This window comes from Pseudomonas sp. Sample_23, from assembly GCF_004307595.1.
GTDB classification, from domain to species: Bacteria; Pseudomonadota; Gammaproteobacteria; order Pseudomonadales; family Pseudomonadaceae; genus Aquipseudomonas; species Aquipseudomonas atacamensis.
In genome coordinates this window covers 56333-162030 of the sequence record NZ_RCNX01000043.1, presented here as the reverse complement: position 1 = coordinate 162030, position 105698 = coordinate 56333, and the positions used below count along the sequence as shown (strand labels likewise).

Here is a 105698-nt window from a genome sequence, read left to right as displayed (position 1 = left end):
TGATCCGGTTACCAGGCCTCGGTACGCAACGTTGCTACATCGTGAAGACGATTCCAGGAATGGATGAGAGCGAGGCTCGAGCTGCCTGAGGGCTTCTTTGCTTATCGAGGTAGCGCCGGCTTATTCCCGGCCTCGCCAGCCATTCAACCAACCCGCAATCGAATTGAACAGAGACCAAACACATGAACGAGATTCAAGAACTGAAAGACCGCCGTGACGAACTGCTGAGCGAGGCAGAGCGACTGCAAGCCGAAATGTTGCCACTTGAGTCGGCGCTGGAAAGTGAAGAACTCATTGAACCAGATCGCAAACGCGAATTACGGGAGAAGTACAGCGAGGTGAAAAGTAAATTTCACTCGCGCAAGCACAATGCCGACTTAATAAATCGGAAGATCATTCGCCGTGAAGACATCGCGAACTGCGATTCGCTGATGGCGGGTTACGTCGAGGCGATGAACAACTGGAAAGCGGATGAGCAGGAGCTGAACGAAAAGCGTCGTAGCCTCAGCACCCGCCTTGAGCAGATTCAACAACAAGCGGCTGAAGACATGGCCAAGGCACGTCAGGCCGAAACAGACGCTGCCACGGCATACGCGCAGGCAGTCGCCTGGGGTGACACCGAAGGCGAGAAGACCGCGAACGCCGACGCACAAAAGGCCGCGAAGAATCTGACAGCCGCCACCGAACATAACCGTCGGCAAACCCTGATCATGGCAGCGTTAGAGCAGGAGCTGGTGACAGTAGATAAATACCTCACCGAAGCACAGGAAAAGTATAAAGAAATCGAACGAACCGCACTGTGGCTCTCTTACACGGTGCTGGAAGAGAAGTGGAATGAGGCCGCAAAAGCGTTATTTGAGGTAGGCGGAAAGCTGTGGGCGAACTACAACTTACTCGGCCTGGATCAAGTGAACCTGATGAAGCTGACGGTTCCCGAAGAAGGTGAACGCTTCGGCAATTGGACGTGGCATGAACTGTCCGACCGTGCCCGCAAATACAGCGCACTCGACTTGGTGCAGCTCGACGGTCTGCTAAGTCCTCAACGATCCGAAGATGTGAGCACTCAAGAACAATGCAAGGATGAAGATAATGAACAAGCAAATACAGAACAGCGCCAGTTGGTCTGACACGCTCAAAACTCGGAAGGCCCATCTTAATGCCCTGCTGAAAACCATCAACGCAGGGCCGGGAAAAGCTAGCCCGATACAAATGCTGACCATCAGCGCGATTAAATCGGAAATGGCGCACATTGACAGCCAACTGAATCGCCGGAAATAGCGCTGAACTTATAACCTGCCCGTTTTATCTTAATAAGTACGCACAACCACTCCGAACAAGGAAAAGACAATGTCCAAACTCGCAGAATATCGTCAGCTGGAAAAACACCTCGCTGAGCAGCTCCAGGCACTGGAAGCACTGAAAGGAGATGATGGACTGAAGAAAGAAATCGAGTTCGAAACCCAGCTGCGCAAGCTGCTCGAACACTATGGGTTCAGCCTGAAGCACATCGTCAACATTCTAGAGCCGCAAACCGCAGCTAGGCGTCCAGCCACAGCTCCAGCCGTCAGCACACGCAAACCACGCGAACTCAAGGTCTACAAAAACCCAACCACCGGTGAAGTGGTCAAAACAAAGGGTGGGAACCATAAAGTTCTGAAAGCATGGAAAGCAGAACACGGTGCGGAAGTCGTCGAGGGCTGGATGAAAAAATAAAGCCCCACCTGAAAAAGGGCCCAGAGGGGCCCTTTTTTATTACAGCCTTTATCTCAACAAACAATTGCTCCGACACCAGCAATGCCCTTACCCAACCTATTTTTTCTCAGATTTTTCACAAGAAAAGAGACTCTTGATCACGAGCAACACGGCAGACTTTCTACGATATCAACTGAACGCCTACGAGAACCGCAACCCTTCACCTTGCTGTATTATTTCAATTGTCCATGCAAGAACAAGACAAAGCCCTAATCTTTCGACGCCCCATTTACGTCGCTCGTCTCCCGCATATGCATTATAGATTTGATTCATTTTCTCTTCGTAGTATTCTTCGAAATCACCGTACACGAAACTTTCAAAGTAAATGCTAAAATCAATATCCCTACCACACTTTTCCTTTATAAAACGCAGCAATCTCTGCGAATCAATTGCGTCATGCACATCAGAGATGCTTATATTCTCATACTCTCCAGAATCAACCAGTTTATTGACTTGCAAAAGCAACCCTGTAAGTGCTGTAACATCCATACAAACCTCCCCTTCAAGAAAACTAAAATTTAAATTAAAATTTAAAGCCAGAGCCACTTTAACCTGAAATCCTCATCCAACTCTAAAGCACCAGACTTCCACTGTAAAAAATTCGAGAAGGTAGAGCTCAAAATAGCAATCGAGTCTCTGCCTTCCTTGCACATATGGAATGCCGCTGCATTGGAGAATATCAGTTACATGTAGCCATTTCAGCGACAGCGACTATTCCTGATAAGGTTTCGCCTCCATACGAAATTCATGCGAAACCAAATGCATTTTAAATACTGGAACTTCAGCAAGCTTAGCGCTTTGAATTACTCTCCCTTCATCTTCCTCACTTATTTTAGACCCAAGAAAAACTGATTTTAGCGGTGCGTAAAAATTTCTTGGGGGATCGTTGGCACCATCAATTAAAACAAGTCTCCACTCCCTTTCATACTCCCAATCCGGAGATTTATTTAGCGCAGCGACCAACCCAAAAAGATTATTGAAGTTATCTCCCGGCCTGATACCTCTTAACAACTCAGAAGCATTAAACACTCCACCATATCTCACAGGCCACAAACACAACCCGGCTAAGTTATCTGCGGGCAATGAGCTAAAATCATACTCCATAGCGAAGCCTGCATGATTGTCACCATAGTGAGCCCAAAGTGGCAATGAGTCCAATCGCTCAGTAAGAGAACAAATCTTATACGAATTTTGTAGCCGTCTATTCATATCGTTTACGAGCTTAGCGACAAATCCGGCATGCAGTTCTTTCATAACAGCAGCCACTTTTATTAACGCATCCTCGTCAACGTGTTCCTCTGTACTTACAAGATGATAATACCTCACCATCTCAAGCATTGGATCTTCTGCACTTAATATTGAGGAGCGATGATCGCCAGACATTCCTTCCGTGCCATTCAACAACAGCTCTACATGCGTTGTCCCGAAATGAGGATCAAAATCGACAGCCGAATCGTAGGGATCGTTGAACTTGCTAGCGAATGTTAGATGCAGGGTGGAATCCCTAAGGTTACTTAAAGAGTAATCGTTGACCTCGCGAAACTTGAAGAGCGAACCTGGAAAATGTTCGCGCTTCATATTTTGAGCAGCGGAGATACTCTCCAACGACAGCTCACGCGAAGAAATGAGCTTGAAAAGTTCTTCGACCCAGGTTTCCACCATTCCACCCTTCTTCTATGGTTTAAACATATTGATGACTGTAGTGCATTGCACCCCTGCACTAAGCCAGTGCGAACTTACCCTCCCCATTGCCTAATGAATATTTAAAAACTTTCGATATGATGGATGCAACGACCACTTTACATTATTCCTGCGATTTTCCGTCGACCGGTATAAATCAGGATCATCTGTAAAGTGAGTAAAGTCTTTTCCATCTAAATGAATATGAGAAACCAAACCAAGTTTATATAGAAAATCAGCAAGATCCTCTACACACGAATATGGTTTGCCGTCAACCGTGGGGATATCTTCTTTGGCTCTACCACGCAAAAAGTTAAGTTCTAAAGTCTCCTCCAACTCCGAGCATGAAAATTCCTTTTTTGTTGCTCTCAACGCATCGATGAGATGATTTAATTCTTCAAATTGATGTATATGCTCTTTTATCAAATCATCTCTACGATTGGCACCAAAATCAGGCAATATGTAATCAATATGCTCAAGCGTAATTTTCTTTGTGTGAGGTTTTTCTTTCGCCTTCTTCCCAGCCATCCGGCATAACTGCCCCATCCAGCGAGGCCGCCTATTTGAGAAGGCTGATATCGCGTCGAATAGTTTCGCATCTTTGTTTTGCCCCCATTCGATCGGCGAAGTAAACACCATATCTAATATCTTATTATAGTCAGTAGACAGAGCCAACTTGGCTTCCGGCGACGTAGGATGATTATTGATAATATAGACAAGAACCTTCTGCGCAAGCATGTCTCGCATCTGCCGCTTAGTCCAGAATATATTTATTATGTACTGCTGCAACTTGTCAAGATCTTCAAGATGCCTTAAACATGACCACACATCACTCCGAACCGTTGTGCGTATTTTAAGTCCCTTGTAGTCAAATGCTAGAGATCGAATGGCGCTAAAGAACGATCCAACTCTTGCCTGGCTTTCGATATTATTCTGAAACTTCGCATCGATGTCGTCGATAAGCAGCCATACTTCCTTCCTTCCATCAGACTCCTGATAGCGCCTAAGCAAGCTTTCACTATTGGCAGGAAGAGACTTTTTAAATTCAATGCCCAACAGGGGAATTTTTCCTAAGGTCCTAGATAGCAACGCGCCTACAATACTTTTACTTTTTAGCCCGTCCAGCTCAGCGAGCTCTACCATTGACATAGTATCATCGGATAAAGCCAGACCTATCTGCGCGCCAATCTCCATGAGAATTTTCTTGCAGATTATTTGCTTCCAGTAATTTTCTAGGAATGAATGATCGCTGCCAGTAAAATGACCAAGTCCTAGGAGCTCATTTCCTTTGACTCGTATTATAATGGGATCGCCGTACACGTCTTCGTTATTAAGCTTATAATAAAGCCGTGACAAAAGTGCAGATTTACCCATACCTTTCCTGGCACTTACGATAGACAACCTCTCTTCTATATCATAAAAATCATCGAACTCTTTATTTTCTATATAGTAAGCATTCAGATGATCAAGATCCTCATCTTCACCTGCTTCATTCCCAAACAGTTTTTTATCACGAAGATTTATAGAAATCATTCTTTATCGCCCAGCCAATTTATCATATTATTCCGCAGCCAAAGTATCTGCCAAAGTAAACCCTAGGTTTGTCACCTCGTAAACCTCGCCTTTAGCGCCTCGACCCGTAATAAGACCGAGATCTTTTAACTCTGTTAAAGCAGACTCCCACTTCGCAATTTCTCTACGCTCATTTGAGCCAATCAAATTTTTACCGTTCGTTTGTATATCGGTACCGCCGAGATAGCGAATATGCATTATCGTGCCGTGCGAATCTTTTGCTGCCTCCCTCAGCAACGAACTTGCCTCATAAGACAAACTTGGTACATTCGTTTGGGAATAGGACGAATCATCAACACCGCGAGAATCATCAACTTTAAAAATTGGGTTCTCGTTAATTGTAATTTGCAATTGTCGCGCAAACTTATTGCGGAACTCAGTTATGTCTTCGTACCCTTCGTATAAGCTGCGCTGTTGACACGTCTTTTTGAATTCAGCCAGTAGTTTGTACTGGTCGTGATCTACTGTATTTAAAGCTGCGGGTTGATTGGAGAAATACAGCATGGCCGGCCTGCCGCCATTTACGTGTTTTTCAATCTCCTCTACAGTCCCACTTGCATACTCGGTGGTAGCTGTACCAACTCGCGTCCAAAAAACACCGACCAACAAATCACATTTATCTAAGATTTGTCTGTTTATAATCGTTTGCGGCCCCTCGCCCATTTCAGGAGCGGAGTGTGTTTCCCATCCGGTGGGTAAGAGAACAATCCTGCGAGATCTAGAATGGACGGCATTCCATTCATGAATAACCTCCCGTACCTGGGCTCGCTCAGCTTTAACATCTCCAGGAGAAGCGATCATCACATTAAATACTTCTGCTTCGTAGCTCATGCTCATTCCTTAAGGCATTGCGTATAGGTGGCAACATGATGTCAAGGTGTCACGAAGTCTTGCCGCCGTCTAGCTTTGTGGAGCAACTCGCTTCAGATCGGAATGACTCGCCTTTTAGGCCAGTGAGTGTATAGAGGTCAGAGCAGAACTCAGGCAGGCATCGCTGCTCTCGAATTTGCAGGGTGACTCTTATGACTTGCTCAAAGTCGTGCAGGCCTTCGATCACTTTGCTGGACTTGCTGCGGGAGGGTTGCCCATGTGCGAAGGTGATGCTCGCCCGAAGAATGAGTGTTGTCACGGGCCATGATGAGATAATTAGCTGACGAGGGCTTTTAATCGAGTTTAAAGACCAATCCAGTTAGATTAGCGAAAACAACTGAACGATGGATGGATATCAATGAGCAAAGTCGATGGTACGCCAGGCTATAGAAAGGACAGCTTCAATTGCCCGCGCTGTGGTGCGTTCGCGGGTATGAGATGGAGTGACTTGCTTTTGAATAGCAATGAGTACGCCTCCGTGTCCTTTTCGTTCTGTTCCGCTTGTAAAGATCCCAGTGTTTGGATCACTGATGAGGGTGGCGGTAGACGTGGCCTCCCGTCTGGAATGCCGATGGCAGGGCACCTAGGAAGCAGGATAAAAATGATTTTCCCATCAGACTGCAGCGCACCCAAGCCGGAAGAGGATATGCCTGACGGGATCAAGGCGGATTATGAAGAAGCCAGATTAGTTTTTAGCCACTCTCCACGTGCTGCGGCTGCTCTGCTAAGACTATGTGTGCAAAAGCTTTGTGAGGAGCTTTTAGGCAAGTCGGGCAAAATCCACAATCAAATTGGCGAGCTTGTAGAGTTGGGATTGCCCAACCGACTGTTGAAGGCGTTCGATACCATTCGTATCTTCGGAAACGAGTCGGTCCATCCAGGAACTGTAAATCTCAACGACAGCCCAGAGGTCGCGCTAGCGCTTTTTACCCTGCTGAACATGTCAGTTCGTCACTGTATTACAGAAGAGAAGGAGCTAGAAGCGATACGTGCTTTAACGCCCGAGCATAAGCGGCGCGATCTGTAACTCGTCCGTGGAGAATATGTCCGTACTCAGCGGCTGGTTGGCCTACATGTTACCAACACCCTCAGGGAAGTTTCGCGATCGGCCGAAAAGAGGCACTTGAGGGTGGCAAATATTGACATTAACGGCTCAGGCTCACCGTTCTATCCGTTGTGGAGCGCCCCTATTTGCGTCCGTAGAAAATCGAAAGCGTTACACCTCTCGTAAATGCTACACCTCCTACGCTTGGAACAAGCACGCAGTGTAACGCGGCATTTATTCAATAAAATCAATAACTTGATCATTAACGCTACACCTGTAACACCAGCTACACGCTGATTTTTGGATGTCTAACCCAGCGCCCATTAGCACTGAGCTCCACCAGCGGAAGCGGGGGCCCCTGAGCAAAAGAGGCATACACGGGGTCGGAAACCCGCCGGACTTTGTTAGCGGACAGGTACCCAGCTTAGTGAACAGGTGAACCGGGTGAACACGCAGTTCACCAGTGCAATTGCACAAATAGTGTGAGGTCGCCGGGGACCCTGAGCACTTCTGAATGACACGGGGCACAAAACCCGCGTGATCTTGGCAGTGGCTGATTTTTGTACATTGGTTGACAGGTTGACTTGGTTGACGGCCCAAGGTGTCCATAATCATCAACACTAAAGGCCATCGTTACCGCTGCGGTAACGATGGCCTTTTTTCAGCAGAATTCTTTCGATTTCAATGCCTGAAATTTCAGTAACTTTGAAATCCTCCCACTAACACAGTCCTGCGGGTTTCCGACCCCGTGTCTACTCAATATCGCCAGGGGCCCCCGGCTATTTTTCAATCGCCAGGCGATCCGGACCCGTTTCGCTCGTTGTTAAAGGTTCGGAAAACAAGCGAGGCAGTTTGGCGCTAGACTTCACCTTCACGTTCGTCCGCCTAAGGCGATGATAAGGCCATCTATGATCGCAAACTGGGAAGGAATGAGACGAATCGATGGTGAGATATTGATCATCGAGGACGATCCGACTCTGCGTAGGATTACCCAACACATCGTGGAGGAGTTAGGCGCGGAGGCCGTCACGTTTGAGTCAGCCGATGACGCCCTGGTGTATCTCTTGCAATCAAGCAAGCACTGCTGCCTTGTGATCGCTGACTACGGCGTGCCGGGCCAGCTCAACGGGATGGAGCTTATTCGACTGGTCAGAGAAAAGTGGCCGTCCGTCAAAACATTATTGATGTCCGGTTACGAACTCTTGCCTGCAACAGTGTCTGCTCCTACGGTCTACCTTCAGAAACCGTGGACGATCGATGAGCTCTTGGTTTCGATAGCTGATTTGCTACAACCCGACTTCCCTATACAGAAACTGTAGGTCGCAATCAGTCGTCGATACAGCCCGGCGAAAGGATGAGAAGGCTAACAGAGCACACCGTGTATCCCAGCTTGTATCCCAAACTTTCGGAATCCTCTACAGACCACAGGATATCTGGAACAAGCGAGTCTCCCTCGGGCACCAACACAGAGAAAAAGGTCTTGCGAAAGCAAGACCTTTTTTTTCGTCTGGAGGAAAGTGGAGGGTTGTTTTTGTCTTTTTTCCAAAACAATCAGGGCAACCAGCTTTTCACTCTTGCGGCGCCGGGGCCAACGCACCACCGGCTAGCCTAATGCCCAACCGTCTAGGGCAACAAGCCCATCAAAAAACCTCAATCGAACCTGCAGTAATTGCTCTGACTCCATGTCCTGACGCTGGGGAACTGGCCGGATCGGTTACGTGTCGCAGGTTTTGCCAAACGCCCTGTCATAATCGCCTGATCCCGGCTAGTTCGAGCTCAAAGCCTACTTTCGATTTCCTCCCAGATGTACGCGTAGTTGTACTTCAACCAACGAACCAGCACTTTATCGAACTGGCGACGAAACCAGTTTCGCTCTCTAGCTGCCAGCCTTTCCTCAATCGATTCTCCGAGTATGTCGGGGTCGAAACCCGTCCATATCGGAGGCACAGGTGCAACGAGATTGGTAAAGCACACCGGCGCGACCTCTGAATAAAGAATTGAGTAAAGGATTTCAGGGTCGACACCTCTCACCTTATTCGCCAAATAATCATATTCCACGGGAAAATCATTGAATGGCTCGGAAAGAGCGGCTCTAACTTTTGTCAGTTGTGGCTCGGTCAGAAGATGTCCCAATGTGTGAGCTCCTCTAACTCTTCATCCAATGAACTCGCTACCGCTTCGCCTGCAATACCACCGGCAGGCGAGCTGCGGGCAAACCATCGAAGAAAACGTCAGGCGAACCTGTCGCGATGGGGTTCGTTCCGTGCCCTGGAACAGGACAGCTGGAGGGATCGCTTTTACGAGCGGCTGGGTTAGCCATGGATGACTCCTGTCAAAAAAATCCTTTTCGAGAGGTAAACCTATCACGAAATTCAGCCTGGACGGCCGCATCCGATCATTCAAAAAAGTGCTTGTTCACCAGACCGCGCTACCTGTTTCTCCGGTTAACGCGGTTGGTACTTCGCTGGCGTTTTCTACCTTACCATCAACTCACGTTTCAGAATGGGACGCGGCTCCTCCCTACTCCTTGACTGCAAACATCCGCTCAGCAATCTCCCGCCCCCGCTCCAACCCTTCCTCCGTCAACCATATCGATTTGTTCCGGTTCACCGGATTACTGATCAAACCCTGCTCGTGCAAGCGGTTCATGATTTCGAAGTCATAGCCCTTCCACGCATTGCCGTCGTCGGAGCTATAGGCAGCCAGGAGAGCAAGGACGGCGTCGTCGATCAGTTTCATGTCGTATTCCATGATGGTCGCTCCGCTGATGTTCAGTGTTTGTAATCAAAGCGTCGTATCAAAGTGGATGTCAATGCTGCGCGAGCTTGTAGGTTTTAGATGCCCGATTGCTGGTTGCCTCGACTGCGATCCCCGCCCGTATAATCACGCCCGCACGGCAAACCTCCTCTGGCGTTTTGCGCATTGGTTTCAAGCCTTCCACTTCACTGACAGACATCCCCATGGAAACCTCACTGGAAACCGTCGCCCTCTTCTCCCTCAAACTTGCCTACGAAGAAGAGGGCCTGAGCCCGATCCTGCGCGATGACATGGTCATGGGCGATTATCAGAAAGATGTTTTCGAGTTACTGGTGAAGCGCGGCGATGTCGAGGCCATTCAGTTCAAGATGAACGAATGCCTTAACCTGGCGCTGGATGCTTTGGGCGGGGTCGAGAAGCCGTTGGGGCGGGAGTTGCGCAAGTTGTCGGCGGAGTTGGCTCAGGCGCGGTCGGTGGAGCAGCTGGGTCAGCCGCTGCTCGCGCTGAAGGGGTATCTGCGCGACATTCTTTGAATGCCGCGCTACAGCCATGCCGGTATCTCTCCTGATCAGCGACGTGCTTTAAGCACCCGAATATCTGTTGGGAAGCCGTCAGCGCCCACCAGCTTTTTCCAGCCCATGTACTGAAATTCGCCGTTGGGATCAATGTAGTCCCCCTTCTCTGGTTGCCCTCCGCCAACTATCGCAACACGCTTCACTTCGCCACAGCCGCCATCCGACGGTCGCACGGTGTAGATCACATAGGGCTTCACGTATTGCGTGGCGCGGAAGTATTGGCCGCAGATTTCGTCGACGGTGATGAGCATGGTTTTCAGGCGGGCTTCGCCGTCGGTGTCTTCGTGCAGTTTCAGGAAGGAGATATCGCCGACGTCGCTGTAGCCGAGGGAACGGGCGCGTTGGTAGGCGGGGGAGTTCTGGTGTGCAATACGGCCCTCCTCCACACCGCGTTGCATTTGCGCGGCGAACTCGGCTTTGCCTTGGGCCAGGGTTGCCTCGGCGTGGGCGGCGACGTTTTCGCAGTGGGCGTACTCGCTGGAGTCGAGGTGTTGCGGGAGCAGGTTAAGGCGGCGCTCGTTCATGGAGGCGAGGCTGTCTTGCAGGCCGGACGTTAGTGCATAGGCAGCGGAGACGCGACCGCTCTGGACGTCGGCGATTGTCTCCTGCATCCGCTGGCAATTGGCGAGGTAGTAATCCCAGCTGGCTTGCGGGTGTTCTTTTGCGAAGCAGAAGGCTGGGGTAATAGAGACGGCAAGGGTGAGAGCGCCGAGTAGTTGCAGCAAACGGGTTGTGGAAAACATGGGTAGTCCATTACAGAGAAGGCATGGCGCGACGCTACTATTTTGCTATCGTGCCGTCCACTCTCAACAGGCGAACAAGTTGTCGCCTCTGTCTCGTGGCAAGGAAAGAAATCCGATGGATGCTGTGTTGTGTTTAGTGGTCATGGCGGCAATGTGGTTCTGGGTGGTGCGACAGCGCGGGCACTGGAATCTGTTGTTGGCAAACCTTGCCGGAGCGGGCAGCGCTGTGGTCGCGGGCATTGTCTTTACGCTGCTTTATGACGGGCTGTTCGGCACCACCATGGCAGCGCCGGGACTGCATAACAGCCTGGTGGTGTTCATGACCAGCGCGGGCGTTCTGGCGGGTGTGTGGTTGTGGATCGCCAAGCGTCGACAGCCGGCGCATCCGGTTGCACGTCAACTGCTCGCGGGCGCCTGTGGCGTTGCCGCAGGCATGGTCACGTTGATTTTTCTGGCGGCGAATTATTTTCCGCAACCGTAGCCGGACGGCGCGTCTATTTTGCTATCTTGCCGCGCATCGTCGGGGCTTGCTGATCGTCTCGCGCCGCGCTTGGATTGTTGAAAGGTAAGGAAAGGATCAAATGGAGTTTTTGCGTTTTCTGGCGTTCGTCGCTGTTTGGGGTTTCATGTGGCGCTGGGTGGTGAAGAACCGCGGCAGCTGGAATATTTTCTACGGCAACATCGTTGGCGCGGCGGGTGGGTTCATTGTCGGGCTGGTGATGTTGTCGATCACCTTTTCGCTGTTTCCTTCGTCGTTCGATCACGAGGCGCAGGCGCAAAACACGCCAGTCGTCGAGTCGACCTCTGTGTTGCCTGAAGCCGAGGCAGTCACGCCCGTCACCGAGCTGAAAGATGCGCCGGTTTTTGCTGCCATTGAGGCGGACGACAAGCCTTCCCCCCCGGACTCCGCACTGTTGCCGAATAACGTCAGCCGAGCGCCGAAATCAATGGCGGTACAAACGGTGCTGAATCAGAGCGACTACGAGGGTCGCATGGCCCTGGCCGCGCTGAACAAGAAGTTGCGCGGCGACGCACAGGCCGACAAGTCGATGATCGCGTATGTCATGTGCAGCCCGTTTGTCACCAGCGCCCTGCGTTATCCCGCTTCGGCGCGTTTTGCTGACAGCAAAGCGCTGGTCAGTCATCGCTACAAGGATCAGGTCTACAGCTTCAGCAACAGCGTCACTGCGCGCAACATGAATGGCGACGATGTCACCTACCGTTTCGATTGCTCCGTGCAGGAATTGCCACGGGTTGATGCGACGGCTGGGGAGTGGCGTTTGCTGGCGCTGAAACTGCAAAAAGCCGACTCTTAAGACTCATTTAAGGGATCAAGGCGCCGGCTGCGCTATCATCGCCGGCCCGTGCGCCTTGAACCTTGCCCTCAATGTTTTCAACACCTGATGACCTGATCTCGCTGCCTCCTGTCCTGGCCGGCCCGCTGCTGCGGCGGCTGGAGCCGACGCGCGTGGTGCTGTGGCTGGTGGGCTCGCGTGAACTGACGCTGACCTTGCGCCTGCAGGGTGTAGGAGATATTCCGCTCGACTCAGAGAAATGCACGGTCATTGCCGTAGGCCGTCATGCGTTCGTGCATCTGATCGACGTTCAACTTGAAAGCGCCCTGCCCTGCGACACGTTTATCGATTACGACCTGCTGATCGATGACGCCATCGGTATGGCTGAGTGGGCGCCTCACCTGCTTTACCCCGGCGCTACCTGCGCGAACCTCGTCGTGCGCTCGCGAATCGATCAATTACTCCACGGTTCCTGCCGCAAGCCGCATCATCCGGCAACCGATGGTTTGCTCTGCGTCGATCAATTGCTGGCCGACGAAGCCGATGCGCAACGGCGCCCGGCGTTGCTGATGATGAGCGGTGATCAGGTCTATGCCGACGACGTCGCCGGTCCTATGCTGCGGGCGATTCACGCCTTGATCGAGCGTCTGGGTCTGTTCGATGAGCACCTTGACGGTGCCGTGGTCAGCGACAGCGCCAAGCTCTATGAGCACCCGGCCAGCTACTACCACCGTGCGGATTTGTTACCGGCGCTGGAGAGCAACGAGACCTTGCGCGAGCGATTTTTCGGTGGCGCGCGTAAGCCGATTTTCACCAGCAGCAGTGCCGACAATCACTTGGTGACGTTCGCCGAAGTCATGGCCATGTACATGCTGGTGTGGTCGCCGACGCCGTGGTCGTTGATCAATCCGAGCGCGCCGACGCTGACGCCTGAACGCCGCAAGCGCTACAACCTTGAGCAGACGCGCATCGATGCTTTCAAGGCGGGCCTGGGCAACGTCGCGCGGGCGCTGGCCCATCTGCCGAGCCTGATGATTTTCGATGATCACGACATCACCGATGACTGGAATCTTTCTGCGCAATGGGAGGAAACCGCCTACGGCCATCCGTTCTCCAAACGCATCATTGGCAATGCGCTGATTGCCTATTTGTTGTGTCAGGGCTGGGGCAACAATCCGGATGCCTTCAAGGGCGTGTTGGAGCAGACCGCGCAACTGAGCGCCAGCGGTGATGACGGCTATCTGGACATGCCGGTGCAGGACAATCTGATTGATCAGTTGCTGCGTTTTCAGCAGTGGCATTTCGTATTGCCGAGCACTCCGGCACTGGTGGTGATCGACACGCGCACCCGGCGCTGGCGCAGCGAGATGGCGCTCAAGCAACCATCGGGCCTGCTCGACTGGGAAGCCTTGAGCGAACTGCAACAGGAACTGCTCGATCACCCTTCGGCGATCATCGTGTCGCCGGCGCCGATCTTTGGCGTGAAGCTGATTGAAACCGTGCAGAAAGTGTTCAGCTGGTGCGGTTATCCGCTGCTGGTCGACGCGGAAAACTGGATGGCCCATCGCGGCGCGGCGCAGGTGATCCTGAACATTTTCCGACACTCGCGCACACCGGGGAACTACGTGGTGCTGTCCGGCGATGTGCATTATTCCTTCGTCTACGAAGTCTTGATCCGCCACCGCAAGGCCGGCCCACGGATCTGGCAGATCACCAGCAGCGGCATCAAGAACGAATTCCCACCGACCCTGCTGGAATGGTTCGACCGCCTCAACCGCTGGCTCTACTCACCGCGCTCGCCATTGAACTGGTTCACCAAACGCCGCTTGATGCGCATCGTCCCGTATACGCCGGAACATGCCGAGGCCGGGGAACGGCTGTGGAATTCGGCGGGGATCGGACAGGTGTTTTTCAATGAACAGGGGCAGCCGAGCGAGATTGTTCAGCACAACTCGAATGGGGCGGAGAAGACGAGGATGCTGGCGCCGGAGTTGGGGGACGGGCTGGATTGAGGCCAGACTCTGAGCATTGGTGGAGTACCTGCAATGGGCACTCCACCTGCTGACAATTACCGCTGATAAGGATTACAAGCCTCTCGGAAACGTCTCCGAAGTGCTTGAGTGATACTGGGCGCAATAACAGTCGACCTCACTGTGTACCGACCACTCGCAGGGCTACATCATGCAAACCACCACCTGCAGCAAAGCCACAGCCCACTTGGCCTTATCGATGGACCAAGTAACTAATGACCGCGAACCGTTGCTGATTACCAAGCGCAGTGCCGAACCGGTTGTAATGATAGGTCTGGCTGATTATGAGTCACTTTTGCGGACGGCCAACTCACTACCCTTACCAGACACACCGCAGCAGTGATTAGAACGATGGGGCTGACGACAACGCGCGCCCAACCCCTCTGACAATCATCCCCACCTCGCGCTCATCAATCGTCAGCGGCGGCAGCAACCTGATGGTCTTGCCACGAGTCACGTTGATCAACAAGCCGTGATCCCGTGCGGCGATCAGCGTCAGGTCGCGCACCGGTTGTTTCAGCTCGATGCCGATCATCAGGCCCTGCCCCCGGATTGCCAGCACGTTCGGGTTGTCTGCCAATTCGGCGCGCAAGCGCTCCAGCAGCCGTGCGCCCTGCACCCGCGCATTCTCCAGCAAACCTTGTTCTTCGATGATGTCCAGCACCGTGCAGCCGACCCGGCAGGCCAGCGGATTGCCGCCGAAAGTGCTGCCGTGACTGCCCGGGGTGAACAAATCCGCCGCGCGGCCACGGGCCAGGCAGGCGCCGATCGGCACGCCATTGCCGAGGCCTTTGGCCAGGGTCATGACATCCGGCACGATGCCTTCGTGCTGAAAGGCGAACCACTGCCCGGTGCGGCCGATGCCGGTCTGGATTTCATCGAGCATCAGCAGCCACGCGTGGCGATTGCACAGGTCGCGCAGGGCTTTGAGATAACCTGGCGGTGCGATTTGTACGCCGCTTTCGCCTTGGATCGGTTCGACCAGAATCGCCACGATGCGCGCGCCGTGTTTGCGCTGTATTTGCTCCAGCGCCGGGAGATCGCCGAACGGCACTTTGACGAAGTCCCCTGGCAGTTCGTTGAATCCCAGGCGCACTGCCGGGCCATCGCTGGCAGACAGCGTGCCGAGGGTGCGGCCATGGAAAGCGTTCGCCATGACCACCACTAGCGGCTGCTCGATGCCTTTGCGCCAGCCGTACAGGCGCGCCAGTTTCAGTGCCGTCTCGTTCGCTTCGGCACCGGAGTTGTTGAAGAACGCGCGCTCCATCCCCGACAACGCCGTCAGCCGTTTGGCCAGTTGTAGTTGCCAGTCGATGCTGTACAGGTTGGAGGTGTGCAGCAGCAATCCCGCCTGCTCGCTGATCGCCGAGACAATGCGCGGATGCGAGTGGCCGACATTGGTCACTGCCACACCGGCAACGGCATCCAGATATTCGCGCCCCGCCTGATCCCACAGACGCGTGCCCAGGCCCTTGGTGAAACTCAGGGCCAGTGGTTGGTAGGTGTTCATCAGGGCGGCGGTCATGACGTGAAACTCCATTGCAGGTCGGTGTTTTTGCAGTATGGTTAGCCACCTGAGCTGGATAAACTCGGAAAAACTTCAATCATTTAAAAGCCGGGCTTGATAATGGATTTGTTTCAGTCGATGGGCGTCTACGTCAAAGTGGTCGAAACCGGGAGCATGACGGCCGCCGCTGCGAAGTGTGAAATGTCGACGACGATGGTGGGCAATCATCTGCGCGCGCTGGAGCAACGGCTCGGCGTGCAACTGCTGCAACGCACTACGCGCCGCCAGCGCCTGACCGAATTCGGCAGCGTCTATTATCAGCGCTGCCTGGAAGTGCTCGGCCTGGTGGCCGACTCCGAACGCCTTGCTGAACAAGCGTCGGACGAGCCGCGCGGCTTGCTGCGTATCACCGCGCCGCTGACCTTCGGCGTCGAACGACTGACCCCGGCTCTCAGCGAATACTCCTTGCTCTATCCGCAAGTGAAGCTCGACGTGGTGCTGACCAACAGCCGTCCGGATCTGCTGGAGAACGGCCTCGATGTCGCATTCCGCCTGGGCAATTTCGACCAATCCAACCTGATCGCCCGGCCCTTGATCGACTACACCCTGACGGTCTGCGCTTCCCCTGATTACATCGCGCGGCGCGGCATGCCGCACACGCCACAGGATTTGCAGCAACACGATTGCCTGTCCTTCGCCTACCCGGCTGGGGATGACTGGCAATCGGTGGAAAAACGCTGGCGTCTGAGCGGCCCGGAAGGTGAAGTCCTCGTCGACGTCAGCGGGCCGATGCTGATCAACAGCTCCGCCGGTTTGCACCAGGCGGCGCGCAACGGCATGGGCATCATGATGCTGCCCGACGCGCTGGTGGAGCAGGATCTGCGCGACGGCAAACTGGTCAGGGTAATGACGGACTACCAACCGCCAAGCAGGCCGATGCATCTGCTGTATGCGCAGGATCGCTATCGACTGCCGAAGCTGAGACGCTTTGTCGAGTTTGCGATGCGTACTTGGGGGAAACCCGCTGACGCCATGCTCGGAAAATAACGCACGCCGGGAAAAATCCCGACCACCAGACCGTTGCTCCGTGACAACGCCGCCCCGCTCCCCTAAATTAGTCGGCCTGAAAAAGACCTCGTGCTTTCTCGCCTCAACTCAAGTTAAAAAGTAGTGAAATTTCAATGTCCGATTTCAACACCGCTGAATCCGTAGTCACCCAGTCGTCCAAAGCGGAATACGAAAACTCCATCAATCTTTCACAACACCTGCCTCAAGCCAAAATCATCAGCGAGATGGTCCTGGACGCGTTCCAGTCGACCCGCGAGAGCGACCAGATCCGCGAATTGCGTGCGGCGATCCGTCAGGCGCATGACAGTTTTGATGACGACAAGGCGTACGAGCTGATGGGCGAACTCAAGCGCCTGAAAGACGCCGAGGCAGCCGACATCGCCGCGCTGGAAGACCTGAGCAGCAAGTTCTCGATCGGGCGCATTCTGTCCAGCTTCAAGGACGATCCGGCGTTTCAGGAAATCGTTTATGGTCTGGCGCTGAAAGTGCTGAATCAGACCCATCAGGCGATCAGCAATCCGAGCGGCGGCAAGAGCAAAGCTGCGAAGAAGAAAGAAGTGGAAATCTTCACCATCAGCAAGGACGGCGCCAGCGTGACCCTGCCAATGCGCACGCCGCGTTCGCGCCTGAATGTTGATCGTGAGGCACTGGAATTCCTCGGTTTCACCTTCGTCGGTGAAGGCGATGAAGCCGAACTGGAGAGCGAAACCTTCGTCGATAACGCCGGTACGGAACAGGCGGTGAACCGCAAGAACATCATCACCGCGCTGCAGCAGCAGACTGCGTTTGATGGGTACAGCATCGCGGCGCAGTAATCTGCCAAGCGCTTGCCAAAAAGCCCCGCGCTGAGTGATCAGGCGGAGCTTTTTGTTTGAGGCGGGGATAACCTCAAGCCGAAGGATGCAACGCCGCAATCATGTCCACTTCAATCGCCGCATTCTTCGGCAACTGATAGACGCCGATGGTCGTGCGCGTATGCCGTCCGGCATCGCCCAGCACATGGCTGAACACATCCGAAGCGCCGTTGGCCACTTCGCTCAGGTCGACAAAATCAGCGGTCGACTTCACATACACCGTGACCCGCAACAACGCGCGAATCTTGTCCAGCGAACCGACCGCATCGACGATCAGCGCCAGGCAACGCATGGCGCTGATGCTCGCCGCGGCTTGCGCATCCTTGAGGTTCAATTCCAGCCCCACGCGACCGGGATACAGGATCTTGCCATTGACCCGCGGCACCATGCCGCTGATGTAGAGCTCGTCGTGATGACGGATCAGCGGCGCGTAATTGCCACCAGCGGTGTTCTCGCCATAGATGTCGTAGTTGAGTTCTTCAGCCAGGGCGATAAAGCGCTCATCGCAGGTCATCCGTTCGGTCATTGCGCCCAGCCTTTTTGAGTTAAGCCAATTATCTAGCGAGTTGAAGGCCGCAACAGGATCGCGGACAAACCGCTGACATATTTGGATCCAAATCTAGGTCTTTTACCTGCTCTGCGCAACCACCCTTTACAGCGGCCGATTTCACAGTACTTCAGCTTTCAACCACACCAAAAATCAGTAGGACGGGCACTTCGCTACGATTGTCTCGTTCCGGCAGCGAACCTAAAGTTTGAGGGAACCGAATCAAGCAATTCAGCCCTCTGCCGGGCAACTTTAGCTACTTATTCGCAGTTATATAAAAATCTCACTATAACTATGAATAATTTCGTATGAGAGCGAGCTGTGGATAAGAATACTAACCCCTCAATCCCGGAGCAGGAGTTTCCCCACCGGAACTAGCAGGGCGATCAGAAGTACTGGAAACGGCAGACACCGCATTGGCGCGCACGAAGCGCGGCAAGCACGCCAAATCCCTGATGATATTGGGCCTGCGCGGTGTCGGAAAAACAGTGCTTCTGAATCAGATCAAAGATCGAGCTTTGGCATTGGGTTATCTCGCCGAAATGCAGGAGGCCCATGACGGTGCGGAGTTGAAACAGCTCCTGATTCCGGTGTTACGCCGAGTGCTGTTGCGTTTGGACCGAGTGCAGAACACGGTCGAGACGGTCAAAAGAGGGATACGCATACTTCGTAGCTTTATCGGCAATATCACTATCGCGGCGGGTGGGGCCGAAGTTACGCTGGGCGGAGACTCCGAAGCTGGCTATGCCGACAGTGGCAATCTGGAAGATGATCTTCGTGACGTTCTGATAGCAACAGCGGAGGCCGCGAGGGACGCAGGCATACCAGTCGCCATTCTGATTGACGAATTACAGTATCTTTCAAAAGATGAGCTTGGCGCGCTTATTCGCGGCATCCACGCAGTCAATCAGGCAGCTCTCCCTCTGATTCTTTTTGGCGCGGGTCTTCCGCAACTGGCGGGGCAAGCAGGCGATGCCAAAAGCTATGCGGAGCGACTATTCGAATTTCCTCGTCTGGGAGCTCTCTTAGAGATAGATGCCTGGAAAGCCTTACGTGATCCTGTTGAAGAAGAAGGCGCCAGTATCTCTGACGATGCATTGCGTGAGATTTTTGAAAAAACCCACGGCTATCCCTATTTTTTGCAGGAGTGGGGCTATACCGCTTGGAACATTGCCAAAGCACAGACCATAACCGAGGCCGATGCGCAGGCAGCGACAGAGGAAAGCATCCGTAAACTTAACGAGTCTTTTTTCAGGGTCCGCTTTGATCGGACCACGCCGGCTGAAAGGGACTACATGCGTTGCCTTGCCGAGCTGGGAGAAGGACCGCAACGCTCTGCTGAGGTTGCTAAAGCGCTGGGGCGAAACGCTACGAGCCTGGGCCCCGTACGCGATAGCCTGATCAAAAAGGGCATGATCTACAGTCCGGAATACGCACTGATAGCATTTACCGTTCCGCTGTTCGATGAATTCATGAGGCGTGTGACTGCCTCACCACTTGCCTAAACGTCGCATTAGCTCACACACCCATCAAGCCGCCGCCACAAGCTGTTGGGCCAAGGGAGCAGGCAAATCGGCACACTCCAGGCCAACCAACAAAAAACCCCGCACATCTCTCAACGTGCGGGGTTTTTCCTGAAGCCTGCAAACCTTACGGCGCGTACGTCAGCAACAGCTCTGCCGGCACCTTGAAGTCCAGGGACATCATGACGCTCAACGCAGTGATGGTGAAGATCGAGAACACGAACAGCTTGCGTGCCCAGACGGTGTCATCGACTGCCTTGTAGCCGGTCCAGGCCATGTACAGCCAGTACATGCCCATGGCGGCGGCGACGGCGAGGTAGCTCATGCCGGCGTAGCCGCTGAAGGTCAGCATCAAGGTCGCCACGAGGAACGCCAGGATGTAGAGCAGGATGTGCTTCTTCGCCACTTGAATGCCGCGTTTCACTGGCAGCACCGGAATCGATGCGGCCAGGTAATCATTGAAACGGAAAATCGCGATGGCGTAGGAATGCGGCATCTGCCACAGGCTGAACATCACCAGCAGGGTCAGTGCGGCCATGTCGAAGCTGTTGGTCACGGCAACGTAACCGATCACTGGCGGCATGGCGCCCGACAGACTGCCCACCAGCGTGCCGTGAACCGACTTGCGCTTGAGGTACAGGCTGTAGAAGCCGACGTAGATGATGAAGCCGATTACTGCGAACAAGGCAGCCAACGGGTTGGCCACCTTGTACAACAAGGCAACGCCGAGAACACCCAGAATGGTCGCGTAAACCAGGGCCAGTTTCAGGGAGATGAGGCCCTGGACCAGCACACGGTTCTTGGTGCGTTCCATCTTCAGGTCGATGTCGCGGTCGATGCAGTTGTTGAACACGCAACCGGAGGCCACGACCAGGGAAGTACCGATCATGGCGGCCAGAAACACCGCCAGATCGACATGCCCTTTCGAGGCCAGGAAGAACCCGCCTGCCACAGAAAGCACGTTACCGAAAATGATCCCCGGTTTGGTGATTTGGATAAAGTGCTTGAGCGACATCGGGTCTACCTCACTTCGCCATCATGTACGTGTGGATGCTGAACATGATCCACAGCGACAGGCCAACCAGCAGCACGATCACGATCGCCGTAAAGACGAATGCGATCACGTTGTTACGCTGTGCAATGGAACGGTCCAGGTGCAGGAAGTAATACAGGTGAACGATCACCTGGATCACTGCGAACAGCAGAACGATTGCCAGCGTCGTCGACTTCGGCAGGGTCGGGTACATCACCAGACCGAACGGAATGACGGTCAGGATTACCGACAGGATGAAGCCGATGGCGTACGACTTGACGCTGCCGTGGCCAGCATCGTGGCTGTCATGGGAGTGTGCATTAGCCATTACAGAGTCCCCATCAGGTAAACAACGGTGAAGACGCAGATCCAGACCACGTCCAGGAAGTGCCAGAACAGGCTCAGGCAGCTCAGACGGGTCTTGTTGGTCGACGTCAGGCCATGCTTGTTGACCTGATACATCATGATGCCCATCCAGATCAGACCGGCCGAAACGTGCAGACCGTGGGTACCGACCAGGGTGAAGAACGCCGACAGGAAGCCCGAACGGCTAGGACCGAAGCCCTCGGAGATCAGCAGGTGGAACTCGTTGATCTCCATGGCGATGAAGCCCGCGCCGAGCAGGAAGGTCATGAACAACCAGCCCAGAACCGCCTGCTTCTTGCCCTTGTACAACGCCAGCATGGCGAAGCCGTAGGTGATCGAACTGAACAACAGCAGAGCGGTTTCGCCCAGCACGTAAGGCAGTTCGAAGATCTCGTGGCCCGACGGGCCACCGGCAACGTTGTTTACCAGTACTGCGTACACCGCGAAGATCGACGCAAACAGAATGCAGTCGGTCATCAGGTAGAGCCAGAAACCGTATACGGTCATCTCGCCCGAGTCGTGGTGATGGTCATCGTGCCCATGGTCACCATGGGCGTGTCCAACATTGGTCACTAAGTTCGACATGGTTTAAGCCTGTTCCAACGAGGTTTCAACACGGGTGGCATTGGCCGGGATTTTCCCTGCCGCGACCAGACGCTTGTGCTGCTCGGCTTCGATACGCTCGATCGTTTCAACCGGAACCATATAGCCCTGGTCGTCACGTGCAGCGTGGATCACGAAGTAAACGACGGTGCCCACCAGGCTCGCGATCGCCAGCCACCAGATGTGCCAGATCATCGCGAAACCGAAGACGGTCAACAGCGCGCCCATCACCACGCCAGTGGCGGTGTTGTTCGGCATGTGGATCGGCTCGTACTTGGCCGGACGCTGGTACGCAGTACCGTTTTCCTTGGCTTCGGTGAACGGGTCGATGCAGTCAGCCTTAGGCAGCACAGCGAAGTTGTAGAACGGTGGTGGCGACGAGGTCGACCATTCCAGGGTGTGTGCATTCCACGGGTCACCGTGATCGCAAACGTTCTCTGGCTTGTTGCGGTCACGCACACTGACGTACAGCTGGATCAGTTGGCAGGCGATACCGACAGCGATCATCACCGCACCGAACATGGCAACGTACAGGTACGGTACCCACTCAGGGTTGGTGGTGGCGTTCAGACGACGGGTCATGCCCATGAAGCCCAGTGCATAGAGCGGCATGAACGCGACGAAGAAGCCCGAGATCCAGAACCAGAACGCTGCTTTACCCCAGCCTTCGTGCAGCTTGAAGCCGAACGCTTTCGGGAAGTAGAACGCGAAGCCAGCGATGTAACCGAATACCGCACCGCCGATGATCACGTTGTGGAAGTGCGCGATCACGAACAGGCTGTTGTGCAGCACGAAGTCAGCACCCGGGATGGCCAGCAGTACGCCGGTCATGCCGCCGATGGCGAAGGTCACCATGAAGCCCAGAGTCCACATGACCTGGCTGGTGAAGCGCAGACGGCCCTGGTAGATGGTGAACAGCCAGTTGAACAGCTTCACACCCGTCGGGATGGAAATCAGCATCGTCGCCAGACCGAAGAAGGCGTTGACGCTTGCCCCCGAACCCATGGTGAAGAAGTGGTGCAGCCAGACCATGAAGCCCAGTACCGAGATCGCGCCCGAGGCGTAGATCATCGAGTGGTGGCCGAACAGTTTCTTGCCGGTGAAGGCCGAGATCACTTCCGAGAAGATGCCGAAGGCCGGCAGGATCAGGATGTAAACCTCAGGGTGGCCCCACGCCCAGAACAGGTTGACGTACATCATCGGATTGCCACCAAGTTCATTGGTGAAAATGTGGAAATCCATGTAACGGTCAAGGGTCAGCAGTGCCAGGGTAGCGGTCAGGATCGGGAACGAAGCCACGATCAGAACGTTTGCCCAGGTGCAGGTCCAGGTGAAGATCGGCATGTCCATCAGTTTCATGCCAGGGGTACGCATTTTCAGTACGGTCGCGAGGAAGTTGACCCCGGTTAACGTCGTACCCAATCCGGATAGCTGTAGCGCCCAGATGTAGTAATCCATACCCACGCCAGGACTGTATTGCAGACCCGACAGCGGCGGATACGCAACCCAACCGGTCTTGGCGAATTCACCGATACCCAGCGACAGGTTGATCAGCACAACGCCGGACACCAGCAGCCAGAAGCTCAGGGAGTTCAGGAACGGGAACGCAACGTCACGCGCGCCGATCTGCAGCGGCACTGCAAGGTTCATCAGGCCGGTGAAGAATGGCATCGCCATGAAGATGATCATGATCACACCGTGAGCGGTGAAGATCTGGTCATAGTGTTCAGGTGGCAGGTAGCCAGGCGAACCCTCGGTGGCCATGGCCAGCTGGGTACGCATCATGATCGCATCGGCAAAGCCGCGCAGCAGCATGACCATGGCGACGATGATGTACATCACGCCGATTTTCTTGTGGTCGACCGAAGTCAGCCACTCGGTCCACAGGTACGTCCACTTCTTGAAGTAAGTGATCGCAGCGAACAGCGCCAGACCACCGAGGGCGATCATGGCGATGGTCACCATCACGATCGGCTCGTGGAATGGGACTGCTTCCCAACTTAATTTACCAAACATCGTTTACTCCTCTGCCCCGGCAGCTGAATGCGAACCCGCGTCAATATCCGTGGCCGCCACTTCTTTCTCTTTCTTCTCGTGCTTCAGCGGCTTGCCCGGCTTCATACCTTCGTACTTGTCGACGATGATCTGGAACTGGTTCGGCGTGACCGACGAGTAGAGTTCGACTGGGTTGTTCTGGCTCGGTTTGGCCAGGGCCGCGTATTCAGCCTGATCAAGCTGTTTAGGCGACTTCTTGACTTCACTTACCCAGGCGTCGAAATCTTCCTGAGTAGTGGAGATAGCCTTGAATTTCATACCGGTGAAACCGGCACCGCTGTAGTTGGCGGAGATACCGTCCATTTCAGCGTTGCGGTCAGCGATCAGGTGCAGCTTGGTCTGCATGCCCGCCATCGCGTAGATCTGGCCGCCCAGGCCCGGGATGAAGAACGAGTTCATCACGGCATCGGAGGTGATCTTGAAGTTGATTGGCGTGTGCGCCGGGAACACGATCTTGTTGACCGTGGCAATGCCTTGTTCCGGGTAGATGAACAGCCACTTCCAGTCCAGCGCGACGACTTCGATGGTCACCGGCTTGACGTCAGACTCGATCGGACGATACGGGTCCAGCTCGTGAGTCGAGATGTAAGTGATGTAGCCCAGGGCGATGATGATCAGCACCGGGATGGTCCATACGGCCACTTCGATCTTGGTCGAGTGCGACCACTTCGGCGTGTAGACCGCGTTCTTGTTCGAAGCGCGGTACTTCCAGGCAAACAGGAAGGTCATGACGATGACCGGCACGACGACCAACAGCATCAGCAGCGTGGCGGTGATGATCAGGTTGCGCTGTTCCAGGCCGACCTGGCCCGTTGGATTGAGCAAGGTCATGTTGCAGCCTCCCAGCAACAACGTGCCGAGCAGCGGCACTAGGCCTAGTAATCTGGGGTACCTGTTTTTACTCATCTCACGACCTCTAAAGCAGCTTGCGCAATGCAGTTGGGTTTTGATCGCCAACACTTCACCCTGCCAAGGGTTGGCATTTTCTTTGGATTGAATAAGGGCCGCCCGTCGCGCGTCTCACGCTCGACAAAACCTTGGGACAGCGTTCAGTTCTTATTCGAATTCGTGGTCAAAGGCCTTGTTACAGACCAATTCCATTTGGTGCGGAAAATTGGAAAGGCACCGACACCAGGGTGTCTCGAAAACCTCGCGGCTCGCTCGACACCCGACCTCCTGATCAGTTCCTTGATAAAGGCTGAACAGCGTCGGGAATTCAGTGCGGGCGATTGTAGATAGGTAGCGCCCTATACACCATGTCTTATCCCGAAATAATTTTTATCACTCAGAGCAACAATCCATCGCCATTTTTGCAAAAGTTGCGCAAGTTATCGAAAGCGTTTCTCAATAAAAGCGGCAAAATCTGCCCGCGTAACCGCCTCAAATCAGACAGCTCTGCACCCGATCTACAAACGCTGGAGCGGCGCAAAGCCCGATGTTCCAAGGGCTTCGCCCATCTGCCGGCGCCTGTTAAAACTGCCTGCTCTGGTACGTCCGTGCTCAAGCCCGAAAACACTAAAACTGGCCAATGTTTTTATGTAACAGGCGGCCAATCCGCCGCATCCCGAGTCCCTGCGACAGCCCCTGTGTGACAACATGTCGCACATTTGCCGCACGCTTCATTGCCGTTCGTCACGGTGTTTTCACAAACGCTCTGAAATGCAAAACGCCCCGATTTTCAGCAGCGAAAATCGGGGCGTTTTGTTTATCGGCAGCTCTGCCGAGAAGTTGACTCAGCGCAGCGCTTTTCGATTACGCGAAGTCAGCAGAGGCACCAGAATGACCACCAGCACGAAGGCCACCAGCGCCCATTGCGCCAGCGACAGACCGAGGATCGGCGGATACGGCGTCGAGCAGAAACCGTCAACCTGGAAGCCCAGCGGGAAGATCTTCGCCAGCGGCAGATCATCGACAATCGGCTGCAGCACATCGACGCCACAGCTCACCGCCGGATAGAACTGCGTATAGACGTGATGCCCGGCCACACCGGCCCCGGCGATCGCACAGATCACCACCAGCGTCTCGAACACGGTGATGCTGCGACGGCTGCGCATGCCCGCACCGATAAAGGCGAACAGTGCAATCAGCAACAATGCATAGCGCTGCAGAATGCACAGTGGGCAAGGTGCTTCGCCGAGCACGACCTGCATGTAAAGTGCGCCGCCGATCAACGCCAGGCAGATGATCCCCAGCAACACCAGATAGCGCCGCTCACGCCCCAACCGCATCGTTTCCTCGCTCATTGCCTTTCCTTTGTAAGTCCATGGTCCAGCCGGCCGGCGGCTGAAATTGTCGCAAGTCTACACCGGGGCAATAAACGATAGAGCGGTTAAGGAATGATTAACCAACATGGCTTTTGCGGCGCGCAGAAGATTCGCGAGCAGGCTCGCTCCCACAATGGAACTGCGTCGAACGCAAATCCGGTGGGAGCGAGCCTGCTCGCGAACGAGACAACTCGGTCTCGGATCACTCCAGAGCAGCAGCCGGGCCGAAGAACTCGTAACGGCTCTGTTTCTCCGGCACGCCCAACGCTTTCAGATGCCGCTTGATCGCGCCCATGAACCCTTTCGGTCCGAGGAAGTACGCATCGACATCACGCTGCGCCGGCAGCCACTGGCCGAGCAGTTCTTCGCTGAGCAGGCCAAACTTGTCCGCTGCCGGGCTGACGCCATCTTCTTCGGCGTAGCAATAGAAGCGCTTGAGTTGCGGATGACGCGCCGCCAGCCCATCGACCCAGTCACGGAATGCGTGGACGCTGCCATTGCGCGCGCAGTGGATAAAGTGCACCGGACGTTCGGTGGCCAGCGCTGCTTCCAGCATCGCCAGCGTCGGAGTGATGCCGACGCCGCCGCTGATCAGCACCAGCGGCTTGTCGCTGGCCGCTAGGGTGAATTCGCCCGACGGCGGGAACAGTTGGATGCTCGCGCCGACGTGCAGTTGATCATGCAGGTAGTTGGACGCGCGACCATTCGGTTCACGCTTGACGCTGATGCGGTACTGACCGTTATTGGCCAGTGCCGACAGCGAATAGTTGCGACGGATTTCTTCGCCGTCGAGGATCAGCTTCATGCCGATGTACTGACCCGGTTCGGCCGCAAGAATCGGCCCTTTGTCCGCCGGTTCGAAGTAGAACGAGGTGATTTCGGCGCTCTCTTGCACCTTCGCCGCAACAATGAATTCCCGCCCACCGCGCCAGCCGCCGACGGCTTGTTCCTTCAGGTCATAGATCGCGGCTTCCGCGCCGATCAGGATGTCGGCCAGTTGCCCGTACGCAGCGCCCCAGGCACTCATCACCTCTGGTGTGGCGATCTCTTCGCCGAGCACTTCGGAAATGGCGCGCAGCAGGCAGGTGCCGACGATCGGGTAATGCTCTGGCAGAATCTGCAGGGCGACGTGTTTGTTGATGATCTTCGCCACCAGATCGCCCAACTGGTCGAGCTGATCGATGTGCCGGGCGTACATCAGCACGCCGTTGGCCAAGGCACGCGGCTGATCGCCACTGGCCTGATGCGCTTGGTTGAACAGCGGGCGCACTTGCGGGTATTCGGAGAGCATCATGCGGTAGAAATGCGTGATCAACGCCTCGCCGCCGCTTTCCAGCAGAGGCACGGTGGATTTGATGATGGCACGATCCTGGACGCTAAGCATAAGGTGACTCCTGCGCTTTCTTGAAAGATTGCATTAGGGATATCAGCTTTCGTGCCAACTAATTAATCCTTTGAATTCAACAGCTTGAAACCTACTTAGTCATTTAGACACAAATGAACGTATAGTCATCGCGACTACACCTTGTCTCTTTGACTACATAACCATGACCGCTAAATCCCTGCTTACCGCCCTGCTGCCTCTGGTCGCCGACCTCTCCCGCGAACTGCCCGAAGGTGAGCGCTATCGGCGTTTGCTCGAGGCCATGCGCGCCTTGTTGCCCTGCGATGCCGCCGCGTTGTTGCGTCTGGATGGCGAGTCCCTGGTGCCGCTGGCGGTAGATGGCTTGAGTACCGATACCCTCGGCCGGCGCTTCAAGGTCAGCGAGCATCCGCGTTTCGAGATTCTGCTCGCAGGCATCGGGCCGACGCGCTTCGCCGCCGACAGCGACCTGCCCGATCCTTATGACGGATTGGTCGATGGCCTCGACGATCACCTCGAAGTTCACGACTGCCTCGGCTGTCCTTTATTCGTCGATGAAAAACTCTGGGGCCTGATCACCCTCGACGCACTGGACCCGGAGCGTTTCGAGCCGATCGAACTCGACGCCCTGCAAGCCTTCGCCAGCCTCGCCTCGGCCACGGTCAATGCGGCCGAACGCATCGAACGTCTGGCCACCCGCGCCGAAGACGAGCATCAGCGCGCCGAGGTTTACCGTCAGGCCAGCGGTCAGCAGAACCGCGAAATGATCGGCCAGAGCAAGGCGCATAAACGTCTGGTGGAAGAAATCAATCTGGTCGGCGGCAGTGATCTGACCGTTCTGATCACCGGCGAAACCGGGGTCGGCAAAGAGCTGGTAGCCCAAGCGATCCACGCCGCCTCCGCGCGCGCCGACAAACCGATCATCAGCCTCAACTGCGCCGCCCTCCCCGACACGCTGGTGGAAAGCGAACTGTTCGGCCACGTGCGCGGCGCCTTCACCGGCGCCACCAGCGACCGGCGCGGCAAGTTCGAACTGGCCAATGGCGGCACGCTGTTTCTTGATGAAGTCGGCGAGCTGTCGCTGACGGTCCAGGCCAAGTTGCTGCGCGTATTGCAGAGCGGTCAATTGCAGCGCCTGGGCTCGGACAAAGAGCACCAGGTCGACGTGCGTCTGATTGCCGCGACCAATCGTGATCTGGCCGAAGAAGTGCGCAGCGGTCGCTACCGTGCCGACTTCTATCACCGCTTGAGCGTGTACCCGCTGCGGGTGCCGGCCCTGCGCGATCGCGGGCGCGACGTGTTGCTGCTCAGTGGCTTCTTTCTCGAGCAGAACCGCTCGCGCATGGGCCTCAATAGCCTGCGTTTGAACAGTGATGCTCAGGAAGCGCTGCTCGCCTACACCTGGCCGGGCAATGTGCGCGAACTGGAGCACCTGATCGGCCGCAGTGCGCTGAAAGCGCTGGGTAACTGCAAAGTGCGGCCGAAGATTCTGAGTCTGAGCGCGGCGGACCTGGATTTGCCCCGTGAGGTTGTGGATAACGTGGTTGCGCCTGCCAGTGCCGACTTGGCCAATGTGATGCCGATGATCGGTGGTGATTTGCGTAGTGCCACCGATGAGTTTCAGCGGCGGTTGATCGGTACAGTGCTGGAGCGTCACCAGGATAACTGGGCGAGTGCGGCCCGGGAGTTGGGGGTGGATCGGGCGAATCTGGGGCGGATGGCCAAACGACTAGGCATGAAGAGCTAAAAGCACACCCTCACCCTAGCCCTCTCCCAGAGGGAGAGGGGACTGATTGGGGGATATTGAAGAATTCCACTGACGTGAAAGATTTCTTCCGAATCCATAATCGACTCGGTCGTTCAGGTCGGTGTAAAACGCCAGACACCTCCGTCGGCCCCCTCTACCTCTGGGAGAGGGCTGGGGTGAGGGGCAGTGATAGAGAGAACAGCGATCAACTCAAGCCGACTACCCGACAACTAACCTAAAGCCCATCCCTTTAACGCCGATAACACGGCATCAAAAGTTTCTGGCGATTCCCACTCTCGCCCCACAGAAGGTTCTTATGTCCTCCACCAAAGCCCGCGCAGATTCACTTTCGCTTCTGCTGTTTACCTTGCGCAGCGGCAAGCTGATGGCGATCAACCTGCTGAAAGTCAGTGAAATCATCCCCTGCCCGCCGCTGACCAAGCTGCCGGAGTCGCACCCGCACGTTAAAGGCATCGCCTCGCTGCGCGGTGCATCGCTGTCGGTGATCGATCTCAGCCGCGCGATCGGCGAGCGGCCTCTGGAAGATCCCAACGGTGGCTGCCTGATCGTCACCGATGTCAGCCGTTCCAAGCAGGGTCTGCATGTGCAGGCGGTCAGCAAGATCGTCCATTGCCTGACCACCGACATCAAGCCGCCACCGTTCGGCTCTGGCGGCTCGCGCGCCTACATCACCGGCGTGACCTCGGTGGACGGTACGCTGGTGCAGGTGTTGGATATCGAAAAAGTCATCCACAGCATCGCCCCGGCGCAGATCGAAATGGCGCCGACCGACCTGACCATGGAAGACGCTGAAGTGCTCGGCAACGCGCGCATTCTGGTGGTCGATGACAGCCAGGTGGCCCTGCAGCAATCGGTGCACACCCTGCGCAACCTCGGCCTGCAATGCCACACCGCGCGCAGTGCCAAGGAAGCCATCGACTGCCTGCTCGACCTGCAAGGCACCGCGCAGCAGATCAATCTGATCGTCTCCGACATCGAAATGTCGGAAATGGACGGCTACGCCTTCACCCGAACCCTGCGCGAGACCCCGGACTTTGCGCACTTGTACGTCTTGCTGCACACCTCCCTCGACAGCGCGATGAACAGTGAAAAGGCCCGACTGGCCGGTGCCAATGCGGTGCTGACCAAGTTCTCCTCGCCGGAGCTGACCCAACGCCTGATCGAAGCCGCCAAGCACGTCGCGGCCAACGGGCACTGAGTCTTGGCCGAGACGTTTTGCTTTCTGCTGCGGCGCGACTTGAGTGGGGTTCTGCCGGATGCGCAGTGGCCGGACGGGGTTGAGCTGTCCGTCTACTGCGAGGAGCTGGCGCCGGCGGTGCATCAGTTGATGCAGCTCGGACAGCTGGAAGGTGGCGGTCGAGTGCCGTCACTGGACGACTGGCGTCAGCGCTTTGCCAGCGACCCTGAATACGATCCAGCTTTGTGTTTCGTGGCCTGCGATGCCGAGGGCGTGGTGGGCGTGGCGCAGTGCTGGACCAGTGCGTATATCAAGAATCTGGTAGTGCACCCGCGAATGCAGGGCCGGGGGCTTGGACGCGCGTTGTTGCTGCATGCCTTCAGCGTCTTTCAACAGCGGCGCGAGGGGTTTGTCGATTTGCGGGTTCTGGAGGACAACCTGCGGGCGCGGCGGTTGTATGAGAGTGTCGGGATGGTTGTGGTTCGGCGCGAGCTTGTGCCCGACTGATCTACCGCTTTCGCGAGCAGGCTCGCTCCCACAGATGGATTGCATTTCAAACTGTGGGAGCGAGCCTGCTCGCGAAGGGCAGCACTGGCAACTTCCGCTATCCGACAGACTCCAACCTTGGCCATAACCAAGGATGCCCCAACCATGAAAGCCATCACCCTAGCGCTGCTCAGCCTCACCGCCCTCGCCTCCCAGGCCCACGCCTCCAGCCCCGACGCCTGGGCTGCCTATGACAAGACCGTACTCGCCAGCTGCACCAAGGCCAGTGGCCTGAAAAACGTCAAACCGGTCGGCACACCTGCGCAATTCGATGACCGCGTCGGTTACACCGCTGTCCTGCTGCAAGGCCAATACCCGCAAAAACACTTGAAAGGCCAGCAAGGCAGCGAGCTGTGTCTGTACAACAAACAGTCGAAAACCGCGTTCGTCACCGAGTGGGATTCGATTCGTCCGGTCACGAAAACCCACTGAGTGGCGCAGTCCTTGCTTCGATCCGGTTCTGTGCGGTGGTTTTCCGCCACCGTTTCACACCCTGATTGAAGACAGATCGCTCAATGAATACGACGTTTTCCTGCGTAGGTTGCGGCAAATGCTGCACCGACCACCATGTCCCGCTGACGCTCGCCGAAGCCCGCATGTGGGCGGCCGATGGCGGTCAGGTGATCGTGCTGGTCGAGGCATTTCTCGGCAATGGCCTGGGCCTGCCGGCGCAGCAGCGCGAACATGCCGAGCGCCGTTCGGCGTTGGTCCGCAGTGGCACTGCCGATGCTCATGTGGCGATCACCTTTGCCGCCTACAACGTCGGCCCCTGCCGGAATCTTGACGACGACAAGCGCTGCCGGATCTACGAGCGGCGCCCGCTGGTGTGCCGGATTTACCCGGCGGAAATCAATCCGCACATCCCGCTCAATCCAGCTGCCAAGGATTGCCCGCCAGAGTCCTGGGAACAGGGGCCGGAGCTGATCGTGGGCGGCGAGTTGGTTGATCGGGAACTGGTTGAGCTGATCCAGCGTTCGCGTCAGGCGGATCGAGATGACATCAGACTCAAGGATGCGATCTGCGCAATGTTGGGGATTCGCACCACGGCGCTCAAGGGCGACGGGTTCACCGCGTACTTGCCGAACATGGATGCGTTTGCAGCGGTGATCGACCAGGTGAGCGCGCAACCGCTGGCGGCGCGAACCAGTGAATGGCTGTTTCATTTGTCCGGCGATGACGTGGCCGGACAGGTACTGGCTGCGGGTGGGCAGGTGGTGACGGAACCGGCGCAGACTTATGCGTTTATTTCATTGCGCGCGGCTTGATCTGATATTTGTGCTGTAGCGGATGTCGCTTTCGCGAGCAGGCTCGCTCCCACAGGATTGGGTTCTACACAAATCCAATAGTGGGAGCGAGCCTGCTCGCGAAGAGGCCGCCACCATCACTTTCCGATGTCAGCGCTTGCCCATCGACCGACGCGTCCCCGGCGGCGCCATGCCCGGGGTCTTGGTATGGCCATTCTTCGCGCCATTCTTGTACCACGGCTGATTCGAGCCTTTCGCCGAAGCCAGCTCGCCCGGCTTGAACGGGAACTTGAACGCCGGAATCTCGGCCTTGGTTTCGCTGGCGTCAGCCACTTCAGCCGGGACGTCGCTCACAGCGTCGTCAACCGGCGGTTGGGTCGGGGAAGTCATAAAAGCTCCGGGAACAAAAAGTCGGCCCGATCAGTGAGCCGCAAAGGCGCGCAGTATACCTGTGCGCTCTGGCTCGGCATCTGAAGATTTGCACCGTGCGCTGAATGGCTGCCTGGCACTGACACTGCGTGATGATATTTCAGTTCATGCGTTGTTGAACGTCACCCAACAATTGCGACGTGCTCTCCAGCAATTGCTCAAGAAGCGCGTCATCTTCATCCATATAGCCTTCGTATTCGGCGACATTGCGCCGCTCATGGCACAGCGCAAACAATCGCACCTGAACCTTGCTGCTTTGCGTGGTATGGATCAGGCACTGGAATACCAGATAGCGCTTGTCCGATCGATAGCCACTCAGGCGAAGAGCTGTCAGCGCCAGCGCGTGAGCGGCGTTGTAGGCCAAATCGAACCGGCTGGAAAACGACAGTGTGCAAGTGTGCGCATCCTTGAGCCTGTCCAAAGCCGAGCGCATCAGACCTTCACACTCCTTGCGGTCAGGTGGCTCCGCTTTCAGTACACCGCTACGTAGAAGATTCTCCAGACTCTCGTTGCTGCCCATCCTTGGACTCCAAAGGGTTTGCCCCTGACAGATCGATTTTTTCCTGCTGCATCACTCGCATGACAAAACTGTTCTGTGCCGCCAGCTTCCTGGCCCAGTCTTGCGGGGTGTATAGCGTCGGGTTGATGGGACGCCCCAATTGCTCCTCCAACGGCATGAGTCGCTCCATCAACTCACTGTAGTGCAGGCTTTCGCCAATCAGCATGAGATCTATGTCACTGAGTGTGTTCGCCGAGTTTTTGGCGATGGAGCCATACACGAACGCCCACGTGATCTGTTCGGCAAACGGTTCTAATGCCTGACGAAGAGGCTCGGCAAAACCGAATGTCTTGCGCGTGATGCCCAGAAGCTCCGCGTAGATAGGACATGCGGGGTTGGCCTGGTAATGGGTCTGGTTACCCACTCGAGTCATGCTGAGAATCCCGGCTCGTTGCAATCGATCGAGTTCACGCATCAGGCCGCCTTTGCCAACCCGTGCCCAGCGCACAATTTCGTTGGCGTAGAACGTCTGGTCAGGCTTGCCGAACAACAATCCCAACACTTTTTGCTGGGTGGCGGTGAACAGGGCTTCGCTTAAAGAAAGGTTTTCCACTGGCGCAAACCGAAGAGTCCCAAAACAGGAACGATAGGTCCCTTTTAGGGACTTATCAACTCAACGGTAATCGCAGCCACTGCAATTAACGTCGGAAACTGACAATCCTGACAGCCAGCCGTCACCCTGCCGACCGCCTGACCGGTTTATAACTGGTCAATCTGCCCAAACTCCAGACTTCGGCGCCGCGCATGTCCATCCAGAAAAACAAAGTCCTGCTGGCCACTCTCCTGATTCTGCTGGCAGCCGCCGGCCTGTGGTTCGCGCTGAAACCGACGCCGGCCAAACTGGCTACACCGACTGCCATTCCGGTACGGGTGGTGACGGTCAGCGCCAGAGACGTGCCGCGTTACACCAGCGGCATCGGCTCGGTGCTGTCGCTGCACAGCGTGGTGGTGCGCCCGCAGATCGACGGGATCCTGACGAAAATTCTGGTCAAGGAAGGTCAGCTGGTCAAAGCAGGCGACCTGCTCGCCACCATCGACGACCGCTCGATCCGCGCCAGCCTCGACCAGGCCCGGGCGCAGTTGGGCGAGAGTCGGGCGCAGTTGCAGGTCGCGCTGGTCAATCTCAAGCGCTACAAACTGCTCAGCGTCGACGACGGCGTATCGAAACAGACCTTCGACCAGCAACAGGCCTTGGTCAATCAGCTCAAAGCCACGGCACAAGGCAATCAGGCCTCGATCGATGCGGCGCAGGTGCAACTCTCCTACACGCAGATTCGCTCCCCGGTCACCGGGCGCGTCGGTATTCGTACGGTCGATGAAGGCAACTTCCTGCGCATGACCGACACCCAAGGCCTGTTCACCGTCACGCAGATCGACCCGATCGCCGTCGAATTCTCCCTGCCGCAGCAGATGCTGCCGACCCTGCAGAGTCTGATCAGCGATCCGCAACGCGCCCCGGTCAAGGCGTACATCGGAGCCGATACTGATGGCGAAACCGGCAATCTGCTCGGCGAAGGTCAGCTGACCCTGATCGACAATCAGATCAACGCCAACACCGGCACCATCCGCGCCAAGGCCGAATTCGCCAATGCCAGCCAGAAGCTCTGGCCGGGTTTGCTGGTGACGGTAAAAATTCAGACGGCTGTGGATAAAGATGCGCTGGTGGTTCCGCCCACCGTCGTACAGCGTGGCCTCGAACAACACTTTGTTTACCGTGTGAAGGACGACAAGGTCGAGGCAGTGCCGGTACAAATGGTTTATCAGGGCAGCGGCCAGGACATCATCAAAGGTGTCAACGCTGGTGACGTGCTGGTGACCGACGGCCAGTCGCGACTCAAACCGGGCTCGAGCGTGCAAGTCATGAGCGAGCCAGCGCAAGTGGTGCAGGCGGAGCCCAAGCCATGAACTCGCACAAGGGCATCTCGACCTGGTGCATCGATCACCCGGTGGCGACGATTTTGCTGACCTTCGCTCTGGTACTGGTCGGCGTAATTGCCTTCCCGCGTTTGCCGATTGCGCCACTGCCGGAAGCGGAATTTCCTACGATCCAGGTCTCGGCACAGTTGCCCGGCGCCAGCCCCGACACCATGGCTTCCTCAGTGGCCACGCCGCTGGAGGTGCAATTCAGCGCCATCCCCGGCATGACCCAGATGACCTCCAGCAGTGCGCTGGGCTCAACTCTGCTGACCTTGCAGTTCACCCTCGAGAAAAGCATCGACACCGCCGCCCAGGAAGTACAGGCGGCGATCAACACCGCCGCCGGCAAGTTGCCCAAAGACATGCCGACGCTGCCAACATGGAAGAAGGTCAACCCGGCCGACAGCCCGGTGCTGATCCTCAGTGTCAGCTCGACACAGATGCCCGGCACTGAACTCAGCGACCTGGTGGAAACCCTGCTCTCGCGTCAGATCAGTCAGGTCGACGGCGTCGGCCAGATCAACATCACCGGCCAGCAACGCCCGGCGATTCGCGTACAAGCCTCGGCGGACAAACTCGCGGCCATCGGCCTGACGCTGGCCGACATTCGGCTGGCGATCCAGCAAACCAGTCTTAATCTGGCCAAAGGTGCGCTGTACGGCGAATCGAGCATCTCGACGCTGTCGACCAACGACCAGTTGTTCCACCCCGAGGACTACAGCGAGCTCATCGTTTCTTACAAGGATGGCGCCCCGGTTCACCTGCGCGATGTCGCCAAAGTCGTCAACGGTGCGGAAGATGCCTACGTGCAGGCCTGGGCCGGAGATCGCCCCGGTGTGAATCTGGTGATTTTCCGCCAGCCCGGCGCCAACATCGTTGAAACCGTCGACCGCATTCAAGCCGCCCTGCCCGGCCTCGAAGCGATGCTGCCGGCCTCGGTGCAGGTGAAAACCCTGATCGACCGCACGCAGACCATCCGCGCCTCACTGCATGAAGTCGAAATCACCTTGCTCATCGCGATTCTGCTGGTGGTCGCGGTGATGGCGCTGTTCCTGCGCCAGTTGTCGGCGACGCTGATTGTCTCGGCGGTGCTCGGCGTCTCGCTGATTGCCAGTTTCGCCCTGATGTACATCCTCGGCTTCAGCCTGAACAACCTGACGCTGGTGGCGATCGTCGTCGCGGTCGGCTTCGTCGTGGACGATGCGATCGTGGTGGTGGAAAACATCCATCGCCATCTCGAGGCCGGCGATGACATGCGCGAGGCGGCGATCAAGGGGGCCGGCGAGATTGGCTTCACCGTCGTTTCGATCAGTTTCTCACTGGTGGCGGCGTTCATTCCGCTGCTGTTCATGGGCGGTGTGGTCGGGCGCCTTTTCAAGGAATTCGCCCTGACCGCGACTTCGACGATCATGATTTCCGTGGTGGTGTCGCTGACGCTGGCGCCAACCCTTGCCGCGCTGTTTATGCGTAAGCCGGTACATCACGCCAACGCCCAACCCGGTTTCAGCGAACGCCTGCTCGGCTGGTACGAAAAGGGCCTGCGCCGCGCCCTCGATCATCAGAAATTGATGATCGGCGTATTCGGTCTCTCGCTGGCGTTGGCGGTCGCCGGCTACATTTTCATTCCCAAGGGGTTCTTCCCGGTGCAGGACACCGGTTTTGTCCTCGGCACCACTGAAGCCGCTGCGGATATCTCCTACGGCGACATGGTGAAAAAACACTTGGCGATGGCCGAAATCGTCGCGGCCGATCCGGCGGTGCAGGCCTTCTCGCACTCGGTCGGGGTGTCCGGCAGCAACCAGACCATCGCCAACGGGCGCTTCTGGATCGCCCTGAAAAAACGTGGCGACCGCGATGTCAGCGCCAGCCAGTTCATCGACCGCATCCGCCCGCAACTGATGAAAGTGCCCGGCATCGTCCTTTATTTGCGCGCCGGGCAGGACATCAACCTAAGCTCCGGCCCCAGCCGTGCGCAGTACCAATACGTACTCAAGAGCAACGACGGCGCGACCCTCGCCACCTGGACCCAGCGCCTGACCGAGAAACTGCGCAGCAACCCGGCGTTTCGCGACATTTCCAACGATCTGCAACTGGGCGGCAGCATCACCCACATTAGCATCGACCGCAGCGCCGCCGCGCGTTTCGGCCTGACCGCCAGCGATGTCGACGAGGCGCTGTACGATGCATTCGGCCAACGGCAGATCAATGAATTCCAGACCCAGGTCAACCAGTACAACGTGATTCTCGAGCTGGACACCAAACAGCGCGGCAAGGCCGAAAGCCTCAACTATTTCTACCTGCGCTCGCCACTGAGCGGCGAGATGGTGCCGCTGTCGGCGCTGGCAAGGTTTGACGCGCCAACCATCGGCCCGCTGTCGATTGCTCACGACGGCATGTTCCCCGCCGCCAATATGTCATTCAACCTCGCCCCCGGCGTGGCATTGGGCGATGCGGTGATTCAGCTCAACCAGGCCAAGGCCGAGATCGGCATGCCCACCGCGATCAGCGGCAATTTCCAGGGTGCGGCGCAGGCGTTCCAGAGTTCGCTGGCCAGCCAGCCGTGGCTGATTCTGGCGGCGCTGGTGGCGGTGTACATCATTCTCGGCGTGCTTTATGAAAGCTTCGTGCATCCACTGACGATCATTTCGACCCTGCCGGCGGCAGGTCTGGGCGCGGTGATCATGCTGTGGATCTGCGGCCAGGACTTTTCGATCATGGCGTTGATCGGTCTGGTGCTGCTGATCGGCATCGTCAAAAAGAACGGCATCCTGATGATCGACTTCGCGCTCGAGGCGCAGCGCCAGCGCGGTCTGCCGCCGCAGGAGGCGATTTTCGAAGCGTGCATCACCCGGTTCCGGCCAATCATCATGACCACCCTCGCCGCCCTGCTCGGCGCATTGCCGCTGATGCTCGGCTACGGCACCGGCGCCGAACTGCGCCAGCCGTTGGGGATTGCCGTGGTCGGCGGTTTGCTGGTCAGCCAGATGCTGACGCTGTTCACCACGCCGGTCATATACTTATGGCTCGAGCGGCTGTTTCACCGGCACTCACACCCACCAGCCCCAACGCCCGCAACGGCACTGGCGACCACAGACTGAGGCGGTCATGCGCGTTCTGATCATCGAAGACGAAGAAAAAACCGCGGATTATCTGCACCGTGGCCTGACCGAACAGGGCTACACCGTCGACCTTGCCCGCGACGGTGTCGAAGGCCTGCATCTGGCGCTGGAATGCGACTACGCCGTGATCGTCCTCGACGTCATGCTGCCGGGGCTCGATGGCTTCGGCGTACTGCGCGCATTACGTGCGCGCAAGCAGACCCCGGTGATCATGCTCACCGCCCGCGAGCGCGTCGAAGATCGGATAAAGGGCCTGCGCGACGGCGCCGACGATTACCTCGGCAAACCGTTTTCCTTTCTCGAACTGGTCGCCCGCCTGCAAGCGCTGACCCGCCGCAGCGGCGGCCATGAGCCGGTGCAAGTGACCATCGCCGACCTGTGGATCGACCTGATCAGCCGCAAGGCCACCCGCGCTGGAACGCGCCTGGATCTGACCGCGAAAGAGTTTTCCCTGCTCAGCGTGCTCGCCCGTCGCCAAGGCGAAATCCTTTCGAAGACCGCAATCGCCGAAATGGTCTGGGACATCAATTTCGACAGTGACGCCAACGTCGTCGAAGTCGCGATCAAACGCCTGCGCGCCAAGCTCGACGGGCCATTCAACGAAAAACTGCTGCACACCATTCGCGGCATGGGTTATGTGCTGGAGAGCCGTGGTGTCCAGTAACTCGATTGCCTTGCGCCTGAGCGGCATGTTCACGCTGGTGGCGCTGGTGGTGTTTCTGTTGATTGGCGGCGCGCTGTATCAGCAGGTCGACAAAGGCCTGGATTTGTTGCCCGAAGCCGAGCTGGACGCGCGTTACAGCGTGCTCGAATCCACCGTCGGCCGTTACGGCACGCCGGAGCATTGGGTGAAGATCAACAACAAGCTCAAACTGCTCGGTGAGGAAGACAAGCGCATCAGCTTCTGGATCAGCAGCGGTGATCCGCGCTACGAATACGGCAACCTTACGCCGCAGATTCGTGCCGCCATCAATGGCCCGTTGGGCATGCACGATCTGCAACTGCCCGATCAGCCCTACCCGCTGAAAGTGCTGGTCAGTCAGTTCCCCGCCAAGGACCAGCGTCCGCCGTTGCGCTTCATGATCGGCATCGACACCGAGACGCTGCATCAGACCCAGCATCACTTGCTCATCGCCCTGATCAGTCTGGCGATTGTCGGGGTGCTGCTGGCCTCTGCATTGGGCTATTGGGTCGCAAGAATCGGTCTGAAGCCGTTGATCAAACTGTCGCAGGAAGCCCAGCGTCTGGCACCACCGCTGCGCGCCGGACGCTTGCGCCTGTCGCCGCTGCCGCCGGAACTGGAACAGTTTGTCGAGTCGTTCAACTCGACCCTGGAACGGGTCGAACTGGCCTATTCACGGCTGGAATCATTCAACGCCGACGTCGCCCATGAACTGCGCTCGCCGCTGACCAACCTGATCGGCCAGACCCAGGTCGCACTGACTCGCGGGCGCTCCGCCGAACACTATTTCGAAGTGCTGCAATCGAACCTCGAAGAGCTGGAGCGGCTGCGTTCGATCATCAACGACATGCTTTTTCTGGCCAGCGCCGATCAGGGCAACAAGGCGACCAAACTGACCTCGACGTCATTGGCTGATGAGGTGGCGACGACGCTGGACTATCTGGATTTCATCCTTGAAGACGCGCAGGTTGAAGTGCAAGTCAGCGGCGATGCGCAAGTGCAGATCGAGGTCGCGCATCTGCGCCGGGCGCTGATCAATTTGCTCAGCAACGCGGTGCAGCACACCGAACCGGGTCAAGTGATCGAGGTGCGCATCGAGGTTGAAGAACATCAGGTAAGCATTGGCGTAGCCAATCCCGGGACGCCGATTGCCAGCGAGCATCTGCCGAGGTTGTTCGAACGGTTTTATCGGGTTGATGCCTCGCGTAGCAACAGCGGCAATAACCACGGGCTGGGGCTGGCGATCGTCAAGGCGATTGCGCTGATGCATGGCGGGGATGTGTTTGTGCGCAGTGACCGGGGCATGAACACCTTCGGCATTCACCTTCCGGTCTGAATGCTCAGCCAAGCCCTGTGGCGAGGGGATTTATCCCCGCTCGACTGCGCAGCAGTCGCAAATCCTGTGCACAAGGTCCAAGAATCTTTGAGGCTGGAATTCTTGGGGCCGCTTCGCAGCCCAACGGGGATAAATCCCCTCGCCACAGGCCACCATCACGCACAGACCGGGTTGTTACCCGTGCCGATCTTTGCTTTTGCCGTAACAGTCATTTATGAAAATCACGCTGTTTCCCAACCCTCGGCAACCTTATCTTTGCCCGCACCAAACAGCACTCGCCAAGCGAGAAGGTTTTCAAGATGTCCAACAGTATGGGTATTGCCAGCGCATTCGTTTTGTCCTCATTGATCCTGTCGCCGATGGCGATGGCTGAAGAATCGCAAGCGTTCGTGGCGCACAATGTCGCTCGTGCGCAGGCATTCGATCAGCATCAGGCCGAAGTGATGGCCAAGGCTCAAGACGCGACGCAATCCCCGCAGGCCGCTACTTCCCAGGCTCAAGCGCTCGAGAAAGACAGCTGAGTCTCACCGCGAAAGGTTTCCCTCGACGCGGTTGTTTGGCTCTTCCCGTTCAACCGTCGTCACTCCAGGCCGCTGCCATTCAGCGGCCTTTTTTCGTTGTGGTCTGAAAGCCGTCTGCTGCGTCTGTAACAACAAGAAACATCAAGCCGCTCAAGAAACAGAGCGGCCCGCTGACCCAAGGAGCCCCACCGCACGTGTTTTACCCTGTCCGCCTCACCCCGCTGTTCATTGCAATTGCCGCAACGATTGCCCCCGCTGTCCACGCCGATGAGCGTGCCCAACAGGGCTTCGTCGCAGGCTCGAGCCTCAACCTCAACGCCCGCAACTACTACATGAATCGCAACCGCTTGCAGAAGGCGGACGACAATATCGAGTGGGGTCAGGGTTTTCTCGGCGTATTCCAGTCTGGCTACACCGAAGGCACGGTCGGCTTCGGCGTCGATGCCCATGCCATGCTCGGCTTGAAACTCGATGGCGGAGGCGGGACCGACGGTTCGAGCATCCTGCCGGTCAGCGATGGCAACGGCAAAGCGCCGGGCTCGTTCTCCACCGCAGGCGGGACTTTGAAGATGCGCGCCTTCGATACCGAGTTGAAGGCCGGTGATCTGTTCCTCACCAACCCGGTCATCGCCGGCGGCGACACGCGGATGCTGCCGCAGACCTTTCGTGGCATCAGCCTGAGTAACCGCAGCTTCGACGGCTGGCTGATCGAAGGTGGCCAGGCCAGTTTCACCAAACCCTATAACCAGAGTGGTCATACCCGCATCGGAACGTCATACGGCACCCTCGCCGACGGCGACAAAAGCCAGCACCTGAACTGGGCCGGTGTGGCCTGGAGCGGCGTTGAGGGCCTGACCAGCAGCCTTTACGCGTCCGAGCTCAAGGACATCTGGAACCAGTACTACTACGACCTCGACTACACCTGGCAACTGAACGATCTGGTCAGCCTCAACCCGGGCCTGCACTTCTATCACACGCAAGACACCGGCGATGCGCTGCTCGGCGACATCGACAACAACACTTACAGCATGCATCTAACCGTCGGCATCGGCAGCCACAGCGTCACTGCCGCGTATCAGCGGGTCAACGGCAACACGCCGTTCGACTACATCAGCCAGGGCGACAGCGTTTATCTGGACAACTCTCAGCAATACTCGGATTTCAACGGCCCGAACGAACGCTCGTGGAAGCTCAAGTACGCTTATGACTTCACCGGTGTCGGCATCCCCGGCCTGACTTCGGCGCTGTCTTATTCACGCGGCACGGTCGACCTGACCAAAGCCGACCCTAACAGCGCAGGCTATTCGAGCTGGTACAGCGCCGATGGCCGCAACGCCAAGCATTGGGAACGCGACATCGATTTGCAGTACGTCGTACAAAGCGGCCAGGCCAAGGATCTCGCGGTGCGCCTGCAATGGGCGACCAACCGGGGCGGCAACGGCTACGGCGCGATTGATTCGGATACAGATGAATACCGCGTGATCATCGACTACCCGGTCAACGTCTTCTAAGATCGGCGCTGCGTTTTACAGACCCTGTGATTTCCCCTGTGGGAGCGAGCCTGCTCCGGGCGGCGTTCCGACGAAAGCTGATTGTCAGTCAACATCTGTGTTGGATGACACACCGCTTTCGCGAGCAGGCTCGCTCCCACAGGTTCGTCCGGCGTCAGCCCAACTAAGCTTATGAAACCACTCCAACCGGCTCCCCATCATGATCGCCAGCCGCACGCCTTCCATCACCGGCCTTACCGGTCGCCCCGAGCGCCTGCTGATCCTCGGCAGCCTGCTGACCGTGATTGCGATGGTGTGCATCGTCACTTTCCTGCTGATCCGCGAATATGCCAGTGCGCAGGAAGCTGCCACCCGCCGCGCGACCACCATTGCGCAATTGATCGATGCCGATGTGCTGCGCACCGTCGAGCTGTACGACCTGACGCTGCAAGGGCTGATCGCCGCCGCCCAGCGTGACGACCTGCAGAACGTTTCGCCGCAGATCCGTCATCTGGCGCTGTTCGATCGCTCTGCCACCGCGCGCTTCAAGGGCGACATCCTGCTGCTCGACAAGCATGGCGAGGTGATCGCCGACTCCTCGCGCATCGAAGCGAAACCGGGCAATTTCGCCGACCGCGATTATTTTCTCACTCACGCATTCAACCGCGACATCGGCATGTTCATCAGCCGCCCGTTCAAGACCCGCTGCGATTGCGAAGAGGCCGATCAGTGGCGCATCAGCTTCAGCCGACGCATCTCCTCGCAGACCGGCGAATTTCTCGGCGTGGCGGTGGCGTCGCTGAAACTCGACTACTTCGACGACCTGTTCAAAAGCCTCGACATCGGCACCGACAGCACGTTGAACATCATCAACAGCGATGGCGTGCTGCTCGCGCAGAAGCCGTATCTGCAAAGCGATTCGGTCGGCAAGAGTTTCGGCAACCGCCCCAATGTCGTGCGGATTCTCAGCGACCGCGATGGCAGCGGCAGTTTCACCAGTACCTCGAGCATGGATAAACAACGTCGGCTCTATACCTACTCGCGGGTCGGCAATCTGCCGTTGACCGTGATGGTGGCGCTGTCCAGCGAGGAAGTGTTCGGCGCCTGGCGGCGCACAGCGATGCTGATCAGCGGCGCCACCGGCGTGTTGTGCCTGGGGCTGTTGTGGCTGACCTGGCTGCTCGCTCGGGAACTGCGTTTGCGCCATCGCGCCGAACGCGAACTGGCGCAACTGGCTGCCACCGATGACCTGACCGGAGTAGCCAACCGGCGCATGCTCGACCAGACCCTGCGCCACGAATGGTTCCGCGCCCAGCGCTCCGGCCAGCCGCTGTCGGTGATGATGATCGATGCCGACCACTTCAAGGCCTTCAATGATCGCCATGGCCATCAGGCTGGGGATCAGGTGTTGCGTGAACTGGCCAAGGTGATCACGGCGAACGTGCGACGCCCGGCGGATTTGGTCGCGCGGTATGGCGGTGAAGAATTTTCGGTGATTCTCGCCGAGACCGACAGCGCCGGGGCGCAGCAGATCGCCGAGCAGATTCGCCAGGCTGTGGAAAACTTGCCCTGGGTTGAAGGCGCTGAGCGGGCGATGACCGTGAGTATCGGCATTGCTACGTGGACATCGGCGAGCGAGATGACACTGGAGCAGCTGCTGTTTTCAGCGGACAAGGCGCTGTATCAAGCCAAGGAAGGCGGGCGTAATCGCGTTGTAGTGTCAGCCTGATGTTTCCAGGGTGATGGCGCCGCCACCTTCGCGAGCAGGCTCGCTCCCACAGTTGGAATGCATTTCAAAGGTGGGAGCGAGCCTGCTCGCGAAGTGGCTTGATCAGGCACTAGAGAAACCACAGGCATAAAAAAAGGCCATCCGAGGATGGCCTTCAAAAAACTAGAGAGGTTTTTTACTTACACCGCCGCAACCGGGCGCATGTAAGAGATTGGTGCGGTGCTGGCGTCTTCGAACGTCACCACTTCCCACGCATCTGTCTGCTCAATCAATTTGCGCAGCAGCTGGTTGTTCAGTGCATGACCGGACTTGAAGCCTTTGAACTCACCAATCAGGCTGTTGCCCAGCAGGTACAGGTCGCCAATCGCATCGAGGATCTTGTGTTTGACGAATTCGTCTTCATAACGAAGACCGTCTTCGTTCAACACGCCATCAGCGTCGACCACGATCGCGTTTTCCACGCTGCCGCCGAGTGCGAGGTTGTGCTTGCGCAGGTACTCGATGTCACTCATGAAACCAAAGGTACGGGCGCGGCTGACTTCTTTTACGAACGAAGTGCTGGAAAAATCCACGCTTGCACTCTGGGTGCGGTCCCGGAATACCGGGTGATCGAAATCGATCTCGAAGCTCACCTTGAAGCCTTCGAAAGGGACGAAAGTGGCGCGCTTGTCGCCGTCTTCCACTGTCACTTCGCGCAGGATGCGGATGAATTTCTTGGCGGCGTCCTGTTCTTCCAGGCCTGCCGATTGAATCAGGAATACGAAGGGTCCAGCGCTGCCATCCATGATCGGGACTTCGGACGCGGAGAGCTCGACGTAGGCGTTATCGATGCCCAGGCCAGCCATGGCCGAGAGCAAGTGCTCTACCGTGTCCACTTTGACGTCGCCATTGATCAGCGTCGTCGACATAGTGGTTTCACCGACGTTTTCCGCGCGGGCAGGAATCTGCACCACAGGGTCGAGGTCAGCGCGACAAAACACAATGCCAGTGTCGACAGGCGCAGGCTTGAGGGTCAGATAGACCTTCTCACCGGAGTGCAGGCCTACACCTGTGGCACGGATAATATTTTTCAGTGTGCGTTGTTTAATCATGGCTTGGGCCGCTTCAGCGCAAATTGCGAACTGGTATCAACAAAGGCTGGCGATGATAGCAGACCATGCCTTTGCTGAACACCAATCACCTTCATAGCCCTGATACATTCCATCAATCGGCCTGACGACGCAGGAATGCCGGAATGTCCAGGTAATCCAGGTCATCCTGCGGATTCATCTTCGCGGCAGCCGCAGCACCGGCCTGAGCCTGGTTGCGCATGACGGTCGGACGGTCCAGATCACGGTAGTTCACCGCTGGCTGCTCCTGACGGGCCGGAGCCGGTTGTTGCACCTGGGCGGAAGCCATGGAGGTGTGAACGGTGTTGTCGATAACCTTCACAGGCTTCTCGATTTTCGCGCCCAGACCGGTGGCAACCACGGTTACGTGCAGCTCGTCGCGCATGTCCGGATCGATAACGGTACCGACCTTGACCATCGCGTGCTCGGAAGCAAAGGCTTCGATGATCGAACCCACGTCGGAGTACTCACCCAGGGACAGGTCAGGACCGGCGGTGATGTTCACCAGAATGCCGCGCGCGCCCTGCAGGTTGACGTCTTCCAGCAACGGATTGCGGATTGCCGCTTCGGTGGCTTCACGTGCACGGTTCGGACCGCTGGCGCAGCCAGTGCCCATCATCGCCATGCCCATTTCGCTCATCACGGTGCGCACGTCGGCGAAGTCGACGTTGATCATGCCCGGACGTTTGATGATGTCGGAGATACCGCGAACGGCACCGGCCAGTACATCGTCAGCCTTGGCGAAAGCCGACAAGAGGCTTGCGTCTTTGCCGAGGATGGTCAGCAGTTTTTCGTTCGGAATGGTGATCAGCGAGTCGACGCTTTCCGAAAGCATGCGGATGCCTTCGTCGGCGATCTGCATACGCTTGCGGCCTTCGAACGGGAACGGACGGGTCACGACCGCAACGGTCAGAATGCCCATTTCCTTGGCCACTTCAGCGATGATCGGCGCTGCACCGGTACCGGTACCGCCGCCCATGCCGGTGGTGATGAACACCATGTTGGTGCCGGCCAGCACTTCAGCGATGCGCTCGCGGTCTTCCAGAGCGGCTTGACGGCCGACCTCAGGGTTGGCGCCGGCGCCCAGGCCTTTGGTCACGCCGGTGCCCAGTTGCAGGATGGTCCGCGCGCCGATGTTTTTCAGCGCTTGAGCATCGGTGTTGGCGCAGATGAACTCAACGCCTTCGATGTTGCTCTTGACCATGTGATTGACAGCGTTGCCGCCGCCACCGCCGACACCGATAACTTTGATTACCGGGCTTGCGGGGATGTTGTCTACGAGTTCGAACATTTTCCCTCTCCTTACATTCTCTAGTTTTTTCGCCTACTGCTGTTTGTAGCGGTGTATCTACTGCAGTTGCTTGCCGCTTGAAGCTTGTCGCTCCAGGCTGCTTTTAAAAGTTGCCCTGAACCCACTTTTTCAGTCGGTCCAGCAGCGGCGCCTGAGGCTCTTCGCTGTTGTAGCTGTCGCGGCTGCCGATGCCGGAGAACGAAACTCCGTCGGACTGCTTCTGCAGGCCGTACATCAACAAACCAACGCCAGTGGAATAAATCGGGTTGCGCACCACGTCATCCAGACCTTTCACGCCATGCGGCACACCGAGGCGCACCGGCATGTGGAAGATTTCTTCGGCCAGTTCAGTGGCGCCTTCCATTTTCGACGTACCACCGGTGAGCACGATGCCCGCCGGGATCAGGTCTTCGTAGCCGCTGCGACGCAGCTCGGCCTGGATCAGGGTGAACAGTTCGTCGTAACGCGGCTCGACCACTTCGGCCAGGGCCTGACGCGACAGTTCGCGTGGTGGACGGTCGCCAACGCTCGGCACCTTGATGGTTTCGCCGGCACCGGCCAGTTTGGCCAGGGCGCAGGCGTAACGGATCTTGATCTCTTCGGCGTACTGGGTCGGGGTGCGCAACGCCATGGCGATGTCGTTGGTCACCTGATCACCGGCAATCGGGATCACCGCGGTGTGACGGATCGCGCCTTCGGTGAAGATCGCGATGTCGGTGGTGCCGCCGCCGATGTCGACCAGGCACACGCCCAGTTCTTTTTCGTCGTCGGTCAGCACCGAGTAGGCCGAGGCCAGTTGCTCGAGGATGATGTCGTCGATTTCCAGACCGCAGCGACGCACGCATTTTTCAATGTTCTGTGCAGCGTTGACGGCGCAGGTGACCACGTGAACCTTGGCTTCCAGACGCACGCCGGACATGCCCAGCGGCTCGCGCACGCCTTCCTGGTTATCGATCACGTAATCCTGCGGCAGGGTGTGCAGCACGCGCTGGTCAGCCGGGATCGCCACGGCCTGAGCGGCGTCGAGCACACGCTCAAGGTCAGCCGAGCTGACTTCGCGATCACGGATCGCAACGATGCCGTGGGAATTCAGGCTGCGGATGTGATTGCCGGCCACGCCGACGAACGCGGAGTGAATGCGGCAGCCGGCCATCAGTTGGGCTTCTTCGATCGCGCGCTGGATCGACTGCACGGTGGATTCGATGTTGACCACCACGCCCTTCTTCAGACCGCGGGACGGATGCGTGCCGATCCCGACGATTTCCAGCTGGCCGTCGTCCGCGACCTCGCCTACCAGCGCCACCACTTTGGAGGTGCCGATATCCAGACCGACGATCATTTTGCCGCTTTGCACGTTTGCCATGGGTCCTGCCTCTTCTTAATTCTTTGCGACAGCGGGTTGGGCTGTCGTCGGCGCTACGGGTTCCCGCCAGCCAACAGCGAGGCCGTTGGCGTAGCGCAGATCGATGCGCGCAATGTTCGTAATCTGCTCTTTCAGCGTCTTGTCATAGATGGCGATGAAGCGGCGCATCTTTTCCACCAGGTTGCCGCGTCCCAGCAGCAACTCGATGCCGGGGCCGGAACTGCCGGCACCGGTGGTCAGGAACCAGCTGCCGCGTTCACGCAATTCCAGGCGTACGATCGAAAAACCCAGCGGCCGCAGCATCTGGCTCAGCACCTGATACTGCTGCATCACCTGCTGCTGAGCCCGTTGTGGGCCGAACAGCTGCGGCAGGTGTTCGTAGTTCGCCAGCTCTCTGGGGGTAAATGCCTGACCCTGATTGTTCAGCAGCGACTCGTCGCCCCATCGGGCCACCGGCAATTGCTCTTCGAGGCGGATCACCACTTGATCCGGCCACACCCGGCGCACTTCGGCATGAGCGATCCATGGCATCTGTTCCAGCTCTTTGCGCATGCCGGCGAGGTCGATGGTGAAGAAGCTCGACGCCACGAACGGCGCGATTCGCTGCTGCACCGCCTGCTGGCTGATGTAACTCAGGTCGCCCTGCACCGCGACCTTGCTGATCGGCCGGTCGGCGTACGGCAGCAGACGCTGCGCGCCTTCGTAGGTGCCAAAGCCCAGCGCCACCAGCAGCACTGGCCAGAACAGGCTTTTCAGAAAGCTGAAATTGGCTTTCGGCAGGCGCGCGGACATCGGCTCTTTCGCCACCATTCGGCTGGCACCCCGCGGCACCGGCTTGCGGCCGGGTGCGGGTGGCTGATGTCTGAGATGAGCGCCTTGCATGGTCTTAACCTCGCGCCTCTGTTGCGCCTGCGTCTTCAACGCTGGCGGCCAGAATGGCCAGAACCAGTTGCTGGAAATCCAGACCGGCAGCCCGCGCCGCCATCGGCACCAGGCTGTGATCGGTCATGCCCGGTGCGGTATTGACTTCGAGGAACCAGAACTGCCCGTCGGCGTCCTGCATCACGTCCGCCCGGCCCCAACCGGCGATACCCAGCGCCTCACAGGCCTTGGCCGTGAGTTCCATGAGTTCCTGTTCCTTGGCCGCGTCAAGCCCGCACGGAATGCGGTACTGGGTATCGTTGGCGATGTACTTGGCGTCGTAGTCGTAGAACGTGTGCGGTGTACCCAGGGCGATAGGAGGCAACACCTGGTCACGCAGGGTGGCGATGGTGAACTCCGGACCTTGAATCCATTGCTCGACCAACACTTGCGAATCGTAGGTACTGGCCGCTTTCCATGCGTCGATCAACTCGGACGCAGAATTCACTTTGGCCATCCCGATACTTGAACCTTCATGCGCCGGTTTGACGATCAAAGGCAGGCCCAGTTCCGTCGCTGCGGAAATACAATCGGCTTCGCTGCACAGTACGGCGTGACGCGGCGTCGGAATCCCGAGACTGTGCCAGACCTGCTTGGTGCGCAGCTTGTCCATCGCCAGTGCCGAGGCGAGGATGCCGCTGCCGGTGTACGGGATGCCCGCGCACTCGAGCAGGCCCTGCATGCTGCCGTCTTCACCGCCGCGACCGTGGAGAATGATGAACGCGCGGTCGATCTTTTCGCTGAGCAGACGCTGCAGGAAGTCTTCGCCCACATCGATGCCGAACGCGTCGACGCCAGCGCTTTGCAGCGCTTCGAGCACGGCGTTGCCGGATTTCAGCGAAACCTCACGCTCGGCACTCAGGCCGCCGAAGAGCACGGCGACGCGGCCGAAGTCTTTCGGCGCGATGGTGGAGAACAGCTTGGCGTAGGCAGCAGTCATTTCAACTTCCCCTCGACCGGCGCCGCCACGGCGCCGGCGAACAATTCACTTTTCAACAGCTTCGGCGCGAGACCGCCGATATCACCAGCGCCCTGGCACAGCAGAATGTCGCCGGCGCGCAGCAGCGGCTTGACCAGCGGCGCCAGGTCAACGCCCCGCTCGATGTAGATCGGGTCGAGCTGACCGCGCTGGCGGATGCTGTTGCACAGCTTGCGGCTGTCGGCGCCCGGGATCGGCTCTTCGCCGGCCGGATAGACTTCCATCAGCAGCAGCACGTTGGCGTCGGCCAGTACATTGACGAAGTCGTCGTACAGATCACGGGTGCGGCTGTAGCGATGCGGCTGGTAGACCATCACCAGACGACGCTCCGGCCAGCCACCGCGCACGGCTTTGATCACCGCAGCGACTTCGGTCGGGTGGTGCCCGTAGTCGTCGACCAGCATCACGTTGCCGCCGTCGACCGGCAGTTCGCCGTAGACCTGAAAGCGTCGGCCAACACCCTGGAAGCCTGACAGGCCCTGAACGATGGCTTCATCGCTGACGCCTTCGTCGGTGGCGATGCAGATGGTCGCCAGCGAGTTGAGCACGTTGTGGTTGCCGGGCATGTTCACCGACACGTCCAGCGGCTCCCGATCCGGGCGCAGCACGGTGAAGAAGGTCTGCATGCCCTGCTGACGGACATTGATTGCGCGTACGTCGGCGTCTTCGCTGAAGCCGTAGGTCACGGTCGGACGTTTCACCAGCGGCAGGATTTCGCGCACCACCGGATCGTCCAGGCACATCACCGCCAAACCGTAGAACGGCAGGTTGTGCAGGAATTCGACGAAGGTTTTCTTCAGTTTGTTGAAGTCACCGTCGTAGGTCGCCATGTGGTCGGCGTCGATGTTGGTGACCACGGCCACCAGCGGCTGCAGATGCAGGAAGCTCGCATCGCTTTCGTCGGCTTCGGCAATCAGGTAACGGCTGGTGCCGAGCTGGGCATTGGTGCCCGCTGCATTGAGGCGGCCACCGATAACGAACGTCGGGTCCAGACCACCGGCCGCGAACACCGAAGCGATCAGGCTGGTGGTGGTGGTTTTGCCATGGGTACCGGCGACGGCGATACCGTGGCGATAGCGCATCAGCTCGGCGAGCATTTCTGCGCGCGGCACTACCGGAATACGACGTTCAAGGGCAGTCGCCACTTCCGGGTTGGACGTGTTCACTGCGCTCGACACCACCAGCACGTCGGCGGTAGCGGCGTTCTCGGCACGGTGACCGATGAAGATCTGCGCGCCAAACGACTCCAGGCGTTCGGTGACCGGGGACGCTTTCAGGTCGGAACCGGAGACTTGATAGCCCAGGTTCAACAACACTTCAGCGATACCGCACATGCCCACGCCGCCGATGCCGACGAAGTGGATGCGACGGATGCGGCGCATTTCCGGTTGTGGCATGGCTTTCTGATTCTCAACCATGGGCCACCTCCAGACAGGTATCGACCACGCTACGGGTGGCATCGGGTTTGGCCAGTCGGCGGGCCGCTTGGGCCATTGCTTCGAGTCGTTGCGGTTGCATCAAGACCTCTGTCAGGCGCGCGGCAAGATCCGCGGCACCAGTCGTTCTTTGCGGCATCAGGAAGGCAGCGCCTTCGCGGGCCAAATAATCGGCGTTGCGGGTCTGGTGATCGTCGATCGCGTGGGGCAAAGGCACCAGCATCGAGGGCAGACCGGCGGCCGCCAGCTCACTGATGGTCAACGCGCCAGCGCGGCACACCACCAGGTCAGCCCAGCCATAGGCCTGGGCCATGTCTTTGATGAACGGCTGCACCTGCGCTTCCACACCCACGGCGCGGTAACGCTCGGCAGTCACTTCATCGTGATTTTTGCCGGCCTGATGAAACACTTCCGGGCGCAGGTCGGCAGCGACTTGGGCCAGGGCTTCAGGCAGCAATTTGTTCAACGGTTCTGCGCCCAGGCTGCCGCCAAGGATCAGCAAACGCGCTTTGCGCCCGGCCAGCGCCGGTCGCGATGTTTCGAGGAACAGCTCGCTGCGCACCGGATTACCGGTGGTACGGCGGCTGTCCGACAGAGTAAAGGTGTCGGGGAACGCTTCACACACTCGGGCGGCGAACGGCACCAGCAACCGATTGGCGGTGCCGGCGACAGCGTTCTGCTCGTGAACGATCACCGGCACGCCGGCCAGTTTCGCAGCAAGACCACCAGGGCCAGTCACATAACCGCCGAAGCCGACCACGCACACCGGCTTCAGACGGCGCATGATCGCCCGCGCCTGCCACACCGATTTCAGCAGCATCAGCGGCGCCTTGAGCAGCGACAGCTTGCCCTTGCCGCGCAGACCGCTGGCGTTGATGCGGTGCAGTTCAAGTCCTGCCGCCGGAACCAGTTCGTTTTCGATCCCGCGTGGCGTGCCGAGCCAGTGCACGGTGTAGCCGCGCGCCTGAAACTCGCGGGCACAGGCCAGCGCCGGGAACACGTGACCGCCGGTACCGCCGGCCATGATCAATACGTTAGCGCCCATGAGTCGGCTCCTCGGCGAAGTCGCTCTCCTGGAATTCCATCTCTTCGCTGCCCAGGTGGGTCCGACTCTCCCACTCGATGCGCAGCAACAGACCCAGACAGGCGCAGCAGATCACCAGCGAGCTGCCGCCGTAACTGAGGAACGGCAAGGTCAGCCCCTTGGTTGGCAGCAGGCCGACGTTCACACCGATGTTGATCAGGAACTGACCAATCCACAGGAACGACAAGCCGTAAGCCACGTAAGCGGCAAAGAACTGCTTGGCCTTCTCCGCCCACAGGCCGATGTACATGCCGCGAATACACACGAACACGAACAGCGCGACGGTGCACAGCGAACCGACCGCACCGAGTTCTTCGGCGAGTACCGAGAACACGAAGTCGGTATGCGCTTCCGGCAGGTAGAACTGCTTCTGCACGCTGTTGCCCAAGCCGACGCCCAGCCACTCGCCGCGACCAAACGCGATCAAGGCCTGCGACAACTGATAACCGGCGCCGAACTGGTCGGCCCACGGGTCGGCGAAGTTGGTCAGACGCGCCATTCGATAGGGCTGCATCTGGATCAGCAAAACCACCGCGCCAACCGCCAGCACCACCATCAGCGAGAAACGGAACAGCCCGACCCCGCCAAGAAACAGCATCGCCGCCGCCGCGCCCATCATGACTACGGTGGCACCGAAGTCCGGTTCCATCAGCAACAGACCGGCCATCGGCAGCAGGACGATGAACGGCTTGAAGAAGCCCATCCAGCTTTCGCGTACTTCTTTCTGCCGGCGCACCAGATAACCGGCGAGGTAGATCACCACGAACACCTTGGCGATTTCCGACGGCTGCACGTTGAAGAAGCTGAAACCGATCCAGCGCATCGAACCGTTCACTTCGCGACCGATGCCGGGAATGATCACCATCACCAGCAGGCCGAACGCACCGATCAGCATCATCCAGCCGAGGCGCTGCCAAGTGGCGATCGGGATCATCATGGTGACAATGCACGCGCCCAGACCCAGCACCACATAGATAAGGTGGCGAATCATGTAATACAGCGGACTGCCCGACTGCGCCGCCGCCACTTCGGTGGACGCCGAAGCGATCATGATCAGGCCGAGACCAAGCAGCGCCAGGCAACCGGCGAGCATCGGGAAGTCGAGGTCGATGCCACGCCCGGTGATCAGCGGCGACGGGTACGGCTTGATGATGTTTCTCAGGTTCATGCCAGTTCCTCCACAGCGCGGACGAACTGGTGACCACGGTCTTCGTAATTCTTGAACATGTCGAAACTGGCGCAGGCCGGCGACAGCAGCACCACATCGCCCGGTTGGGCAGCGGCGCGGCATTGCGCAACAGCGTCGATCAGCGAGCTCGCGCGAATCAGCGGTACGGCGTCGCCAATGGCTGCGCCGATCTTGTCGGAGTCGCGGCCCATCAGCACCACAGCGCGGCAGTTGGCCGCCACCGGATCACGCAGATCATTGAATTCGGCGCCTTTGCCGTCACCGCCGGCGATCAGAATGACCTTGCCGTCGATGTCTGCGCCCAAACCTTCGATGGCGGCCAGAGCGGCGCCAACGTTGGTGGCTTTGGAATCGTTGTAATAGGCCACGCCGTCGAGATCGCGCACCCACTGGCAACGATGCTCGAGGCCGGCAAACGTACGCAATGCAGAGAGCATGGCGTCGAACGGCAGGCCCACCGCGTGACCCAGTGCCAATGCGGCGAGAGCGTTGGACTGGTTGTGCGCGCCGCGAATCTTCAGTTCACGCACCGGCATCAAGTTCTGGAATTCGAAGGCCAGATACTTCTCGCCGTCTTCTTCGCGAATGCCGAACGCTTTGAAATCCGGTTTGCTCAGGCCAAAGGTCCAGCATGGCTGGCCTTCGCCGATCAATGGACGGCTCAGGGCGTCCTGACGGTTGACCACAAACTGCTTCGCGCCCCGGAAGATCCGGTGCTTGGCCAGGTGATAGGCCGGCAGACCGCTGTAGCGATCCATGTGGTCTTCGCTGATGTTCAGTACGGTGGCGACTTCGGCGTTGAGCTGGTCGGTGGTTTCCAGCTGGAAACTCGACAACTCCATGACGTACAGCTCGACGTCATCGCTGAGCAGATCCAGCGCCGGAGTGCCGAGGTTGCCGCCAACGGCGACGCGCTTGCCGGCAGCAGCCGCCATCTCGCCGACCAGAGTAGTGACGGTGCTTTTCGCGTTGGAACCAGTGATCGCGACGATCGGCGCCTGCGCATTACGCGCGAACAGTTCGATGTCGCCGGACATTTTCACGCCACGGGCAGCGGCGGCTTGCAGGGCCGGGGTCGCCAGCGCCAGGCCGGGGCTCACGTAGAGCTCGTCGGCACGGCAGAGGAATTCGACGTCCAGCTCGCCACAACGCACTTCCACGTGCGGATAGTCACGCTTGAGCGTGGCCAGTTCCGGTGGATTTTCCCGCGTGTCGGCCACAGCAAACGACGTGCCCCGGTTCGCCAGGAAGCGAACCAGGGACATGCCGCTCTTGCCGAGGCCGACAACGATGCGGAAGTGGTCAGAAGCGATCAGAGACACTCGTTCTACCTCAGCTTCAGGGTGGCAAGGCCGACCAGGACAAGAATCACGGTGATGATCCAGAAACGGACGATCACGCGCGGCTCGGGCCAGCCCTTGAGTTCAAAGTGGTGGTGAATCGGCGCCATGCGGAACACACGGCGACCGGTCAGCTTAAAGGAGGCAACCTGAATGACCACTGACAGGGTTTCCATCACGAACACGCCGCCCATGATGAACAGGACGATTTCCTGACGGACGATCACCGCGATGGTGCCCAGTGCCGCGCCGAGTGCCAGGGCACCGACGTCGCCCATGAACACTTGCGCCGGATAGGTGTTGAACCAGAGGAAACCGAGACCGGCACCGATCAGCGCACCGCAGAACACGATCAATTCGCCTGCGCCGGGCACGTAAGGGATCAGCAGGTACTCGGCGAATTTCACGTTACCCGACAGGTAACAGAAAATCCCCAGGCCGCCGCCGACCATCACGGTTGGCATGATCGCCAGGCCGTCGAGGCCGTCAGTCAGGTTGACCGCGTTGCTCGAACCGACAATCACGAAGTAGGTCAGCACGATGAACCCGGCGCCCAGCGGAATGCTGTAGTCCTTGAGCATCGGAAGGATCAAGGTGGTTTCCACCGGCGTCGCGGCAGTCATATAAAGGAAGATCGCTGCACCGAGGCCGAACACCGACTGCCAGAAATACTTCCAGCGGCTCGGCAGGCCACGGGAGTTTTTCTCGATGACTTTGCGGTAATCGTCGACCCAGCCGATAGCGCCGAACAGCAGGGTCACCAGCAGCACCACCCAGACGTAGCGGTTGCTCAGGTCAGCCCAGAGCAGAGTGCTGACGCCGATCGACGACAGAATCAGCGCGCCACCCATGGTCGGCGTGCCGGATTTGGACAGATGCGATTGCGGGCCGTCGTTACGTACCGATTGGCCGATCTGACGGTTCTGCAGAGTACGGATCATCCACGGGCCATAGCACAGCGACAAGACCAGCGCGGTCAGTACACCGAGAATCCCGCGCAGGGTCAGGTACTGGAAGACCGCGAAGCCTTTGTAGAACTGTTGCAGATACTCCGCTAGCAGCAGCAGCATTAATGTTTCTCCAGACTGGACCCGCACAGAGCCGCAACGATGTTTTCCATCGCTGCGCTGCGCGAACCCTTGATCAAAATGGTGGTGTTTGTGTCCTGCTCGGCGGCGAGGGCTTGGATCAGCTCGGCCTGGGTGCCGAAGTGCTGCGCCTGCTCACCGAAAGCGTTTACCGCGTGGACCATGTTCGGCCCGACCGCGTAAAGCGCGGAAACCTTGCCTCGGGCGTACTCGCCCACGTCGCGGTGCCCCTGCTCCGCCCAGTCGCCCAACTCGCCGATATCGCCGAGCACCAGGACGGTGCGGCCGGAAAAGCCGGCGAGTATATCAACGGCCGCACACATCGAGGTGGGGTTTGCGTTGTAGGTATCATCGATGACGCGCATGCCGTTTTTCGCCAGTTGCGCGACGGTGCGCCCCTTGACCGGTTGCACCGCGCCGAGGCCGGTGGCGATGCCGAACAGCGAAACACCCAAGGCGTGGGCAGCAGCGGCGGCAGCCAGGGCATTGGCGACGTTATGAGTACCGAGCAGGTTCAGTTGCACGCGCTCGCTACCTTCTGGCGTGTGCAGGTTGAACGCCGGGCAACCACGGGCATCAGTGGCCAGATCGCTGGCGTGGAAATTCGCCTCGCTGTTGCTGAGAGCGAAGGTCAGCACCTGGCGACCGGCAGCGCGGGTCTTCCAGATAGCGAAAGCCTTGTCATCGAGGTTGAGCACGGCGATGCCATCGGCGGCCAGGCCTTCGATGATTTCACCTTTGGCTTCGACGATTTTTTCCGGACCGCCGAACTCACCGACGTGAGCGGTGCCGGCGTTGTTCAGGATCGCCACATGCGGCTTGGTCAGCCCGACGGTGTAGGCGATTTCACCGAGACGCGAGGCGCCCAGTTCGATTACGGCGGAGGTGTGCTCCGGCGCCAGTTCGATCAGGGTCAGCGGTACGCCGAGGTCGTTGTTCAGATTGCCACGGGTCGCCAGCACCGGACCGCGGGTACGCAGGATGCTCGCGAGCATTTCCTTGACCGTGGTCTTGCCGCTGGAACCGGTCACCGCTGCCACGGGCTGGGTGAACGCGGCACGGTTCAACGCGCCGAGTTGGCCCAGCGCCTGACGGGTGTCCTTGACCAGTAATTGCGGCAGCGCGCTGTCGGCGACTTCGCGCTCGACCAGTGCCGCCACGGCGCCTTTGCCGGCAACGTCGTTCAGATAATCATGACCGTCGAAACGCGGGCCGGTCAGGGCGATGAACAACTGGCCGGGCTGGATCGCACGGCTGTCGATACTGACGCCGTCGAAACTCACGTCAGCGCCGATCAAACGGGCCTCGAGTGCGTTGGTCAGTGCGCTGAGTGTCAGGGCCTTAAGCATGGGCCACCTCCCACGCGGTCAGGGCATGATCGGCCTCGACCAGATCGGAAAACGCATGGCGCACGCCGTTGATTTCCTGATAGTCCTCGTGACCTTTGCCGGCCAGCACAATCACGTCGTCAGCGGTTGCGCCGGCAATCAATTGCGCAATGGCCTGACCGCGACCGGCGACGAAGGTGACTTTATCCACAGCGGTGAAACCGGCGCGGATGTCGTCGAAAATCACCGCAGGATCTTCGGTGCGCGGGTTGTCATCGGTGACCAGCACCTGGTCGGCGAGGCGCTCTACCACTTCGGCCATCAACGGACGTTTGCCACGATCGCGATCACCGCCGCAGCCGAACAGGCACAGCAGTTGGCCTTTGACGTGCGGGCGCAGTGCGGTGAGAACTTTTTCCAGCGCATCCGGGGTATGGGCGTAATCGACCACCACCAGCGGCTGCGTGCCGCCACCCAGACGCTGCATGCGCCCGGCCGGGCCTTCGAGTTTCGGCAGCACTTTGAGAATTTCGTCGAGGGCGTAATCCAGACCGAGCAAGGCGCCGACTGCCGCCAGCACGTTGCTCAGGTTGAAACGCCCGAGCAGCGTGCTGCGCAGGTGGTGCTCGCCTTGCGGCGTTACCAGCGTGGCGCGTACGCCGTGGTCGTCGAACTGCGCTTCGCGGCAAAACAGGTAGGCGCTGCTGTCGAGCAGGCTGTAGGTGATCAAACGCGACTCGCGTTTTTCCGCCGCCAGTTGCCGGCCGAAATCGTCGTCGAGGTTGACCACGCGGCACTTCAGGTCATTCCAGGCGAACAGCCGGGCCTTGGCCTCGGCGTACGCCTGCATGGTGCCGTGATAATCCAGATGATCGCGGGACAGGTTGGTCATCACCGCCACGTCGAACGCCAGCGCGGTGACCCGGCCCTGATCCAGACCGTGGGACGACACTTCCATGGCCACGGCTTTCGCGCCGGCCTTTTTCAGGTCACCCAGGGTCGCTTGCACGGCAATCGGGTTCGGCGTGGTGTGCAGGCCGCTTTCCAGCGCGCCGTAGAAACCGGAACCCAGCGTACCGACGATGCCGCAATGCTGGCCGAGCAGATCCAGCGCCTGCGCGACCAATTGGGTCACGCTGGTCTTGCCATTGGTGCCGGTGACACCGATCAGGTTCAGATGGTGACTCGGCTCACCGTAAAAACGCCCGGCTATGTCCGACAGCTGCGCCGCCAGACCTTTGACCGGAATCAGCGGCACGTCAGTGATCGGCAATACGGTGGCGCCTTCGACCTCATACGCCACGGCAGCCGCGCCGCGTTGCAAGGCATCGGCGATATGCGCACGGCCATCGAAACGGCCACCGGGTACAGCAAGAAACAGATCGCCGGCGCGCACGTTGCGGCTGTCCAGCGCCAGTTCACGGATCAACAGATCGTGGCCGGCGTGGGGGAATATCTTGTTCAGACTTAATGACATCAGCCGCGCCCTCCATTGGCTTTCAGCGGAACGACCGGGGTGGCATTGGCCTGTTGGGTGGTCGGCAGGTTGTCCGGGGTCACGTTCATCAGGCGCAGGGTGCCGGACATCACACGGCTGAACACTGGCGCCGACACCAGACCACCGAAGTAACCGGCCTTGGTTGGCTCATCAATCACCACAACAATCGCGTAACGCGGATCGCTCATCGGGCCGAAGCCGGCGAACAGCGAACGGTAGGAGTTTTCTGCGTAGCCCTTGGTGCCGACCGAAGTCTTGCGCGCGGTACCCGACTTGCCGCCGACGTGATAAGCCGGCACCTGCGCACGGAACACTCCGCGCGGCGCTTCGATCACTTGCTGCAACATGCCCTGCATGGTTTTCGCCACGGCTTCCGGCAGCACTTGGGTGGTCTGCGGCATCTTGTCGGTTTTGATCAGGGTCAGCGGCGCGAGGCGGCCGTTGTTGGCCAGCGCCGAGAACGCGTGCACCAACTGGATCGCGGTCACGGAAATACCGTAGCCGTAAGACAAGGTTGCAGTTTCAGCCTTGCGCCATTCGCGGTAGTTGGGCAGATTGCCAACACGTTCGCCGGGGAAGCCCAGGCCGGTGTCCTGACCGAGGCCGACTTTCTGCGCCAGACGGAAAATCGTTTCGCCGCCGATATCGAAGGCGACTTTACTCATGCCGACGTTACTGGAATTGATCAGGATGCCGGTCAGATCGAGCACCGGCCCTTCGGTCTTCGACACGTCTTTGATGGTGTATTTGCCGATCTGCAACGAGCCGGGATACACCTCGACGGTGTCGCTCGGTTTCCAGCGGCCGGTTTCGATCGCCGCGCTCATGGAAATGGCTTTCATGGTCGAACCCGGCTCGAACACGTCGATCATCGCGCGGTTGCGCATCATCGCCGGTTGCAGGTTACGACGGTTGTTCGGGTTGTAGGTCGGCTGGTTGACCATGGCCAGGATCTCGCCGGTCTTCACGTCCATGATCACCAGACTGCCGGCCTTGGCGCCGTTCTCGATGATCGCGTTGCGCAGTTCGCGGTTGGCCAGGTATTGCAGACGCAGATCAATCGACAACGCCAAGGGCTTGCCGGCCTTGGCGTTTTTGGTGACCTGAACATCCTTGATCAGCCGGCCACGGCGATCCTTGATGACTTGTCGTTTGCCCGGCACCCCGGCCAGCCATTCGTCATAGGCCAGCTCGACACCTTCGCGACCGTGATCGTCGATATCGGTAAAGCCGACCATGTGCGCGGTGACTTCACCGGCCGGGTAGAAGCGGCGGAATTCTTCGATGCCATAAACGCCCGGCACTTTCAGATCGAGCACAGCCTGACCCTGCTCGGGGGTCAGCCCGCGCACCAGGTAAATGAATTCTTTGTTGGCCTGGGCTTCAAGGCGTTCGCTCAGGGCTTTCGGGTTCTGGCCCAACGCGGCGGCGAGCGCTGGCCACTTCTCTTTGGCCGTCTGCATTTCCTTGGCGTTGGCCCACAACGTGGTCACTGGCGTACTGACGGCCAGAGGTTCGCCATTACGGTCGGTGATCAGGCCACGGTGCGCCGGAATCGGAATGTGCCGCAGGCTGCGCGCGTCGCCCTGACCTTTGAGGAAGTCACGGTCGACCACTTGCAGGTCGATGATGCGCCAGCAGATCGCCGCGACCATCAGACCTAGCAGCGCCACCATCAGGCGGAAGCGCCATGGGAACAGTGCGCCTTCGAGTTTCATCATGGCGCCACCATTTTCACGTCAGCCGCGCCAGGGATGTGCATCTTCAGTTGTTCGGTGGCCAGCACTTCGATGCGGCTGTGCGCAGTCCAGGTGCTCTGCTCGAGAATCAGCCGGCCCCATTCGGCCTGCGCCTTGTCGCGCACGCTGAGTTCGTTATAAAGCGTGTTGAGCAATTGCCGGTTCCAGTGCGCGCTGTACGACACGGCAATGGCCGAAAACAGCACGCCGATAAACAGCAACAGCATCAGAAAGCTGCCGCCGGGCAGGGGTTTTGCGAAAAGCTTGCTCACCGCAACTTCTCCGCGACACGCATGACGGCGCTACGGGAACGTGGGTTGGCTTTGAGTTCGGCGTCGGAGGCCGTCTGCGCTTTGCCGTGGATTTTGATTTTCGGTTCGAAGGCGACGTGGCGAACCGGCAGATTGCGCGGCAGATTATCCGCCTCGCCTTTCACCAGTTTGCGCATGAACAGTTTGACGATGCGGTCTTCCAGCGAGTGGAAGCTGATGACCACAAGACGGCCGCCAACTTCCAGCGCGTCCAGCGCGGCGTCGAGGCCGGCTTCAAGATCGCCGAGTTCGTTGTTGACGTGAATGCGCAAACCCTGAAATGCGCGGGTGGCCGGGTTCTTGCCCTTTTCCCACGCCGGGTTGGCGACTTTCAGCACTTCGGCCAGATCGGCGGTGCGCTCGAACGGCTTGATGTCACGGCGCTCGGCGACGGCACGGGCCATACGCCCTGAGAAACGCTCTTCGCCGTATTCCTTGAACACCCGGGCGATTTCTTCCACCGGCGCGGTGTTGACGAATTCGGCAGCGCTGATACCACGGGACGGGTCCATGCGCATGTCCAGCGGCCCGTCATTGAGGAAACTGAAGCCGCGCTCGGCGTCATCGAGCTGCGGCGACGACACACCGAGGTCGAGCAGAATGCCGCTGACCTTGCCGGCCAGCCCCTGCTCGGCAACCACCGAACCGAGCTCGGCAAAGCTGCGCTGCACAACGACAAAGCGGCCGTCTTCGGCCGCTAGCGTTTGCCCGGTGGCAATCGCTTGAGGATCCTTGTCGAATCCGATGAGTCGACCGTCTGGCCCGAGCTGGCTGAGGATCAACCGACTGTGCCCGCCGCGCCCGAACGTGCCGTCCAGATAGCAGCCATCAGGACGTACGGCGAGAGCCTCGACGGCTTCGTCAAGCAGTACGGTGATGTGGTTAAAGCCGCTATCAATAGTCACAGGATCAAATCACGCAGTTCATCAGGCATCGCGCCCGGTTGTTGAATAGCAGCAAGGTCAGCGGCAGATACCGCATTCCATGCATCCTCGTCCCACAATTGGAACTTGTTCAGTTGGCCGACCAGCATCGCGCGCTTATCGAGCTTGGCGTATTCGCGCAAACGCGGCGGAACCAGGAAACGACCACTGCCATCGAGTTCGAGGTCGACGGCATTACCAATCAATAAACGTTGCAGGCGACGGTTCTCTTCGCGAAGCGAAGGGAGTGCGCGCAACTTGGTTTCAATAATTTCCCACTCATCGAGTGGATAGACACACAGGCACGGATCAACGGCATCAATGGTCACGATCAATTGACCGGAACTGCGCGAATCGAGCTCGTCACGGTACCGGCTCGGCATGGCGAGACGGCCCTTTGCATCGAGACTGATAGCGTTAGCTCCGCGAAACACGTCAGCGTTTCTCCAATTTTTATCGTTTTGAGCTCAAAAAACCCACTTCATGCCACTTTCCGCCACTTGCGCACACTATAGGAATGCGCCCACCACACCGTCAAGGCGCGGATTAAAGGAAAAGCCTTACAGAACGGAGATTTAGCGACGTAAAAGGAGGCGCAACGAGAATCTGACGTGAAGTTTCGACCAATAACTTGATGCAGCACTGAAAGCTGCGCTCGAAAGTTAAAGTAGTTTGTTAAGAGTAAGATTTTTTCGGTATTACAAAGGCGCTTCGGCTGTTGATTGAAGCAGGGTGGGAAAAGGCTATTACCGCGTTTGCCGCTGCCGGAGTTTCAGACCAGGCCGACTGATATTACACAGCCGCGTCTTCTTTGTTTCAAGCAGGGAAAGAAAAAGGTGGAGAGTCGATCTGTAAGCCGGGTTCTGTCTTGAACAGTCATTCGTCTACGATGGCCATCACTGGACATCTTTAGCAACCTACCCGGTCCCAGCGCGGGCCACGCCTTGGGACCCTATTTGGTCTTGCTCCAAGTGGGGTTTACCTAGCCACGAACTGTTGCCAGACGTGCGGTGCGCTCTTACCGCACCTTTTCACCCTTACCGGCGCTTGCGCGCTTAGGCGGTTATTTTCTGTGGCACTTTCCGTAGGCTCACGCCTCCCAGGCATTACCTGGCACTTCGCCCTATGGAGCCCGGACTTTCCTCCCCCCCCTAATTTTCATAGAGGGCAGCGACTGTCCGATCGACTCTCCGCCGCGAAGGTTAACGGCAGAGCGCCGGAAGAACAAGCGCTAAAACCCTCCGGACCGCCACGGGCGACGGCTTACACGCCTTTCTGTTTATCCAGCGCCACCTGATACAGCACGTTTTTGCGCTCGCCGGTGATTTGCGCTGCCAGTGCGGCGGCGCGCTTGAGCGGCATTTCCTCCAGAAGCAGATCGAGGATGCGCATGGCTTCACTGCTGACCGCGTCTTCCGACTCCGGCGCGGTCCAGCCGGCCACCAGCACCACGCACTCGCCGCGCTGCTGATTGCTGTCGGACTCGACGAACGCACGCAGTTCGCTGAGCGGCAGGCCTTTGAGGGTTTCGAAGGTTTTGGTGATTTCCCGCGCCAGCAGAGCCTGACGCTCGCCGCCAAACACCGCTTCCATATCCTGCAGGCATTCGAGAATGCGATGCGGCGCTTCATAGAAAATCAATGTGCGCGGCTCTTCTTTAACCGCTTCCAGACGCGCCTTGCGTCCGACCGACTTGGCCGGCAGGAAACCTTCGAAGATAAAACGGTCGGACGGCAAGCCCGCCGCCGACAGCGCTGCGATTAACGCACAGGCACCCGGCACCGGCACCACGTTGATCCCGGCCGCACGGGCCTGACGCACCAGGTGATAGCCCGGATCGGAAATCAGCGGCGTGCCGGCATCGGAGATCAGCGCGACGTCGTCGCCCGCCAGCAACCGGGTAATAAAGCGGCTACCCTCATCCCGTTCGTTGTGTTCGTGACATGCGGCCAGCGGCGTGCCGATGCCGAAGTGCTGCATCAGGCGCGCCGAATGCCGCGTGTCTTCCGCTGCAATCAGGGCCACTTCACGAAGGATCTTCAACGCCCGGGCGCTGATGTCGTCCAGGTTGCCGATGGGCGTCGCCACCACATAAAGCGAGCCAGCAGCGGAATTCAAAGGACCTGGAGCAGTCAAAGCGCACACCTCGTGATCGGTAAAAGCGGCCATTGTAGCGCGTCATGAGGTTTGCGATGCGCTCCGGCCGAGCGCGGTTTTTCGCCCGGTTGTGCGCTGCCGCAACATTTACTCCAGCTAAATTGACCGATTCACGCCAGTAACATCGCGCCCCGGCCAGTGCTTGGGTACAATTCCACGCTAATTTGATCGAGTATCAGGAACACTTACATGATCGCTTGCCTGCGGCTGTTCACTGCCCTCTGCCTCGCTGCCTTGTTGGCCGCGTGTGCCAGCTCCCCTTCCTCCAGCCTTGGCGAACTTCCACGGACTCCGGACGCCAGCATCGAGCAACTGCTCGAACAGGCTGCCCAGGCTAAAACCCCGGAACAAGCCGCCCTGCTGCGCCTGAGCGCGGCGGACCAGGCTTACCGCCAAGGCAATGCCGGCCAGTCCGCGCAAATCCTGCAACAAGTGCCGGTGGAGCAACTCAAGCCAGGCCAGCAGATTTTCGCCAATACGCTGTCCGCCGAACTGGCCATGACGCGCAATCAGCCGAAAGCTGCGCTGACCGCCCTGAGCCATCCAAGCTTCCAGAAGCTCGGGGAAATGCCGGAAGAGCAGCAAGTGCGCACTGGCACTGTTCAGGCCCGCGCCCTTGAAGCCGATGGCCAGACGCTGGCCGCTGCCCGTGAGCGTGTGTTCATTGCACCGATGCTGGAAGGCGAAGCGGCGAGCAAGAACCACGAAGCGATCTGGACCCTGATCGCGTCGCTGCCAACCGATCAATTGCAACCGAACAACACCGACGATCTCGGCGGCTGGATGGCGCTGGCGCAAGCGGTGAAAACCGCAGGCACGCTGGAACAGCAACAAGCCGCGATCGACAACTGGCGTGCGCAGAATCCAAAGCACCCGGCGGCTGTCAACCTGCCGCTGCCGCTGACCAAGCTCAAGGAACTGGCCAGCCAGCCACTGAGCAAAATCGCCCTGCTGCTGCCACAGGACGGCCAGTTGGCGTCGGTCGGCAAAGCGCTGCGTGAAGGCTTCATGGCCGCGCATTATCAGGCGCAACAGGCCGGCCAGAACCCACCTGCCATCGAGTTCTACGACAGCTCGAAGCTGACTTCGATGGACGAGTTCTATCGCAAGGCTCAGGCTGACGGCGTGCAACTGGTAGTCGGCCCGCTGGAAAAACCACTGGTCAAGCAACTGAGCACTCGCCCGCAACTGCCAATCACCACCCTGGCGCTGAACTACAGCGAAGGCGAGCAAGGCCCGGCGCAACTGTTCCAGTTCGGCCTCGCTGCTGAAGATGAAGCTCGCGAAGTCTCCCGTCGCGCCCGCGCCGATGGCCTGCATCGCGCCGCGATCATGGTGCCGAAAGGCGAATGGGGCGATCGCGTCCTGCGTGCCTTCAGCCAGGACTGGCAAGCCAATGGCGGCAGTATTGTTGCCACCGAGCGTGTCGATCAGCCGGTGCAACTGGCCCAGCAGATCGCCGACATGTTCCAGCTGCGTCAGAGCGAAGCTCGCGCGAAGAGCCTGCAGAATGTTGCCGGCACCAATGTCGCCGCCCAGCCTTCGCGTCGCCAGGACATCGAATTCATCTTCTTGGCCGCCACGCCGCAACAGGCCCAGCAGATCAAGCCGACCCTGAACTTCCAGTACGCCGGTGACGTGCCGGTCTACGCGACTTCCCACGTGTACAGCGCCAGCGGCGACGTCAACCAGTACAACGACATGAACGGCATTCGCTTCTGCGAAACCCCGTGGCTGCTGGAAACCAGCGATCCGCTGCGCCAGCAAGTAGCTTCGCAATGGCCGCAAGCCAATGGCAGCCTCGGCCGCCTGTACGCCATGGGCGCCGACGCCTATCGCCTGGCACCGCGCCTTGGCCAACTCAAGGCCCTGCCGGACAGCCGCATCGAAGGTCAGTCGGGCAGCCTCGGCATGACCCAGACCCAGCGCGTTGTGCGCCAGTTGCCGTGGGCACAGTTCGTCAGCGGTCAGGTGCAGCGCCTGCCGGACACACCGCGCTGATGCCCGACAGGTCACGCTCGCAAAGCGGCAAGGATGCCGAGCGCCAGGCGCTCGAACATCTGCAACAACAAGGTCTGCGCCTGCTGGCGCAGAACTGGTTATGCAAACGCGGCGAGCTTGATCTGGTCATGCTTGATGGCGATACAGTAGTATTCGTTGAAGTTCGCTACAGAAAAAACACTCAATGGGGTGGCGCGCTCGCCAGTATCGACGAGCGCAAGCAGCAGAAACTGATCTTTGCAGCACAGTATTTTCTTCAGCGCGAGTCGCGTTGGGCCAATTCCCCCTGCCGCTTCGATGTGGTGGCGATCGACAGCCACCCGAATCAGCTGAACTGGTTGCAGAATGCTTTCGACAGTTGATCGCCTGCACCCTGCCCTGTTTTCGTCCGACACATTTTGCTCTTTGTTTTGCCGGCTGCACATTCACGTGCCGAACAGCCGCGCCACTTAAGGTCACACAGATGGACATGCAATCCCGAATTCGCCAGCTTTTCCAGGCCAGTATCGACACCAAGCAACAGGCGATGGACGTACTTGCACCGCACATCGAGCAAGCCAGCCAGATCATGGTCAACGCCCTGCTCAACGAAGGCAAAATGCTCTCGTGCGGCAACGGTGGTTCGGCCGGCGATGCCCAGCATTTTTCTTCGGAGCTGCTCAACCGCTTCGAGCGCGAGCGTCCGAGTCTGCCGGCGATTGCGCTGACTACCGACACATCGACGATCACTTCGATCGCCAACGATTACAGCTACAACGAAGTGTTCTCCAAGCAGATCCGCGCGCTCGGCCAGCCGGGCGATGTGTTGCTGGCGATTTCGACCAGCGGCAACTCGGCGAACATTATTCAAGCGATCCAGGCCGCACATGATCGCGAAATGATTGTCGTAGCTTTGACCGGACGCGATGGCGGCGGCATGGCGTCGCTGCTGTTGCCCGAGGACGTCGAGATTCGCGTACCGGCCAACGTCACTGCACGTATTCAGGAAGTCCACTTGCTGGCGATCCATTGCCTTTGCGATCTGATCGACAGCCAACTGTTCGGGAGTGAAGAATGACCCCTAATCGCCTTGGCCTTCTGGCCTTGACCCTGTGCCTCGGCATCAGCGGCTGCACCTCGGTGGTGAACGCCAGCCGTGAAGCGCCGATCGAAGACGACCGTGGCACGCGCACCTTCGGCAGCAAGATCGACGACTCGCTGATCGAAACCAAAGCAGGCGTGAACATCGCCAAGGCCGATCCGGCACTGGACAACGACTCGCACATTGTCATCACCAGCTTCAACGGCGTCGTCCTGCTCGCCGGCCAGACTCCGCGCGAAGACCTCAAGGCCAAAGCCGAACAGGCCGCCGCCAACGTCCAGCGCGTGAAGAAGGTGCACAACGAGCTGCAAGTGCTGCAACCGTCCTCCCTGCTCGCGCGCCAGAACGACGCGTGGCTGACCACCAAGATCAAGACCCAGATGCTCACCGACGCCAGCATTCCTGGCTCGCGCATCAAAGTCGTGACCGAGAACGGCATCGTCTACCTGCTGGGTCTGCTGACCAAACAGGAAGCCACCCAGGCAACCAATCTGGTTCAGGGTGTGTCTGGTGTGCAGAAGATTGTGAAGCTGTTCGAATACATCGACTGACCGTAAAAGGCAGACACAAAAAGGCGATCCATCCGGATCGCCTTTTTTTATTTCACAACCTTCAAACTTGGCCGGCCACTCGGGCGTGGCGGCTCGCTGCCCGGTGGCGGCGAGTCGTCATCCGGATCGATGTCTTCTTCGTCGTCCATCGGCAACTCGAGATCAAACACCATGCCCTGGCCGTTCTCCCGCGCGTAAATACCCAGGATCGCGCTGATCGGCACGTAGAGACTGTGCGGAACACCGCCGAAGCGGCCTTCGAACGTCACCACGTCGTTATCCATGTGCAGATGACGCACGGCACTCGGCGAGATGTTCAGGACGATCTGGCCGTCACTGGCAAAACCCTGTGGCACCTGCACCGCCGGGTACTCGGAGTTGACCAGCATGTGCGGGGTGCAATCGTTATCCACAATCCACTCGTAGAGCGCGCGGACCAGATAAGGTCGACTGGAGTTCATAGCGGCTCCTTAAGCCTTAGCGCATATCGCGTTCGACACCAGACAGACTCGCCTGGAAAGCCTCACGCGCAAACTGGCGCTCCATATAATCAAGCAGCGGCTTGGCCGGCCGCGGCAGTTCAATACCCAGAATCGGCAAACGCCAGAGTATGGGTAATAGGCAGCAATCCACCAGACTTTGTTCCTCACTGAGGAAGAACGGCTTGTCGGCGAACAGCGGCGAAACGCCGGTCAGGCTTTCGCGCAATTCCTTGCGCGCCACGACCCGTGCTGCCTCTTTGCTCTTGGGATCCAGAATCAGATCCACCAGCCCGCACCAGTCACGCTGAATCCTGTGGATCAGCAGACGGCTGTTGGCCCGCGCCACCGGATAAACCGGCATCAGCGGCGGGTGCGGGTAACGCTCATCCAGATACTCCATCACCACGGTCGACTCCCACAACGCCAGGTCACGATCGACCAGCGTCGGCAGACTGCCGTAAGGGTTCACCTCAATCAGTTTAGGCGGCTGGCGGCCCGCTTCCACGTAAATGATTTCGGCGCTGACACCCTTCTCTGCAAGCACGATGCGCACTCGGTGGGAATAGTGGTCGGCGGGGTCGGAGTAACAGGCCAACCGATTGGTCACGCCCATGGCGATCCTCCTCGCTTGTTGAATTTGTCGGAACCGGAAAAACGCGCGCGCCCAGAGGGCACCTCCCGCAGGGTCTGACTGAGCAGATCCTGCTTTAGCGGAGGCGCCCTTGGGCGCGCGCGATTAACAGCAATGCTTGAAGCGTATCAGTGCACGTCTTTCCAGTATTCACGCTTGAGCAGGTAGGCGAACACAAAGAAGAACGCCAGGTACAGCAAGACATAAGTACCGATGCGCTGATGTTGCAGCTTAACCGGGTTAGCCGAGTAAGCCAGGAAGGTTACCAGATTCTTGACCTTCTCATCGAACTGCTCTTCGTTCAGAGCACCGGACTTCGGCACGATGGTCAACTGATCGCACGCTTCATGGGTCAGCGGCGTGCCGGTCAGCGGATCGTATTGCTTCTTGCCGTCCTCGACGATCTGCACCTGTTTGCAGCCGACGACCTGACGACCTTGCAGGCCGACCAGCACGTTAGGCATGCCGACGTTCGGGAAGACCTTGTTGTTCACGCCCCATGGACGCGCCGGATCTTCATAGAACGACTTCAGGTAACCGTAGAGCCAGTCGGTACCGCGTACTCGCGCTACCAGCGTCAGGTCCGGCGGCGCTGCGCCGAACCAGGTCTTGGCGTCGGCAGGCTGCATGCCGATGTTCATGTGGTCGCCAATCTTGGCACCGGTGAACACCAGCTTCTCCAGCATCAACTCGTGCGGGATGCCGAGGTCATCGGCGACGCGCTCGTAACGCTGGAACTTGGCACTGTGGCAACCCATGCAATAGTTGGCAAAGGTCCGCGCCCCATCCTGCAGGGCGGCTTTGTCGGAGACGTCGATATCGACACTTTCCAGTTCCGGACCATGACCTTCGGCAGCAAAAACCAGGGAAGGCAGCGCAGCAAAAATCAGAGCAAGAAATAACTTTTTCATCAGCCAGTCACCCTTTCCGGAACCGGTTTGGTCTTCTCGAGCCGGGTGTAGAACGGCATCAGAATGAAGTAGGCGAAGTACAGGAAGGTGCAGACCTGCGACAGCAACGTGCGCCCTGGTGTCGGCGCCAGAACGCCAAGAATGCCGAGAATCACGAAGGAGATGCAGAACACTACCAGCCAGATTTTGCTCAGCCAGCCCTTGTAGCGCATCGATCTCACCGGACTGCGATCCAGCCAAGGCAGCACGAACAACACCGCAATCGCCGCACCCATGGCGATAACGCCCAGGAGTTTGTCCGGCACCGCACGCAGGATTGCGTAGAACGGAGTGAAGTACCAGACCGGGGCAATGTGCTCAGGCGTCTTGAACGGGTTGGCCGGCTCGAAGTTTGGTTTTTCGAGGAAGTAGCCGCCCATTTCCGGGAAGAAGAACACAATGAAGCAGAAGATGAACAGGAACACCACGACGCCGACAATGTCCTTCACCGTGTAGTACGGGTGGAACGCGATGCCATCCAGAGGGATGCCGTTTTCGTCTTTGTGCTTCTTGATATCGACGCCATCAGGGTTGTTCGAACCGACTTCGTGCAGCGCCAGAATGTGCAACACCACCAGACCGAGAATCACGATCGGCAGCGCGACCACGTGCAAGGCGAAGAAGCGGTTCAGGGTAATTCCGGAGATCAGGTAGTCACCACGAATCCACTGGGTCAGGTCATCGCCGATCAACGGAATCGCGCCGAACAGCGAGATGATAACCTGAGCACCCCAGTAGGACATCTGGCCCCACGGCAGCAGATAGCCCATGAACGCTTCGGCCATCAGTGCCAGGTAGATCAGCATGCCGAACACCCAGACCAGCTCGCGCGGTTTCTGGTACGAGCCGTAGAGCAGACCGCGGAACATGTGCAGATAGACGACGATGAAAAACGCCGAGGCGCCGGTCGAGTGCAGCAGACGCAGGATCGAGCCGTACTCGACGTCGCGCATGATGTATTCAACGGAAGCAAAGGCCTCTTCTGCCGACGGCGTGTAACTCATCGTCAGCCAGACACCGGTGACGATCTGGTTGACCAGCACCAGCAGCGCCAGCGAGCCGAAGAAATAGAAGAAGTTGAAGTTTTTTGGTGCGTAATATTTGCTGAGATGGTCTTCCCACATTTTGGTCGCGGGAAAGCGCGCATCAACCCAATCCATGAACTTGCTCATCACGCTTTCTCCGTATCGACGCCAATGACAATCAGGTCATCGGTCTCATAGGAATGCGGGGGAACTGGCAGGTTCAAAGGCGCAGGTTGCGACTTGTAGACGCGGCCAGCCAGATCGTAGTGGGAACCGTGGCACGGGCAGAAATAGCCGCCTACCCAGTCCTTGCCCAGATCCGCAGGTGCCACTTCGGGACGGAAGGTCGGTGAGCAACCCAGGTGCGTACAGATCCCGATCAGCAGGAGAATTTCCGGCTTGATCGAGCGTACTTCAGGGTCGACATAAGTGGGTTGCGTGGAGTTTTTGGAGGTCGGATCGGAGAGCTGACCCTCGATCTTCTTGAGATTCCCCAGGATTTCCTCGGTACGGCGGACAATGAACACCGGCTGGCCGCGCCATTCAGCAATCATCTGCTGGCCTGGCTCGATTTTGCTGACATTCACTTTCACCGGTGCACCGGCAGCTTTCGCCTTGGCACTGGGAAACCATGACCCCACGAACGGGACCGCAGCCCCCACCGCTCCTGCAGCACCCACCACGGATGTGGCTGCCACCAGGAAGCGACGCCGGCCTGCATTCACGCCGTCATTGCTCATTCAGTCCTCTCCCATCAGCTTTTTTGGCCTGTTAAATCAGGCGTCTACTAAATAAATCAAATGTTACTTATAAAAATTTTGCCCGAATGGTAATGAAAACCCCCAATTCTGACAAGGTTAATTCCCCGGGGCTCAGCCCCTTAAGCCTTGGAGTATAGGGGGTCTACAGCTGTGGCAAGTTGTCACAACGCAATTCTTTGATAAATCGCAGGCATAAAAAAACGCCCGCTTCCGTGAGGAGGCGGGCGTTCTTTTTTGAACGTGGAAGCGGAATTAACGCTTCGAGTACTGCGGACGCTTACGCGCTTTACGCAGACCAACTTTCTTACGTTCAACTTCACGGGCGTCGCGGGTAACGAAGCCAGCTTTGCGCAGAGCGCTACGCAGGGTTTCGTCGTAGTCCATCAGAGCGCGAGTGATGCCGTGGCGGATTGCGCCAGCCTGACCACTTACACCACCGCCGATCACGGTGACGTAGATGTCGAACTTCTCGACAGTCTCGGTCAGCTCCAGCGGCTGACGAACTACCATGCGGGCAGTTTCGCGGCCGAAGAAGTTATCCAGCGAACGGTTGTTGATGGAGATGTTACCAGTACCCGGACGCAGGAAAACGCGTGCGGTTGCGGTCTTGCGACGGCCAGTGCCGTAATTTTGAGTCGCCGACATAATGAACTATTCCGTTAAATCTTCAGTTCTTGGGGCTGCTGAGCAGTATGAGGGTGTGCAGCGCCCGCATAGACTTTCAGCTTACGGTACATGTCGCGACCCAGTGGGTTTTTAGGCAGCATGCCTTTAACCGCGGTCTCGATCACGCGCTCAGGGGCTTTGGCGATCAGCTTTTCAAAGTTGATCGACTTGATGCCGCCCGGGAAACCGGAGTGGGAGTAGTACATTTTGTCAGTGGTTTTAGCGCCGGTAACACGGATCTGCTCGGCGTTGATGACGACGATGTAGTCGCCGGTGTCAACGTGAGGAGTGTACTCAGGCTTGTGCTTGCCACGCAGACGGCTCGCGATTTCGGTGGCCAGACGACCCAGGGTCTGACCAGCAGCGTCGACGACAAACCAGTCGCGCTTTACTGTTTCCGGTTTAGCAGTAAAAGTTTTCATTCTTTATAGCCTCAGGGGCCGCCTGTAAATAAGACGGCGGATCTTACTGAATAGTGCGTACTTTGACAAGTCAAAGGCAGCCGGATACAGACGCTTTCGGGGGCTCGGGTCGGCGCGTCCGTTCAACGGCAAGATTCTTCGGCGGCGGCGCATCACTTCCACTGCAGAAAGAGGTCGGCAATTATGCAGATTGCGAAAAATTTTTCAACCTGCTTTTATGATTGTTTTGCCCAAGGAGCACCCGATGGACTATCGCCAGCTAGGCCGTACCGACCTGAACGTGAGTGCAATCTGCCTCGGCACCATGACCTGGGGCGAGCAAAACACTGAGGCTGAAGCCTTCGCCCAGATCGAGCGGGCGAAAGAAGCGGGGATCAATTTCCTCGACACCGCCGAAATGTATCCGGTGCCGCCCAAAGCCGAAACCTACGCCACCACCGAGCGCTACATCGGCAATTACTTCAAGAGTCGCGGTGACCGCGCCGACTGGATCCTCGCCAGCAAGATCGCCGGCCCCGGCAACACCATCGACTACATCCGCGACAAGAACCTGCGCCACAACCGCCAGCATATCACCGAAGCACTGGACGGCAGCCTCAAGCGCCTGCAGACCGATTACATCGATCTGTACCAACTGCACTGGCCGGAACGCAGCACCAACTTTTTCGGACAGCTGGGCTACAAGCACAAGATCGAAGCCAACCTGACGCCGCTGGAAGACACCCTCGAAGCCCTCGACGAACAGGTGAAGGCCGGCAAGATTCGTCACATCGGTCTGTCCAACGAGACGCCGTGGGGCACCATGCGCTTTCTGGCTCTGGCCGAAGCCCGTGGCTGGCCGCGTGCAGTGTCGATCCAGAACCCGTACAACCTGCTCAACCGCAGCTTCGAAGTCGGCCTGGCCGAGATCGCCATCCGCGAACAGTGCGGCCTGCTCGCCTACTCGCCACTGGCGTTCGGCTTCCTCTCCGGCAAGTACGAAGGCGGCGCCCGTCCACCGAAAGGCCGTCTGAGCCTCTACAGCCGCTTCAGCCGCTATTTCAACCCGCAATCGGAGGCGGCGTGCAGCCGTTACGTTGCCCTGGCCCGTGAACACGGTCTGGACCCGGCACAAATGGCCCTGGCCTTCGTGACCCAGCAACCGTTCGTCACCAGCAACATCATTGGCGCGACGACGCTTGAGCAACTGGACAGCAACATTGCCAGTTTTGATCTGAAACTGTCCGATGAAGTGCTGGCCGGAATCGAGGCGATTCACAAGGATCATCCGAATCCCGCGCCGTAACTGACCGCCAAAAGCTTCGCGAGCAGGCTCGCTCCCACAGGTACGGTGATCCCCTGTGGGAGCGAGCCTGCTCGCGAAGAGGCCAGTCGGATTACCTTAACAGCGGAACGCGGAGCGTCCCCGGCGGCATTCCCACGCACAGCGTGGGAACGATCATCAAAGCGACCGCGCAATAATCTCCTTCATGATTTCATTGGTGCCGGCATAAATCCGCTGCACCCGCGCATCCGCCCACGCCCGGGCCACCGGGTATTCCCACATGAAGCCGTAGCCGCCATGCAGTTGCACGCATTCGTCGAGCACTTTGCATTGCAGGTCGGTACCCCAATATTTGGCCATCGCCGCCGTCGGCACATCGAGTTTGCCTTGCAGGTGCAGCTCCAGGCAGCGGTCAACGAAGACCCGGCCGATCTGGATCTCGGTAGCCATTTCGGCCAGTTTGAAGCGGGTGTTCTGGAAGTCGGCAATCGCCTTGCCGAACGCCTTGCGATCGCGGGTGTAATCCAGCGTCCATTGCAGCGCTGCCTCGGCCGAGGCCAGGCCGCCGATAGCCACGGTCAGACGTTCCTGCGGTAACTCCTGCATCAGATAGGCAAACCCGGCACCCGCCTGGCCGAGAAGGTTTTCCTTCGGCACGCGCACGTCCTGGAAGAACAGTTCCGAGGTGTCCTGCGCCTTCATGCCGACCTTCTCCAAGCGCTTGCCCTTCTCGAAGCCCGGTGTATTCGCCTCCACCAGAAACAGACTGGTGCCCTTGGCGCCAGCCTTGGGGTCGGTCTTGGCCACCACGATCACTAGGTCAGCCAGAAAGCCGTTGGTGATAAAGGTTTTCGAACCGTTGATCACATATTCGTCACCGTCGAGCACCGCCGTGGTTTTCACCCCTTGCAGGTCGGAACCGGCGCCAGGCTCGGTCATGGCAATCGCCGTGACCATTTCGCCCGAGACCAGTTTCGGCAGGTATTTGTGCTTCAGCGCTTCGCTGCCGTAATGCAGGATGTACGGTGCGACGATGTCCGAGTGCAGCGAGAAACCGATACCGGTCAGACCCAGACGCCCGACTTCCTCGATGACCACGGTGCTGTAGAGGAAATCCGCGCCGAGCCCGCCGTACTCTTCCGGCAGATGCGAACAGAGCATCCCCGCCTCCCCCGCCTTGTTCCACAGTGCGCGATCGATGTGCCCCTGCTTCTCCCACTGCGCGTGATACGGCACGGCCTCCTTTTCGAGGAAAGTTCGCACGCTGTCGCGGAACAATTCGTGCTCGGAGCTGAACAGGGTTCTGGGGATCATGCGGCACCTTTCTTTGTTGTTGGAGGGATACGGCTCTCAGAGACTAAGCCCGACTCCTGTTACGGGACACTGGACACATCCGACAAAAAATAAGACGATCCAGCCGTCTGGTGACCACTTTCCCTTATAAAAACAAAACAAAAGTTGAATTATGTCTAAGCACGTCTCCCCGCCCTTGCGGCGCGTCAGCATCCTGGCCATCGACCGGGTTTTCGCTTACACCCTCATGCAGGCCAAGGATTTTTTCCATGTGGCCAGCCTGCGTTACGGCAAACAACTGGGCCACGGCCTGACACCGGCGTTCGAAACTCGCCTGGTCAGCCCCGATGGCAAACCGGTAAAAAGCTTCAGCGACGTGGTCATGCCGGTCGACGGTGGCCTGGAAAACGCCGACGTGATCATCCTCCCGGCGTTCTGGGACGATTTCGACACGCTGTGCAGCCGTTACCCGCAAATCCTGCCGTGGCTGCGCGAACAGCATGCGCGCGGCGCGGTGTTATGCGGCGAAGCCACCGGAGTGTTCTGGCTCGCCGAAGCAGGGCTGCTCAACGGCAAGGAAGCGACCACTTACTGGCGCTTCTTCAATGCCTTCGCCGAGCGCTTTCCAAAGGTCTATCTGAATCAGGACAAGCACCTGACCGACGCCGACAATCTCTATTGCGCCGGCGGCACGACCTCGGCCTGCGATCTGTACATCTATCTGATCGAACGCTTCTGCGGCGCAAACGTGGCACAAGCCGTGGCCCGCGACATTCTCTACGAAGTGCAGCGCAGCTATTCGCCGGGACGTATCGGTTTCGGCGGGCAGAAGCTGCATCAGGACGTGATCATCCTGCAGATCCAGCAGTGGCTCGAAGAACATTTCGCCGACAAGTTCCGCTTCGAAGACGTCGCCCGCGAGCACGGCATGAGCATCCGCAACTTCATGCGCCGCTTCCAGACCGCCACCGGCGACAAACCGCTGCACTACTTGCAGCGCCTGCGCATCGAGACGGCCAAGGGCCTGCTTTCGGGCACGCGCAAGAGCATCAAGACCATCAGTTACGAGGTCGGTTACGACGATGCGAGCTTCTTCGCGCGACTGTTCCGCCAGCACACCGAGCTGTCGCCGAATCAGTATCGGCAGCAGTTTCAGCAGGCTGCGTAATCCGACCTGATGATCGTTCCCACGCTCTGCGTGGGAATGCCGCCACTGGACGCTCTGCGTCCGGCTCGCAAGTGACGCGGAGCGTCACGGGATGCATTCCCACGCGGAGCGTGGGAACGATCAGTTACTGCGCTTTCGCGAGCAGGCTCGCTCCCACAGGGAAAAACTTCAGCGCATAAAAAAGGCCTGCAATCGCAGGCCTTTTTCGTTGCCGAAACTCCGTTTAAGGCTTGTGCGCCCGCGACAGGAATTCGTGGGATTGCATTTCCAGCAATCGGCTCAGGGTGCGCTGGAACTCGAAGGTCAGGCGTCCGCCGGTGTAAAGATCCTTCAACTCGACTTCGGCAGAAATGATCAGTTTGACGTTGCGGTCGTAGAATTCGTCGACCATGTTGATGAAGCGCCGGGCGATGTCGTCGGTGGTGACGCTCATCTGCTCGACGCCGCTAAGCAGCACGGCGTGGAAAATCTTGCCCAGTTCGATGTAGTCGTTCTGGCTGCGCGGGCCGTCGCACAGTTCGCGGAAGTCGAACCAGGCCACGTCGTCGCAGGTGCGCAGAGCGCGGATTTCGCGGTTCTCGATGATCAGCACATCGTTTTCCACCGCTGCCGTGCACTCCGGCGTCAGTGCCTTGAAGCTCTTGCGCAGGCTTTCGTGGGCGGCTTCGTCGAGCGGATAGTGGAACAGCTCGGCTTGCTCGAGGTGACGCAGACGATAATCGACGCCGCTGTCGACGTTGACGATCTCGGTGTTCTGCTTGATCAGCGCGATGGCCGGGAGGAAGCGCGCACGTTGCAGGCCATCCTTGTACAGACCGTCCGGAACGATGTTCGACGTCGCGACGAGGGTCACGCCGTTCTTGAACAGCTCTTCCATCAGCGTGCCGAGGATCATCGCGTCGGTGATGTCGGAGACGAAGAATTCATCGAAGCAGATCACCCGCGACTCGGCCGCAAAGCGCTTGGCGATGATGGTCAGCGGGTTCTTCTCGCCGCCCAGTGTCTTCATTTCTTCGTGCACGCGCTTCATGAAGCGGTGGAAGTGCGTGCGGGTCTTTTCCTTGAACGGCAGCGCTTCGAAGAAGGTGTCGACCAGGTATGTCTTGCCTCGACCGACGCCGCCCCAGAAATACAGGCCCTTGACCGGTGCCTGATCCTTTTTGCCAAACAGCTTGCCGAGCAAGCCCGGCTTGTTCTGGTCAGCGGCGATCAAGTCGTCGTACAGACGCTGCAAGTGACGCACAGCAGTTTCCTGCGCGGCGTCATGGAAGAAATCCGGGCGTTTCAGATCAGCTTGATATCGTTCTAGGGGCGTCATAATTCGTTAGCAAGGCAACAAAAACGGGCCGTCACTGTAGCGACGGCCTGTGGGAATGGCAATCGGCCCTTGGTCGGGTCGTGCCGCCGATCAGTCTTGAGCTGGAGTCAGTGCGACGCGCAACGCCTCGATGGCGGCGTCCCGCGCACCGATGTCGGCAAACGCCGGGCTGTCGCCCACGCACTCACCGGCCAGCCAGACGCTGAAGCTCAATTCTTCAGTACGCACGTCCAGCGGCTCGCCGGACTGCAACTGTTTGGTCACCTGGCCGGCAGTCTTGCCGTCGGCGAAGTTGCGCGACAGCAGCAATTGCTCGCCATCGGCCGCCAGCAGACGGAAACGGAAGCTGCCGTCGTCCTCGCGGAAGCTGACGAAACGTGCGGTTTTCGCAGCTTTCTTTTTGGTGGTCGCGGCGACCTGAACCTGATTGACAAAAGAACGCAGGCCAACGGCTTCGCGCAATTCATTGAGGAACGGTGTGGCCACCGCGCGGGCTTTCTTCGCACCAATCTGCAGAATGTCTTCCAGATCCGCAGGACGCTCGATCAACTGGTGATACTTCTCGCGCGCCTCGCCCAGTTCGTTGTCGAGCAACCGGAACAGGCGATTCTTCGCTTCACCCCAGCCCAGACCACCGAGTAGCTCGCTGCGGAACTCGTCAGCCTGCGCCGGAGTGGCGAAGGCCTGGAACAGAGTGAACAGGTGCGAGTTATCGGGATCTTTCGCTTCGCCCGGGGCCTTGGAGTCGGTGACGATCCGCGAGATCGCGTCCTTCATTTCCTTGGCGCTGGAGAACAGCGGAATGGTGTTGTCGTAGCTCTTCGACATCTTGCGACCGTCGAGGCCCGGCAAGGTGGCCACGCTTTCTTCGATCAGCGCTTCAGGCATGGTGAAGAATTCTTTGCCCTGGCCGAACAGATGGTTGAAACGCTGGCCGATATCGCGAGCCATTTCCACGTGCTGAATCTGATCGCGACCGACCGGCACCTTGTGCGCGTTGAACATCAGGATGTCCGCCGCCATCAGCACCGGGTAGCTGTAGAGGCCCATGGTGATACCGGCGTCCGGGTCTTCACCCGTCTCAACGTTCTTGTCCACCGAGGCCTTGTAGGCGTGCGCGCGGTTGAGCAGGCCCTTGGCGGCAACGCAGGTCAGCAGCCAGGTCAGCTCGGGTATTTCCGGGATGTCGGACTGGCGGTAGAAGGTCACGCGGTCAACATCGAGGCCGCCGGCCAGCCAGGTCGCGGCGATTTCCAGACGCGAGCGCTGGATGCGCAGCGGGTCATCGCATTTGATCAGAGCGTGGTAGTCAGCCAGGAAGTAGAACGAATCGGCGTTGCTGTCGCGGCTGGCGAGGATTGCCGGGCGGATCGCACCGGCGTAGTTGCCCAGGTGCGGCGTGCCGGTGGTGGTGATGCCGGTGAGGATACGGGTACGAGTCGTCATGGGTAATCGCTTGTCAGACTGCAATCAATTCGAGAGACGCGGCAGGATCAGATCCTTGAGATCGGTCAGCTTGCCGTGAAAAAAGTGTCCGCATTCTGCCACTTTCAGCAGCTCATGGGGGCGCTGGAGTTGTGCCGACCACTGGTAGACCAGTTGCGGATCAATGACTTCATCGGTTTCCGGCTGGATCACGGTCAACTCGCCGTGTTGTGGCAGTTGATCCTGCTCGCCCAGACGCATCACCGCCGGGGCAACCATGAACAGGTGTGCAAGCTGGACGCCTTGGGCTTCGAGACGGCCGCCGAGACTTGCTGCAACAAATCCGCCGAAGGAGAAACCGAACAGGGTCAGCGGCAGATCCGGGTGTTTTTCCCGCAGCCATGTAGCGGCGGCTTGGGCGTCGTCGACTTCACCGGTGCCCATGTCGTGCGTGCCCTGGCTGGCGCCGACGCCGCGATAGTTGAAACGCAAGGTGATCAGGCCTGCGTCGCGCGCGGTGCGCTGCAGGGTCGAGACGACCTTGTTGAGCATGGTGCCGCCCTGCACCGGGTTCGGATGGCAGATCAGCGCGATGCCGCGTGGCTGCTCGTTATCCAGATACAAAGCCTCAATTTGGCCGACAGGGCCGTCAATCACTACAGGGGTTTCACGCATCAGCAAGGGAGGAACTCCGTGACCTCGAATCGGGTCGACTCGTCTAGCAAATTGTCTGTGCCAATCTATTGCGAGTGAATCGCGGTATACAGCGCAGGTTCGAGCCGTTAACGTAAAGCAAAGCCGTTTATAGAGGAAGGACTCGTGGAACACTCGCTCTTAGTTTGGTTGTTACCGACTCTTGCCCTGGTTGTGGGTGTCGCCATTGGATTCCTGATCGCGCGCGTTGCGCCGAACGCCGCACCGAGCCGCACGCAGCGTCAACTGGATGATATCCAGGAGCGCTTCGACAGTTATCAAAACGAGGTGGTCACCCACTTCAACAGCACCGCGATGCTGGTCAAGAAGCTGACCCAGAGCTATCAGGAAGTGCAGGACCACCTCGCCGAGGGCGCCAATCGTCTGGCCCTGGACGAGCAGACCCGCCAGCGCCTGATCGCCGCCCTGCACGCCGACGCAGCGCAGGCACCACGTGAACGCCTGACGCCACCGCGCGATCAGGAACCACCGCGTGACTATGCACCGAAATCGCCAAATTCCCCTGGCATGCTTGATGAGCATTATGGTTTGAAGAAGTAATCGGGTTTCGCGCCCAACAAAAAGCCCCCGGACAGTGATGTGTCCGGGGGCTTTTTTGTATCTGCAATCTTCGCTGCGCTTGCCGGCCTCTTCGCGAGCAGGCTCGCTCCCACAGGGGGAATGCATTTCAAATGTGGGAACGAGCCTGCTCCCGTAAGGGGTCGCACCGATGACACAAAAAAATGCCCGATCACAGGACCGGGCATTTCTTCATCCAGGCAATCGCTTATGGATACTGCTGCACCGTACCCGGCTGTTGCTGCTGACCACCATACTGCTGGCCCGGAATCGCCTTCAGGTTGACTTCGACCCGGCGGTTCTGCGCGCGGCCGTTGACGTCACCGTTACTGGCAATTGGGTTATCCGGGCCGGCGCCACGGGCTGACAGGTTGGCACCGCTGACGCCTTGCGAGGTCAGGTAGGTCGCGACGCTCTGCGCACGACGCTGGGACAGGTCCATGTTGTGCTGGCGGCTGCCGGTGCTGTCGGTGTAGCCGACGATTTCGATCTGGTTCTGGCTGAACTCTTTCAACGAGTTGGCCAGGTTGTTCAGAGGCTGGTAGAAGCTCGGTGCGATGTTCGCCGAATCGGTGGCGAAGGTGATGTTGCCCGGCATGATCAGCTTGATCTGATCGCCCTGACGCTGCACTTCAACGCCAGTGTTGGCCATGCTCGCGCGCAGTTTCTTTTCCTGCTGGTCGGCGTAGTAGCCGTAGCCTGCCGCGGAAGCACCGACCACGGCAGCGCCGATCAAGGCGCCCTTGCCACGGTTGTCGTGGCCGATGGCGGCACCGGCGAGTGCACCGGCCAGCGCACCGAGGCCACCGTATTTGGCGGTTTTGCTCATGCCTTGCGAGCCACCGTCGGCCTGACCCTGATTGTCATACGGATTGGGCGAGGCGCAGCCGGACAGCACGGCCACGGCAGTAGCGACAATAATCAAACGACGCGTGGTGAACATGGAGAGCTCCTGGTTTTTTGCATTCTGTGGTGCAGCGGCCACTGATCAATCAATGGACCTGCGCGGGCGTTGGATCATGACAATGCGCAAAAATTCCGCCGCACACCCGTGACAAAAAATTCAGGCACGCACAAACGGGTTCTCGCGCATCTCATCACCCAGACGCGTATCCGGACCGTGCCCGGTAACCACCGTCGCGTCCTCGTCCAGCGTATACAGCCGCTGCTTGATCGAACGCACGATGGTCGCCTGATCGCCACCCCACAAATCCGTGCGCCCTACACCGCGACGAAACAGCGTGTCGCCGGCTATCAACAGCTTAGCCTCGGAAAACCAAAAGCTCATGGAACCGGGTGTATGTCCCGGCGTGTGCAGTGCCACGCCGCAACCGCAGGCCAGTTCTTCGTCATCGCTCAACCAGCGATCCGGCGACGGCACCGGGGTGTAAGGCACGCCGAACATCTGGCATTGCATCTCGAGGTTGTCCCAGAGGAACTGGTCGTCCTTGTGCAGATGCAGGGTCGCGCCGGTTTTTTCTTTCATCTGCCCGGACGCGAGGAAGTGATCGAGATGGGCGTGGGTGTGGATGATGCTGACGACCTTCAGGCCATGCGCATCGAGGCGCGCCATGATCAGGTCAGGGTTGCCACCCGGGTCGACGACGATGGCTTTTTTGGTGATTGGGTCGCCGATGATGGTGCAGTTGCACTGCAATGGGCCGACGGGGAAGGTTTCGCGGATAAGCGCAGGGCTGGGCGTGGTCATGGAAAAATCCTGGACAGGGTCAACGCCGTTGGCAACGGCCGATGGCGAATTTTACCGTCGCTAGAGCAATAACCCCAATGCCTTCGCCCGCGCCACGGCCTGCGTACGCCGCTCAACCCCGAGCTTGCTGTTGATATGGCTGGCGTGGGTTTTCACGGTGTGCAGGGAAATGAACAACTGCTCGCTGATTTCCTGATTGGAACAGCCCTGAGCGATCAGACGCAGCACCGCCAGTTCACGGCTGCTGAGTTGTTCGGTAGCGGAGCTTTCCACGGTCGGGCGCGGCGCGGCTGTTGGGAAATGTGTGAGCAATTGCTGGCTGACGGCGTTGCAGGAAAGCGCCTGCAATTGCCCGCGCATCCAGTCGGCATGAATTTTCAGCAGCGCATCGAAGGGCTGGAAGACGCCGCCGGCCGCTGCTTCCAGGGCCTGACTCAACACTTTGCGCGCCTCGGGCTCGCGCCCACCGGACAGCAACAGCGCTACCTTCTGCGTCAACGCCATCACGCTTAGCAACTGCCGCCCGGTCTGCTGGCCGTTTTCATGCAACACGTTCAAGCGCCCTTCGGCAAGCATCGGTTGCCCCTGAATCACATCGAGCAGCGCCTGTTGCAGCTCCACATGCAGCGGCAGCTGTGGATGAAACTCCGGCGGTGCCGCAGCGTTTTCGCCGGTGTAGGTCTGGCCCAATCGTGCAAGCCACGCCTCGGCAAGATCGATGCGGCCCTGGGCCAACCACAGCTCGCATTTGACCAGGGTGATCATCGCTAGGTAGTAGATCGGCGGTACGTCCCAGATGTGCATCAGGCGTTCGGCCTCGGCGAGTTCGGCGAAGGCCTTGGCGAACTCGCCGCTGGCGCCGTCGAGGCGGGCAATCACGCAGTGGCCGATCAGCACGCTGATGTCGCGACAGGCGCGCGCCTCGCCAATGCCGGCCAGCAGACGCACACGTGCGGCTTGCGGCTGCAAACGCATCGCCAGCAGGAAACCTTCATACAACGTCAGCCGCGCGCGCACGGCGTACAGTCGTTGCGGCGACAGACCGCGCAAGCGTTCCAGGCCCTGATGCACTTCATCCAGCGCGCGCAGAATCTCGCCCCGCGATTGCAGAACCCGCGCCCTGTCGTAATGCGCCAGTGCTTCGAATAATGGATTGCCGACCCGCTGTGCCAGCTCGAGGGATTCGCGGTTCAGGCCACGGGCGCGCCACAGATCGCCGTCGGCGATCGCCAGATTGGACAAGGTCGACAGGCACATCAGGCGCTGGCCGTAACGCTTGGCCGGCAGGCTCTCCAGCGCTTCGCTGCAATAACGCAGGGCCAGTTCGCGATGGCCGCGTCCGCGAGCGATGATCCCGCTCAGCGCCAGCCATTGCGCCAGCATGGATTTCTGCGCCGTGGCCGAAGGCGCCGGCAGGAAACGGCTCAAATGGCTGGCCAGCTCTTCAGCGGCGTCGAGCTGACAGGCCAGCCCCAGCGCCCAGCTGTAGAGCACGATCAGGCGTGGCGTGCTGATCAGCAGACTGTCGGGCAAGTCCATTTTCCAGCGCAGCAGCATGCCGACGTTCTGCTCGGCGAGCAGCTGTTCTTCGGAAAGGTTCTGTACCAGATTTGCCGCGACATCGAGATGCCCGGCACGCAACGCCTGCTCCACCGCTTCGTCGAGCAAGCCCTGTGCGTTGAACCAGCGGCAGGCGCGCAAATGCAGGGTGGCGTTGGGCACCATCGCCTGGGCGATCGGCCGGCTGCGCAACAAGTCAGAAAACAAATGGTGATAGCGATACCAGTGACCGTGCTCGTCCAGCGGCACCAGAAACACTTGGTGAGCGAGGAGAAAGCGCAGGATCTCGGCGCTGTCGTGGGCTTCGCGGACCGCATCGCACAGCTCGCTGCAAAAACGTTCCTGCGGAGCGGTTTCGTAGAGAAACGATTGCACTTCGGCCGGCAAGCAATCGATGACTTCTTCGAGCAGATAGTCGCGAATCAGCCCTTCGCCGCCGTTCAGCGCTTGCGGCAGCGCGGCATCGTTGCCCGCCTCGGCCACCGCCAGCAGCCAGAAGCGCAGGCCGGCGACCCAGCCTTCGCTGCGCTGGATCAGGCTTTCAAGTGCTTCGCCGCGCAGTGAGCTGCTGTGGCGATCGAGCAAGGTCAGGGCTTCGTCGTGGGTCAGGCGCAAATCCTGTTCGTGCAGCTCGAGCAACTGCCGCGACAGGCGTAGACGCGCCAGATGCCAGTCCGGGCGCTGACGGCTGGTGACCATCACCAGCAAGCCATCGGGCAGATGATTGAGGAAAAATTGCAGGCAACGATCCAGCACCGGCCCTTGGGCGAGGTGGTAGTCGTCGAGCACCAGCAGCAGCGGTGCAGCAGGATCGAGATGCAGCGCCAGCTCATCGAGCAGACCGTCGAGCCACTCTTCGAACGCAAACGGCTGATGGCGCTGACGCATTTTCAACAGACCGAGAGCGCCAGCGCCCAAGGCCGGAAAATAGTCCTGCAGACCTTCGAGCAAGCGCTCGAGAAAACGCCCGGGATCACTGTCTCGTGGGCTCAAGCCCAGCCAGAGACTTTGCCAATGCGCCGGCAGGCTTTGACAGAACTCCACCGCCAGCGAGCTTTTGCCGAACCCGGCCGGGGCGCTGACCAGCAGCAACCGACCTCCGAGCCCGGCCTGCAGACGCTGGCAAAGGCGCGGCCGCAAGACATAGCCATCAGGCAGCGGCGGGCGGAAAAAACGCCCGTCCAGTGCTGCGACGGTGATGCTTGCGGGACCCGGAAGTGGGGACAGATCAGTCATGGCCGGCTCTTGTTCGAAGGCGATTGGCGGCGTTGCAGATGTCCGCAGCCTAGCCTTAAACGAAGAGGTAATGAAGGTCACTGCTACAAATGGCTACAAAAAGGCTACTGACACAAAAACGCCCCGAACCGGTCGGGGCGTTTTCACGAGGATGCGGCCTCGGGTTTACGCAGGTTTAGCGAACACCATCCTGACGCAGAGCGGCCGGGGTGAAGTCGCTGGTGGTGGCGGTGAAGCCGAAGTCATACGCCTGCTTCTCTTCGTTCTTCATGCCCAGTGCCAGATAACGGCCGGACTGCAGGTCGTAGAGGGTTTCGAGGGCGTACCACGGCACTTGCTTGTCGTAGTAGTTCTCGGCATGTGCCTCGGCTACACGCCACAGTTGGCCACGACCGTCATAGTGGTCGATGACCGCTGCCTGCCAGGTGTCCTCGTCGATGTAGAAGTCACGCTTGGCGTAGATGTGGCGCTGGCCTTCCTTCAGGGTCGCGACCACGTGCCAGACGCGGCGCAGCTCATAGCGTGCCAGGTCCTGATTGATGTGGCCGGCCTTGATGATGTCCGAGTACTTCAGTTTCGGATCGTCGAGCTTGTAGCTGTCGGAGGCGATGTACATCTCTTTCTTGCCTTCGAGCTTCCAGTCGTAACGATCCGGCGCACCGTTGTACATGTCGAGGTTGTCGGAAGTACGCAGGCCGTCGGCGGCGGTACCCGGGCCGTCGTACGACACTTGTGGTGCACGGCGCACACGACGCTGACCGGCGTTGTAGACCCACGCCGAACGCGGCTCCTTGACCTGATCGAGCGTCTCGTGCACCAGCAGTACGCCACCGGCCAGACGCGCCGGCGCGGTTACTTTCTGCTTGAAGTAGAACAGGATGTTGCCCGGGTTCGCCGGATCGTAGTCCTTCATCTTGTCGCGGAATACGAACTGATCCTGGAAGTACACCAGGCTGTACGAGCCGTTCGGTTGCGGCGTGGCCTGGGTCACCAGACGGGTCACGCTGCCGCCGCGATAGCGGGTGATGTGGTTCCAGATCACTTCCACGCCGGTTTTCGGGATCGGGAACGGCACGGCGGTATCGAAGTTTTCCAGACCGTTGCCGCCGGACACCAGGTTGGTGCTGGTGGCGTTCTTCTTGATCGCGGCGAACACGTCATCCGGCACGGTGGCGCCGCGATGGGACGGGTAGACCGGCATCTTGAAGGTTTCCGGGTAGCGCTTGAACATCGCGTACTGGCCCGGGGCAAGCTTGTCCTTGTACTTGTCGACATCCTTGGCAGTGATGGTGAACAGCGGCTGCTCACTGGCGTAAGGGTTGGACAGGAAGCCTTTGCTGTCGACGCTGCCGGCATTTTTCGGCAGCGGTTTCCAGGCCGGGATCGAACCGTCGGCATTACCGGCCATTTCCGCGCCCATCGGCGTCAGGCTCTTGCCCAGTTTGTCCGCTTCGGCAGCAGGCACCGCCGCCATGACACTGGTCGCCAGCAGCGACAGGCCCAGAACACCGGCGTGGAACAGACTCTTTGTTATTTTCATAAATTCGTTCGTCCTGAAATGCAGTGCTTAGAAGTTCACGCCGAAGCTGAGCGCCACGAAGTCGCGGTCATCCACGGTGGTGTACTTGCCGTCGAAGAAATTGGTGTAGGCCAGGCTCGCGGTGTAGGTGTTCTGGTACTCGGCATCGACGCCCAGGCTGACCGCTTTGCGACCTTCCTCGAAGTTGCCGCCAGGGCCTGGCGAGTAACCGCTGACGTCGTGGGACCAGGCCACGTTCGGCTTGAGGTTCACACCGGCAAACACGTCGTTGTATTCCCAGATCGCCCGACCACGGTAGCCCCACGACATCGACGTGGTGAAACCGTCGTTTTCGCAATTGCGGCTGCGGTTGTTCTGCGGCGAACCGGGACCTGCACCGTTGATGGTGCTGTTGTTGAGGATGTTAGCGCAGGTATCGATACCGCCAGTGGCCGGCAATTCGCCCGGACCGTAGACCGGGTCACGGCCATAGCGCTTGTCGGAACGGCTTTCCAGGCCACCGACGTAGGTCGCGCCGACTTCACCGACGAGGGTCAGACGGCTGGCGCCCATGACCTGATCGAAGAAGTGCGTGAAGGTCGTCTGGATCTGGGTGATTTCCTTGCGCTCATAGCCATGCAGATCCTGACCCGGCACGCCGGTCAGCAGCGAAGCGTTGGTCAGTGCACCGCCCAATGGACGCACGCCGGCAAACAGGATGTCGGTGGAGTTGAGTTGTACCGGCGCGTTCGGACGGTAGCTGATCTCACCGCTCCACGCCGTACCGGTAGGCAGGGTGGTGGAGAAACTCAGGCCGTAGAGACGAATGTCTTCCGGGTATTCGATGAAGTAATTCGAATTGCCCGCGACCAGCAGCGGTGCGAGTGCGGCGAACGGCCCCGGCAGCGCGGCGGCAGTGTTGTAGACCGACTGCGGTGCGCCGGTTGCACTGAAGATCGGCGCACGGCTGTGGTAGTTCATGAAGTAGGCGCCGAACTCGGTGTCGAGTGGCTCAAACATGTATTTGAGGGACGCGCCCCACTGACCGCTGTCGCGCGCGTCACGGTCCGGCCCACGGCGCACCAGCACGCCTTCCTGGTCGACGTTCACACCGTTGGCGGCCAACGGCCCCAAAGCGATCGCCGGAATCTGCGAACGCTTGTTCAGTACGCGCAGATTGTTGTCGCAACCGTCGGCAACGATGTCCGGCTGGGAGAAGAAGGTGCCGCAGTTGTCGACGACGGTCTGGTCCCATTCCAGTTGGTAGAACGCTTCGGCCGAGAGGTTATCGGTGAGGCTCTGCGACACGTAGAACATGTTGACCGGAATCAGGCCTTCCTTGATCTCGGCGCCCGGACGACGGAACGCGGAGACGTCGATCGGGTTGATCGAGTTGATGCCGCCGCCGATGAAGGTACTTTCACCCCAGCTCACTACCTGCTTGCCCAGACGCACGGAGCCCGGCTGATCGGCAATCGCGTAGTTGTGGTAGACGAAGGCGTCGAGGATCTGCCCGCCGGAGGACTTGGCGCCCTCTTTGCGGTTGCTGTCGCTGATGTCCTTGAACTCGCGGCTCTCGTCCTTCAGTTCGAAGTCGTACCAGTACTTGCCACGGACGAACACGCCGGTGTCGCCGTATTTCAGTTCGAGGTCATGGATACCCTTGAAGATCTTCGAGAAGGTCTCGCCGCTCTTGAAGTTGGCGTGACCGTCATCGGAGGTCTGCGACAGGCCACGGCCGCCGTTGTTGACGCCGATGAGGTTCTTGTTCGGGCTCTGAGTAGACCAACTGGCACCGATCGACAGGGACGAGTCGAACTGGCCTTCGATTTCACCGACGTTGAAACTGACGCCGAATGCAGGCCCGGCGAGCGAGGAGGCAAGACTGACCGCCAGAGGCAGTTTTGCCCGGCGCCAGAACTGGTTTACTGAGGTCATCGACGCTACTCCATGTGCATTATTGTTATGGCAGTGAGTACTTTTAAAAACGCTGTGGAGGACCGGGCGCCAGGGCTGCCCGAAATCGTTCCAGAGTTGCTCGCCCCGTTCAGTGCGTGTGCTCCGTTTTCAAAAAGTCCTTGAGCGGACTATAGCCAGCGGGTGGTAGTGCTTGATCCCTCTAAAGTGTGATTTGCAGCCGCCAACCACTCTGGAACAGTCCTTTCGCCAGTCCGACACACGTCGGCACGGCAAGGATGGCTGATTTTTTCGATTTCACAAGCCAAGCGCTTGCTTGGTGGGTCTGGCGCGCCGGTTTCGGCGCGCCAGCAGGCACTTAAAGTGTCGAAAGGAAGGTGCTGTTGTTGGCCTGCCATTCGGTGATGTCGAGGCGGATGCGCTTCTTGTCGAGCTTGCCGACACTGGTCTTGGGAATTTCGGTAACAAGGGCGATCTGACTGGGAATCGCCCACTTGCTCAGGTGCCCCAGCTCGACGAACGGCTTGAGGTGTTCCTTCAGTTCCCGTGCGCCAATCACCTGCCCTTCGCGGACCACTAGCAAGGCAAACGGACGCTCGCCCCACTGCGGATCGGCGATGCCCACCACTGCTACTTCGCGTACCGCCGCATGCCTGCTGATGAGGTCTTCGAGGTCGAGTGAGGAGATCCACTCGCCGCCGGTCTTGATCACGTCCTTGATGCGATCACGAATATCGATCACGCCCATACTGTCGAGCGTGGCGACGTCACCGGTGTGCAACCAGCCACCGGCCCAGAGCTCGGCGCCCTTCTGCGGCTCGTTGAAATAACCTTCGGTCAGCCATGGCGCGCGCAGCACCAGTTCGCCCTGGGTTTCGCCGTCGGCCGGAAGGAAATTGCCCTCGCCGTCGACAATCGCCGCTTCGACCAGTGGCCCCGGCACGCCAGCCTTGATCCGGTAAGTGGTGCGCTCGTCTTCGCTGCCGGCCATCAATTCGTCGTTGAGGTGCGCGCAGGACACCAGCGGCCCGGTTTCCGACATGCCGTACGCGGCCGTCAGTTGAATGCCTCGGGCCTTGGCGTTTTCATAGAGGCTGCGATTGAGCGCGCTGCCGCCGATGACGATTTTCCAGCCGCCAAAGTCGGCGCCCTGCGCGGCTTTGGCGTTGAGCAGCATCTGCAGGATGGTCGGCACGCAATGGGAAAAGGTGACCTTCTCCTTGCGCCACAACTCCACCAGATACTCCGGATCGTAACGCCCCGGATAAACCTGCTTGAGCCCGAGCATGGTCGCCACGAAAGGCAAACCCCAGGCATGGACATGGAACATCGGCGTGATCGGCATGTACACATCGTTGGTACCGAGCAGCCGTACGCTGTCGATCGAACCCATGATCGTCGCCACGCCGATGGTGTGCAGCACCAGTTGCCGGTGGGTGAAATACACGCCTTTCGGATTGCCCGTGGTGCCGGTTGTGTAGAACGTGGTGGCCACCGAGTTTTCGTCGAAGTCTTGGAAATCGTATTGCGCACTCGCAGCGGCCAGCAGTTGCTCATATTCGCCGACGAGGTTCGGCAGCTCTGCGGTTTTCTCCGGCAGATCGCTCAGCAGCAGGGTTTTCTCCACCGTGGTCAGCTGCGGCGCGATGGCCTGATACAGCCCGACGAACTCGCTGTTGACCAGCACGAAGCGGTCTTCGGCGTGGTTCATGGTGTAGAGGATCTGCTCCGGCGACAGGCGCACGTTGATGGTGTGGATCACCGCGCCGATCATCGGAATGGCGAACATGCATTCCAGATAACGGTGGCTGTCCCAGTCCATCACCGCCACGGTGTCACCAGCCTTGACGCCGGCAGCCGTCAGCACGTTGGCCAGCCGCGCAACCCGCTCGATCAGGGTCGGATAGCTGTAGCGCAACTGGTCGCGGTAGATGATTTCGCGGGTTTTCTCGTAACGGGCGCCGGACATCAGCAGCCGTTTGATCAGCAATGGATACTGGTAGGCCCCATCGGCCGGCGGAATGACCCGAGTCTGCAACATAAGAATCCCTTTTCTGACTGCACGGTGTTGGCGGAGAGATTCGTACTCTAGTGCGCCTGCATGACAGTCAAATCAGCCAAAGGAATGATTTGCAGAGCCGTACAAATGCTAGCTTTGCGCCAGCATTTCGGGCCGAAGTTGAAGAAAACACGACCTGTGGGAGCGAGCCTGCTCGCGAAGGCGTCGGGTCAGTCGACATTTTTGGTGACTGGACTGGCGCTTTCGCGAGCAGGCTCGCTCCCACAAGGATTGATGTGTTCCAGTTCTCAATGCATCTCGGTGAATGCGATTTTCACGCCGAGAGCAATCAGCACCGCGCCCATAGTGCGGTCGAACCAGTGGCCCATGCGGGCGAAGCCGGCGCGCACGCGTTGTTGGCTGAACAGCATCGCCACCAGGCAGAACCAGATCGCCGTCGCCACCGCCAGGTAAACGCCATAACCGGCCTGCACCGCCAACGGCGTGTGCGGGTTGATCACCACGGTGAACAGCGAGAGGAAAAACAGCGTGGCTTTCGGGTTCAGACCGTTGGTGACGAAGCCCGAGGTAAAGGCGCCCCGCGCGGTGCGTACGCCGGTTTCCCGGTGCAAGTCATCGGTGACGGTTTTCGCCGGTTGCGCGCGCAAGGCCTTGAAGCCGATGTAAAGCAGATACGCGGCGGCGGCCCACTTCAGCGCGTTGAACAGCACGATCGATTGCGACACGATCAGACCGATGCCGAGCAACGAATAGCCGACATGCAGGAAAATCGCCGAGCCCACGCCCAGCGCGGTCCAGGTGCCGGCGCGGCGCCCGTGGGTCACGCTCTCGCGCACGACGACAGCAAAGTCCGGTCCGGGGCTGGCCACGGCGAGCAGATGGATCAGGGCAACGGTCAAGAACTCGGTCCAGTACATGGGGGCTCCTTTGGGGCAGCTTGGTCAATAAAAAATCTGTAAAGAACACAGTCCTGTGGCGAGGGGATTTATCCCCGTTGGGTTGCGAAGCAGCCCCAAAAACTTCTGTCTGGCCCGCAGGCAATGATTTTGCGACTGCTGCGCAGCCGATCGGGGCGGTGCGACGTTTCGCTAAATCCCCTCGCCACAGGGTTATGTGTCCGCTGCGGGGTCAGCGTAACGATTTGTTTCATCTGGTAGGCTCGGCAGATTACGCCCTCCGCTCACAGCACAAAAGGTACAGTTGATGACGAACACGCGCCGCGCGGTATTCCTTGATCACCCTTCGCTGGACCTCGGCGATCTGGACCTCGGTCCGTTGCGCGAATGCTTCAGCGACTTGCAGCTGTTCGCGCAGACTCTGCCGGAACAGGTCAGCGAACGCCTGCACGGCGCCAGTGTGGCAATCACCAACAAAGTCGTGATCGACGCCGCTGCAATGGCTGCCAACCCGCAACTGAAACTGATCCTGATCAACGCCACCGGCACCAACAATGTCGACCTCACTGCCGCCCGCGCCCACGGCATCACCGTGTGCAATTGCCAGGCTTACGGCACGCCGTCGGTGGCGCAACACACGATCATGCTGTTGCTCAACCTCGCCACGCGCCTGGCCGACTATCAAAAGGCTGTGGGCGCAGGCCGCTGGCAACAGGCGAAACAGTTCTGTCTGCTCGACTACCCGATCGTCGAACTGCAAGGCAAAACCCTCGGCCTGCTCGGCCATGGCGAACTCGGTGGCGCCGTGGCGCGACTGGCCGAAGCGTTTGGCATGCGCGTGTTGCTCGGGCAGATTCCGGGGCGCCCGGCTCGGCCGGATCGCCTGCCGCTGGAAGAACTGCTGCCGCAGATCGACGCCCTGACCCTGCACTGCCCGCTCAACGAGCACACCCGGAACTTCATCGGTGCCGGCGAACTGGCCGCGATGAAGCCCGGCGCATTTGTGGTCAATACCGCTCGTGGCGGCCTGATCGACGAGCAAGCGCTGGCCGACGCTTTGCGTAGCGGCCATCTCGGCGGTGCGGCGACAGATGTGTTGAGTGTCGAGCCACCGACCCAGGGCAATCCGCTACTCGCCGCCGATATCCCGCGCCTGATCGTCACCCCGCACAACGCCTGGGGCAGCCGCGAGGCACGCCAGCGTATCGTCGGGCAACTGAGCGAAAATGCCCAGGCGTTCTTCAGCGGTGAGGCGCTGCGGGTCGTCAGTTGATAAACTGCGGCACTTTTTTTCAAGGAGCAGTTATGGATCCGCGCAGTGAAGTACTGCTTCGTCAGGCCGAGTTATTCCAGGGTTCGCTGCTGTTGGCCGGCCTGCCCGCCGATGATTTGCTCGGGTGTCTGCCGAATGCGTTCGGCTGGTGCTGGCACGCTGGCGACCAAGCCGCACTGGACGCGCGTTTCGAGGGCCGCAGCCAGTTCGGCGTGAATGTCCCGGAGCGCGATTTCGACAGCGCTGTGGTGTTCCTGCCCAAGTCCAAGGACCTCACCGATTACATCCTCAACGCCGTGGCGTCGCGTCTGGCGGGGCGTGAGGTGTTTCTGGTCGGGGAAAAACGCAGCGGCATCGAAGGCGCATCCAAGCAGCTCAATCCGTTCGGCAAGCCACGCAAACTCGACAGCGCCCGGCACTGCCAGCTCTGGCAAGTCACCGTGGCCAATGCGCCTGAAGCGAAACCGCTGGAAAGCCTGGCGCAGACCTACGAACTGCCGCTGGCCGAAGGGCCGTTGAAAGTCATCAGCTTGCCGGGCGTGTTCAGCCATGGGCGCCTGGATCGCGGCAGCGCCCTGCTGCTGGAGCATCTGGACAAACTGCCGAGCGGCCATCTGCTCGATTTCGGTTGCGGCGCCGGCGTGCTCGGGGCTGCGGTGAAACGTCGCTATCCGCACAATCAGGTGACGTTGCTGGATGTCGACGCGTTCGCCGCCGCCAGCAGTCGTCTGACCCTGGCAGCCAATGGCCTGGAAGCCGAAGTGCTGACCGGCGACGGCATCGACGCCGCGCCGATGGGTTTGAGCGCGATTCTGAGCAATCCGCCATTCCATGTCGGCGTGCACACCGATTATTTCGCTACGGAGAACCTGCTGCGAAAAGCGGCGAAACATCTGAAAAACGGTGGCGAACTGCGCCTTGTGGCGAACAGCTTCCTCAAGTATCAGCCGTTGATCGAGGAGCATCTGGGCGTGTGTGCAATCAAGGCTGAAGGCAATGGTTTCCGGATCTACCGGGCCAAGCGCGGCTGAAAATTTGTTCTTGCCCAATCGGATTTGCCTAGGCAGAATCCGCTCCGTCCTAGGGGAGTAGTCTCCCACGAGCGCCATGCTCGTCCGGCATACGTCAACATACTTGATCCTCAGATCATGGCGTATGCGACCCAAGCGTCCGCACCAGACGGATCGCAGGGTTTGACAAGACCTATGACACGCACACCTTACCCGGGGCGGGAAGGCTGTACGTGTCATAGCCGTGTCGACCCGCCCCTTAGGAAATCCCTGATGCTGGACTCGCTACTCATTCCCACCGCTATCGTTGCCTTGGCCGAAATCGGCGACAAGACGCAACTGCTCGCGCTGATTCTCGCCGCTCGCTTTCGCAAACCCTGGCCGATCATTGCCGGGATTGTCGCCGCGACTTTGGCCAACCACGCAGCAGCCGGTGCGGTAGGTGCCTGGGTCGGCAGTTTCTTCTCCGACGCCGTCCTGCACTGGATCCTCGCCGCCAGCTTCGCCGCCACGGCACTGTGGACCCTGGTCCCGGACAAAATGGATGACGACGAAGCCAGCACGGCGCGCAAGTTCGGGCCGTTCCTGACCACGCTGATCGCGTTCTTCCTCGCGGAAATCGGCGACAAGACGCAGATCGCCACGGTGATGCTCGCCGCGCAATATCCGGAACTGTGGCTGGTGATTATCGGCACCACCGTGGGCATGCTGATTGCCAACGTGCCGGTGGTCCTGGCGGGTAACTTTGCCGCAGAGAAACTGCCGCTGACCCTGATCCGCCGCCTCGCGGCTTCGGCGTTCATGATTCTGGCGATTGTTGCGGTTTATAAAGCGATGCAGAGCAGCGGCTGGGTTTAACCCCGTCTACTGAACTACCCAAAACCTGTGGTGAGGGGATTTGAAGGATCGTTCCCACGCTCTGCGTGGGAATGCCTCAAGGGACGCTCCGCGTTCCAATGGGACGCAGAGCGTCCCGGGCTGCATTCCCACGCAGAGCGTGGGAACGATCATTGGCTCAGGACTTCGGGGCTTTTTCGTACAGCGGCATCACCTTCGGAATCGCTGCCTGCAACGCAGCAATGCGGCTGCTCGATGCCGGGTGAGTGCTCATGAATTCCGGTGGCGCGCCTTCGGAAGCCTTGCTCATCTTGTCCCACAGGGTGATTGCCGCGTTCGGGTTGTAGCCGGCGCGGGCGGCCAGTTCCAGGCCGATCAGGTCGGCTTCGTTTTCGTTGGCGCGGCTGTTGGGCAAGGTCATGCCGTAGTTGGCCACGGTGTCGGCCAGCGCCAGGCTGTCCTGGCCCAGACCGAACAAGGCACCGGCGCCCTGCTTGGCCATCTCCATACCGTACGCCTTGGACATCGCTTCACGACCGTGCTCGCGCAGGGCGTGGGCGATTTCATGGCCCATGACCGCAGCGATTTCATCGTCGGTGAGTTTCAGGCTGTCGATCAGCCCGGTGTAGAAGATGATCTTGCCGCCGGGACCGCAGTTGGCGTTGAGCTCATCGCTCTTGATCAGATTGACTTCCCATTGCCACTGCGCCGCGTCCGGGCGGAAGGTTGGCGCCTGGGCGATCAAGCGGTTGGCGATGGTCTGCACGCGCTTGGCTTCAGGGCTGGTCTTGTCCAGCACACCTTTGCTCGACGCCTCGCCGACAGTCTTCTGATACGACTGCGCGTACATCTGATCGACCTCTTGCGAGGACAGCATGCTGAACATGTACTGCTTGCGCTCCACGCCCACGGCACCGCCGCTGGTGGTGTTGACCGACTGACAACCGGCCAGCAACAGCGCTGCGCTCAAAGCACTTACTACTAATGTCTTGTTCATTCAAAAGCTCCCTGAAAACCTGAGGCGTATCCTAGGCGGCTAATTGTATCGGCGCCAGACACAACGGACGCATTGCGCGTACATTCACCTATGGCCGCAAGACCTCGTGGAAATTCCTCAAGCGCATTGAATCCGCCGTGCACCGATCCATCAGCGACATCGCGCGGCGATTCCGACCAGCGTCTCTCATGGCCGCGCCCACCCCGCCGATAAATCCCTCGCAGTTTGTCCTCTTGCGTGCGGAGCTCCCATGAAGTTCAAGTCGATCCAGTTTTCCGTCGCCGCTCTGGCCGGCGCCATCGTTCTCAGCGTGGTCGCGGCGCTGGTGCTGTACGCGCTATTCTCCGGCGCTCGCACTCAAGAAATGGTGCAACAGCGCACCCAGGCGCAGTTCGAGCAAGTCATCGAACAGCGCCTGACCTCGCTGGCGCAGACCCAGGTCAGCCAGATCCAGCGCGAACTGGAAGCGCCGCTGCTGATTGCCGGCGGTCTGGTACGGGTCAACGCCCTGCTCGGCACGACCGCCGCCGATGGCCAGCCGCGCCTGAGCGTCAGCCGCGAGCAACTGATCAGCCTGATCAAGGAAAACGTCGAAAAGAACCCGAAGATTCTCGGCACCTACATCGGCTGGGAAAAAAACGCACTGGACCACAATGACGCGGCCTACATCGGCAGCGCCGTGGTCGGTATCGACCCCGCCACCGGGCGCTTTTTGCCGTGGTGGTTCCGCAATACCGACGGCAGCCTGGGCGTGGACAAACTGGCCGATGTCGACGACCAGAAAACCTTGTCCACCGGCATACGCGCCAGCGAGTATTACCTGTGCTCGAAAGAGACAAAGAAACCCTGCGTGATCGACCCGGCACCGTACAAGGTCGGTGACAAGATCGTCATGCTCGCCTCGTTCATCGAACCGATCATGGTCAACGGCGCGTTCCAGGGCATCGTCGGCGCCGACCTCTCGGTGAACTTCATTCAGGACATGCTGCTCGCCGCCAACCAGAAGCTTTACAGCGGCGCCGGTGAAATGGCCCTAGTCGGCGGCAACGGGCGGATCGTTGCCTACACCAAGGACTCGAGCAAATTCGGTGAAAAAGTCAGCGACATCCTCGACGCCGAACAGGCCAGCAATCTCGCCAATCTCAAGCGCGACGAGGTCACCTATTCGGTGAATCAGGCCAAGGGCCGCATCGAGCTGTACCTGCCGTTCGGCATCGGCCAGACCGACGCACGCTGGACGCTGATGCTGCAATTGCCGCTCAACGCGGTCATGGCCGATCTGCAAAACCTCCAGACCGACCTTGATGCCCAGCGCAAATCCGACACCTTCGGCATGGCCATGGTCGGCCTGATCATCGCCGGCATCGGCCTGCTGGTGATCTGGCTGGTGGGCCACGGCATTGCGCGGCCACTCAAGCAAATGGTCGCCATGCTCGATGACATCGCTCAGGGCGAAGGCGATCTGACCCGGCGTCTGAGCAGCGACCGCAGCGATGAACTGGGCTCGATTGCCAAAGGCTTCAACACCTTCCTCGCCAAATTGCAGGCGATGATTACGCAAGTGGTGACCTCGGTGCAGAGCGTCAGCGATTCCTCGGAACACACCGCCGACATCGCCATTCGCACCAACATCGGCGTGCAGAAACAAATGGCCGAAATCGATCAGGTGGCGACTGCGGTGCAGGAAATGACCGCCACCGCCCAGGACGTGGCGCGCAACGCCACCCAGGCCGCACAAGCGGCAAGCCACGCCGACCAGGCCGCCAGCCAGGGCATGCAGATCGTGCGCGACACCTCGAATTCGATTGGCGTACTGGCGGTGGAAATCGGCAAGGCTGTCGAGGTGGTGCAGACGCTGGCCAAGGACAGCGAAAACATCAACGCCATCCTCACCGCCATTCGCGGCATCGCTGAACAGACCAATCTGCTGGCACTGAACGCGGCAATCGAGGCCGCCCGGGCCGGCGAGCAGGGTCGCGGTTTTGCCGTGGTCGCGGATGAGGTGCGCAATCTGGCGCAGAAAACCCAGAAGGCCACCGAAGAAATCCAGAGCATGATCCAGCAGTTGCAACAGGGCACCCGCGATGTGGTGCGCGTCATGGAAGACAGCCAGAACCGCACCGACGAAAGCGTGCAGCACGCGGCGAAAGCGGCCGAAGCGCTGGAGACCATTACTCAGGCCGTGTCGGTGATCAACGACATGAACACGCAGATCGCCAGTGCGGCAGAAGAGCAAAGCGCAGTGGCCGACGACATCAACCGCAATGTGATCAACATCGGTCAGGTGGCGAATGAAGTGGCCGGCGGTGCGGATGAGTCGAGTTCGGCGAGCGCCGGGTTGACCAAACTGGCGGAACAGCAGCGGCGGTTGATCAATCAGTTCAAGGTCTGAAAGATCAAGAGCCCCTCACCCTAGCTCTCTCCCGGAGGGAGAGGGGACCGACCGCGATGTCTTGCGCTCTACATCGACCTGGAAAAAAACAGTCGATTATGGATTCACAACAGATCGTTCAGGTCGGTGTACCTCTGAAGCATCCCCCATTCGGCTCCCTCTCCCTCCGGGAGAGGGCTGGGGTGAGGGGCTTTTGATCCACGCAAATCAAGCCGGGGTCAAACACTCCGGCCCGTTCAACTTCGGATCATTCACCAGATTCGCCAACACTCGCTCGCGCAGCGCCGCCGGTTCGCTGGCGAGCAAACCCTGCAACACATGCAGCGGCGTTTCAGGATCAAGCCAGGCCGCCTGCCCCGCTTCATCAAGAATCAACGGCCGGCGCTGACTCGCCGCCGACTGAGTGATCACCGCCGTGCTCAGCCAGACCTGCTCCTGCACCGGATACGCTTCCCAGATCGCGGCGAAAAACAACGAAGAGCCCTCCCCCGGCGTCAACCAGTAAGGCCGCTTGCGCTGGGTGCCGCGCCATTCGTAGAAGCCGTTGGCCGGCAGCAGGCAGCGACGCAAGCGCAAGGCCTCACGAAACATCGGCTGTTCTGCGACAGTTTCAGCGCGGGCGTGTGCAGGGGTTTTCGACAGATCGGTCAGCCACGGCGGCGTCAGGCCCCAGCGCGCACGGGCCAACGTGCGCTGGCCATCTTCTTCGGCACGCAGCATCAACACCGAATCATTCGGGGAAATGTTCCACTGCGCCTGCTGATCGGCGGGAAAACCTGGCAGGGCCGCGAACTCGCGGTTCCAGCGAAACAGGGCATAACGTCCACACATGGGGCAACACGACTCTGAATAAAACGAAGGCCAGCCTAACAGACCAGCGTGCCGGGAAAGCTTTCCGGTTCGTCGCCGGGCAACGGCAGCGCGGCATTGTACGCGGTGATCAGCTCGCGGGCGTATTCGGCTTGATCGTTATCCACCGACAGCCAGAGCAGGCCGAAGATCGGCAATTCACCCGCACCGCCCACCAGATCACGGCCGATCAGATGCGCCTCGATCCCCTCACTGGCAAGCATGCCCTTGAGCATTTCGCCCTCCATCAGGTTCGCCGGTTCGTAGATGCGCTGCATACGCGGCCCTCACTCGTTTTCGCTGAAGACTTCCAGATGCCACTCTTCTTCATGTACCTGCAGGACAAAGGTGATCGGACGACAGCACACCTGGCAGTCTTCGATATACGTCTGATCTCCAGCGGACAAATCCAGAGTGGTCTCGACTTCCTCACCGCAATACGGACATTCATACAGTGCATTTTCCAGCATCGCGGTCTCCCCAGTGACTTGTGCGTATAATCGCCGGTCTGTTTGCAGGGCTATTTTTGTCTGGCTACTTTTCAGACCGTGCCCCGCGGGTTTTCGATCAAACCCTTTACTTACCCTAGCCGTTTCCAACAAGAGAGCATGATGGGCGAATTCGATGCCATCCGACCTTACGACGACAGCGAAGTACCTGCGGTACTGGCAAGACTGCTCGGCGACAAGGCGTTTCTAGATATCCTCACCCACTTCCGCTTCCCGCGTTTTGCCGGTGCCTTCGGCTGGATGCTCAAACCTCTTATAGCCCATCGGCTGCGTCGTGAGTTTGCCGACGTGAATTCCGTGGCTACCTTACAGGACAAAGTCGAGTTCTACGTCGACCACACCATCGAGCGCGCCACCGACGGCGTGACGTATACCGGTGTCGAGCAATTCAAGTCCGGCAGCGCCTACCTGTTCATCGCCAACCACCGCGATATCGTCATGGACCCGGCCTTCGTCAACTACGCCGTGTACCACGCCGGCCTGCCGACGCCGCGCATCGCGATTGGCGACAACCTGCTGCAAAAGCCGTTTGTCAGCGACCTGATGCGCTTGAACAAGAGCTTCATCGTCCACCGTTCGATCACCGGCCGCCGCGAGAAGATGGCGGCTTATCAATTGCTGTCGGCGTACATCAACCACTCGATCCGCAACGATTGCGCGTCGATCTGGATTGCTCAGGCTGAAGGTCGGGCGAAGGACGGCGACGACCGTACCGAGTCGGCGATCCTCAAGATGTTTCACATGAGCCGCAAGGACGAGCCGTTCGGCGAAGTGATCCGCTCGCTCAACGTGACGCCGGTGTCGATCAGCTATGAGTACGACCCGTGCGATCAGGCCAAGGCCCGCGAGCTATACATCCGCGCCACCACCGGCACCTACGCCAAGGCGCCGGGCGAGGATGACGTGAGCATCGCCAAGGGCATCACCGGCTACAAGGGCCGGGTCCACGTGAACTTTGCCGCGCCGATCACCGAGGTGTTTGAAGACACCAAGCAATTGGCGATCGAAATGGACAAGCAGATTCTCGGCGGCTACCGGTTGTTCCCGGTGCATTACCTGGCGTACGCGCAGTGGGCGGATGCCGATTCGCAACTGAACGTGCCGAAAGCGGCCGAGGTGTTCCCGGCTGACGAACTGGCCAAGGCGCAGGATGAATGGCAGAGCCGACTGGACGCCTGCCCCGCTGAGCATCGGCCGTACCTGGTGCTGCAATATGCGACGCCGGTGCGCAACCAGTATCGGGTCAAGGCTGGATTGCCGCTGTAAAGCAACAGCTGTGGCGAGGGGATTTATCCCCGCTGGACTGCGCAGCAGGCCCTGTTTTTCTCAGGTAAAAACTTGGGAGCGCTGCGCACTCCAACGGGGATAAATCCCCTCGCCACAGGTTTGCTACTGCTTCAGAAGCGCGTGCTGATCCAGGACACCAGCAGCGCCAGACCGAGGCAAGCAAAACCAAAACGATAGAAAAACCGGTTCATGCGCAACGTCGCCCAATCGAGCATCGGCTCGGCATTGGGCTGCGCCTGGCGCTGTGCCGCCAGACTGGCCTGGGCGCGTTGCTCTCGTCGGCGGGTCGCGTGCAGCAGCCAACTGCCTGGAAAGGCCAGCAGCAAGGCCAGCAGGTTGATCAACTTGGCGGGATGGGCGGTAAACAGCGTCATCAAGTGCAGCGACATCACAGACCTCGAACTTAACCGGTGTGGCAGACGCCAGACCGACGACCGCGGCGCGGATTCTACCCAAACCGGCCCACCCTGCCCCAGCCTTTGCGACAAATAACCTGACAATCGACCGATGGCTGTCCTGTGTCATGGCATCGTCACGTGGATGCTTCACCCTGCGCGCCTCGAAACCCGAATGGAATGCGACATGCTGCACGCGGAAAACCAGGATCGCCTGTACCTCATCACTCCTTACGACGAGCAGCAAAGCCTGGTCGGCAGCCTCGCCTTCAACGTGCAGGACCGGCACTGGCTGGTGTATTGCGCGCTGGGCGGGCATCAGCATGCGGACTTGCCCGAGACCGATTTGCTGACTGGCGTGAGCGTGCTTGATTTCTATTCCCAGGCTGCCTGAACGTCAAAAGCACCCTCACCCTAGCCCTCTCCCAGAGGGAGAGGGGACTGACCGAGGTGTTTGCGGTAGATACGCCGACATGAGATACCGCGCCGAATTCAGGTTTTGAAGCACACGCGATCGGCTCCCTCTCCTTGGGGAGAGGGGACTGAACGAGGTGTTTGCGGTAGATACGCCGACTTGAGATACCGCGCCGAACTCAGGTTTTGAAGCACACGCGATCGGCTCCCTCTCCCTCGGGAGAGGGCTGGGGTGAGGGGAATCGATTTCCCATACGACACAAATCTCAGATCCACAAAAAAGCCCGGAACCATCACTGGCCCCGGGCTTTTTCACATTCGCTGCAAACTTACTCAGCGAGCACCTGACCCACGGTCGGGTCCTTGAACAGACGCGTCAGCGCATCGCTCAATACATCGCTGACCAGTTTGGTGTTGGTTTCCTGATTCGGCGCCATGCCGAAGCGCTGGTCCAGCGACGCACCGTAACGGCCGCTGTAACGGCGGTTGGCGTTCTGCACGTCGGAGCGGAAGGTCGCGCCGATGGTGGCTTCGGTCACGTACATGCCTTCTTTTGGCGACTGGTATTTCAGCTCGGCCAGGGTCACGGTCAGCTGCGGCGCGTTGGGTGCGTTGGTGGTCGGGGTGAAGCCGAGCAGGCGTACGGCGGCTTCGGCCTGGGCCTGCAGCTTGGGCAGGATCTGCTCGCGCTGTACGGTGATGGCGCTGGTTTCCGGGTACAGACCGCCACGGGTGCCGAGGGTCGGCGAAGGACGACCGTCGACCACACGCACGATGACAGGCTGGCCGCGACCGACCGCTGGCAGTTGCGTGGTCAGCTTCGGCTCCGGATTCAGTTGTTGCGGGCTGTGGGCGCAGCCGGCGAGGGTCAAACCGGCGACAGTGATCAAACCGAACAACAGGCGTTGCAACATGCTCTTCTCTCCAGAATCAGGCACAAACAGGCCGGCAGTATAGCGGTGGGCCACTGCGCGTAACCAGCGCCGCACAGTGAATACTGCAATGTCAGACAAACCCCGCCGAAAGCGGTTCCTGTCACACATTCTTCACCGTCCATACACTCTGGCGTCATGGCTTGCCGACAAGCTTCAAAGCAGTCCTCCTTCAAGGAACTCTGCCATGCGTTATCTGATCTCGCTGTTCGCCCCTCGCCCACTGCATCGCAGCTTCGCCCTGCTCGACCGCAACGGCCGTTGCCAGGCTTTCAAGCAGTGCAGCCTGCAACCGATGGGCGATGGCTGGGTGGAAATCGAAGAAATCCGCCTGACCTGGTTGAACCAGCCGCTGCCCGCCAGCGCCCGAGTCGTACCGCGACAAATGCGCGCACGGGGTCAGGTGCAGTTGAGCATCTGACCGGATGCCTAATAAAAGTCATTAAACACGAGCAACTGCGCGCATTTCTTCGCTACAATCTCCCCCCGATTATAAGGACGTCTCCTGATCGGGCCCCGCAACAGCGTCAATGCGCATGCATCGACATCAAAATCGCCCACAGAGAGCCGCCCACACAGATCGAGTGAAGTTGGCGCGCTTGCCTGTTCTTCCGGCAAAAACCCGCTTTTCGCGAATCTGCAGAGCTGTCATTCGCTCGGCCACCGCGTTGTTTTGCCCTAGCGGGCAGGTGCCAGGCCAAGGCAGCCCTTTTTTGAGGTTCACGTCTTCAAAAGAGCGTGAAAAAAACGGGTTTTCACAACTTCACAAGAGTGTGGCGAGCAAATGAATAGTTTTGCGTCTGAACATGCACCATTAGCGTCTGAAACAGCCCAACGACACAGGACCGGGTATACCTCGAACATCGGAGCCTGAAGCCTGTCCGCTACGGATTTGGTTGCACGAAAACGGATGACTCGACCATAAGTCGAATTGCCAGCCCTGCGTCAAAATGCGTTCATGGAACGCTTGAAACCAGGCCGCACGCATCCGTCGAAGTTGCGAAAAATTGCGAAGATTCGGACATGGCCCACCTGACCACGGATAGCCCGGGCCCACTGACCTGCCCTGGAACGCCTGGCAGCCATGCCGACAATTTGGTGCTGCAGATTTGGGAGACGCGTTAAATGGCGCATAACGAAGCAGTCGACGTAGTTCTGGTAGGGGCCGGCATCATGAGTGCCACCCTGGCCGTACTGCTCAAAGAGCTCGACCCCGCGATCAAGCTGGAAGTCGTCGAGCTGATGGATTCCGGCGCCGCCGAGAGTTCCAATCCGTGGAACAACGCCGGTACCGGTCACGCCGGCCTGTGCGAGCTGAACTACACTCCGCAGGCTGCCGATGGCAGCGTCGACATCAAGAAAGCCGTGCACATCAACACCCAGTTCGAGGTGTCGAAGCAGTTCTGGTCGTACCTGACCAAAAAAGGCACGTTCGGCTCGTGCAAATCCTTCATCAGCCCGGTACCGCACCTGAGTTTCGTTCAGGGCGAAAGCGGTGTGTCGTTCCTCAAGGAGCGCTTCAACGTGTTGAGCAAACACCACGCGTTTGCCGACATGGAGTACACCGAAGACAAGGGCAAGATGGCCGAGTGGATGCCGCTGATGATGCCGGGCCGCTCGCCCGACGAAGTCCTCGCCGCCACCCGCGTAATGAACGGCACCGACGTCAACTTCGGCGCCCTGACCAATCAGTTGCTCAAGCACCTGAGCAGTGCTCCGGACACCCAGGTCAAATACTGCAAGCGCGTGACCGGCCTCAAGCGTAACGGCGCCGGCTGGACCGTCAGCATCAAGGACGTCAACAACGGCAACACCCGCGAAGTCGACGCAAAGTTTGTCTTCCTCGGTGCCGGTGGCGCGGCCCTGCCGTTGCTCCAGGCTTCGGGCATCGAAGAAAGCAAAGGCTTCGGTGGCTTCCCGATCAGCGGCCAGTGGCTGCGTTGCGACAACCCGGAAGTGGTCAAGCACCACCAGGCAAAGGTCTACAGCCAGGCGGCCGTGGGTTCGCCGCCGATGTCGGTGCCGCACCTCGACACTCGCGTCGTCGACGGCAAGAAATCCCTGCTGTTCGGGCCATACGCCGGTTTCACCACCAAGTTCCTCAAGCATGGCTCCTTCATGGACCTGCCGATGTCGGTGCGCGCTGGCAACATCGGGCCGATGCTGGCGGTGGCGAAAAACAACATGGACCTGACCAAGTACCTGGTCAGCGAAGTGATGCAGTCGATGGAACAGCGTCTGGAATCCCTGCGCCGTTTCTACCCGCAGGCGAAAGCCGAAGACTGGCGCCTGGAAGTGGCCGGCCAACGGGTGCAGATCATCAAGAAGGATCCGAAAAAGGGCGGCATCCTGCAGTTCGGTACCGAACTGGTCGCCGCGAAAGACGGCTCCCTCGCTGCCCTGCTCGGCGCTTCGCCAGGTGCGTCGGTGACCGTTTCGATCATGCTCGAACTGATCGAAAAATGCTTCCCGGCCAAGGCGTCCGGCGAGTGGGCAAGCAAACTGGCGGAGATCTTCCCGGCCCGTGAAAAGGTTCTGGAAACCGATGCTGCGCTGTATCGCAAGATCAACACGCAGAACAACATCGCCCTGGAACTGGTTGAAGAAAGCAGCGAGACACCAAGCTTCGCTTGATCTTGCGGCATAAAAAACGCCCCGTACTCCTTGAGTGCGGGGCGTTTTTTATGGCCAGGCAAGAACCAATAATCCTGGCTTACAAACCTTTGTAGTGAGGTGGCCTCAGGTGCGAGCCTTCTTGATCAATTCGATGTAGTCGCCAGCGTTGCGATGATCCTTGATCAATTTGACGAAAGTGTTGCCCTGCTCATCCTCGCCATCGACGTCATAACCCGCCGCAACAAAGAAGCCCAGAAAGCGCTCGAAGTCATCGATGCGCAAACCGCGGTAGGCCTTGATCAGTTTGTGCAGCGACGGCGAAGTGGCGTCGACCGGCTCAAAATCGAGGAACAGCTTGATCTGCTCATCGCCGATCTCGTCACCAATCACTTGTTTCTTATCTTTACGCATTGCCGACTCCAGCTCGCAGACATGACACGGGGCGGGCAGTTTACCCCTGCCCGACCGCCCGGCTCAACGCGGACGAATCGCCCCGGTGTGCAAATCGGCCCAGATATGGCCATTGGCATAACTGAGGAACTGTACATACACCGTGTCGTTGCGCAGCAGATCCATCACCACGCGGTACTGAGCGAGCGGATAGAACAGCGTCAGGGTTTTGCTTTTGTCATCGTAGGCCGGCTTTTTCAGGCTTTTGCTCTCGCCGTCGAAACTCACCAGCACCTGAGAAATGCTCGCGCCCTTGTTCAGCGATTTGCCTTTGAGGCGGATCAACAAGGATGAGGTGACCGGAATCGGCTGCTGATTGGACTGGCGCTGCGCACCGACCACCACCGAATACTCGCTGACCTGCAGCAGTTGCTGTTGCTCGGGTTCAGCGTCGCGCAGGGTCAGATCGTCCGGCGGCAGGAACTGGCTGTGCATCGGCGCGGCGGACAGCGGCAGGCTGAGAGACAGCAACAGGGCGGCGAGACTGCAGATCAAGAGGCGCATGACAGGCTCCGGAGGCGGGGCCGAGCACTCTAGCATGGGTAACGCGGATGGATCAGCACACACAAAAACAACTGTGGGAGCGAGCCTGCTCGCGAAAGCGGTGTGTCAGTTTTCAATGATGCTGACTGACACGACGCCTTCGCGAGCAGGCTCGCTCCCACAGGGGGCAATGCAGGTTCTTACATGCCTTTAACGGCGTAAATCCCGTTGGCGTTGCGCCAGTAGCCTTTGTAGTCCATGCCATAACCGAAGATGTAGCGGTCGATGCATGGCAGGCCGACGAAATCGGCTT

The 105698-nt window shown here is 59.0% G+C and carries 101 protein-coding genes, 1 other RNA gene, 3 pseudogenes and 1 riboswitch (1 of these 106 cut by a window edge); of the genes and pseudogenes, 39 read left to right on the top strand and 66 right to left on the bottom strand.

Annotation, left to right across the window (positions count from 1 at the left end; genetic code table 11):
• The first annotated feature begins 182 nt into the window (after positions 1–182).
• The 3 genes from D8U82_RS11770 to D8U82_RS11760 all read left to right on the top strand — a co-directional run bounded on the left by D8U82_RS11770 (position 183) and on the right by D8U82_RS11760 (position 1713).
• Complete coding sequence (locus tag D8U82_RS11770) at positions 183–1127, top strand: chromosome segregation protein SMC (protein ID WP_130902245.1); 945 nt, start codon at positions 183–185, stop codon at positions 1125–1127.
• Positions 1090–1278, top strand: a complete 189-nt coding sequence (locus D8U82_RS11765; RefSeq protein ID WP_130902244.1) for a hypothetical protein — start codon at positions 1090–1092, stop codon at positions 1276–1278. The genes D8U82_RS11770 and D8U82_RS11765 overlap by 38 nt, the downstream gene beginning before the upstream one ends.
• Before the next feature lie 69 nt (positions 1279–1347).
• A complete protein-coding gene (locus D8U82_RS11760) occupies positions 1348–1713 on the top strand; it encodes a histone-like nucleoid-structuring protein, MvaT/MvaU family (RefSeq protein ID WP_130902243.1) in 366 nt (121 codons plus the stop codon).
• A 180-nt stretch (positions 1714–1893) separates the two neighbouring features.
• On the opposite strand, the gene D8U82_RS11755 is transcribed toward D8U82_RS11760, so the two are convergent.
• From D8U82_RS11755 to D8U82_RS11740, 4 genes are all read right to left on the bottom strand, one after another.
• Entirely contained in the window at positions 1894–2298 is a 405-nt protein-coding gene (locus D8U82_RS11755) for a hypothetical protein (protein ID WP_241668058.1), read from the bottom strand.
• Positions 2299–2463: 165 nt separating this feature from the next.
• Positions 2464–3414 carry a DUF2971 domain-containing protein gene (locus tag D8U82_RS11750; protein ID WP_130902242.1) on the bottom strand — a complete coding sequence of 317 codons (951 nt, stop codon included), beginning with the start codon at positions 3412–3414 and terminating at the stop codon, positions 2464–2466.
• A gap of 90 nt (positions 3415–3504) precedes the next feature.
• A complete protein-coding gene (locus tag D8U82_RS11745; RefSeq protein WP_130902241.1) occupies positions 3505–4965 on the bottom strand; it encodes a hypothetical protein in 1461 nt (486 codons plus the stop codon).
• A gap of 27 nt (positions 4966–4992) precedes the next feature.
• On the bottom strand, positions 4993–5835 hold the full coding sequence (locus D8U82_RS11740) for a DUF4062 domain-containing protein (protein ID WP_130902240.1): 843 nt from the start codon (positions 5833–5835) through the stop codon (positions 4993–4995).
• Between the two features lie 397 nt (positions 5836–6232).
• Here D8U82_RS11740 and D8U82_RS11735 point away from each other — a divergent pair, with 397 nt between their 5' ends.
• A complete protein-coding gene (locus D8U82_RS11735; protein WP_130902239.1) occupies positions 6233–6901 on the top strand; it encodes a DUF4145 domain-containing protein in 669 nt (222 codons plus the stop codon).
• Between the two features lie 926 nt (positions 6902–7827).
• Positions 7828–8238 (top strand): response regulator, encoded by a 411-nt coding sequence (locus D8U82_RS11730; RefSeq protein ID WP_122507812.1) that lies wholly within the window; start codon positions 7828–7830, stop codon positions 8236–8238.
• A 457-nt stretch (positions 8239–8695) separates the two neighbouring features.
• Here D8U82_RS11730 and D8U82_RS11725 read toward each other — a convergent pair whose 3' ends face one another.
• From D8U82_RS11725 to D8U82_RS11715, 3 genes and pseudogenes are all read right to left on the bottom strand, one after another.
• Entirely contained in the window at positions 8696–9052 is a 357-nt protein-coding gene (locus tag D8U82_RS11725; protein ID WP_130902238.1) for a hypothetical protein, read from the bottom strand.
• A gap of 67 nt (positions 9053–9119) precedes the next feature.
• Positions 9120–9239 (bottom strand): annotated as a pseudogene (locus D8U82_RS11720) (PAAR domain-containing protein); the annotation flags it as partial.
• A 200-nt stretch (positions 9240–9439) separates the two neighbouring features.
• Entirely contained in the window at positions 9440–9658 is a 219-nt protein-coding gene (locus D8U82_RS11715; protein ID WP_232245565.1) for a DUF6429 family protein, read from the bottom strand.
• Positions 9659–9879: 221 nt separating this feature from the next.
• On the opposite strand from D8U82_RS11715, the gene D8U82_RS11710 reads away from it, so the two are divergent.
• Positions 9880–10209 (top strand): hypothetical protein, encoded by a 330-nt coding sequence (locus tag D8U82_RS11710; RefSeq protein ID WP_016773313.1) that lies wholly within the window; start codon positions 9880–9882, stop codon positions 10207–10209.
• A 35-nt stretch (positions 10210–10244) separates the two neighbouring features.
• Here the strand turns inward: D8U82_RS11710 and D8U82_RS11705 are convergent, their stop codons facing one another.
• On the bottom strand, positions 10245–10994 hold the full coding sequence (locus D8U82_RS11705; RefSeq protein WP_056790170.1) for a hypothetical protein: 750 nt from the start codon (positions 10992–10994) through the stop codon (positions 10245–10247).
• Between the two features lie 115 nt (positions 10995–11109).
• On the opposite strand from D8U82_RS11705, the gene D8U82_RS11700 reads away from it, so the two are divergent.
• The 3 genes from D8U82_RS11700 to D8U82_RS11690 all read left to right on the top strand — a co-directional run bounded on the left by D8U82_RS11700 (position 11110) and on the right by D8U82_RS11690 (position 14301).
• Positions 11110–11475 (top strand): hypothetical protein, encoded by a 366-nt coding sequence (locus D8U82_RS11700; protein ID WP_016773311.1) that lies wholly within the window; start codon positions 11110–11112, stop codon positions 11473–11475.
• Positions 11476–11575: 100 nt separating this feature from the next.
• A complete protein-coding gene (locus D8U82_RS11695) occupies positions 11576–12310 on the top strand; it encodes a hypothetical protein (RefSeq protein WP_130902237.1) in 735 nt (244 codons plus the stop codon).
• 71 nt (positions 12311–12381) lie between these two features.
• A complete protein-coding gene (locus D8U82_RS11690) occupies positions 12382–14301 on the top strand; it encodes an alkaline phosphatase D family protein (RefSeq protein ID WP_130902236.1) in 1920 nt (639 codons plus the stop codon).
• Between the two features lie 361 nt (positions 14302–14662).
• Here D8U82_RS11690 and D8U82_RS11680 read toward each other — a convergent pair whose 3' ends face one another.
• The gene (locus D8U82_RS11680; protein WP_130902235.1) at positions 14663–15844 is read right to left on the bottom strand and encodes an aspartate aminotransferase family protein; all 1182 of its coding nucleotides are present in this window, start codon (positions 15842–15844) and stop codon (positions 14663–14665) included.
• Positions 15845–15946: 102 nt separating this feature from the next.
• Here D8U82_RS11680 and D8U82_RS11675 point away from each other — a divergent pair, with 102 nt between their 5' ends.
• Both D8U82_RS11675 and D8U82_RS11670 read left to right on the top strand, forming a co-directional pair.
• Entirely contained in the window at positions 15947–16873 is a 927-nt protein-coding gene (locus D8U82_RS11675; protein WP_016773308.1) for a LysR family transcriptional regulator, read from the top strand.
• Positions 16874–17007: 134 nt separating this feature from the next.
• Entirely contained in the window at positions 17008–17709 is a 702-nt protein-coding gene (locus D8U82_RS11670; RefSeq protein ID WP_016773307.1) for a hypothetical protein, read from the top strand.
• A 73-nt stretch (positions 17710–17782) separates the two neighbouring features.
• Here the strand turns inward: D8U82_RS11670 and D8U82_RS11665 are convergent, their stop codons facing one another.
• A complete protein-coding gene (locus tag D8U82_RS11665) occupies positions 17783–18274 on the bottom strand; it encodes a RidA family protein (protein ID WP_016773306.1) in 492 nt (163 codons plus the stop codon).
• A gap of 404 nt (positions 18275–18678) precedes the next feature.
• On the opposite strand from D8U82_RS11665, the pseudogene D8U82_RS11660 reads away from it, so the two are divergent.
• Positions 18679–19800: pseudogene (locus D8U82_RS11660) on the top strand (ATP-binding protein); the annotation flags it as partial.
• 145 nt (positions 19801–19945) lie between these two features.
• Here D8U82_RS11660 and cyoE read toward each other — a convergent pair.
• From cyoE to hmpA, 7 genes are all read right to left on the bottom strand, one after another.
• A complete protein-coding gene (gene cyoE / locus D8U82_RS11655) occupies positions 19946–20833 on the bottom strand; it encodes a heme o synthase (protein WP_007916939.1) in 888 nt (295 codons plus the stop codon).
• Positions 20834–20843: 10 nt separating this feature from the next.
• Positions 20844–21179: a cytochrome o ubiquinol oxidase subunit IV gene (cyoD, locus tag D8U82_RS11650; RefSeq protein ID WP_011335842.1), complete on the bottom strand. Its 336-nt coding sequence runs from the start codon at positions 21177–21179 to the stop codon at positions 20844–20846.
• Complete coding sequence (cyoC, locus tag D8U82_RS11645; RefSeq protein ID WP_024014230.1) at positions 21179–21802, bottom strand: cytochrome o ubiquinol oxidase subunit III; 624 nt, start codon at positions 21800–21802, stop codon at positions 21179–21181. Before cyoC ends, cyoD begins: the two co-directional genes overlap by 1 nt.
• A 3-nt stretch (positions 21803–21805) precedes the next feature.
• Positions 21806–23836 carry a cytochrome o ubiquinol oxidase subunit I gene (gene cyoB, locus D8U82_RS11640; protein WP_016773302.1) on the bottom strand — a complete coding sequence of 677 codons (2031 nt, stop codon included), beginning with the start codon at positions 23834–23836 and terminating at the stop codon, positions 21806–21808.
• A 3-nt stretch (positions 23837–23839) separates the two neighbouring features.
• Positions 23840–24781 (bottom strand): ubiquinol oxidase subunit II, encoded by a 942-nt coding sequence (gene cyoA / locus D8U82_RS11635; protein WP_024014231.1) that lies wholly within the window; start codon positions 24779–24781, stop codon positions 23840–23842.
• A gap of 827 nt (positions 24782–25608) precedes the next feature.
• The gene (locus D8U82_RS11625) at positions 25609–26118 is read right to left on the bottom strand and encodes a disulfide bond formation protein B (RefSeq protein WP_016773299.1); all 510 of its coding nucleotides are present in this window, start codon (positions 26116–26118) and stop codon (positions 25609–25611) included.
• Between the two features lie 223 nt (positions 26119–26341).
• Positions 26342–27523 carry an NO-inducible flavohemoprotein gene (gene hmpA, locus D8U82_RS11620; protein ID WP_130902233.1) on the bottom strand — a complete coding sequence of 394 codons (1182 nt, stop codon included), beginning with the start codon at positions 27521–27523 and terminating at the stop codon, positions 26342–26344.
• Positions 27524–27686: 163 nt separating this feature from the next.
• Here hmpA and norR point away from each other — a divergent pair, with 163 nt between their 5' ends.
• The 5 genes from norR (at position 27687) to D8U82_RS11595 (ending at position 32258) form a co-directional block, all read left to right on the top strand.
• Positions 27687–29249, top strand: coding sequence for a nitric oxide reductase transcriptional regulator NorR (norR, locus tag D8U82_RS11615; protein WP_130902232.1), 1563 nt, complete (start codon positions 27687–27689; stop codon positions 29247–29249).
• Between the two features lie 316 nt (positions 29250–29565).
• Entirely contained in the window at positions 29566–30468 is a 903-nt protein-coding gene (locus D8U82_RS11610; protein ID WP_016773296.1) for a chemotaxis protein, read from the top strand.
• 3 nt (positions 30469–30471) lie between these two features.
• Positions 30472–30954, top strand: coding sequence for a GNAT family N-acetyltransferase (locus D8U82_RS11605; RefSeq protein WP_024014234.1), 483 nt, complete (start codon positions 30472–30474; stop codon positions 30952–30954).
• A gap of 144 nt (positions 30955–31098) precedes the next feature.
• Positions 31099–31425, top strand: a complete 327-nt coding sequence (locus D8U82_RS11600; protein ID WP_130888206.1) for a hypothetical protein — start codon at positions 31099–31101, stop codon at positions 31423–31425.
• Positions 31426–31508: 83 nt separating this feature from the next.
• On the top strand, positions 31509–32258 hold the full coding sequence (locus tag D8U82_RS11595) for a YkgJ family cysteine cluster protein (RefSeq protein WP_024014235.1): 750 nt from the start codon (positions 31509–31511) through the stop codon (positions 32256–32258).
• A gap of 129 nt (positions 32259–32387) precedes the next feature.
• Here D8U82_RS11595 and D8U82_RS11590 read toward each other — a convergent pair whose 3' ends face one another.
• From D8U82_RS11590 to D8U82_RS11580, 3 genes are all read right to left on the bottom strand, one after another.
• Positions 32388–32627: a hypothetical protein gene (locus D8U82_RS11590; protein ID WP_016773292.1), complete on the bottom strand. Its 240-nt coding sequence runs from the start codon at positions 32625–32627 to the stop codon at positions 32388–32390.
• A gap of 139 nt (positions 32628–32766) precedes the next feature.
• Positions 32767–33186 carry a hypothetical protein gene (locus D8U82_RS11585; RefSeq protein WP_130902231.1) on the bottom strand — a complete coding sequence of 140 codons (420 nt, stop codon included), beginning with the start codon at positions 33184–33186 and terminating at the stop codon, positions 32767–32769.
• Positions 33149–33778, bottom strand: a complete 630-nt coding sequence (locus tag D8U82_RS11580) for a nucleotidyltransferase domain-containing protein (protein ID WP_123444188.1) — start codon at positions 33776–33778, stop codon at positions 33149–33151. The genes D8U82_RS11585 and D8U82_RS11580 overlap by 38 nt, the downstream gene beginning before the upstream one ends.
• 191 nt (positions 33779–33969) lie before the next feature.
• On the opposite strand from D8U82_RS11580, the gene D8U82_RS11575 reads away from it, so the two are divergent.
• The 7 genes from D8U82_RS11575 (at position 33970) to D8U82_RS11545 (ending at position 44019) form a co-directional block, all read left to right on the top strand.
• Positions 33970–35130, top strand: coding sequence for an efflux RND transporter periplasmic adaptor subunit (locus tag D8U82_RS11575; protein WP_130902230.1), 1161 nt, complete (start codon positions 33970–33972; stop codon positions 35128–35130).
• Entirely contained in the window at positions 35127–38240 is a 3114-nt protein-coding gene (locus D8U82_RS11570) for a multidrug efflux RND transporter permease subunit (protein ID WP_130902229.1), read from the top strand. Before D8U82_RS11575 ends, D8U82_RS11570 begins: the two co-directional genes overlap by 4 nt.
• Positions 38241–38247: 7 nt before the next feature.
• Positions 38248–38925: a heavy metal response regulator transcription factor gene (locus D8U82_RS11565; protein ID WP_016773287.1), complete on the top strand. Its 678-nt coding sequence runs from the start codon at positions 38248–38250 to the stop codon at positions 38923–38925.
• A complete protein-coding gene (locus D8U82_RS11560) occupies positions 38915–40279 on the top strand; it encodes a heavy metal sensor histidine kinase (protein ID WP_130902228.1) in 1365 nt (454 codons plus the stop codon). The genes D8U82_RS11565 and D8U82_RS11560 overlap by 11 nt, the downstream gene beginning before the upstream one ends.
• 299 nt (positions 40280–40578) lie before the next feature.
• Positions 40579–40800, top strand: a complete 222-nt coding sequence (locus D8U82_RS11555; RefSeq protein WP_016773285.1) for a hypothetical protein — start codon at positions 40579–40581, stop codon at positions 40798–40800.
• Between the two features lie 194 nt (positions 40801–40994).
• Positions 40995–42311, top strand: a complete 1317-nt coding sequence (locus tag D8U82_RS11550; protein ID WP_130902227.1) for an OprD family porin — start codon at positions 40995–40997, stop codon at positions 42309–42311.
• A 199-nt stretch (positions 42312–42510) separates the two neighbouring features.
• Positions 42511–44019 carry a sensor domain-containing diguanylate cyclase gene (locus D8U82_RS11545; RefSeq protein ID WP_130902226.1) on the top strand — a complete coding sequence of 503 codons (1509 nt, stop codon included), beginning with the start codon at positions 42511–42513 and terminating at the stop codon, positions 44017–44019.
• Positions 44020–44198: 179 nt separating this feature from the next.
• Here D8U82_RS11545 and lpxC read toward each other — a convergent pair whose 3' ends face one another.
• The 18 genes from lpxC to rsmI form a co-directional block, all read right to left on the bottom strand.
• Positions 44199–45110: a UDP-3-O-acyl-N-acetylglucosamine deacetylase gene (gene lpxC, locus D8U82_RS11540; protein WP_007916984.1), complete on the bottom strand. Its 912-nt coding sequence runs from the start codon at positions 45108–45110 to the stop codon at positions 44199–44201.
• Positions 45111–45222: 112 nt separating this feature from the next.
• Entirely contained in the window at positions 45223–46419 is a 1197-nt protein-coding gene (gene ftsZ / locus D8U82_RS11535) for a cell division protein FtsZ (RefSeq protein ID WP_016773283.1), read from the bottom strand.
• A gap of 103 nt (positions 46420–46522) precedes the next feature.
• Positions 46523–47782, bottom strand: a complete 1260-nt coding sequence (gene ftsA, locus D8U82_RS11530; protein WP_130888199.1) for a cell division protein FtsA — start codon at positions 47780–47782, stop codon at positions 46523–46525.
• 15 nt (positions 47783–47797) lie between these two features.
• The gene (locus D8U82_RS11525; RefSeq protein ID WP_130902225.1) at positions 47798–48664 is read right to left on the bottom strand and encodes a cell division protein FtsQ/DivIB; all 867 of its coding nucleotides are present in this window, start codon (positions 48662–48664) and stop codon (positions 47798–47800) included.
• A gap of 4 nt (positions 48665–48668) precedes the next feature.
• Entirely contained in the window at positions 48669–49643 is a 975-nt protein-coding gene (locus D8U82_RS11520; protein WP_016773280.1) for a D-alanine--D-alanine ligase, read from the bottom strand.
• Positions 49640–51100, bottom strand: a complete 1461-nt coding sequence (murC, locus tag D8U82_RS11515; protein ID WP_039761387.1) for a UDP-N-acetylmuramate--L-alanine ligase — start codon at positions 51098–51100, stop codon at positions 49640–49642. Before murC ends, D8U82_RS11520 begins: the two co-directional genes overlap by 4 nt.
• A complete protein-coding gene (murG, locus tag D8U82_RS11510) occupies positions 51093–52163 on the bottom strand; it encodes an undecaprenyldiphospho-muramoylpentapeptide beta-N-acetylglucosaminyltransferase (protein WP_122611820.1) in 1071 nt (356 codons plus the stop codon). The genes murC and murG overlap by 8 nt, the downstream gene beginning before the upstream one ends.
• A complete protein-coding gene (gene ftsW, locus D8U82_RS11505; protein ID WP_172667897.1) occupies positions 52153–53364 on the bottom strand; it encodes a putative lipid II flippase FtsW in 1212 nt (403 codons plus the stop codon). Before ftsW ends, murG begins: the two co-directional genes overlap by 11 nt.
• Before the next feature lie 2 nt (positions 53365–53366).
• Positions 53367–54713 (bottom strand): UDP-N-acetylmuramoyl-L-alanine--D-glutamate ligase, encoded by a 1347-nt coding sequence (murD, locus tag D8U82_RS11500; protein WP_130902224.1) that lies wholly within the window; start codon positions 54711–54713, stop codon positions 53367–53369.
• Positions 54714–54718: 5 nt separating this feature from the next.
• Positions 54719–55801 (bottom strand): phospho-N-acetylmuramoyl-pentapeptide-transferase, encoded by a 1083-nt coding sequence (gene mraY / locus D8U82_RS11495; protein WP_016773275.1) that lies wholly within the window; start codon positions 55799–55801, stop codon positions 54719–54721.
• The gene (gene murF / locus D8U82_RS11490; RefSeq protein WP_130902223.1) at positions 55801–57168 is read right to left on the bottom strand and encodes a UDP-N-acetylmuramoyl-tripeptide--D-alanyl-D-alanine ligase; all 1368 of its coding nucleotides are present in this window, start codon (positions 57166–57168) and stop codon (positions 55801–55803) included. Before murF ends, mraY begins: the two co-directional genes overlap by 1 nt.
• Entirely contained in the window at positions 57161–58624 is a 1464-nt protein-coding gene (locus D8U82_RS11485; protein WP_016773271.1) for a UDP-N-acetylmuramoyl-L-alanyl-D-glutamate--2,6-diaminopimelate ligase, read from the bottom strand. The genes murF and D8U82_RS11485 overlap by 8 nt, the downstream gene beginning before the upstream one ends.
• Positions 58624–60363 (bottom strand): penicillin-binding protein 2, encoded by a 1740-nt coding sequence (locus tag D8U82_RS11480; RefSeq protein WP_177433300.1) that lies wholly within the window; start codon positions 60361–60363, stop codon positions 58624–58626. The genes D8U82_RS11485 and D8U82_RS11480 overlap by 1 nt, the downstream gene beginning before the upstream one ends.
• Complete coding sequence (ftsL, locus tag D8U82_RS11475; protein WP_016773269.1) at positions 60363–60656, bottom strand: cell division protein FtsL; 294 nt, start codon at positions 60654–60656, stop codon at positions 60363–60365. Before ftsL ends, D8U82_RS11480 begins: the two co-directional genes overlap by 1 nt.
• A complete protein-coding gene (gene rsmH / locus D8U82_RS11470) occupies positions 60653–61594 on the bottom strand; it encodes a 16S rRNA (cytosine(1402)-N(4))-methyltransferase RsmH (RefSeq protein WP_125925733.1) in 942 nt (313 codons plus the stop codon). Before rsmH ends, ftsL begins: the two co-directional genes overlap by 4 nt.
• A gap of 2 nt (positions 61595–61596) precedes the next feature.
• Entirely contained in the window at positions 61597–62052 is a 456-nt protein-coding gene (gene mraZ / locus D8U82_RS11465) for a division/cell wall cluster transcriptional repressor MraZ (RefSeq protein ID WP_007917012.1), read from the bottom strand.
• Between the two features lie 402 nt (positions 62053–62454).
• Positions 62455–62808, bottom strand: an RNA gene (rnpB, locus tag D8U82_RS11460) — RNase P RNA component class A.
• Positions 62809–62881: 73 nt separating this feature from the next.
• The gene (rsmI, locus tag D8U82_RS11455; RefSeq protein WP_130902222.1) at positions 62882–63787 is read right to left on the bottom strand and encodes a 16S rRNA (cytidine(1402)-2'-O)-methyltransferase; all 906 of its coding nucleotides are present in this window, start codon (positions 63785–63787) and stop codon (positions 62882–62884) included.
• Between the two features lie 177 nt (positions 63788–63964).
• On the opposite strand from rsmI, the gene D8U82_RS11450 reads away from it, so the two are divergent.
• The 4 genes from D8U82_RS11450 to D8U82_RS11435 all read left to right on the top strand — a co-directional run bounded on the left by D8U82_RS11450 (position 63965) and on the right by D8U82_RS11435 (position 67408).
• A complete protein-coding gene (locus D8U82_RS11450) occupies positions 63965–65776 on the top strand; it encodes a penicillin-binding protein activator (protein WP_130902221.1) in 1812 nt (603 codons plus the stop codon).
• Entirely contained in the window at positions 65776–66138 is a 363-nt protein-coding gene (locus D8U82_RS11445; RefSeq protein WP_016773265.1) for a YraN family protein, read from the top strand. Before D8U82_RS11450 ends, D8U82_RS11445 begins: the two co-directional genes overlap by 1 nt.
• Positions 66139–66239: 101 nt before the next feature.
• A complete protein-coding gene (locus D8U82_RS11440) occupies positions 66240–66833 on the top strand; it encodes a phosphoheptose isomerase (RefSeq protein ID WP_008082788.1) in 594 nt (197 codons plus the stop codon).
• Positions 66830–67408, top strand: a complete 579-nt coding sequence (locus D8U82_RS11435; RefSeq protein ID WP_024014250.1) for a BON domain-containing protein — start codon at positions 66830–66832, stop codon at positions 67406–67408. Before D8U82_RS11440 ends, D8U82_RS11435 begins: the two co-directional genes overlap by 4 nt.
• 47 nt (positions 67409–67455) lie before the next feature.
• Here D8U82_RS11435 and D8U82_RS11430 read toward each other — a convergent pair whose 3' ends face one another.
• From D8U82_RS11430 to rplM, 7 genes are all read right to left on the bottom strand, one after another.
• Positions 67456–67869, bottom strand: coding sequence for a ClpXP protease specificity-enhancing factor (locus D8U82_RS11430; protein ID WP_016773263.1), 414 nt, complete (start codon positions 67867–67869; stop codon positions 67456–67458).
• A 16-nt stretch (positions 67870–67885) separates the two neighbouring features.
• Complete coding sequence (locus D8U82_RS11425) at positions 67886–68503, bottom strand: glutathione S-transferase N-terminal domain-containing protein (RefSeq protein ID WP_007961620.1); 618 nt, start codon at positions 68501–68503, stop codon at positions 67886–67888.
• A gap of 146 nt (positions 68504–68649) precedes the next feature.
• Positions 68650–69432, bottom strand: coding sequence for a cytochrome c1 (locus D8U82_RS11420; RefSeq protein WP_024014251.1), 783 nt, complete (start codon positions 69430–69432; stop codon positions 68650–68652).
• Positions 69432–70643: a cytochrome bc complex cytochrome b subunit gene (locus tag D8U82_RS11415; protein ID WP_024014252.1), complete on the bottom strand. Its 1212-nt coding sequence runs from the start codon at positions 70641–70643 to the stop codon at positions 69432–69434. The genes D8U82_RS11420 and D8U82_RS11415 overlap by 1 nt, the downstream gene beginning before the upstream one ends.
• The gene (gene petA / locus D8U82_RS11410) at positions 70643–71236 is read right to left on the bottom strand and encodes a ubiquinol-cytochrome c reductase iron-sulfur subunit (RefSeq protein ID WP_007917031.1); all 594 of its coding nucleotides are present in this window, start codon (positions 71234–71236) and stop codon (positions 70643–70645) included. The genes D8U82_RS11415 and petA overlap by 1 nt, the downstream gene beginning before the upstream one ends.
• 273 nt (positions 71237–71509) lie before the next feature.
• On the bottom strand, positions 71510–71902 hold the full coding sequence (rpsI, locus tag D8U82_RS11405) for a 30S ribosomal protein S9 (RefSeq protein WP_003228056.1): 393 nt from the start codon (positions 71900–71902) through the stop codon (positions 71510–71512).
• 14 nt (positions 71903–71916) lie between these two features.
• The gene (rplM, locus tag D8U82_RS11400; protein ID WP_003228062.1) at positions 71917–72345 is read right to left on the bottom strand and encodes a 50S ribosomal protein L13; all 429 of its coding nucleotides are present in this window, start codon (positions 72343–72345) and stop codon (positions 71917–71919) included.
• 244 nt (positions 72346–72589) lie between these two features.
• Here rplM and D8U82_RS11395 point away from each other — a divergent pair, with 244 nt between their 5' ends.
• Positions 72590–73630, top strand: coding sequence for an NADP(H)-dependent aldo-keto reductase (locus D8U82_RS11395; protein WP_039761359.1), 1041 nt, complete (start codon positions 72590–72592; stop codon positions 73628–73630).
• Between the two features lie 156 nt (positions 73631–73786).
• Here the strand turns inward: D8U82_RS11395 and D8U82_RS11390 are convergent, their stop codons facing one another.
• Positions 73787–74923 (bottom strand): acyl-CoA dehydrogenase family protein, encoded by a 1137-nt coding sequence (locus D8U82_RS11390; RefSeq protein ID WP_024014254.1) that lies wholly within the window; start codon positions 74921–74923, stop codon positions 73787–73789.
• A gap of 250 nt (positions 74924–75173) precedes the next feature.
• Between D8U82_RS11390 and D8U82_RS11385 the strand changes: the two genes are divergently transcribed.
• Positions 75174–76070 carry a GlxA family transcriptional regulator gene (locus D8U82_RS11385; protein WP_162999820.1) on the top strand — a complete coding sequence of 299 codons (897 nt, stop codon included), beginning with the start codon at positions 75174–75176 and terminating at the stop codon, positions 76068–76070.
• Between the two features lie 223 nt (positions 76071–76293).
• Here the strand turns inward: D8U82_RS11385 and zapE are convergent, their stop codons facing one another.
• The 3 genes from zapE to D8U82_RS11370 form a co-directional block, all read right to left on the bottom strand.
• Positions 76294–77388: a cell division protein ZapE gene (zapE, locus tag D8U82_RS11380; protein ID WP_016773254.1), complete on the bottom strand. Its 1095-nt coding sequence runs from the start codon at positions 77386–77388 to the stop codon at positions 76294–76296.
• 90 nt (positions 77389–77478) lie between these two features.
• Entirely contained in the window at positions 77479–78834 is a 1356-nt protein-coding gene (locus D8U82_RS11375) for a tryptophan--tRNA ligase (protein ID WP_130902220.1), read from the bottom strand.
• A gap of 24 nt (positions 78835–78858) precedes the next feature.
• On the bottom strand, positions 78859–79488 hold the full coding sequence (locus D8U82_RS11370) for an alpha/beta fold hydrolase (RefSeq protein ID WP_130902247.1): 630 nt from the start codon (positions 79486–79488) through the stop codon (positions 78859–78861).
• 144 nt (positions 79489–79632) lie between these two features.
• Here D8U82_RS11370 and D8U82_RS11365 point away from each other — a divergent pair, with 144 nt between their 5' ends.
• A complete protein-coding gene (locus tag D8U82_RS11365) occupies positions 79633–80067 on the top strand; it encodes a DUF1043 family protein (protein WP_016773251.1) in 435 nt (144 codons plus the stop codon).
• A gap of 226 nt (positions 80068–80293) precedes the next feature.
• On the opposite strand, the gene D8U82_RS11360 is transcribed toward D8U82_RS11365, so the two are convergent.
• The 7 genes from D8U82_RS11360 to D8U82_RS11325 form a co-directional block, all read right to left on the bottom strand.
• Positions 80294–81028: an OmpA family protein gene (locus D8U82_RS11360; protein ID WP_076564082.1), complete on the bottom strand. Its 735-nt coding sequence runs from the start codon at positions 81026–81028 to the stop codon at positions 80294–80296.
• A 120-nt stretch (positions 81029–81148) separates the two neighbouring features.
• Positions 81149–81793, bottom strand: a complete 645-nt coding sequence (locus D8U82_RS11355; protein ID WP_016773249.1) for an MBL fold metallo-hydrolase — start codon at positions 81791–81793, stop codon at positions 81149–81151.
• A gap of 60 nt (positions 81794–81853) precedes the next feature.
• The gene (locus D8U82_RS11350) at positions 81854–84589 is read right to left on the bottom strand and encodes a LuxR C-terminal-related transcriptional regulator (protein WP_130902219.1); all 2736 of its coding nucleotides are present in this window, start codon (positions 84587–84589) and stop codon (positions 81854–81856) included.
• A gap of 175 nt (positions 84590–84764) precedes the next feature.
• Positions 84765–86129, bottom strand: a complete 1365-nt coding sequence (locus tag D8U82_RS11345; protein ID WP_024014265.1) for a DUF1329 domain-containing protein — start codon at positions 86127–86129, stop codon at positions 84765–84767.
• Positions 86130–86156: 27 nt separating this feature from the next.
• Positions 86157–88046 carry a DUF1302 domain-containing protein gene (locus tag D8U82_RS11340; RefSeq protein ID WP_110603014.1) on the bottom strand — a complete coding sequence of 630 codons (1890 nt, stop codon included), beginning with the start codon at positions 88044–88046 and terminating at the stop codon, positions 86157–86159.
• Between the two features lie 337 nt (positions 88047–88383).
• Positions 88384–90066, bottom strand: a complete 1683-nt coding sequence (locus tag D8U82_RS11335; protein WP_130902218.1) for a fatty acid--CoA ligase — start codon at positions 90064–90066, stop codon at positions 88384–88386.
• Between the two features lie 266 nt (positions 90067–90332).
• On the bottom strand, positions 90333–90962 hold the full coding sequence (locus D8U82_RS11325; protein WP_016773245.1) for a LysE family transporter: 630 nt from the start codon (positions 90960–90962) through the stop codon (positions 90333–90335).
• 286 nt (positions 90963–91248) lie between these two features.
• Between D8U82_RS11325 and D8U82_RS11320 the strand changes: the two genes are divergently transcribed.
• From D8U82_RS11320 to D8U82_RS11310, 3 genes are all read left to right on the top strand, one after another.
• Entirely contained in the window at positions 91249–92214 is a 966-nt protein-coding gene (locus tag D8U82_RS11320) for a 2-hydroxyacid dehydrogenase (RefSeq protein ID WP_130902217.1), read from the top strand.
• A gap of 32 nt (positions 92215–92246) precedes the next feature.
• Positions 92247–93245: a class I SAM-dependent methyltransferase gene (locus tag D8U82_RS11315; protein ID WP_130902216.1), complete on the top strand. Its 999-nt coding sequence runs from the start codon at positions 92247–92249 to the stop codon at positions 93243–93245.
• A gap of 40 nt (positions 93246–93285) precedes the next feature.
• Positions 93286–93408: riboswitch (yybP-ykoY riboswitch) on the top strand.
• Between the two features lie 89 nt (positions 93409–93497).
• Positions 93498–94082, top strand: coding sequence for a TMEM165/GDT1 family protein (locus D8U82_RS11310; protein WP_130902215.1), 585 nt, complete (start codon positions 93498–93500; stop codon positions 94080–94082).
• A gap of 157 nt (positions 94083–94239) precedes the next feature.
• Here D8U82_RS11310 and D8U82_RS11305 read toward each other — a convergent pair whose 3' ends face one another.
• On the bottom strand, positions 94240–95058 hold the full coding sequence (locus tag D8U82_RS11305) for a M48 family metallopeptidase (protein WP_016773242.1): 819 nt from the start codon (positions 95056–95058) through the stop codon (positions 94240–94242).
• A 250-nt stretch (positions 95059–95308) separates the two neighbouring features.
• On the opposite strand from D8U82_RS11305, the gene D8U82_RS11300 reads away from it, so the two are divergent.
• The gene (locus D8U82_RS11300) at positions 95309–97450 is read left to right on the top strand and encodes a methyl-accepting chemotaxis protein (RefSeq protein WP_130902214.1); all 2142 of its coding nucleotides are present in this window, start codon (positions 95309–95311) and stop codon (positions 97448–97450) included.
• 207 nt (positions 97451–97657) lie between these two features.
• On the opposite strand, the gene D8U82_RS11295 is transcribed toward D8U82_RS11300, so the two are convergent.
• Genes D8U82_RS11295 through D8U82_RS11285 form a run of 3 tightly spaced genes read right to left on the bottom strand, consistent with a single transcriptional unit; the run spans position 97658 to position 98769 of the window.
• Complete coding sequence (locus D8U82_RS11295) at positions 97658–98281, bottom strand: SOS response-associated peptidase (RefSeq protein WP_024014271.1); 624 nt, start codon at positions 98279–98281, stop codon at positions 97658–97660.
• Positions 98282–98316: 35 nt separating this feature from the next.
• Complete coding sequence (locus D8U82_RS11290) at positions 98317–98577, bottom strand: DUF2007 domain-containing protein (protein ID WP_024014272.1); 261 nt, start codon at positions 98575–98577, stop codon at positions 98317–98319.
• 9 nt (positions 98578–98586) lie between these two features.
• The gene (locus D8U82_RS11285; protein ID WP_016773238.1) at positions 98587–98769 is read right to left on the bottom strand and encodes a CPXCG motif-containing cysteine-rich protein; all 183 of its coding nucleotides are present in this window, start codon (positions 98767–98769) and stop codon (positions 98587–98589) included.
• Positions 98770–98910: 141 nt separating this feature from the next.
• Here D8U82_RS11285 and D8U82_RS11280 point away from each other — a divergent pair, with 141 nt between their 5' ends.
• Positions 98911–100074 carry a 1-acyl-sn-glycerol-3-phosphate acyltransferase gene (locus D8U82_RS11280; RefSeq protein ID WP_177434129.1) on the top strand — a complete coding sequence of 388 codons (1164 nt, stop codon included), beginning with the start codon at positions 98911–98913 and terminating at the stop codon, positions 100072–100074.
• A gap of 131 nt (positions 100075–100205) precedes the next feature.
• Here the strand turns inward: D8U82_RS11280 and D8U82_RS11275 are convergent, their stop codons facing one another.
• On the bottom strand, positions 100206–100484 hold the full coding sequence (locus D8U82_RS11275; protein WP_064362140.1) for a hypothetical protein: 279 nt from the start codon (positions 100482–100484) through the stop codon (positions 100206–100208).
• Between the two features lie 193 nt (positions 100485–100677).
• Between D8U82_RS11275 and D8U82_RS11270 the strand changes: the two genes are divergently transcribed.
• Complete coding sequence (locus D8U82_RS11270; RefSeq protein WP_008083982.1) at positions 100678–100884, top strand: hypothetical protein; 207 nt, start codon at positions 100678–100680, stop codon at positions 100882–100884.
• Positions 100885–101233: 349 nt separating this feature from the next.
• Here D8U82_RS11270 and D8U82_RS11265 read toward each other — a convergent pair whose 3' ends face one another.
• Positions 101234–101818: a YajG family lipoprotein gene (locus tag D8U82_RS11265; RefSeq protein ID WP_024014276.1), complete on the bottom strand. Its 585-nt coding sequence runs from the start codon at positions 101816–101818 to the stop codon at positions 101234–101236.
• A gap of 205 nt (positions 101819–102023) precedes the next feature.
• Here D8U82_RS11265 and D8U82_RS11260 point away from each other — a divergent pair, with 205 nt between their 5' ends.
• Together D8U82_RS11260 and mqo are read left to right on the top strand one after the other, a co-directional pair.
• On the top strand, positions 102024–102257 hold the full coding sequence (locus tag D8U82_RS11260) for a hypothetical protein (RefSeq protein ID WP_016773235.1): 234 nt from the start codon (positions 102024–102026) through the stop codon (positions 102255–102257).
• Positions 102258–102961: 704 nt separating this feature from the next.
• Positions 102962–104470, top strand: coding sequence for a malate dehydrogenase (quinone) (gene mqo / locus D8U82_RS11255; protein ID WP_024014277.1), 1509 nt, complete (start codon positions 102962–102964; stop codon positions 104468–104470).
• Positions 104471–104575: 105 nt separating this feature from the next.
• On the opposite strand, the gene D8U82_RS11250 is transcribed toward mqo, so the two are convergent.
• From D8U82_RS11250 to D8U82_RS11235, 4 genes and pseudogenes are all read right to left on the bottom strand, one after another.
• Positions 104576–104863 (bottom strand): PA4642 family protein, encoded by a 288-nt coding sequence (locus tag D8U82_RS11250; RefSeq protein WP_123444169.1) that lies wholly within the window; start codon positions 104861–104863, stop codon positions 104576–104578.
• A 63-nt stretch (positions 104864–104926) separates the two neighbouring features.
• Positions 104927–105406 (bottom strand): hypothetical protein, encoded by a 480-nt coding sequence (locus D8U82_RS11245; protein ID WP_016773232.1) that lies wholly within the window; start codon positions 105404–105406, stop codon positions 104927–104929.
• A gap of 71 nt (positions 105407–105477) precedes the next feature.
• Positions 105478–105576, bottom strand: a pseudogene (locus D8U82_RS28445) (metal ABC transporter ATP-binding protein); the annotation flags it as partial.
• 9 nt (positions 105577–105585) lie between these two features.
• On the bottom strand, positions 105586–105698 hold the 3' end of the coding sequence (locus tag D8U82_RS11235) for a hypoxanthine-guanine phosphoribosyltransferase (RefSeq protein ID WP_016773231.1). The gene runs 445 nt beyond the window's last position; the window shows 113 of its 558 coding nt (coding positions 446–558); its start codon lies off the right edge, out of view; its stop codon occupies positions 105586–105588.

Excerpts from the sequence above, each read along its gene's own strand:
- D8U82_RS11265 (WP_024014276.1), bottom strand. The coding sequence starts at position 101,818 with ATGTTGCAACGCCTGTTGTTCGGTTTGATCACTGTCGCCGGTTTGACC.
- D8U82_RS11705 (WP_056790170.1), bottom strand. The coding sequence starts at position 10,994 with ATGTTTTCCACAACCCGTTTGCTGCAACTACTCGGCGCTCTCACCCTT.
- D8U82_RS11735 (WP_130902239.1), top strand. The coding sequence starts at position 6,233 with ATGAGCAAAGTCGATGGTACGCCAGGCTATAGAAAGGACAGCTTCAAT.
- mqo (WP_024014277.1), top strand. The coding sequence starts at position 102,962 with ATGGCGCATAACGAAGCAGTCGACGTAGTTCTGGTAGGGGCCGGCATC.
- cyoD (WP_011335842.1), bottom strand. The coding sequence starts at position 21,179 with ATGGCTAATGCACACTCCCATGACAGCCACGATGCTGGCCACGGCAGC.
- D8U82_RS11370 (WP_130902247.1), bottom strand. The coding sequence starts at position 79,488 with ATGCGTGAAACCCCTGTAGTGATTGACGGCCCTGTCGGCCAAATTGAG.
- D8U82_RS11415 (WP_024014252.1), bottom strand. The coding sequence starts at position 70,643 with ATGAGCAAGTTCATGGATTGGGTTGATGCGCGCTTTCCCGCGACCAAA.
- D8U82_RS11765 (WP_130902244.1), top strand. The coding sequence starts at position 1,090 with ATGAACAAGCAAATACAGAACAGCGCCAGTTGGTCTGACACGCTCAAA.
- D8U82_RS11670 (WP_016773307.1), top strand. The coding sequence starts at position 17,008 with ATGTCCGATTTCAACACCGCTGAATCCGTAGTCACCCAGTCGTCCAAA.
- D8U82_RS11425 (WP_007961620.1), bottom strand. The coding sequence starts at position 68,503 with ATGGGCGTGACCAATCGGTTGGCCTGTTACTCCGACCCCGCCGACCAC.
- D8U82_RS11345 (WP_024014265.1), bottom strand. The coding sequence starts at position 86,129 with ATGAAAATAACAAAGAGTCTGTTCCACGCCGGTGTTCTGGGCCTGTCG.
- D8U82_RS11750 (WP_130902242.1), bottom strand. The coding sequence starts at position 3,414 with ATGGTGGAAACCTGGGTCGAAGAACTTTTCAAGCTCATTTCTTCGCGT.
- D8U82_RS11760 (WP_130902243.1), top strand. The coding sequence starts at position 1,348 with ATGTCCAAACTCGCAGAATATCGTCAGCTGGAAAAACACCTCGCTGAG.
- D8U82_RS11440 (WP_008082788.1), top strand. The coding sequence starts at position 66,240 with ATGGACATGCAATCCCGAATTCGCCAGCTTTTCCAGGCCAGTATCGAC.
- D8U82_RS11525 (WP_130902225.1), bottom strand. The coding sequence starts at position 48,664 with ATGCAAGGCGCTCATCTCAGACATCAGCCACCCGCACCCGGCCGCAAG.
- D8U82_RS11275 (WP_064362140.1), bottom strand. The coding sequence starts at position 100,484 with ATGTCGCTGCACTTGATGACGCTGTTTACCGCCCATCCCGCCAAGTTG.
- D8U82_RS11375 (WP_130902220.1), bottom strand. The coding sequence starts at position 78,834 with ATGACGACTCGTACCCGTATCCTCACCGGCATCACCACCACCGGCACG.
- cyoC (WP_024014230.1), bottom strand. The coding sequence starts at position 21,802 with ATGTCGAACTTAGTGACCAATGTTGGACACGCCCATGGTGACCATGGG.
- D8U82_RS11730 (WP_122507812.1), top strand. The coding sequence starts at position 7,828 with ATGATCGCAAACTGGGAAGGAATGAGACGAATCGATGGTGAGATATTG.
- D8U82_RS11430 (WP_016773263.1), bottom strand. The coding sequence starts at position 67,869 with ATGAACTCCAGTCGACCTTATCTGGTCCGCGCGCTCTACGAGTGGATT.
- cyoA (WP_024014231.1), bottom strand. The coding sequence starts at position 24,781 with ATGAGTAAAAACAGGTACCCCAGATTACTAGGCCTAGTGCCGCTGCTC.
- D8U82_RS11595 (WP_024014235.1), top strand. The coding sequence starts at position 31,509 with ATGAATACGACGTTTTCCTGCGTAGGTTGCGGCAAATGCTGCACCGAC.
- zapE (WP_016773254.1), bottom strand. The coding sequence starts at position 77,388 with ATGACGCCCCTAGAACGATATCAAGCTGATCTGAAACGCCCGGATTTC.
- mraY (WP_016773275.1), bottom strand. The coding sequence starts at position 55,801 with ATGCTGCTGCTGCTAGCGGAGTATCTGCAACAGTTCTACAAAGGCTTC.
- murF (WP_130902223.1), bottom strand. The coding sequence starts at position 57,168 with ATGCTTAAGGCCCTGACACTCAGCGCACTGACCAACGCACTCGAGGCC.
- D8U82_RS11680 (WP_130902235.1), bottom strand. The coding sequence starts at position 15,844 with ATGACCGCCGCCCTGATGAACACCTACCAACCACTGGCCCTGAGTTTC.
- murG (WP_122611820.1), bottom strand. The coding sequence starts at position 52,163 with ATGGGCGCTAACGTATTGATCATGGCCGGCGGTACCGGCGGTCACGTG.
- D8U82_RS11770 (WP_130902245.1), top strand. The coding sequence starts at position 183 with ATGAACGAGATTCAAGAACTGAAAGACCGCCGTGACGAACTGCTGAGC.
- rsmI (WP_130902222.1), bottom strand. The coding sequence starts at position 63,787 with ATGGCCGCTTTTACCGATCACGAGGTGTGCGCTTTGACTGCTCCAGGT.
- D8U82_RS11350 (WP_130902219.1), bottom strand. The coding sequence starts at position 84,589 with ATGACTGATCTGTCCCCACTTCCGGGTCCCGCAAGCATCACCGTCGCA.
- D8U82_RS11450 (WP_130902221.1), top strand. The coding sequence starts at position 63,965 with ATGATCGCTTGCCTGCGGCTGTTCACTGCCCTCTGCCTCGCTGCCTTG.
- ftsA (WP_130888199.1), bottom strand. The coding sequence starts at position 47,782 with ATGGCAAACGTGCAAAGCGGCAAAATGATCGTCGGTCTGGATATCGGC.
- D8U82_RS11555 (WP_016773285.1), top strand. The coding sequence starts at position 40,579 with ATGTCCAACAGTATGGGTATTGCCAGCGCATTCGTTTTGTCCTCATTG.
- cyoB (WP_016773302.1), bottom strand. The coding sequence starts at position 23,836 with ATGTTTGGTAAATTAAGTTGGGAAGCAGTCCCATTCCACGAGCCGATC.
- D8U82_RS11675 (WP_016773308.1), top strand. The coding sequence starts at position 15,947 with ATGGATTTGTTTCAGTCGATGGGCGTCTACGTCAAAGTGGTCGAAACC.
- D8U82_RS11340 (WP_110603014.1), bottom strand. The coding sequence starts at position 88,046 with ATGACCTCAGTAAACCAGTTCTGGCGCCGGGCAAAACTGCCTCTGGCG.
- D8U82_RS11665 (WP_016773306.1), bottom strand. The coding sequence starts at position 18,274 with ATGACCGAACGGATGACCTGCGATGAGCGCTTTATCGCCCTGGCTGAA.
- D8U82_RS11625 (WP_016773299.1), bottom strand. The coding sequence starts at position 26,118 with ATGAGCGAGGAAACGATGCGGTTGGGGCGTGAGCGGCGCTATCTGGTG.
- D8U82_RS11565 (WP_016773287.1), top strand. The coding sequence starts at position 38,248 with ATGCGCGTTCTGATCATCGAAGACGAAGAAAAAACCGCGGATTATCTG.
- D8U82_RS11485 (WP_016773271.1), bottom strand. The coding sequence starts at position 58,624 with ATGTCATTAAGTCTGAACAAGATATTCCCCCACGCCGGCCACGATCTG.
- D8U82_RS11610 (WP_016773296.1), top strand. The coding sequence starts at position 29,566 with ATGTCCTCCACCAAAGCCCGCGCAGATTCACTTTCGCTTCTGCTGTTT.
- D8U82_RS11300 (WP_130902214.1), top strand. The coding sequence starts at position 95,309 with ATGAAGTTCAAGTCGATCCAGTTTTCCGTCGCCGCTCTGGCCGGCGCC.
- D8U82_RS11695 (WP_130902237.1), top strand. The coding sequence starts at position 11,576 with ATGGAGTTTTTGCGTTTTCTGGCGTTCGTCGCTGTTTGGGGTTTCATG.
- D8U82_RS11690 (WP_130902236.1), top strand. The coding sequence starts at position 12,382 with ATGTTTTCAACACCTGATGACCTGATCTCGCTGCCTCCTGTCCTGGCC.
- D8U82_RS11335 (WP_130902218.1), bottom strand. The coding sequence starts at position 90,066 with ATGTTGCAGACTCGGGTCATTCCGCCGGCCGATGGGGCCTACCAGTAT.
- D8U82_RS11520 (WP_016773280.1), bottom strand. The coding sequence starts at position 49,643 with ATGACTGCTGCCTACGCCAAGCTGTTCTCCACCATCGCGCCGAAAGAC.
- D8U82_RS11270 (WP_008083982.1), top strand. The coding sequence starts at position 100,678 with ATGCTGCACGCGGAAAACCAGGATCGCCTGTACCTCATCACTCCTTAC.
- cyoE (WP_007916939.1), bottom strand. The coding sequence starts at position 20,833 with ATGTCGCTCAAGCACTTTATCCAAATCACCAAACCGGGGATCATTTTC.
- D8U82_RS11435 (WP_024014250.1), top strand. The coding sequence starts at position 66,830 with ATGACCCCTAATCGCCTTGGCCTTCTGGCCTTGACCCTGTGCCTCGGC.
- D8U82_RS11290 (WP_024014272.1), bottom strand. The coding sequence starts at position 98,577 with ATGCAGCGCATCTACGAACCGGCGAACCTGATGGAGGGCGAAATGCTC.
- D8U82_RS11310 (WP_130902215.1), top strand. The coding sequence starts at position 93,498 with ATGCTGGACTCGCTACTCATTCCCACCGCTATCGTTGCCTTGGCCGAA.
- D8U82_RS11585 (WP_130902231.1), bottom strand. The coding sequence starts at position 33,186 with ATGGGCAGCAACGAGAGTCTGGAGAATCTTCTACGTAGCGGTGTACTG.
- D8U82_RS11325 (WP_016773245.1), bottom strand. The coding sequence starts at position 90,962 with ATGTACTGGACCGAGTTCTTGACCGTTGCCCTGATCCATCTGCTCGCC.
- D8U82_RS11710 (WP_016773313.1), top strand. The coding sequence starts at position 9,880 with ATGGAAACCTCACTGGAAACCGTCGCCCTCTTCTCCCTCAAACTTGCC.
- ftsZ (WP_016773283.1), bottom strand. The coding sequence starts at position 46,419 with ATGTTCGAACTCGTAGACAACATCCCCGCAAGCCCGGTAATCAAAGTT.
- D8U82_RS11320 (WP_130902217.1), top strand. The coding sequence starts at position 91,249 with ATGACGAACACGCGCCGCGCGGTATTCCTTGATCACCCTTCGCTGGAC.
- D8U82_RS11445 (WP_016773265.1), top strand. The coding sequence starts at position 65,776 with ATGCCCGACAGGTCACGCTCGCAAAGCGGCAAGGATGCCGAGCGCCAG.
- D8U82_RS11570 (WP_130902229.1), top strand. The coding sequence starts at position 35,127 with ATGAACTCGCACAAGGGCATCTCGACCTGGTGCATCGATCACCCGGTG.
- D8U82_RS11280 (WP_177434129.1), top strand. The coding sequence starts at position 98,911 with ATGGGCGAATTCGATGCCATCCGACCTTACGACGACAGCGAAGTACCT.
- D8U82_RS11250 (WP_123444169.1), bottom strand. The coding sequence starts at position 104,863 with ATGCGTAAAGATAAGAAACAAGTGATTGGTGACGAGATCGGCGATGAG.
- D8U82_RS11355 (WP_016773249.1), bottom strand. The coding sequence starts at position 81,793 with ATGACCACGCCCAGCCCTGCGCTTATCCGCGAAACCTTCCCCGTCGGC.
- D8U82_RS11575 (WP_130902230.1), top strand. The coding sequence starts at position 33,970 with ATGTCCATCCAGAAAAACAAAGTCCTGCTGGCCACTCTCCTGATTCTG.
- D8U82_RS11395 (WP_039761359.1), top strand. The coding sequence starts at position 72,590 with ATGGACTATCGCCAGCTAGGCCGTACCGACCTGAACGTGAGTGCAATC.
- D8U82_RS11745 (WP_130902241.1), bottom strand. The coding sequence starts at position 4,965 with ATGATTTCTATAAATCTTCGTGATAAAAAACTGTTTGGGAATGAAGCA.
- D8U82_RS11590 (WP_016773292.1), bottom strand. The coding sequence starts at position 32,627 with ATGACTTCCCCGACCCAACCGCCGGTTGACGACGCTGTGAGCGACGTC.
- norR (WP_130902232.1), top strand. The coding sequence starts at position 27,687 with ATGACCGCTAAATCCCTGCTTACCGCCCTGCTGCCTCTGGTCGCCGAC.
- D8U82_RS11390 (WP_024014254.1), bottom strand. The coding sequence starts at position 74,923 with ATGATCCCCAGAACCCTGTTCAGCTCCGAGCACGAATTGTTCCGCGAC.
- D8U82_RS11740 (WP_130902240.1), bottom strand. The coding sequence starts at position 5,835 with ATGAGCTACGAAGCAGAAGTATTTAATGTGATGATCGCTTCTCCTGGA.
- D8U82_RS11480 (WP_177433300.1), bottom strand. The coding sequence starts at position 60,363 with ATGAAACTCGAAGGCGCACTGTTCCCATGGCGCTTCCGCCTGATGGTG.
- hmpA (WP_130902233.1), bottom strand. The coding sequence starts at position 27,523 with ATGCTTAGCGTCCAGGATCGTGCCATCATCAAATCCACCGTGCCTCTG.
- lpxC (WP_007916984.1), bottom strand. The coding sequence starts at position 45,110 with ATGATTAAACAACGCACACTGAAAAATATTATCCGTGCCACAGGTGTA.
- D8U82_RS11600 (WP_130888206.1), top strand. The coding sequence starts at position 31,099 with ATGAAAGCCATCACCCTAGCGCTGCTCAGCCTCACCGCCCTCGCCTCC.
- D8U82_RS11285 (WP_016773238.1), bottom strand. The coding sequence starts at position 98,769 with ATGCTGGAAAATGCACTGTATGAATGTCCGTATTGCGGTGAGGAAGTC.
- D8U82_RS11420 (WP_024014251.1), bottom strand. The coding sequence starts at position 69,432 with ATGAAAAAGTTATTTCTTGCTCTGATTTTTGCTGCGCTGCCTTCCCTG.
- D8U82_RS11545 (WP_130902226.1), top strand. The coding sequence starts at position 42,511 with ATGATCGCCAGCCGCACGCCTTCCATCACCGGCCTTACCGGTCGCCCC.
- D8U82_RS11305 (WP_016773242.1), bottom strand. The coding sequence starts at position 95,058 with ATGAACAAGACATTAGTAGTAAGTGCTTTGAGCGCAGCGCTGTTGCTG.
- rpsI (WP_003228056.1), bottom strand. The coding sequence starts at position 71,902 with ATGTCGGCGACTCAAAATTACGGCACTGGCCGTCGCAAGACCGCAACC.
- D8U82_RS11360 (WP_076564082.1), bottom strand. The coding sequence starts at position 81,028 with ATGTTCACCACGCGTCGTTTGATTATTGTCGCTACTGCCGTGGCCGTG.
- petA (WP_007917031.1), bottom strand. The coding sequence starts at position 71,236 with ATGAGCAATGACGGCGTGAATGCAGGCCGGCGTCGCTTCCTGGTGGCA.
- rplM (WP_003228062.1), bottom strand. The coding sequence starts at position 72,345 with ATGAAAACTTTTACTGCTAAACCGGAAACAGTAAAGCGCGACTGGTTT.
- D8U82_RS11315 (WP_130902216.1), top strand. The coding sequence starts at position 92,247 with ATGGATCCGCGCAGTGAAGTACTGCTTCGTCAGGCCGAGTTATTCCAG.
- D8U82_RS11715 (WP_232245565.1), bottom strand. The coding sequence starts at position 9,658 with ATGAAACTGATCGACGACGCCGTCCTTGCTCTCCTGGCTGCCTATAGC.
- D8U82_RS11295 (WP_024014271.1), bottom strand. The coding sequence starts at position 98,281 with ATGTGTGGACGTTATGCCCTGTTTCGCTGGAACCGCGAGTTCGCGGCC.
- D8U82_RS11245 (WP_016773232.1), bottom strand. The coding sequence starts at position 105,406 with ATGCGCCTCTTGATCTGCAGTCTCGCCGCCCTGTTGCTGTCTCTCAGC.
- murC (WP_039761387.1), bottom strand. The coding sequence starts at position 51,100 with ATGGTTGAGAATCAGAAAGCCATGCCACAACCGGAAATGCGCCGCATC.
- D8U82_RS11260 (WP_016773235.1), top strand. The coding sequence starts at position 102,024 with ATGCGTTATCTGATCTCGCTGTTCGCCCCTCGCCCACTGCATCGCAGC.
- D8U82_RS11700 (WP_016773311.1), top strand. The coding sequence starts at position 11,110 with ATGGATGCTGTGTTGTGTTTAGTGGTCATGGCGGCAATGTGGTTCTGG.